Origin of the sequence: Micromonospora salmantinae (assembly GCF_022230905.1) — a bacterium.
In the GTDB taxonomy this organism is placed as follows: domain Bacteria; phylum Actinomycetota; class Actinomycetes; order Mycobacteriales; family Micromonosporaceae; genus Micromonospora; species Micromonospora salmantinae.
The window spans coordinates 226454-340546 of the sequence record NZ_JAKKFG010000012.1 but is presented as its reverse complement, the minus strand read 5'-3'; the positions used below and the strand labels follow the sequence as shown (position 1 = coordinate 340546).

The following is a 114093-nucleotide window of genomic DNA, read 5'->3' as shown; positions in this document are numbered from 1 at the left end:
GACCAGCACCCCGCCGAAGGCGCCGATCGCACCCGCGATGCCGATCAACGCGCCGGTCATCCGACGCGCCCACCGCGCGGCGGCCTCCGGATCACGCTGACCCGTGGCCACCGCGTCCGCCGACCGGGCCCGGAAGATCGCCGGGATCATCTTGTAGGTGGAGCCGTTGCCGACGCCGGAGAAGACGAAGAGGGCGAGGAAGCCGGCGAGGTAGAGCCCGAACGAGCGCTCCCGGGCCGCGTACAGCACGGTGCTCGCGCCGGCCGCCATCGCCACGAAGTTCCAGAATGTCACCCGTGCCCCGCCCAACCGGTCGGCGAGGTGCCCGCCCAGCGGCCGGATCAGCGAGCCGACCAGCGGACCCAGGAACGTCAGCCAGGCGGCGTCGACCGGGGTGGGGAACCGCTCGGCGAACTGGAGCTGGAGCACCTGACCGAAGGCGAAACCGAAGCCGATGAACGAGCCGAAGGTGCCGATGTAGAGCAGCGACATCACCCAGGTGTGTGGATCGCGGGCCGCCTCCCGCAACGCGCCCGGCTCGTTGCGCGCCCCGGGCACGGTGTCCAACCAGCGGGCCGCGGCGAGCGCGGCCAGCACGATCAGTGGCAGGTAGACCGCCGGCACCAACCGGGGGTACGCGGCGCCCGCGGTGGCGAGGACCGCCAGGCCGACCAACTGCACGGCGGGTACGCCCAGGTTGCCGCCACCGGCGTTGAGCCCGAGCGCCCGCCCCTTGAGCCGCTGCGGGTAGAACAGGTTGATGTTCGCCATCGAGGAGGCGAAGTTGCCGCCGCCGACCCCGGTGAGGCAGGCGAGCACCATCAGGGTGGTGTAGGACACCCCGGGTTCCAGCAGCACCGTCATCGGGACCGCGGGCACCAGCAACAGCAGTGCGCTGATGATCGTCCAGCGTCGTCCGCCGAAGCGGGCCACCGCCAGCGTGTACGGCAGCCGCAGCACCGCGCCCAGGGCGGCCGGCACGGCGGTGAGCAGGAACTTCCCGGCCGGATCGATGCCGTAGGCGGGGCCGAGGAAGAGCACGGTGACCGACCAGAGACTCCACACCGAGAAGCCGACGTGCTCCGCGAAGATCGAGACCCAGAGGTTGCGCCGGGCGATCGGCGCGCCGGTGGCCTGCCAGAAGTCCGGGTCCTCGGGGCGCCAGTCGTGCAGCGGTTGCCGGCGACCGGTGACGGCAGGCGGCTCGGCGGTGACTACGGTGCTGGTGAGCGTGCTCACGGCGGCTCCTCCTCGTCGATGTGACGAGGGGAAACGCTAGGAACGCCCGGTTACCTGGCAGTGCCCGTCGCGGGTCGGGCCGGAAACGGCTATCGCACCACGGGCCGGCGGCGATGGTGAGCACGCCACCGGGACGGCGCGATCAGAGCTGCCCTTACGGTCAGAGCTGCTGGAGGATACGCAGCGCGCGGCCGACCCGGAGCATGGTGTCGGTGTCGGCGACGTCCACGCACGCGGTGAACCACTTCTTCATGGGCGAGGAGATCCGGTCGGGCATCACCACGTACCGGCCCATCGACACGGCGAGCGGCGAGTCCCGCAGCAGCGACTCCTCAACCACCTCGACCACGATCACGATGGGCACGTCGGTGGAGTTGTAGACGTCCGAGCTGATCACGAGGCCGAGGCGTTCCCGAGCGCCCTCGATGCGCCAGATCTCACCCCTACGCAGCACGCGGCCGTCCGCCGGAGAACAGGTCGTTGACCATGCCCACCTCGCGGGCGTCGGCGAGCGCGGCGGACTCCAGATCCAGGCTGGCGCGGCCCACGGCGGCGGCGTGCGCGGTGAAGACCTCGCGCAGCGCCTTCTCCCGGGCGGCCTGGTCCATCCACGCGGAGAGCGACAGCCCCTCGCGCTTGGCGAACCGCCGCGCTTCCTCGATCGTCTCGTCCGTGAACGAGAGAGTCACCTTGGCAGTCATGCCGAGCAGATTACCCACCGGTGTGACCAACAGTCATCCCTGCTTCATCGACTCGCCCCCGGGCGGGGAAACGCACATTCCGTCAGGCTTACCCGGCCCGACCGCCGAACACCGCGAAGCGCCACTCCTTGAAGTAGCAGTCGACGTCGACCAGGCCCGCCTCGGCGAGCCACCGGCACTGGTCGGCCACCGTGGCCGGGCGGTCGTGGCGCATCCGCTCCCGGGAAGCCGCGATCTCGTCGGGGGACGCGCCCAACTCGGTGATCCGCTCCAGCCACACCTCGTCGTAGCGCCGGTCCAGCTCCGGGGTCGGGCCGGCGACCTGCTCGGCGTTGACGAACACCCCGCCCGGTGCCAGCGCGGCGGCGGCCCGCCGGTAGAGCGCGCGCTTGCCGGCGTCGTCCAGGTGGTGGATCGCCAGCGCGCTGACCACCGCGTCGTACCGGCCCGGCGGCAACTCGTCGGCCAGGTCGGCGTGGACCGTTCGGTGTGGCACGGACCGCCCGTCCAACTGGTCGGTGGCGCGGGCGAGCATCGCCGGCGCTCCGTCCACCAGGGTCAGCCGGACTCCGGGCACCGCTGCGGACAGCAGCAGGGAGAGCAGGCCGGTGCCGGCGCCCAGATCCAACACCTCCGGGGTACGCCCGGTGGCGAGCGCGGCCCGCAACGGCGGCGCGGCCACCTGGACGGCGGTGCCGTAGAAGGCGTCGAAGCACGGGATCAACCGCCTACGCGCCTCGTCGTAGTTGCCGGCCACCGCGTCGAAGACGTCCGTCACGCTCATCGCGCACTCCCGTCTATTGAGACAGATTTCCCACATTATAAGCCAACGAACCGGTGTTGATGTCGTCAGCGATTCAGCTCCAAAGGCGTCCGACTCGTACCTGCCATCGCCCGAGTCACCGCTGATTCCGCCGCAGCGAAGCCGGACCGTCGCGAGCGGTCTACGTGGTCGGTCCCTGGCCGCGCATGCGCTGCCTGGCGGGTGGTTGACCCCGGACACGCGAAAGCCCCCGGCGCTCTCCTGAGGTTCCAGGAGCCGAGGGCTCACTGCGTCATGCTGGTCAGGCCGGGTCGTGTGCCTTCGCCATACCGACGAACGCCCGCCAGGCAGCTGACCCGAAGACCAACGCCGGCCCTGCCAGGTCCTTCGAGTCCCGGACGCCAACGACGCCAGGCAGGTTGTCGGCAACCTCGACGCAGTCGCCGCCATTGCCGCTGCTGCGGGTGCTCTTACGCCACTGAGCGCCGGTCAGTTCCATGTCTTCGCCATCTCCGTAAGTAGATCGACGGATTGCCAGTGGGACAGCGCCTCGCCGCGTACGTTCTCCCATGCGGCCAGCATCGCCGCTATGTCCTCGGCACCGGTAACGACTTGCCCCTGAAGCTGATTGTCGAGGTAGCCGGCAATCCGATGCTCGGACCCCACGGCGATCACGAAGGGACCGTTCAGGCCAGCGTACGCGCCGACGGTGGAGGGGACGATGTGCACGCGGACGTGCGGGGCCCCGCACGCGGTGATGAGAGCCTGCACCTGCCCACGCATGGTGGCTCGCCCGCCGACTGGCCGCCGCAGCACGGCTTCGTCCACAACGGCGGTGAAGTGTGGCGGGTCGTCGCGGGTCAGGATGCTTTGCCGGGCCAGTCGTGAGGCTAGGTGCCGCTCGACGTCGCTGCGGGCGATGACGTCGGCTCCGGCGAGCACGGCGCGAGCGTATGCCTCGGTCTGGAGCAGGCCGGGAAGGACGGTCGACTGAAACGACCGCAGCGAGATCGCCTCGCGCTCGATCTCTTGCCATGGTCGGAACCAAATTGGCTCGCGGCGTCTTGAAGTGTCCGGCCAGATGTCCCCTATGGGCCGTCGGAGCGCACTCGCCGCCGCCTCCCGGTGTCGGGGGTGGGGAATGTGGTCGTGGTTCAGCCAGCGCGCGACCGTCTTCCGATCGACCCCGACCACCCCTGCCAGGGACTCAATCGAGTGTCCCGTCTCGGCTAGCGCGGCGCGCAGCGCATCGTTCACGGCTTCCCCCATCGGATGCGCGGAATGTCTCGTGACCATATCGCTACGGGCTGTTCTTGTCCCATCACTGCCCGCAAGGTGGGATCAGGCGGCGCGGCCGGTAGGGACCCTGAAAACCGGTGGACGCGTTCGTACCGGGGGCCGCCCCTGGACTGCGCAGATCTTGGACACTTTCCGTTACGCGAGAACGGAAATTGTCCAAGATCTGCGCGGGCGAGCTTGCACGGGGTGGCCCTTCCCAAAGTGACGAGCAGGGGGAAGACACCGTGCCGGACAAGCCGCCCGATCGGGAACCCGAGCCGCCGCCCAAACCGCGAAAGCCGCACACGGGTGACGTCTTGCACCTGACCCGCGCCGCGAGTGTGCAGTTCATGCGCCCGATCTTCGTCCGCGTGATTCGCGTTCTCGACTGGCCGACGTACGACGGGTGGCTGTGGATTGACGCTTACGAACTGGCCGCGAGCGGCGATGCGGTCGCGCGCCGGTCCCTGTTCGTGATGCCCGCGGGCCTGATCTGGCCGGACCCGCCCGCCCCGCCGGCCCGTCGGCCAACCACCCGCAGGCCCGTCAAACGCGGTCCGGTGAGGGTCGGATGACCCGCCGCCCTCGCCCGCACCATCCGATGCGCCCGGCGTGGCTCTGCCGCAACTGCGCCGCGCCCTGGCCGTGTGCGCCGGCTCAGCTTCACCTCGCGACCGAGTACTACGGCCACTCGATCGCCCTGGCCTTCTACCTGGCAGCGAACATGCATGACGCGGTCGACGACCTGTACTCCCTAGGCCTTCGCCCTGACCCGCGGGCACTCCACGCCCGGTTTCTGGGCTGGCTGTCCCTGACCCGCCGACCACGCCGCGCCGGCTCGCGCTGACCGGCCGTCACCCACCCGTCACACTCGCTGCCCCTGTGCGGTGTGAGCCCCACTTGACAGGACCGAAACAGAAGGGACCCGGACCGGAAACCGCCCGACGGCACGCTTTCCCGACATGACAGACGGTGCACGGTCGGCGACTCCACCGGGGCTGACGCCCCGGGAAGTGGCGACGCACTGCCCGTACTGCGCACTGCAGTGTGGGATGACGCTGCGCGCGGACGACGCCGGTGTGACGGTCCACCCGCGCGACTTCCCTACCAACCGGGGCGGGCTCTGCCAGAAGGGTTGGACCGCCGCCGAACTGCTCGACCATCCGCAACGGCTGACCACTCCGCTGGTGCGCGACGCAGCCACCGGCGAACTGCACCCGGCGAGCTGGGACACCGCGCTCGATCGGGTGGTCGCCGGCATCCGCGCCGTCCAGGACGACGCCGGCCGGGACGCGGTCGCCGTCTTCGGCGGTGGTGGCCTGACCAACGAAAAGGCGTACGCGTTGGGGAAGTTCGCCCGGATCGGGCTGCGCACCCGGCACATCGACTACAACGGACGGTTCTGCATGTCCTCGGCGGCAGCCGCCGGGATGCGCGCCTTCGGCATCGACCGTGGGCTGCCGTTCCCCCTCGCCGACCTGGGTCGGGCCGACACCCTGCTGCTGGTCGGAGCGAACCCGGCGGAGACCATGCCGCCGCTGGTGCGCTGGCTCACCGAGCAGCGCCGCAACGGCGGGAAACTGATCGTCATCGACCCCCGGGTCACCGCCACCGCCCGCCAGGCCGATCTGCACCTGCAACCGCTGCCCGGCACCGACCTCGCGGTGGCCAACGCGCTGCTGCACATCGCCCTCACCGAGGGTTGGGTCGACCGCGCCTACGTGGCGGACCGCACCACCGGTTTCGACGCGGTCCGTCGAGGCGTCGCCGCCTGGTGGCCGGCCCGCGCGGAACAGCTCTCCGGGGTGCCGGTGGCCGACCTGGAGGCGACCGCCCGCGCGCTGGGCACCGGCGGTCGCGTGATCATCCTGACCGCGCGCGGCGCGGAGCAGCACGCCAAGGGGGTGGACACCGTCACCTCGTACGTCAATCTCGCCCTCGCCCTCGGTCTGCCCGGCCGCGACGGTTCGGGGTACGGCTGCCTCACCGGCCAGGGCAACGGCCAGGGTGGCCGGGAGCACGGGCAGAAGGCCGACCAGCTCCCCGGCTACCGGAAGATCGACGACCCGGCGGCCCGCGAGCACGTGGCCGGGGTCTGGGGCGTGCCGGCCGACGAACTGCCCGGCCCGGGAGTGCCCGCCTACCAACTGCTCGACTCGCTCGGCACCCCGGGTGGCCCGCGCGCGATGCTGGTGTTCGGATCGAACCCGGTGGTCTCGGCACCCCGGGCGGCCCGGATCGAGGGCCGGCTGCGCGACCTCGACCTGTTGGTCGTCGCGGACCTCCTGCTCTCCGAGACGGCCGCGCTGGCGGACGTGGTGCTGCCCACCGCGCAGTGGGCCGAGGAGGACGGCACCATGACGAACCTGGAAGGTCGGGTGCTGCGTCGACGCGCGCTACGGCCGCCCCCGCCGGGTGTCCGGACCGACCTCGCCATCATCTCCGACCTGGCGGCACGGCTGGCCGACGCCGAATCGGCTGACCTCGACCCGACCGACGCCAACCCGGCCAGCGTGCGACCGGCCGCCGTCGCGGCGGCTCGGTTCCCGGCCGACCCGGCCGTCGTCTTCGCCGAGCTGCGCCGCGCCTCCGCAGGTGGGGCCGCCGACTACGCCGGCATCAGCTGGGACCGGATCGACGCCGACGACGGGGTCTACTGGCCCTGCCCGACCGAGGACGGGCCGGACACGCCCCGACTCTTCGCCGACCGGTTCGCCACCCCGGACGGCCGGGCCCGCTTCCACCCCGTCGACCATCGGCCGGCCGCCGAGGAGGTCTGCGCCACGTACCCGCTGCACTTCACCACCGGTCGGGTGCTGGCGCAGTACCAGTCGGGCACCCAGACCCGACGGGTGGCCGCGCTACGCCGCGCCGCCCCGGAGGCGTTCGTCGAACTGCACCCCGACCTGGCCACCCGGCTGGGCATCGACGACGGCGACCCGGTCCGGGTCACCTCCCGGCGAGGTGAGTTCCGCGCGCCGGCCCGGCTCAGCGCCGGGATCCGACCCGACACCGTGTTCGCCCCGTTCCACTACGCGGGGGCGGGACGCGCCAACTCGGTGACCAATGACGCGGTGGACCCGATCTCCGGGATGCCCGAGTTCAAGATCTGCGCGGTTCGGGTGGAGAAGGCATGACCGCCCGGGTGGTCATCGTCGGCAACGGGATGGCGGGCGCGCGCCTCGCCGGTGAGCTGCACGCCCGTGAGGGAGACCGGAAGGTCACAGTGCTCGGGGCCGAGCCGCACCGCGCGTACAACCGGATCCTGCTCTCCACCCTGCTGGCCGGCCGGATCGACGAGCCGGACGTGGAGCTGACCGAAGCCGCCGGGCACGGCGTCGACCTGCGCAGCGGCGTACCGGTGATCGCTGTCGACCGGTCCGCCCGGGAGGTCCGCACCGACGACGGCGAACGAATCGGGTACGACCACCTGGTGCTGGCCACCGGCGCGCGTGCGGTGGTGCCGCCATTGCCCGGCCTCGACCCGGCGAACCTGCCGGAGCGGGTGGTCCCCTTCCGGACCCTTGACGACTGCCGCCGGATCCTCGCCGCCGCCGACGGCGCACGCAGCGCGCTGGTGCTCGGCGGCGGGTTGCTCGGGCTGGAGGCCGCCCGAGGGCTGGCCACGCGAGGGCTGGCCACCACAGTGGTGCACCCGAGAGAGCACCTGATGGAACGGCAACTGGACCCGACCGCCGGCGCGGTACTCGCGGGCACGCTCGCCAATTTCGGCGTCAGCGTCCAACTGGGGGTGTCGGCGACCGGCGTGGCCGCGGACGCCAACGGTGTCCGCCTCGACCTGGCCGACGGCCGGTCGCTCCGTGCCGACCTGCTGGTGCTCTCCTGCGGCGTACGCCCGGACACCGCCCTCGCGCAGGTCGCCGGCCTGACCGTGCGGCGCGGCGTGGTGGTGGACGACCGGCTGCGCACCAGCGACCGGTCCATCTCGGCGATCGGCGACTGCGCCGAGCACGACGGCGTGCTCACCGGGCTGGTCGCCCCCGCCTGGGCCCAGGCCCAGGTGCTCGCGGATGTGCTGACCGGGACGGACCCACTGGCCCGGTACCGGCCCCGGCCGGTGGTGACCCGGCTGAAGGCCGCCGGGATCGACCTGGCCTCGATGGGTGACGCGGCAAGTGGCGGGCCGGACGAGGAGTTGACCTTCGCTGACCCGACCCGGGGCACCTACGCCCGCTTGCGGATCCGGGACGAGCGGCTGATCGGCGCGATCCTGCTCGGCGACAACCCGGCGGTCGGCACGGTGATCCAACTCTTCGACCGTGGTCAGCCGGTGCCGAGTGACCGACGGGCGCTGCTGCTCGGCCGGGCACTCGGTGCGGTCGGCGCTACCCCGGCCGCCTCACCGGCGCTGATGCCGGACGCGGCCACGGTCTGTCAGTGCAACACGGTGAGCAAGGGCGCACTGGTCAGAAGCTGGCGCTCCGGTGCCCGGACTGTCGATGCGGTGGTGGCCGCGACCCGGGCCGGCACCGGATGCGGCGGATGCCGGGACGCGGTGAGCGGCATCGTCGACTGGCTGAGCCAGGCGGAATCGGTGGAGGTGACGCGATGAACGGCGGCGAACTGGTCGTCATCGGCAACGGCATGGTCGGGCAGCGTTTCGTGGACGCGCTGCACGCCCGTGACCCACAGGGCAACTGGCGGGTGACAGTGCTGGCCGAGGAGGGGCGCCCGGCGTACGACAGGGTGCGGCTCTCGGCGTACTTCGACGGGGTGAGTGAGAGCGAACTCAACCTGCACACCCCGCACGACGGGGTGCGGCTGCGACTCGGCGAGCCGGCCACCGGCGTCGACCGGGATCGCCAGGTCGTGACCACCGCCCTCGGCGAATACCGCTACGACGCGCTGGTGCTCGCCACCGGGTCGTACGCGTTCGTGCCGCCGGTGGCCGGCACGGAACTGCCCGGGGTCTTCGTCTACCGGACCCTTGACGACCTGGCGGCGATCCGGGCGTACGCGCGGGGCCGGCGGGTCGGCGCGGTGATCGGTGGCGGGCTGCTCGGGCTGGAGGCCGCCAATGCCCTGCGACTGCTCGGCCTGAGCACCGACGTGGTCGAGTTCGCGCCCCGGCTGATGCCGGTGCAGGTGGACCAGGCCGGCGGCGCGATGCTCCGCCGCTACGTCGACGAGCTGGGCGTACGGACCCATCTCGGGGTGGCGACCACAGCGATCCGTCAGGGCCCGGACGGCGGCGTCGCCGCCCTGGAACTGTCCGACGGCACCGCCCTCGACGCCGAACTGGTGGTGGTGGCCGCCGGCATCCGGCCCCGGGACCAGTTGGCCCGGGACGCCGGTCTGCCGCTGGGCCCGCGCGGCGGGGTGCTTGTCGACGCGACCTGTCGTACCGCCGACGAGCGGATCTGGGCCGTCGGAGAGTGCGCGGCGGTCGACGGCACCTGCCACGGTCTGGTCGCGCCGGGGTACGCGACGGCCGAGGTGGTGGCCGATCGGCTGGTCGGCGGCGCGGCGACCTTCCCGGGCGCGGACACCGCCACCAAACTCAAGCTGCTCGGCGTCGACGTGGCCTCGTTCGGCGACGCCCACGGCACGACCGAGGGCTGCCTGGACGTCACGTTCACCGACCCGGCCACCCGGGTCTACGCGAAGCTGGTCCTCTCCGACGACGCGCACACCCTGCTCGGCGGGGTGCTGGTCGGTGACGCCAGCGCGTACCCGACGCTGCGGGCCAGTGTGGGCGGCCCGCTGCCGGCCGCGCCGCTGGCGCTGCTCGCCCCGGACGGTGGCGGCGCGGACGCCGGGGCGCTGCCCGCCGCCGCGCAGGTCTGCTCCTGCAACGCGGTGACCCGGGGCGACGTGGACGCCGCCATCGCCGACGGTTGCGCGGACGTTCCGGCGTTGAAGGCGTGCACCCGGGCCGGCACCAGCTGCGGCTCCTGCGTGCCGATGTTGAAGCAGCTCCTGGACGCGGCCGGGGTGGCGCAGTCCAGCGCGCTCTGCGAGCACTTCGACGTCAGCCGGCGGGAGCTGTTCGAGATCGTCCGCGTCCGCGGCATCCGCACCTTCTCCCGGTTGGTCGCCGAGCACGGTAGTGGCCGCGGCTGCGACATCTGCAAGCCGGTGGTGGCGTCCATCCTCGCCTCGCTGGGCAGCGGGCACGTGCTCGACGGCGAACAGGCGTCGTTGCAGGACACCAACGACCACTTCCTGGCCAACCTGCAACGCGACGGCAGCTACTCGGTGGTGCCCCGGATCCCGGGCGGCGAGATCACCCCGGAGAAGCTGATCGTGATCGGCGAGGTCGCCCGGGACTTCCAGCTCTACACGAAGATCACCGGTGGGCAGCGGATCGACCTGTTCGGGGCGCGGGTGGAGCAGCTTCCGCAGATCTGGCGGCGGCTGGTCGACGCCGGCTTCGAGTCCGGGCACGCGTACGGCAAGGCGCTGCGCACTGTGAAGTCGTGCGTGGGCGAGACCTGGTGCCGGTACGGGGTGCAGGACTCGGTGGGACTGGCCGTCGCGCTGGAGCTGCGCTATCGCGGGCTGCGTGCTCCGCACAAGCTGAAGTCGGCGGTCTCCGGTTGCGCCCGGGAGTGCGCGGAGGCGCGCAGCAAGGACTTCGGCATCATCGCCACCGAGACCGGCTGGAATCTCTACGTCGGCGGCAACGGTGGTTTCCGGCCCCGGCACGCCGACCTGTTCGCCACCGACCTGTCCACGGACGCGCTGATCAGGCTGATCGACAGATTCCTGATCTACTACATCCGCACCGCCGACCGGCTGCAACGCACCGCCGGCTGGATCGAGGCCATGGACGGCGGCCTTGACCACCTGCGCTCGGTGATCGTGGACGACTCGCTCGGACTCTGCGAGGACCTCGACGCGGCGATGGCCCAGCACGTGTCGTCGTACTCCGACGAGTGGCGCGACGTCCTGGAGGACCCGGATCGGCTGCGCCGCTACACCTCCTTCGTCAACGCCCCCGACGTACCGGACCCGTCGATCACCTTCACCCGGGAACGCGGCCAGCCGGTCCCCGTACGCGACCAGTCCCCGACCGGATCCGAGCCGACCAATGGTCACCGTCGGCAACCGGTCACCCTCGGCCTACCGGAGGTACGGCGATGACCCAGACCCTCACGCTGACCTGGACCACCGTCTGCCCGCTCGACCGGTTGGAGCCGGACCGGGGCGTCGCCGCCCTGGTCGACGGGGTGCAGATCGCGCTCTTCCGGACCGCCGACGAGCTGTTCGCGATCGACAACCGCGACCCGGTCTCCGGGGCGTACGTGCTGTCCCGGGGCATCGTCGGCAGCCGCGGCGGAGTGCCGACTGTCGCGTCACCGCTGCACAAGCAGGTGTACGACCTGCGCAGCGGGCACTGCCTCGACCTGCCCGGGGTGGCCGTGGCCCGACACGACGCACGTTGCCGCAACGGGCTGGTCGAGGTGCGGCTGCGACAGGAGGGTTGATGCGGGAAGAACTGGCGGGCTTCACCATCGGGGTGACCGCCGACCGGCGGCGCGACGAGTTGGCCGCGCTGCTCGAACGACGGGGCGCCCGGGTGGTGCTCGCCCCGGCGCTGCGGATCGTGCCGCTGTCCGACGACACCGAGCTGCGCGAGGCGACCCGTGCCTGCCTCGACCAGCCGCCGGACATCTTGATGGCCAACACCGGCATCGGCATGCGCGGCTGGTTGGAGGCGGCCGAGGGCTGGGGGCTGGCCGAGCCGCTGCGATCCGTGTTGGCCAGCTCGTACGTGGTGGCGCGCGGCCCGAAGGCACGCGGCGCGATCCGGGCGGCCGGGCTGCACGACCAGTGGTCGCCCGCCTCGGAAAGCTGCGACGAGGTGGTCGACCACCTGCGCCGGCGCGGCGTGGCCGGGCAGGTCATCGCCATGCAGCTGCACGGCGAGCGGCAGCCCGAGTGCACGCTCGCGCTGGAGGCGGCGGGTGCCACTGTCATCGAGGTGCCGGTCTACCGCTGGGCACCGCCGACCGACCCGGCCCCGCTGCACCGGCTGATCGACCTGATCGCCGGTCGGCTGGTGGACGCGGTGACGTTCACCTCGGCGCCGGCGGCCGAGGCGTTGCTGCGGGCCGCCGGTGACCGCACCGACGCGGTGCTGTCCGCGTTGCGCAGCGACGTGCTGGCCAGCTGCGTCGGGGCGGTGACCGCCGAGCCGCTGCTGCGGCACGGGGTGCCGGTGAGCGCGCCCGGTCGGGCCCGGTTGGGCGCACTGGTGCGGACCATCGTCGACGAGCTGCCCCGCCGGACCGTGACGTTCAAGGCCGGCGGGCACCTGCTCACATTGCGCGGGCACGCCGCAGTGATCGACGGTGAGCTGCGGCCACTGGCGCCCGCGCCGATGGCGGTGCTGCGGGCGCTGGCCCAGTCCCCGGGTCGGGTGTTGTCCCGCACGGCGTTGCTGAGGACGCTGCCCCGGGGCGCGGACGAGCACGCAGTGGAGATGGCCGTCGCCCGGCTACGCGCCGGCCTGCGCGCGCCCCGCGTGGTGCAGACAGTGGTGAAGCGCGGCTACCGGCTCCGGGTCGACTAGGGCGTGCGGCGAAGTCCCCGGTCGAGCCGAGGGCCTCGACACGCGCCCTGAACGCGTCACGGCCGGCCGTCGCGCGCCGGCCGTGACGCGGCGTTTCAGCCGACCGGCGTCGGGAAGCCCCGCCCGTGCTCGGACTGGAGCCGGAGCATGGCGTGCTCGACCACAGTCACCAGCACCTGCTTGACCGAGTCCCGCTGCCGGGCGTCGGTCATCACCAGCGGCACCTGCGGCGAGATGGCCAGCGCCTCGCGGACCTCCTCGGCCTCGTACTGCGGTGCGCCGTCGAACTTGTTCAGCGCCACCACGTACGGCAGGTTGCGGTTCTCGAAGTAGTCCAGCGGGGCGAAGGCGTCGGTGATCCGGCGGGTGTCCACCAGCACGGCGGCACCCACCGCCCCACGGATGATCTCGTCCCACATGAACCAGAACCGAGTCTGACCCGGTGTACCGAATAGGTACAGGATCAGGTCCTGGGCCATGGTGATCCGGCCGAAGTCCATGGCGACCGTGGTGGTCTCCTTGCCCGGCACCTTGGACGGATCGTCGATGCCGACACCCGCCGCGGTCATCAACGCCTCTGTGGTCAGCGGTGTGATCTCGGAGATCGCCCCGACCAGTGTCGTCTTACCGACGCCGAAGCCGCCCGCGACGACGATCTTCGCGGAGACGATTCCCCGGCCCGGCCGCCCCCCTGCGGGGTCATAGCCTGCGAAGTCCACTTAGCACCCTTCCAAGCAGTTCCATCCGCTCCTCGAACCCCTCGGCGGGAGCAGCAGTGTGTAACGTCAGCAGGCTCTCGGCCACCATGTCGGCGACCAACACCCGGGCGACGCCCAGCGGCATCCGGGTATACGCGGCGATCTCCGCCAGCGACTGTGCTCGGCCCTCACAGACCGTGGCGATGCGGTGCTTGTCGTGCCCGGCGAAGCGGGACTCGGCGACCTGGGTGGGAGAGGCGGTCAGGACGGCCTCGAGGGCGATGTCCTGCCGGGGCTCGGTACGACCACGGGTGACCGCGTACGGACGCACCAGCGCGCCACGCGGGTCAGCGCGTCGTTGGTCCATTCCCGATCACCTCCTCGTCCCCTGCTGAGCCGGACTGTGCCGCCTCCCGTCCCTGGTCCGGCGCTCGGAATGAGCGCCGCCTTCCGGTGCTAAGAGCGCACCGCGTCGCGCGGCAGCGGCACCAGCGCGGCACCCACCCGCTCGACCAGCAGCGCCATCTCGTAGCCCACCTGGCCCACGTCGCAGCTGCGCGCGGCCAGCACGGCCATCGAGGAGCCGTCGCTGATCGACATCAGGAAGAGATACCCGCTGTCCATCTCGATGACTGTCTGCAACACCCCGCCCGCGCTGAACATCCGGGCCGCGCCCTCGGTCAGGCTCACCACCCCGGAGGTGATCGCGGCGAGCTGGTCCGCCCGGTCCCCCGGCAGATCCCGGGAGGACGCGAGCAGCAGCCCGTCTGCGGACACCGCCACCACGTGGGCGATGCCCGCCACGCTGTCGGCGAAGTTGGTGAGCAGCCAACCCATGTCCTGCATGGCAGCTGGCCTGTTCATCGGCTCTCCTTGGTCGAGGTGCTGTTCAGGTCCGTTCCGGCCGTCCGACCGCGCTGCACACCGCGGTGGTAGGCCGACAGCAGACCACGTACTTCATCCGGGGTCCGCCGGCTGCGGTCCCGGCCGCTCTTCGGTTCGATGCCACCCGGCACGAGCTGCTGCTGCGGCACCCGCTTGGGCAATCCGGAGCGGGTGGTCCCGGCGGGAGCCGGCTCGGCAGCCCGACTGGCCCGGGACCAGCCTTCGTCCGCCGCCGTACGCCATGCGCCCGGGTCGGGTGCGGGGGCGGGGGCGGGTGCGGCCGGAGCCGTCCGGGCGGCCGGGGGCGGGGCGTACGTCGGCGGCGCCGACGGCCGCGCCCCGAAACCGTCCATGCTGGCGCCGAGGCCGTCGGCGCCCGGGGTGGCCGTCCCGTCGGTGCCGGAGCTGCCCGGGGTACGGGTCGGCAGTTTCGGTCGGGCCGGCGACGCGGCCGGCACCGACCCGGCGCTCGGCTGGCCGCCGTTGCCGGTGCGCAGGCCGGCGTCGGCCGCTGCGGTGGTGGCGGGCGCGGGCGGCTCGTCGAAGTTGGGCCGGGTGAAGATCGCGGTGGCGTCGTCGCCGTGCGACCGGAACCAGACCGCCTCCATCTCCCGGAAGATCGGGGCCTCGGCCGGGAAGTCGGGCCGGGTGCTGACCGGTGCGGCGGGCACCGACGGAACGGCCGGCGGTGCCACAGCGCCCGGCCCGGCGACCGGCCCGACCGGGAGGCCGTGGGCGCCACGCCCATCAGCGGTCTCCGGGGTGTCCGGGGTGGTGCCACGCCGGGGCAGCGGGTCGACGGTCGGGTAGGCCACTGTCGGGCTGCCCAGCGAGGCGCCCGCGCCGTTGCTGTAGGCCGGCCGGGCCGGCGGGAGCGGGGCGGCGGGTGCGGGGGCGGCGGGGGCCGGCGGCATCGTCGAGCGCGGGCCGGTGTAGCCACCCGCCTGTACGGCCGGGGTGGTGTCCCGCGAGTCCAGCGGCGACTGCCACTGGGCGGGTGCCGGCGGGCTGGTCCGCCACTGGTCGGGCAACGTCGCCGCGGTCGTCGCGGCACCGGCGAACTGCTCGGCGTGGCCGGCCGGGGTGAGCGGCGCCTGCTCCACGGCCATCGGCTGACGCGGGCGGGTGAGCACCTGCTCGCGGCCCCGGTTGCTGGGCAGCACCACTGTGGCGGCGGGCAACGTCACCTGGGCGACGGTGCCGCCCTCGACGTTGCGGCGCAACTCGACCCGGATGCCGTAGCGGGAGGCGAGTCGGCTCACCACGGCCAGACCCATCAGTCGGAACGCGGCGACGTCCACGCTCGGTGGGGCGGCCAGCCGCCGGTTGAGCGAGTCGAGCTGGTCGTCGGTGAGGCCAAGCCCGCGGTCCTCGATCTGGATCAGCACGTAGTCGCGGATCCGGCGACCGTCGGCGACCACAGTGGTGTTCGGTGGCGAGAACCGGGTGGCGTTGTCGAGCAGCTCGGCGACGAGGCGTACCACGTCGTTGACCGCGTGCGCGGCCACCTCGATGTCGGTGTCCACGGTGCCGAACTCGATGCGGTTGTAGAGCTCCACCTCGGACTGGGCGGCGCGCAGCACATCCACCACCAGCGCGTTGTCGTGACGCGGTGCGGCGGAGTCGGCGCCGGCCAGGACCAGCAGATTCTCGTCGTTGCGGCGCATTCGAGTGGCCAGGTGGTCCAGTTCGAAAAGCTGCGCCAGCCGCTTCGGGTCCTCCTCGCCGCGCTCGATCGCGTCCAGCTCGCCGATCATCCGGTCGACCAGGGTCTGACTACGGCGGGCCAGGTTGAGGAACATCGCCGAGACGCTGGTACGCAGTGCCGCCTGCTCGGCGGCGACCCGCACCGCCTCCCGGTGTACGACGTTGAAGGCCAGCGCCACCTGACCGACCTCGTCGCGGGTGTTCAGCTGGATGGGGTCCCGGACCTGGCGGACGATCTCGTCCACCCCGCCGTCACCCACACTGCCCATGTTCTGCAGCCGCTGCACGGCGTCGGGCAGGTCGTGGTTGGCCACCGAGAGGGCACCCTCACGCAGTCGGCGCAGCGAGTGGTTGAGCGAGCGGGCCAGCACCACGGCGAGCGACACGGCGATGATCAGGGTCAGCAGCACCAGGATCGACTCGACCACTGCCTGCCGGATGACGTCCGAGCGGGCCTGGTCGGCCTGCTGGAGCAGTCGGTCCTGCAGTTGGATCTCGGCCCAGCGCATCAGGTCGTTCACGGCGCCGATCGCCGCCGTGGCGTCCTGTGCGGTGACCAGCGGGCGCTGCCCGACCGAGCGGGTGATGTCGGCGGCCACCCGGTCGGCCAGGCCGACCGCGTCGCCGGAGACGGTGCTGTCGACCAGGGCGCGCTGCACCGGGTCGGCGGCCAGCGAGAAGGCGACCAGGGCCTCCTGCTGACCGGTCAACGTTGCCACGAAGGAGGAGAACTGCTCCGAGTCGAGCTGGCCGGCCGTCAGCGCGGTGAAGGCGACGGCCTGTTCCTCGGCGACGGAAGCCTTGGCGCGGGCGAAGGCGGCGACCGCGCGGCGGCTGTCCGCCAGGCTCTCGGCGCCGGGCAGCTGGGCCAGGCCGTCACCGTACGAGACCAGGTCGGTGAGAATGACTCCGTAGCGGAGCACCGCCTCGGCGACCGCCATCTGCCGGCGGTCCAGCACCTCCTGACGGGTGCCGTCCAGGGTGGCCAGGTGATCGTCGATGGCGGCCAGCCGGTCCCGCAGGGCGGCCGGCACGTCGCCGATCCGGCCCCGCTCGGCGCGGTACTCGTCCACCTGCTGCTGCGTCTGGCGGACCCGCAGGTTGTACGCGTCGGCCGGCTGCTGCGGAGCGGCCAGGTAGGCGGCCGCTGCCATTCGTTCGGCCTGGAGGTCCTGGGTGAGAGCGCTGACGTCGACGGAGAGGGCCGTCAGTGACCGGGCCCGGGTGGCGTCGAACGCGCCCTCGCCGACCGAGATCAGGCGGACCGTGGCCAGCGCGATCACCGCCGCCACCGGGACGACCAGAATCAACGCCAACTTGGACCGGATCCGGGCGTCACGCAGTCTCGGCATCCGTCGGCGCGCAGGCCGACCGCTGTCGCCGAGCGTGGGCAGGGTCGTCGGTCCGGTGCTCACGACATCGCCTCCGTCGTTTCTTCCCCGCCTGAGCCGCCGAGCCATGCCGTAAGCGGAGGGGACCACGCGCGGCACGGCCGCGATTTCATCAGAGATGATCGTGTTTGGGAAGCCGCAGTGAGGTAGGAAACGGTCGGACGGAGCGCATCCCGTGATCCGGGCAACTGATACCTTCATTTCCGCAAGCCCCTGAACAGGGCATGTAACTCCAGAGTGGTCACGCGTGTATGCAAAGTGAGCTTTTGCAAACATTGCGTTACCCCAGCATGTGGGATGGCCGTCCCGAAAATGCTGCCGGGGTCCGCGCTTGACCACAGCGCCGGCCATTGGCAAGGTTTTGCAGGCTTCGCGCACACCGTACGGCAGAGGAGATCCCGTCCTCCACTGAGGACGGATTAGCGGCGGTGACCGGGCAGCGCCCGCGCCCGCACCTGGAGGACTGAGTTGAGCCCCATCCGCTCCGCGACCATCGCGGCGCTCGCATCGGCCGTAGTGGCCACCACGCTCACCGGCTGCCAGTTTGGCGAGGCGGAACAGGACACGAGTCCGATCGTGATCGCTGCCGATCTCGAACTCTCCGGCGCCGCAGCCACTGTTGGCCGGACATACCAGCGCGCCCTCAAACTCAAGGTCGATCAGTTGAACGCCTCCGGTGCACTGAACGGCCGGAAGATCGACCTGAAGGTGAAGGACAACCGTTCCGACTCGGCCGAGTCACTTCGCAACATCGTCGACTTCAGCAGCGATTCGAAGGTCAGCGCCATCATCATGGGCGGCTGCAACGAATGCGCGGTCGGAGCGGTCGGGACCATCAACGAGAAGCGGATTCCCACCATTGCGCTAGCCGCTTCCGGCGCGATCGCCGCGCCGGCCGCTGAACGGCGCTACGTGTTCAAGCTGGGCCCCAACGCCCCGGACAGCGCCGCCGCCCTGACCGCTGAGCTACGCCGCAACAACATCCGGAAGGTGGGGATGCTGGTCAGCGACGACGACTACGGCCAGGAGGGCGCGACCGCGCTCAAGAGCGAGCTGGACAAGGCCAGGATCACGCTCCGACAGCAGCGGATCAAGACCACCGACACCGACGTCAGCCAGCAGGTCCAGCAGCTCGCGTCGGGCAAGCCCGACGCGATGGTCTTCTGGACCCCGCCGGAGCAGGCGACACTGGCCGCCACCAGCGTGCAGCAGACCATCTTCCGTGGGTCGATCTACTTCGACGCGGCAGCGGCCGGGGACCTCTTCCTCGGGGCGGCGGCCAAGGCGACCGAGAAGGCCACGCTGATCTTCACGCAGACCATGGTGATCGACGACGTGATCGCGACCACGCCGGCCAAGGCGGCGCGGCGGCAGTGGTTCCAGGACTACACCGCCCGCTTCGGTGGCTACAACGGGTCCTCGTCGTTCGCCGCGGACGCCGTCCAGCTGATCGCCGACGCCGAACTGCGCGCCGGTGGTGAGATCGGGAAGGTGGACCGCAACGGCATCCGGGACGTGCTGGAGACGTCCCAGATGGACGGCCTCTCCGGCCCGATCCGCATGACGCCGGACAACCACAGCGGCCTGATGCCGCAGGCGCTCACCACGCTTGTCGCCCGCAATGGTCGTTGGCGGTTGGCGGGGTAGACGCTGGGGCCTTTCATCTGGCGGGTTCGTCGGGGTGCCGGGTGGGGGGGTGTGGCCGACCGTGCCCGGCTCCGGGCGGTCAGGCTTGATCCCTCCGCCGGGCACGGTAGGCCACACCCTTTGTGCCAGCAGCGTCGATGGAAAGGGCCGGCCTCCTGAGTGGGAGGCCGGCCCTTCACGTTTCCTAGTTCTGCTGGGTTAGCGGCTGCTGGTGGTTTCTCGTACCCAGGGGAGGGCGAACCGCTCGATCAGCAGGAGCGCCGAGTAGAGCAGGATGCTCACCAGCGCCACCAGCATGATCGCCGCCCAGGCGGTGGCGGCGTCGCCGATGCCGGCGTACTGCGTGATGACATAGCCGAGGCCGCTCTCGCCGGCCTGGAACTCACCGATCACCGCGCCGATCGCGGCCAGTGGCATGGCCACCTTGAGCCCGACGAAGATCTGCGGCAGCGCGGCCGGGAAACGCACCTTGCGGAACGCCTGCCAGCGGGAGGCGTTCCAGGACCGCACCAGTTCGGCCAGGTCGGCCGGCGTGGTGGTCAACCCGGTCGCGGTGGAGAGCACGATCGGGAAGAAGCAGAGCAGGAACACCATGGTCAGGATCGGCTTCTGGCCCCAGCCGAGCGCCACCACCAGCAGCGGGCCCAGCGTGATCTTCGGCACCGCGTTCACCGCGACCAGCAGCGGCGTGAACATCCGCTCCACAGTGCGGGAGCTGGCCAGGGAGAGTCCGATCAGCACACCGGCGGCCACCGAGAGGGCGAAGCCGATCAGGATCTCCAGCGTGGTGTCCCAGGTGTGCTCCAGCATCTGGGCGGGCTTCTCGACGAACGCGCTGAGCACGTCGCCGGGCGGCGGCAGGGCGACAGGGTGGACCAGCTCCAGCCGGGCGATCAGCCACCACGCCGCCAGCGCGACCAGGATGCCGACCGCGGGCAGCGCCGCTCCAGCCCCGGCCCGAAGACCGGCACCTCGACCCGCGCGCCCCGCGTCGGGGCCGGCACTCGGCGGCGCGGGTTCCGCCACCGCCGGGTCCGCTGACCGGACGTCGGTCATCTCTGTCCTCCTCGAAATCCCACGGCCCGCCGGGGGCCGACGAGCGACGGGGGTACGTCCCACCGGGATCGGCGGGACGTACCCCCGGCTGACGACCGGACGATCAGGCCTTCGGCGCGAGGCTGAAGTCGATGATCTGCTCGGGGGTGATGTTCTGCTTCAGCGCGCCGGCGCCCTGCAGAATGGCGATGCTCTTGGCGACCCGACCGCTGTCCAGGGTGCCGATCGCGGTGCCGGTGTTGCCGGAACGGACGTACGCGGCCATCAGCTCCAGCTCCGCGGCGGCGGAGACCGGGTTGGTGGCGTCGACGTTCTTCTTCAGGATGTCGGCGGCCTCCTTGGAGTTCGCCAGGCTGTACTCCAGGCCCTTGAGCAGCGCCGCGGTGAACTTCTTCACCATCTCGGGCTTCTCCTTGGCGATCTTCGAGGAAGTGATCAGCACGTTGCCGTAGAGGTCCTGCATCACGTTGCTGTACGGCAGCATGACGGCCTTCTTCTTGGCCACCGCCTCGATGGTCGGCTGACCGACGACGAACTGACCGATGCCGTCCACCGAGCCGGAGGCCAGCGTGCCGATCAGGTTCTGCGCCTCACCGTTGACCCAGGTCACCTTGGTCGCGTCCACCCCGGCGAGCCGGGCGTACGTCGGGAAGAGGTTGCGGACCACGGACCCGGGGGTGTCGGCGAGCTTCTTGCCTTCCAGGTCCTTCGGCGAGCTGATGTTCTTGCCCTCGACGGTGGCGATGCCCGCCATGGTGCGCTGCTGGATCGCGGCCACCGCGGTGAAGTCCTTCGCCTGGCCGTTGCCGAGCTGGAGCAGACCGCCGGTGAGGTCGATCGGGCCGAAGTCGGCCTGGCCGCCGACGACGGTCTGGATCACGCCACCGGTGCCCTGGCCAGCCTTGATCTCGACGTCGAAGCCGGCTTCCTTGAAGAAGCCCTTGTCCTTCGCCACCCAGGCGTAGGAGTCACGGCCGAAGTTACCGAACGAGGTGAGGTAGGTCACCTTCTCCAGCGTCTTGCCGTCGCCGCCCTTGGCATCGTCGGCCGAATCCGACCCGCTGCTGCAGGCGGAGACAAGGGCGAGGGCGGTGGCCAGCGCGGCCGTAGCGACCGTACGGGTCAGCCTTCTCATCAGTGCACCATGTCCTTTCCGACCGGGGCCGGCAGGCCACCGGAGGGGGTTGTCGCGACGGGCCGGCGGGAGGGGTGGAAGCCGGGCGCCGCCGTCGTGGGGGGACTCTTCGCGGGCACAGCGTACGAGAAACCCACAGTTGCGACGCCAGGCGTATCGGGTTGCGGAACGGATACAACCTGACGACCACCCCAGCCGGTGTCATACCTCAACGGAGCAGTTAGCCTTTGTCGGATTCCTGACCGTCCACTCAGCGGAGGTACGCCGGAGATGATCCGACTGTCCGGGGTGTCCCGTACCTTCGAGGGCCGGTCCGGCCGGGTGGAGGCGCTGCGCGGCATCAACCTCGACGTCGCCGAGGGCGAGTTCGTCGCCGTGCTCGGCCGCTCCGGCTGCGGCAAGTCCACACTGCTGCGGCTCATCGCCGGGCTGCTCCCGCTGAGTGCCGGTGAGATCACCGTCGCCGGTACGCCGATCGCCCGCCCCCGCCAGGACATCGCCATGCTGTTCCAGAAGCCGGCGCTGCTGCCCTGGCGCACCGTGCTGGACAACGTCCTGCTGCCCGTGGAGATCTTCGGCTGGAACCGCGCCAAGCACCGGGAGCGGGCCCGGCAACTGCTCGACGTGGCCGGGTTGGCCGGCTTCGAGAAGCGGTTGCCGCACGAACTCTCCGGCGGCATGCAGCAGCGGGTGTCGCTGTGCCGGTCGTTGATCGGTGAGCCCCGGGTGATGCTGATGGACGAGCCGTTCTCCGCGCTGGACGCGCTCACCCGCGAGGAACTCTCCGGCGAACTCCAGCGGGTGCACATGGAGAACAAGCCGACCATCGTCTTCGTCACCCACTCGATCGACGAGGCGGTGCTGCTCGCCGACCGGGTGGTCGTGCTGAGCCCCCGCCCCGGCCGGATCCGCAAGGTCGTCGACGTGACCATCCCCCGGCCCCGCACCCTGGGCCGCAACGCCCACCTGGCCGACGTCGCCCAGGTCAGCGCCGACCTGCACGAACTGCTGATGGAACGCGAACAGCCGGCCACCGCCGGCGCGGAAGGACACTGACCATGCGGGTGTCGGTCTTCACCGAGCCGAACCGTGGTGCCAGCTACGACACCCAGCTCCGGTTCGCGCGGCTGGTCGAGGCCTGCGGCTACGAGGGCTTTCTCCGCGCCGACCACTACCAGTCGATGGGCGCCGACCCGGGCCTGCCCGGCCCCACGGACGCCTGGCTGACCCTCGCCGCGCTGGCCCGGGAAACCGAGCGGATCCGACTCGGCACCCTGGTGACGTCGGCCACGTTCCGCCTGCCCGGCCCTCTCGCGATGATGGTCGCGCAGGTCGACCAGATGAGCGGTGGCCGGGTCGACCTCGGCATCGGCGCCGGCTGGTACGAGCGTGAGCACACCTCGTACGGAATCCCGTTCCCGGCGGTCGGCGAGCGCTTCGACCGGCTGGCCGAGCAGCTCGAGGTGATCACCGGGTTGTGGGCAACCCCGCCCGGCGAGACGTACAGCTTCACCGGCGACCACTACCGGCTGGTGGACGCTCCCGCCCTGCCCAAGCCGGTGCAGGTGCCCGGCCCGCCGATCATCGTGGGCGGGCGTGGCCCCAAGCGCACACCCGAACTGGCCGCCCGGTACGCCGACGAGTTCAACATGCCGTTCAAGTCCGTGGCCGCCACCGCAGAGGCGTACGACCGAGTGCGCGAGACGTGTGAGCGCACCGGACGGACGGAGTCCGGGCGCGCCCCGTTGGTGCTGTCCGCCGGGATCGTCGTCGCCATCGGCCGGACCGACGCGGAGGCCCAGCGTCGGGCCGCGCCCCTGCACGAGAAGAGCGCGCTGCCACCGGAGGACCCGGTGGTCGGCTCCCCCGCGCAGCTCGCGCAGCGACTCGGCGAGTTCGCCGCGATCGGCACCACCCGGGTCCACCTGCGCCTGATCGACTTCGATGATCTCGACCACCTCGAGCTGATCGCCGCCGAGGTGCTGCCCCAACTGGACGGAGCACGATGACCGACGTGATCGACGGAACCGAACTCGGACCGGTGGGTCAGGAGATCGTGTACGAGAACGACCGGGTCCGGGTCTGGCACATCCGCCTCGAGCCGGGCGAGCGGCAACCGCTGCACCGGCACGACCACCCCTACCTGGTGGTGGCGATCGAGGGCGCCAAGAACGTCGTACAGACCATCGACGGCACCCGGATCGACGCCGACGAGCCCACCGGCGGGGTCGTCTACCGGGACCCGGGCGCGGTGCACATGCTGACCAATGTCGGGGATACGACTTACCTCGCACGGCTGGTCGAACTCAAGTAGACCCGCCGATGGCCACCGGCGTGCCTCGCGGCGCGCCGGTGGCGATCGGGTGTACCAGGTGCGTAACGTGCCGGACATGGCCTTTCGGACCTGGGGCAGACTGCTGCTCACGGCGCTCGGGGTGAGCGTGCTGGCCGGAGCCGGCCAGCTCGGCGTCGCGTACGGTTTCGGCATCGTCCGCCTGACCGGCGCATTCACCGGTACGACAGTCAACCAGTGGCCGGCCCAGCTCGTCTGGGTGGGCTGGTTCGCCGCGAACGCAGCCGTCGCCGGCGCCGTCCTGACCGGACGCCTCGCTCGCCGCGACGCCCCGGCGGCCGGCACCGGCCGGCAGTTGGCCGTCGGTGGCGCGGCAGCGCTCGGCGCCACAGTCATCGCCCCGCTCTGCATGCAGCCCGCCCGCGCCGCGGAGCTGATCTCCGTTGACCCGGTCTGGGCGGTGGGCATCTGCGCCATGGTCGGTGCGGTGATCGGGGCGGGCGCGGCGATCGCCGTCCTGTTCCGGCCCGAGCTGGGATGGAACATGGCGGCCGTGGCCGGCGTGGTCTGGCTGCTGGCGCTGATCTCCGTCCTACCGTCGCTCGGCACGGCCGGCCCACTGCCGACCGTCCGGCTCGGCGTACTGGAGCCGAGCTGGCTCGACGACGCCGCCGCACAGCGGCTGGCGCTGCTCCTGCTGCCCATCGTGGCGCTGCTGGCCGGCGCGGCGACCGCCGGGCTGGCTCGCTGGCGGGGCCAGGCTCCGCTGGTCAGCGGGGCCACCGGGCTGGCCGGTCCGGTGCTGGTGGCGTTCGCCTACCTGACCGCCGGTCCGGGTGACGCGGTGGACCGCTACCAGACCGCCCCCTACTACGGCTCGTTGATCGCGATCCTCGCCGGAGCGCTCGGCGCGGCGGCCGCCGCGCTGCTGCGCTGGCCGACGGGCACCCGTACCGCCGATCCGCAGGCGATCGAGCCCACCGCCATCCTGCGCCCGCTGCCCGCCGGCCCGGCACTGCCCGGCGCGGCGAACGACCGGAACAGCGCGGCGAACGACCGGAACAGCGCGGCGAACGACCGGGACAGCGCCGAGCGCACCGACACGGAGACGACAAACGCCGAGCTGGCCACCAGCACGAAGCCCGCCGGCGTCGTTGCGGGTCCGGGGGCGACGGGCGACCCCGATGCCGTACGCACCGTCCCGGCCCACTGGGACTGGCCGGAGACCACCGCGAGCGGACAGCACGGCCCGGGCCCCGCCACTGCGACTCCTGCCGCACCGACTCCCGCCGCTCCCACTCAGCCCGCCGCCTGGCTGACCGCGCCGACCGGTGAGTTCACCGCCGCAGGGCAGACGCCCCCGCGCCAGGATGAGGTCCTGGCCACTACCGAGCCCTCCGCCGGCACCGACGTCAGCATCGTCACCGGTGTCACCGCGACCGGCACCACGGCCGGACGCGCCGACGCCGCGACCCCGACGGGCGGCCGCGCGGTCGACGAGCCGACCGGCAGCACCGCGACGGACACGACCGGCAGCACCGCGACGGACACGACCGGCAGCACCGCGACGGACACGAGCGGCAGCACGGCGACCAGCGGCAGGCCGACCGGTGGGCGCCCCACCCGCAAGTCCGCCGCCACCCCGAGTGGCACCGGCGCAGCCGGTTCCGGCACGACCGGCACGGAGGCGAGCAGCGCGGGCACGGCCGACCACGGCACGCCCGAGGCGCCGCTGACGATCAAGCCGCGACGCGGCCGTAAGTCGAAAGCCAACCCGGACGCCACCGCCTCCGACGTGGCTGACGACACGTCCCCTGCCGGTTCGGCAACAACCAGCGAGACGACCACTCGCGGGACTACCACCGACGCAACCACCAGCGAGACGACCACCGGCCGCGCCGCGAAGGGCACCCGGCCGGGCAGGTCCGCCGACAGCACCGCCTCCGACGCGGCCACCGACGCTCCGGCACCCAGCCGGGGAAGCCCGGGTGAGCGGTCGAGTTCGACCTCCGAGGTCACCTCGGCTGCTGCCTCCGGCACGGCAGCAGCCCGGACCACCGCTACCGGCGCGAAGCGAGCACCCGCCACCGGCTCGAAGCGAGCACCGGCTGCCTCGACGACCGCCAAAACCGGCGCGACACAGGTGCCCGCCAGCCCGGAGTCCCCCACCACGCCAACCGACGCCACCCAGACCCCGACCACCGGAGCCGGAGCCGGGACGACACCAGCACCGGCCACCGCAACCGGCGCGACGCGAGCAGCGGCGGCGGCGAGCACCGCGGCCGGCCAGGTTGGCGCGGAAGCCAACCCGCTCGCCCCGAGGGCCGACACGGGCAGCAAGGCAGCACCGGCCGACATGACCTCCCCGACCAGCGATTCCGCAACAGCCGGGGCTCGTGACACCGACAGCGCGCGGCCCACCGCCGAGGACGTTTCCGCCGCCGGGTTGTTCGGGGCAACCGCCGCCAATGACCCGGACACGGACCGGTGGACGCCCGCACCGTCGGCCTGGCCGGTCACCTCGACGTGGACGGTGCCACCGCAGGCCTCCGAGCCGGAGGCGACGGCAGCGGATGGGTCGAGCAGGCCCGACGCGCCGACCGGGCCGACGCCCAGGTCCCGGCATCGGGCACCATTACCGGATCTGAGCAGGGCCGGCACCTGGAACGCGTTCGACACCTCTCGGCGCCGCGGGTCGGCGGAATCGCAGGACAGCTCGACGGCACGGACAGCGCCGACCGAAGCCGGCGAGACGACCACTCCGGTCGGAAACCCGGCTCCGACGGAGTTCCCGGGCACGGTGGGCGCGCCCTCCGGTGCCGCCGCCACCAGCGACAGCGCCGCCGGTACCGGCGATCTGACGCCTACCGACACCACGTCGGCAACGCCGACGGGTCCGAAGGTGGCAGAGCAGCCCTCCCGGCGAGGGCGGCTCGGGGGGCTGTTCCGCCGCAACCGGTCCCGCGCCGACGAGGAGAGCCCGAAGACGTCGGACGAAGCCGAGCCGCTGGCGTCCCAGGACGAGGAATTCGTCGACTGGGTCGCCGGTCTGAGCAAGCCGGTGTCGGACAACGAGCCCGAGCAGGAGAACGGCCGCCGGTCGTTGCGCTCCACCGGTCGACACCACCGCGAATGACCCACCGCGACTGACTCCACCACCCAGCGCACCGACACACCCAACCAGTCGCTTTGTCGACACCCCCTGCACCGGCCCACGCGGACCGTCCCGACGTCGCTCACAACGCCGGGACGGCCCAGCCTGGAAGGGTCAGGCGAGTGGTAGGTAGACCCGGCTCCCGCCGGAGACGAACTCCTCCGACTTGTCCTTCATGCCGCGCGCGGCGTACTCCTTGAGCTCTTGGGTGATCTTCATGGAGCAGAACTTCGGGCCACACATCGAGCAGAAGTGCGCGGTCTTCGCCGGCTCCGCGGGCAGGGTCGCGTCGTGGTACGAGCGCGCCGTCTCCGGGTCCAGCGAGAGGTTGAACTGATCCTCCCAGCGGAACTCGAACCGCGCCTTCGACAGGGCGTCGTCCCAGGCCTGCGCGCCGGGGTGCCCCTTGGCCAGGTCCGCCGCGTGTGCCGCGATCTTGTACGCGATCACGCCCGCCTTCACGTCGTCCCGGTCCGGCAGGCCGAGGTGCTCCTTCGGCGTGACGTAGCAGAGCATCGCGGTGCCGAACATGCCGATCATCGCGGCGCCGATCGCCGAGGTGATGTGGTCGTACGCGGGCGCGATGTCGGTGGTCAGCGGACCGAGCGTGTAGAAGGGCGCCTCGTGGCACCACTCCTGCTGAAGGTCCACGTTCTCCTTGATCTTGTGCATCGGTACGTGACCGGGGCCCTCGATCATCACCTGGACGTCGTACGCCCAGGCGATCTTCGTCAGCTCACCGAGGGTGCGCAGCTCGGCGAACTGCGCCTCGTCGTTGGCGTCGGCGATCGACCCGGGGCGCAGCCCGTCGCCGAGGGAGAACGTCACGTCGTAGCGCGCGAGCAGCGCGCACAGTTCCTCGAAGTTGGTGTAGAGGAAGTTCTCCTCGTGGTGCGCCAGGCACCACGCCGCCATGATCGAACCGCCGCGGGACACGATCCCGGTCACCCGGTCCACTGCCAGCGGCACGTACGGCAGGAGCACCCCGGCGTGCACAGTCATGTAGTCCACGCCCTGCTCGGCCTGCTCGATCACGGTTTCCCGGAACACCTCCCAGCTCAACTTCACCGGGTCGCCGCCGACCTTCTCCAACGCCTGGTAGATCGGCACCGTTCCGATCGGCACCGGCGAGTTCCGCACGATCGCCTCACGGGTCTCGTGGATCCGCTTGCCCGTGGACAGGTCCATCACGGTGTCCGCGCCCCAGCGGGTGGCCCAGGTCAGCTTCTCCACCTCCTCCGCGACCGACGAGCTGACCGCCGAGGTGCCGATGTTGGCGTTCACCTTGACCAGGAACGCCTTACCGATGATCGCCGGCTCGCACTCCGGGTGGTTGACGTTGAGTGGGAGCACCGCCCGACCGGCGGCGATCTCGGCCCGCACGAGTTCCGGTTCGACGTTCTCCCGGATCGCCACGAACTCCATCTCCGGCGTCACCACACCGGCCCGCGCGTACGCGAGCTGGGTGGGCCGACGACCGTCCACCCCGGCGAGTGGCGTGCCCGCACCCCGCACCGGGGCCACGTCACCCCGCTCGGCGATCCACGGCCCGCGCAGCGGCGGCAGCCCCACCTCCGGGTCCGAACCAGGACCGGACGTGTCGTAGAGCCGCACCGGCGGCAGGTCCCCGGTCAGCCCCACCTCCGCGAACGGCACCCGGACATCCGGCCGCGAACCCTCGACGTACACCTTGCCTCGTGCGTGCATGACAGCCTCCCTGGTGATCAAGCGGACCAGCCGAAGTGGTTCAGCGGCCCACGTCCCGCGCCCAGCTCCCAGCCCCGCGCGCCGGTCAGCGCACGGAGCACGTACTCCTTGGCGGCCCCCACGGCGGCCGGCACCGGGTCACCCATACCGAGCCGCACCGCGATCGCCGCCGAGAACGAGCACCCGGTGCCGTGGGTGTGCCGGGTGGTCACCCGGGGTGCGCGCAACACTGTGGTGACTCCGCCGCCGTGCAGCACGTCGACCGCCTCGCCCCCGTCCAGGTCACCGCCCGTGACCACCACGAACTCCGGGCCACCGGCCACCAGGGCCTCGGCGGCCACGACCATCGCGGCCACGTCGTCCACCGGGCGTCCGGTGATCGCCGCGGCCTCCGCGCAGTTCGGGGTCGCCACAGTGGCGTACGGCAGCAGCCGCTCCACCGCACCCACCACGCCGAGCCGGTGACCGCTCGTGGCGACGAGCACCGGGTCGACGACGAGTTGAGGCAGCCGGCCGTCCCGGGCGGCCTCGGCCACCACGTCCGCGATCGCCGGGGTGCCGAGCATCCCGGTCTTCACGGCGCACACTGTGAAATCCGTGAGCACGCTTTCCAGCTGCTCGATGACAGTGCGCGGGGGCAGCGGCAACACCGCGTCGACACCCCGGGTGTTCTGCGCGGTGACCGCCGTGAGGACGCTGGTGCCGTACGCGCCCAGCGCGGCGAAGACCTTGAGGTCGGCCTGGATGCCTGCGCCGCCGCCGGAGTCCGAGCCGGCGATGGTCAGCAGTGTTCGCGGGGTCATTTTCCCTCGTCTTTGGTTGCGGTTGAGGACCTGGGTGACCCCGTGCCGGGTTTTGAGAGCTTGGGGGTGACCGCCTTTTTGAAGGCGCTGGTCAGACTCGTCGCTGTCTCGGTGGGATCCGTGGCCCGCATAATCCCGCCGAGCACCGCTACCCCGACGGCTCCCGCCTTGACGCAGGCGGTTACCTGTTCTGGTGTCTCGACTCCGCCGAGGGCGAGCAGGGGTACCGGGCTGGCGCGGACCAGGCTGCCCAGCCCCGCAACACCAAATGGTGGGCCGTAGCCCGGTTTTGTCTTTGTGGGCCAGATTGGGGAGATGGTGGCGTAGTGCTCGGTGGTCAGGCGGTTCAGCTCGGTTGCGTCGTGGCAGGAGCGGCCGACCAGAGGGTGGGTCGGTGGCGGGTACGGGCCGGCGGCGGGCAGGTGCACGGCGTCGCCGCCAAGCGGGTCGGGGCCGGCCACGATGAGGGTTCCGCCGACGTCGGCGAGGATCGCGCGCAGGTCGGCGGCGAGGGCGGCGCGTTCGGCGCGGGGCAGGTCCTTCTCCCGCAGCACCACCCAGCGCACTCCCCCGGCAACGGCTCCCGCGATAACCCGCTCAAGCCCCCGGGAAGCGGCCAGCCGATCGGTCAGGACGACAACCCCCGACGGGATCTTGGAAAGAACAGGCCCCTCCAGGGGCAGATTGCTTCCAAGATCCGTGGGCGGCACCAAGCCGGTCACAGCTCGGGTCTTCCCTCGTCGGGGGTGGAGGCGAGCGCGTGGAAGCGGCGCTCGATCCGGCCGGCCTGGGCCGCCAGCCGGCCCGCCTCCACCGCGTACCGCATCGCGGTGGCCATCGCCACCGGGTCGGCCGCCCGGGTGACAGCGCTCGCCAGCAGCACCCCGTCACAGCCCAGCTCCATGGCCAGCGCCGCGTCGGACGCGGTGCCGATGCCGGCGTCGAGGATCACCGGCACGTCCACACCCTGCCGGATGAGTCGAATGTGGTGCGGGTTGCCGATGCCGAGCCCCGAGCCGATCGGGGAGCCGGCCGGCATCACCGCGGCGCAGCCCACATCGGCGAGGCGGCGGGCGAGCACCGGGTCGTCGCTGGTGTACGGCAGCACCGTGAAGCCGTCGGCGACCAACTCCTCGGCGGCGCGGAGCAGCTCCACCCCGTCGGGCAGCAGCGTCCGCTCGTCGCCGATCACCTCCAGCTTGACCCAGTCGGTGTCGAACGCGTCCCGGGCCAACCGGGCCACCTTTGTCGCCTCGGTGGCGGTGTGGCAGCCGGCGGTGTTCGGCAGCAGGCGTACGCCGCACCGGTCCAGCAGTTCCAGCAGCCCACCGGTGGAGCCCGGCGCCGTGCCCACCCGGCGCAGCGCCAGGGTGACCAGCTCGGTGCCGGACGCCCGGATCGCCTGCTCCAGGACGTGCAGGTTCACGGCGCCGCCGGTGCCGAGGATCAGCCGTGAGGTGAAGGTCTCTCCACCCAGTTCGAACGGCACGCCGCTCACCCGCCCTGCGCCGCGGTGAGCACCTCGACCCGGTCACCGTCGCGCAGTGCCCGGGCCGGCCAGCCGGTCCGGGGCACCACCTCGCCGTTGACAGCGACCGCCACCCCACGTGGGTGCGGCACGATGTCGCGGACCAGGTCCGCCACTGACGCGCCGGCGGCGACGCTGCGCCCGGCCCCGTTCACCGTCAACTCCACAGGTCCCCCTCCATCGTCGGTTCAGGTCCGCCCGACGCGGCCACCGCGGCACCGCCGAAGCGGTCGGCCCGGAAGGGCGCGAGCAGCGGGTCGGGTACGCCGCCGAGCACCAGGTCGGCGATCAGGTCGGCGGTGATCGGGGTGAGCACGATGCCGTGCCGGTGGTGCCCGGTGGCGGCCAGGACGTCCGGTCGGTCGGGCAGCGGCCCGAGGATCGGCGCGTTGTCCGGGGTGCCCGGGCGTAGCCCGGCGACCGCCTCGACCAGGTCGTACTCGGCCAGCTCGGGCAGCAGGTCGACCCCGGCGCGCAGCAGCCGTTGCACAGCGCCGGCGGTGACAGTGGTGTCCGAGCGCTCCTCGACAGTCGCGCCGAGCACTACCTCACCGTCGGCGCGGGGCACCAGGTAGACGTGCTCGCCGTCGGCGTACCCCCGGATCACGTGCCGGAAGCCCGGCGCGACGCCGTCGGGCGCGCGCAGCCGGAGGATCTGGCCCTTCACCGGCCGCACCGGCAGGCCGGTGAGCGCGGCGGCCCCGCAGCCGGCGGCGACAACGGTTACCGGTGCGTCCACATCGGACAAACTCCGGACCGGCTGCGGCACGAGCGCCGCGCCGGCCCGCTGCGCGGCCGTGCGCAGCGCCGGCACCAGCAGCCGGGGGTCGACCTGATGGTCGGTGGGCGCGAGCGCGCCGCCGCGCACCCGTGGGGCGAGCGCCGGTTCGCGGTCGCGCAGCTCGCTGGGGCGCAGCGGCGTCACGGGCAGGCCCAACCCCTGCTGGTACGCCCACAGCCGGCGCGCCTCGGCCAGGTCGTCGCCGGTGAGCCCGACCATCAGGGTGCCATCGGTCCGGTAGCCGATCTCGGCTCCGGTCGTCTCGGTCAACTCGGCGGCGAACGCCGGCCAGCGGGCGGCGGACGCCAGCAGCAACCCGGTCAGCTGCCGCTCGCCGAAGTACGCCTCGGCGACCGGGGAGAGCATGCCGGCTGCCACCGCCGACGCCCCCGAGCCGGGCGCCGGATCGTGCACCACCACCCGCAGCCCGCGCGCGGCGCAACGCCAGGCGATCGCCAGCCCGATCGGCCCCGCACCCACCACTGCCACGTCCGGCCGGACCCGGTCGCTCGACGGCGGTGACGGGAACCGGCCGGTCAGCACGTCAGGGCCTCGATCAGCTCGGCGGTTGCCCGTGCCGGGTCGGCGGCGGCGGAGACGGCACCGACCACCGCCACCCCGTACGCCCCGGCGGCCCGCAGCGCCGGCACCCGGGCGGCGGTCACTCCGCCGATCGCGATGACCGGGACGTCGACGGCGTCGACGACGGCGCGTACCCCGGCGGGCCCGATGGGGTCCGGCAGGCCGGTCTTGGTGCTGGTGGTGTGACACGGCCCGACGCCCAGGTAGCTGGCGCCCGCCGCGACGGCCTCGCGCGCCGGGCCCGGCGCGCGAGCGGTGGCGCCCAGTACACCGGTGGGGCCGAGCACCCGGCGGGCGGCGGCGACCGGCAGGTCGTCGGCGCCGACGTGCCCACCGGCGGCGCCCACCGCCAGCGCCACGTGCAACCGGTCGTTGACCAGGCAGGTCGCCCGGTACGACGCGCAGAGCGCGAGCACCCGCCGGGTCAGGTCGTACGCCTCGCGGTCGGTGGCGGAATCCTCGACCCGGACCTGCACCACCAGATCGGCGTGGGCCACTGTGAGGGCGGCGCGAACCACGGCGAGTGGGTCGCGACCCGGTCGGGTGTCGGTGATGAGATGCAATCGCCCCAGGGACGGCACGGCAACGCTCCTCCCTGCGCCGGCATTACCCGGATCAGGTTCGACGGTCGGGGGCTGTCAGCCCCCCTCTCAGCCCGGTACACCGGGCTCCCGTGGGTTACTTGCGTGTCACCGTACGACAGATCCGCCGGCCTGCCAAGGCGCGGGGTCGGCGGTGGCCGGCCGGCGGGCCGCGTCAAAACGAGCGAGATCCAATGGGGCACTTCATACGGTCCTGTTCGGAATGTCGCCCCCCGTTGCAGAACCGTTACCCGTCCGCATCTTGCCCGACATCGAGCCAGCCGAATTAATTTGTTCAGCGATTCGACAAAATGTCGGTGGGGGCACCCTGACACGGTGTGACCACCGGCTCCATCAGGGACGGCCTTCGGCGAGCCGACTCCCGCGAGCTCTGTCACTACGACACAGGAGGCGGCGTGTCCCGTTCTCGTCGTGCCCGCTTACCCATCACCGCAACCCTGATCTCCCTGGCCATGGCCTCGACCACCCTGTTCGGCGCGCCCGCGCAGGCGGCCGCCCAGGTTCCCCCACGGGATGCGAAAGCCGCAGCCCCGGTCAGCCAGGTGGCGCCGAAGGCGCCAAAGGCCGCGGCCGATCCCTTCTCCGTCCTCGTCTTCTCCAAGACCGCCGGCTTCCGGCACGACTCCATCCCCACCGGCGTCGCCGCCATCCAGCAGCTCGGCGTCGACAACGGATTCACCGTGGACAACTCCGAGGACGGCGCCGCATTCAACGACGCCAACCTGGCGAAGTACAAGGCGGTGATCTGGCTCTCCACCACCGGCGACGTGCTCAACGCCGACCAGCAGGCGGCGTTCGAGCGCTACGTGAAGGCCGGCGGCGGCTACGTCGGCATCCACGCCGCGTCGGACACCGAGTACAGCTGGGCCTGGTACGGCGACCTGGTCGGCGCGTACTTCGCCAACCACCCGCAGAACCAGCAGGCCACTGTCAAGGTGGAGGACCACGCCCACCCGTCCACGGCCGGGTTGCCGGACCGGTGGTCCCGCTTCGACGAGTGGTACAACTACCAGACCAACCCCCGGCCGGACGTGCACGTGCTGGCCAGCCTGGACGAGAAGAGCTACACCGCCGGTGCCGGCGCGATGGGTGCGGACCACCCGATCGCCTGGTGTCAGGACTACGACGGTGGCCGCTCCTGGTACACCGGCGGCGGGCACACCCGGGAGTCGTACGCCGAGCCCGAGTTCCTCTCCCACCTGCTCGGCGGCATCCGCACCGCGGCCGGCGTCGAGAACGCCGACTGCGGCGCCTCGAAGACCTCGAACTTCGAGAAGGTCACGCTGGACAGCAACACCAGCAACCCGATGGAGCTGGACGTCGCCCCCGACGGGCGGGTCTTCTACATCGAGCGCGACGGTCGCGTGCAAATCGTGAAGCCGGACACCGGCAACACCGTCACCGCCGTCGACCTGGACGTCTTCACCGGTAACGAGGACGGTCTCATCGGCATCCGGCTCGACCCGGACTTCGCCACCAACAACTGGGTGTACCTGTACTACGCCCCGAACGACGGGGTCACCCGCAACCTGCTGTCCCGGTTCACGGTGACCGGCGACACCATCGACCTGGCCAGCGAGAAGCAGGTGCTGCGGGTCGACACGCAGCGCAACACCTGCTGCCACGCCGGCGGCAGCATGGCCTTCGACGGCGACGGCAACCTGTACCTGGCCACCGGTGACAACACCAACCCGTTCGAGTCGAACTCGTACACGCCGATCGACGAGCGGGCAGGGCGCCAGGACTACGACGCGCAGCGCACCTCCGGCAACACCAACGACCTGCGCGGCAAGGTGATCCGGATCCACCCGGAGGACGACGGGACGTACACCGTTCCGGCGGGCAACCTCTTCGCGGCGGGCACCGAGAAGACCCGTCCCGAGATCTACGCGATGGGCTTCCGCAACCCGTTCCGGATCGGCACCGACCCGAAGACCAACACGCTGTACGTCGCGGACTACGGACCGGACGCCAACGCGGACAACCCGAACCGGGGCCCCCGCGGTCTGGTCGAGTGGAACGTCGTCACCCCGGGCAACTACGGCTGGCCGTACTGCACGGGCACGAACGAGGCGTACAACGACTACACGTTCCCGTCCGGCCCGAGCGGTCCGAAGTTCGACTGCGCCGCCCCGGTGAACAACTCGCCAAACAACACGGGCCTGACCAACCTCCCGCCGGTGGTCCCGGCGACCGTCGACTACGGGTACGCCGGTGACGCGCGTTACCCGGAGATCGGTGGCGGCGGCGCCCCGATGGGCGGCCCGGTCTACCGCTACGACGCCGACCTGAACTCGAACCGCAAGTGGCCGGCGTACTACGACGGCAAGGCTCTGCTCGGCGAGTGGAACCAGAACAAGATGTACACCATGCAGCTGACCCCCGACGGCAAGTCGTTGGTGGACATCAACCAGCTGCTCACCGGCATGAGCATGGTCCGGCCGATGGACTTCGAGTTCGGCCCGGACGGGGCGCTGTACCTGATCGAGTGGGGCAGCGGCTTCGGCGGCAACAACGACAACTCGGGCGTCTACCGGATCGACTACACCGCCGGTGACCGCGCCCCGATCGCCGCGGCGTCCGCCAACCCGACCTCGGGTCCGGCGCCGTTGACGGTGACCTTCTCCAGCGCCGGCTCCCGGGACCCGGACGGTGGCACGCTCACCTACGCCTGGACGTTCGGCGACGGGCAGACCTCGACCGAGGCCAACCCGACCCACACGTACGCCACGGCGGGCAACTACACCGCCCAGCTCACCGTCACCAACCCCAAGGGCCGGACCGCGGTGGCCAACGTGCCGGTCACCGTGGGCAACACCGCCCCGACGGTCTCCATCGAGTTCCCACCGGACGGCGGTTTCTTCAACTGGGGTGACCAGGTCCGCTACTCGATCAAGGTGACCGACCCCGAGGACGGGCAGATCGACTGTGACCGGGTGCAGCTTCAGGTGCTGCTCGGTCACGACGAGCACGCCCACCCGCTGGAGCAGCACACCGGCTGCACCGGCACCGTCCAGACGTCGCTCGCCTCCGGGCACGGCGCCGAGGCGAACGTCTTCGCGGTCTTCGAGGCGACCTACACCGACGAGGGTGGTGCCGGCGGCGCCGGTGCCCTGACCGGTCGGCAGATCGAGGTTCTGCAGCCGAAGCAGAAGCAGGCCGAGTACTTCACCGCCACCGGGCGTGCCCCGGTGAGCACCGGCGGTGGAGACCCCGGCGTGCAGCGGGAGGCCGGCGCCGACACCGCCGGTGGCGGCCAGAGCATCGCGTTCATCGAGGACGGTGACTGGTGGTCGGTCGCCCCGGCGGACCTGACAAACATCACCGAGATCCGGTTCCGGGCCGCCTCCGCCGCCGCTGGTGGTCGGATCGAGGTGCGCGCGGGTGCCGTTGACGGACCGGTGGTCGCCACGGCCGTCGTACCGTCGACCGGCGCGTGGCAGACGTACACGGACGTGAGCGCACCGGTCACCGGCGCTGCGAGCGGCTCGCTGTACTTCCTGGCCCGCGATCCGAACGGCGGAACGGGTTCGCTGTTCAACGTCAACTGGATGGACTTCGTCGGCCGCGGTGTCACCGAGAACGGGCCGCCGGTGGTCAGCGCCACTGCCACCCCGGCCACCGGCACCGCACCGGTCACCGTCGCCTTCGACGGCACGGCCACCGACGCCGAGGGCGACACCCCGTTGACGTACGCCTGGGACTTCGGTGACGGAGGCTCGGCGACCACACTGGACGCCAGCCACACCTACACCAGCCCGGGCACCTTCACGGCCACCCTCACGGTGACCGACAGCAAGGGCGCCAAGTCGTACGCCACAGTGCCGGTGCGGGTCGACGCGCCGGACACGTCCTGCTTCGGGGCGCGTTCGGACGACTTCAACGGCAACAGCCTCGACAAGGAGCGCTGGACCAGCGTCGTCCGGGAGAACCAGCTCTACTCGCTCAGTGGCGGTGCCCTGCGGCTGCCCACCGGCGTGGGTGACCTCTACGGCGCTCGCAACGACGCCACCAACCTGGTGCTCCAGGCGGCCCCGACCGGCGCGTGGGAGATGACCACCAAGGTCACCCTGCCGGTGACGGCCAACTACCAGCAGGCCGGCCTGCTGGTGTACGGCGACGACGACAACTACGCCAAGCTGGACCTGCTGTACAACGGCAGCCGGGCGGTGGAGTTCATCCGGGAGACGGCCGGCACGCCGCGCAACGAGGCCGACGACAGGACCGCCGCACCGGCGGGTGACACCGTGTACCTGCGGATCACCAGCGACGGGACGAACCTGACCGCGGCCGTCTCGGCCGACGGGCAGACCTTCACCCCGGTCGGCCGTTCGGCCGCGCTCGAGGGCATCACCAACCCGCGGATCGGGGTCTTCGCGCTCAACGGAGGCACCGAGGCGCCGGTTGTCGACGCCGCGTTCGACTCGTTCCAGGTCACGCCGGACGCTCCGGCCGGCCCGGTCGACCCGTCGGACGAGTTCACCGGCAGCACGCTGGACAAGTGCCGGTGGGACGCCATCATGCGGGAGGACCCGAGCGGTTACCGGGTCACCGATGGCGCGCTGCGGATCGACGTGCCCAACGGTGACATCTACGGCACCGACAACACCGGGCCGAAGAACTTCATCCTCCAGACCGCGCCGTCCGGCGACTGGACCCTGGAGACGAAGGTCGACGGCAGCCTGCTGAACGAGCAGTACCAGCAGGCCGGTCTGCTCGTGCAGGCGGACGACGACAACTACCTGAAGCTCGACTTCATCGCGGACAACCAGGCCGGCCAGGCGGTGACGCGGCGGATCGAGTTCCGCAGCGAGATCGCCGGGGTGGTCCAGAACCCGCAGCCCGAGGCGGGCAACCTGACCTCGGCGGTGTGGCACCTGCGGCTGGCCCGCACGGGCGACACGTTCACCGCGTCGTACTCGGCCGACGGGACGACCTGGACCGCGTTGGAGACGCTGACCAACAGCGCGGTCGGGGCAACCCCGAAGGTCGGGTTGTTCACCCTCGGCGCCAACCAGACGGCGTCGAAGACCGCCTCGTTCGACTACTTCCGGCTCAGCACGGAGGTGGCCGACGAGACGGCGCCGGTGACCACCTCGGCGGTTTCCGGCACCCCGACCGACGGGTGGCACACCGGGCCGGTGACGATCACGCTCTCCGGTGCCGACGAGGCCGGCGGTAGCGGGCTCGCCGGCACGGAGTACCAGCTGGACGGGGCCACCACCTGGACGGCGTACACCGCTCCGGTGGCGGTCAGCGGGGACGGCGAGCACGAACTCCGGTTCCGCTCGACGGACAAGGCCGGCAATGTGGAGGCGACCAAGACCGTCTCGGTCAAGATCGACGCCACCGCGCCGGTGACCTCGGCGACGTTCGCTCCGGCTAACGACGCCGGTTGGCACGACGGGACGATCCCGGTCGTGCTGGCCGCCACCGACGCCGGTTCCGGCGTCAAGACGGTGGAGTGGTCGCTGGACGGTGGCGCGTGGGCGCCGTACTCGACGCCGATCGAGGTGACCGGTGACGGGCAGCACGAGCTGCTGTTCCGTTCGGCGGACAAGGCGGGCAACGTCGAGACGCTGAAGTCGGCGGTGCTGCGCATCGACGGCACCAAGCCGACGCTGCTGGTGTCCGGGCTGGCCGACGGTCAGCTCTACGGCGACAGCCAGGACGTCCGGGTGGCCTGGCAGGCCGTTGACCCGACCTCGGGCATCGCGAGCGTGGTCGGTCAGCTCGACGGCCAGGCGTACACCAGTGGCACTCTGCAGGCCATGTACGACCTGTCGCTCGGCCTGCACGAGCTGACCGTGACCGCTACCGACAAGGCGGGCAACAAGACCACCTCGACGGTCCGGTTCTTCGTCACCACCTCGTTCCGGGACATGCAGAGTCTGCTGGACCGGTTCAAGGCGACGGGGCGGCTCTCGACCAAGGCGCACAAGCAGCTGTCGAACAAGCTCGACGCTGTTCGCGCGTCCGAGGCGGCCGGCGACGACAAGGCTGCCGTCCGGCAGCTGACCGCGTTCCGGACGCTCGCCAGCGACGCCACGCTGGTGCCCGAGGCGGAGGTCCGGGACGTCCTGATCCGGGACGCCGACGCCATGATCGTTCGGCTCGGCGGCGCGGCCAGCAAGGCCGGGGTCAAGGCCAACGGCGGCGACTCGGTCAAGGGCACCGGGCGGCTCGGTGGCGATGCCACCCGGCTGGCACCCGGTCGTCAGCTCTGATCCGACGAGGCCCCTCCCCGGCGCTGCGGCGTCGGGGAGGGGCCTCCCTCATCGGTAGGGAGGAGATGTCCGTGACGGGTATCCGCAAGGTGCTGGCCGCCGTGTTCGTCGGACTGGCCCTGACCCTGTCCGCCGCCGCCCCGGCGGCGCAGGCTGCTCAGGCCGCCCCGGCGGCGCAGGCCGACAAGCTCAAACTCACCGTGGCCGGCGACGGGGCTCAGGGCGTCACCATCCAGGCCACCTACGCCGATGGCCGCCGGCTGGAGCAGGTGGTGCGGTTGGTCCTCACCGCCACCGGCCCGGACGGGCAGCGGGTCGGGCCGGTGCAGCTCGAACCGCAGCCCGAGGGGCACGGTTTCTACAGCAGCGGCCCGGTGCTCTCCACCGGCACGTGGAAGGTGTCAGTGAACTCCCCCGCTCCACTTCAGAGCAAGGCCACCGCCACGGTCCAGGCGAAGGCGGCGCAATCACCGCCGGCGCCCGCGCCGGTCGCGGTGACCAAGCCGGTGGACGGCGGGTCGGGCACCGGTTGGTGGCCGTTCGCGGCGGCCGGTCTCGTGCTCGTCGCCGCGGCGATGGGGGTGGCCATGCTCTTCGGCCGCCGCCGCACCGACTGACCAGACAGCGTTCAACGACCGGGCCGGGCCGCGACGAGCGGCCCGGCCCGATCTCGTTCGACTCAAAGGACGGCGCGCAGCGCCGCCAGATCGTCGTCGCTGGGCTCCCAGACGCCGGCCGCGGCGTTGGCCCGCACCTGCTCGGGCGTGGTGGCACCGGCGATCACCGAGGTCACCGCCGGCTGGGCGGCCAGGCCGCCGATCGCCACCTGGAGCATCGTCAGACCCCGCTCGGCCGCGTACGCCTCGATCGCCTCGATGGTGTCCCAGTCGGCAGCGGCGAGCCGCTCCGCGTACCGGCCACCGCCGGAGAGCCGGCTGCCGGCCGGCGGCTGAGCCTCGCGCTTGTACTTGCCGGTGAGCAGGCCGTTGGCGAGCGGGAAGAACGGCAGCATGCCGAGGCCGAACCGCTCGCACGCCGGGATCACCTCGGCCTCCACCGAGCGCTCCACCAGGCTGTAGTGGTTCTGGGCGCTGATGAAGCGGGACCGCCCGTTGGACGAGGCGACCCAGTCCGCGTCGGCGATCTGCCAGCCGGTGAAGTTGGAGTTGCCCAGGTAGCGCACCTTGCCGTCGCGGACCAGGTCGTCCAGGGCGGCGAGGGTCTCGTCGATCGGGGTGCCCGGGTCGGGCTCGTGCATCTGGTACAGGTCGATGTGGTCGGTGCCGAGCCGGCGCAGCGACGCCTCCACCGCGCGGGCGATGTAGCGCCGCGCACCTCGCGCACCGTAGTCCGGCCCGTTGAGGCCGTTCATGTCCATGCCGAACTTGGTGGCCACCACCACGTCGTCCCGGCGCCCCTTGAGCGCCTGCCCGAGCAGCTCCTCGGAGCTGCCCTGCGGCTCGCCGTAGATGTCGGCGGTGTCGAAGAGGGTGATCCCGGCGTCCAGGGCGGCGTCCACCACCGCCCGGGTGCCGTCGAGGTCGAGCTTGCGGCCGAAGTTGTTGCAGCCGATCCCGACCACGGACACCACGAGCCCGGAGTCGCCCAGCCGGCGATAGGTCATCTGAGTCACGAGATCACCCTATGCCGGCCGGACGCACCGCCGCCGGGGACCGATCACCCGACGTCCCAGACCGGTTCCGGGGTCTCCACCACCTCGCTGTCGCCTCGGAACAGCACGAACCGGTCGAACGAGCGGGTGAACCAGCGATCGTGGGTGACCGCGATAACCGTCCCCGCGAAGGCGTTCAGGCCCGCTTCGAGCGCTTCCGCGCTGGCCAGGTCGAGGTTGTCGGTGGGCTCGTCGAGCAGCAGCAGGGTCGCCCCGGACAGCTCCAACAGCAGCACCAGGAACCGGGCCTGCTGCCCGCCGGAAAGCGTGCCGAAGCGCTGGTCGCCCTGCGCGGCCAGCTCGTAGCGACTGAGCACACCCATCGCCGCGTGCCGGTCCATCCCGGTGCGGTGCTCGTCGCCCCGCCAGAGGATCTCGACAAGCGTCTTCGACATCAGCTCCGGCCGGTCGTGGGTCTGGGAGAAGTGCCCGGGGCGGACCCGGGCACCGAGGCGGGCCGTGCCCTCGTGCGTCACCGGGGCGAGCGCGCCCGCGCCGTCGACCGGCCCGTTCGCCGGGTCCGGGTCGGTGCCGCCGCGGGCCAACAGCCGCAGGAAGTGCGACTTGCCGGTGCCGTTGGCACCGAGCACCGCCACCCGGTCGCCGTACCAGATCTCCAGGTCGAAGGGGAATGTCAGGCCGTCGAGCTCCAGCTGCTCGCAGATGACCGCGCGCTTGCCGGTCCGCCCGCCGGACAGCCGCATCCGGATGTCCTGGTCCTTCGGCGGTACGGGCGGCGGCCCGGCCTCCTCGAACTTGCGCAACCGGGTCTGCGCGGCCTGGTAACGCGACGCCAACCCGTCGTTGTACGCGGCCTTCTGCTTGTACATCAGCATCAGCTCGCGCAGCTTCTGGTGCTCCTCGTCCCAGCGCCGACGCAGCTCGTCGAGGCGGGCGTGCCGAGTCACCCGAGCCTCGTGCCAGCTGGCGAAGCCGCCCGGGTGTACCCAGGCGCTGCCACCCTCGACGGCGACCACCCGGTCGGCGCTCTGGGCCAGCAGCTCACGATCGTGCGAGACGTAGAGCACCGACTTCGTCGACTCGCGCAGTCGCGCCTCCAGCCAGCGTTTGCCGGGCACGTCGAGGAAGTTGTCCGGTTCGTCGAGCAGCAGCACCTCGTCCGGGCCGCGCAGCAGCAACTCCAGGGCGAAGCGCTTCTGCTGGCCGCCGGAGAGGGTACGCACCGGCCGGTCCCGAACGGCGTCCCACGGCTGGCCGAGCACGATGGTCGCGACGGTGTCGAAGAGCACCTCGGCGTCGTACCCGCCGGCCTCGCCCCAGGCGCCGAGCGCATCGGCGTACGCCAGCTGGGCCTTGCCCGCGGCGTTGCTGAACTTGCCGTGGGCCTCGGCCGCCCGCATGGCCGCCTCGGTCTCGCCGAGCCGCCGGCCGGCGTCGCGAAGCGCCGGCGGGGCCAGCGACAACGCCAGGTCGGCGAGGGTCGACTCGTCACCGATCATGCCGATGAACTGGCGCATCACGCCCAGCCCGCCGGCCCTTGCGACAACGCCGCTGCGCACCGGCAGGTCGCCGGCGACCATCCTGAGCAGCGTCGTCTTTCCCGCGCCGTTCGGCCCGACCAGGGCGACCTTGCTGCCCTCCCCGACCCGGAACGACACGTCGGCGAAGAGTTCCCGACCGTCGGGCAGGATGTGCCCGACCGCTGCCACGTCCACGTATCCCACGCCGGGATCCTGCCCCAACGAGGGTCGGGGGGTATATCCAATTACCGGGTGACGCGAAGCACCCGGAAGCCCTTTTGGCTGGCGTACCGCTCGACCTGCCAGCTCTGCTCGGTGAGCCAGCGTTGCAGCGAGTCGCCGCCGAGGTGCCGGGCGACGACCAACCAGCCGACGCCGTCCGGGGCGAGTCGGGGCAGCCAACGCAGCAACAGGTCGTGCAGCCCGTCCTTGCCGATCCGGATGGGCGGGTTCGACCAGATCTGGGCGAAGCGGACGCCGTCCGGAACGTCGTCCGGCGCGCTGACCCGGACCCGGTCGGCGGCGCCGACCCGAGCCGCGTTGGCGGCGGTCAGCTCGCGGGCCCGGGCGTTGACGTCGACGGCCCAGATGGTGCTGGTGGGTGCGAGGTCGGCCAGCACGCAGCTGATCGGTCCGAACCCGCAGCCGAGGTCGAGCAGGTCGCCGGTGGTGTCGGCGGCGGGCAGCTCGGCCTTGCGCAGCAGCACCGCGGTGCCCGGGTCGAGCCGGCTGGCGGAGAAGACCCCGCCGGCCGAGGTGAGCCGGTAGTCGCGGTCGGCGACGGAGAACTCGACCTCGCGCGCCGGGGCGTCGCTGGTGGGCTGAGCGGTGAAGTAGTGGTCGCCGGTCACCCGGCAATTCTCGCACCGGTCCGGGGCGGACCTGACGCGGCCCACCCGCACATTTCCCCGATATTACCCCCTAAAGGGACAATGACTCCTACTCTGGGCCACATGGTGTATCGGTACCAGTCCGATGAGGACGCTTTCGAGGAGTACCCGGAGCCCGGGTCCGATCTGTCGGTGCTCGGCGCCGGTCCGCCCCCGGCGGCCGGGCCCTCTCCGTCGCGCTTCCCCACGCCGTCGCTGCCCCGGCCGAACCAGCTCTCGCTGCCCTCGTCGCAACCGGTGCCGGCCCGTGCCGATGTGCCGCAGCCCGGTCCGGCCGCCCGCGCCGATGCGCCGCGGCCACTGCCGACGCGTGCCGACATCCCGCCCGCCCCGCCGCGCAGCCAGATCTACACCTCGGCGACGTCGGCGGAGCCGCCCGCCCGGCGCGGCGGCGGCCGCCTGTGGCAGGTACTGATCGGCGGCGCAGCCGTCCTGGTGCTGCTCGCCCTCTGCGGCCTCGGCGCCGCCGCGCTGCTCATCGACCGCGGCGAGCAGCCGCAGAGCAACCCGACGTACCAGCCGAACGCCGCCCCGACGTCGGCACCCGCGGAACGGCTGGCCCTCGACTCCCGGGACACCGACCAGGCCCCGCTCACCGCCAAGGAACTCTTCCCCGGCAAGGAGCTGAAGCTCACCGACGGACAGCCGAGCTACCAGGTGCTCAAGACACAGTCCAGCGGCAGTTGCGCCGTAGCCGCCACCGACGAGGTCGCCGACCTGCTGGTCCGGCTCGGCTGCAACCAGGTCGTCCGGGCCACGCTGAGTACGCCCGACGACAGCCACCTGGTCACCGCCGGCCTGTTCAACCTCACCGACAAGGTCACCGCGGAACGAGTCCGAGACCGACTCCGGCAACTGCTCGACGAGCGGCAGGGCCGTTTCCGGGGCCTCACCGCCGACGACGGCGACGGCACCGAAGTCCTGGCCAGCGCTCCGGCACGCGTCGGCTGGCAGGTCCGTGGCCACTACCTGGCGTACGCGCTGGTGGTCCGCAAGGACGGGGCGGCGGTCAAGGCGGGTGACGCCAAGGTCCGCGAGATCCTGTTCGACATGATCGAGCTGCACCTCAGCCGGGGCGTGCTGCAGAGCCGGGCCGACGGTGGCACCGCCGCGCAACCGACGGCGGCACCCACCGGCAGCAACGCCAACCAGGGCGACCTGCCGGGCGAGTGACAGTGCGGACGGTCAACCCTCGATCGGCACCCGCAACCGGCGGGTGAGGGTGGCACGGTGGGCGTACTCGGCCGGATCTGCCGGGTAGCCGACGGCGACCAGGGTCAGCCCGCGCGCGGGGGCCACTGTCACCTCGCTGGACCGCTCCCGCCGGGTGAGCAGGGTTCCCGGCCACTCGACCGGGCGGCGGCCGTCCCCGGCCACCAGCATGGCTCCCACCAGGCTGCGCACCATCGCCTGGCAGAACGCGTCGGCCTGCACTGTGGCGACCAGGATGCCGTCCGGGTCGCGACGCCAGTCCAGTCGGGTCACCTCGCGCAGCGTGGTGGCGTGCTCCTTGCGTCGGCAGTACGCGGCGAAGTCGTGCTCCCCCACCAGGCCGGACGCGGCGGCGTTCAATGCGGCCAGGTCCAACGGCTTCGGCCAGGCCAGCACCTCGTGGCGGCGCAACGGCTCGGCACCGAAGGGCGCATCGGTGACCCGGTACTCGTAGCGCCGGAAGGTGGCCGAGAACCGGGCGTCGAAGTCGGCCGGCACCTCGGTCATCGCCCGTACCCGCACGTCGGTGGGGAGCAGCCGGGCCAGGCGACGCAGCAGCCGTCCCTCGTGCTGCCGCCACACGTCCACGGGCAGGTCCACATGGCACACCTGCCCCGTGGCGTGCACTCCCGCGTCGGTCCGCCCGGCCACCGTCAGCCCGGTGGCCGTACCGACGCCGAGGACCAGGTCCAGGGTCTCGACGAGCACCCCCGCGACGGTGCGCCTGGTCGGCTGGGCTGCCCAGCCGGAGAAGTCGGTGCCGTCGTACGAGACGTCCAGCCGCAGCCGGATCCGCTCGTCCACCTCGTACCTCCTGTTACGGGTCGGGCCCGACACCCCGATGGGGTGCCGGGCCCGACAATGCCCTTGATCAGGCCTTGTTCTCGGTGGCCTCGTCGCTGTCCTCGCGGGCGGCGTCGGTGTCACCGGACGCCGACACCGGCGCCTCGGAGTCCTGGTCGGCCGGAGCCGACTTCGGGGCCTCGTCGGCCGGGGCGAGCGCCTCGACCTTGTCCTGCTGCGCGGCCTTGCGGGCGGCGGTCTTCTTGTTCGCCTTCGGCTCGGCGACCTGAAGCTCCTCCACCAGCTCGATGATGGCCATCGGCGCGTTGTCACCCTTGCGCGGACCGGTCTTCACGATCCGGGTGTAACCGCCGGGGCGGTTGGAGTACCGGGGTGCGATCTGGTCGAACAGGGCGTAGACCACGTCCTTGTCCTTGACGACACCCAGCACCCGACGCCGCGAGGCGAGGTCACCGCGCTTGGCCTTGGTGATGAGCTGCTCGGCCAGCGGGCGCAGCCGCCGGGCCTTCGTCTCGGTGGTCTGGATCTTCCCGTGCTGGAACAGCGCGGTCGCCAGGTTGGCCAGCATCAGCCGCTCGTGCGAGGGGCTGCCGCCGAGGCGGGGGCCCTTGGTGGGCGTGGGCATTTTTGGTGCTCCTCAGTTGTGGCGGCAGCGCGGACTAGAGCTGCTCGGTCTCGCGGTAGTCGTCGGTGTCGTAGTCGGCCTCGCCGAAGGTGTCCACGACGTGCGCCGGGTCGAAGTTCGGAGCCGAGTCCTTCAGCCCGAGACCCATCCCGGCGAGCTTCATCTTGACCTCGTCGATCGACTTCTGACCGAAGTTGCGAATGTCGAGGAGGTCGGCCTCGGTACGCCCGATGAGCTCACCAACGGAGTTGATGCCCTCGCGCTTGAGGCAGTTGTAGGAGCGGACGGTGAGGTCCAGCTCCTCGATCGGCAGAGCGAGGTCCGCCGCCAGCTGGGCGTCCTGCGGGGACGGCCCGATGTCGATGCCCTCGGCGGTCTCGTCCAGCTCCCGGGCGAGCCCGAACAGCTCCACCAGCGTCGAACCGGCGGAGGCCAGCGCGGTACGCGGACCCATCGACGGCTTGGTCTCGACGTCGATGATCAGCCGGTCGAAGTCGGTGCGCTGCTCGACACGGGTCGCCTCGACGCGGTAGGTCACCTTCAGCACCGGCGAGTAGATCGAGTCGACCGGGATCCGGCCGATCTCGGCGCCGGACTGCTTGTTCTGCGCCGCCGTCACGTAGCCCCGGCCCCGCTCGACGGTCAGCTCCATGTCGAGCCGGCCCTTGCCGTTCAGGGTGGCGAGCTTGAGATCCGGGTTGTGCACCGAGACGCCGGCCGGGGGCTGGATGTCGCCCGCGGTCACGTCGCCCGGGCCCTGCTTGCGCAGGTACATGCTGACCGGCTCGTCGTGCTCGGAGCTGACGCACAGCTCCTTGATGTTCATGACGAGCTCGACCACGTCCTCCTTGACACCGGGGATCGTGGTGAACTCGTGCAGCACACCGTCGATCTTGATCGAGGTGACGGCCGCGCCCGGGATCGACGACAGCAGCGTACGCCGCAGCGAGTTACCCAGGGTGTAGCCGAAGCCCGGCTCCAGCGGCTCGATGGCGAACCGGGACCGGGTCTCGTTGATCGACTCCTCGGAGAGGGAGGGTCGCTGGCTGATGAGCATCTTTTCTCTTCTCTTCCGGGGCGCCCGCTATTTGACGCCCACGACACAACCTGTTGCGGTGGCCCGCCCCGAAGGGCGGGCCACCGAACGAGCTCGGACTACTTGGAGTAGAGCTCGACGATCAACTGCTCCTGGACCTGCGTGTCGATGACCTGCCGGGCCGGGAGGGAGTGCACGAGCACCTTCATCTGGCTCGGGATGGCCTCAAGCCACGCCGGAACCGTCTTCGAGCCGGCCTGAGCCTGCGCGACGATGAACGGGGTGAGCTCCTTGCTCTTGCCCCGAACCTCGATGATGTCGTGCTCCTTGACGCGGTACGACGGGATGTCGACCTTCTTGCCGTTCACCGTGAAGTGACCGTGCTTGACCAGCTGGCGGGCCATGTCCCGCGAGTGGGCGTAGCCGGCCCGGTAAACGACGTTGTCCAGCCGCGACTCGAGGATCTGCAGGAGGACCTCACCGGTCTTGGCCTGCTTGCCAACGGCTTCCTCGTAGTAACCGCGGAACTGCTTCTCCAGCACGCCGTAAACCCGGCGGGCCTTCTGCTTCTCGCGGAGCTGGAGCAGGTACTCCGTCTCCTTGGTGCGGCCGCGGCCGTGCTGCCCGGGCGGGAACGGCCGGGACTCGAACGGGCACTTCGGACCATCGCACTTGCTGCCCTTGAGGAACAGCTTCATCTTCTCCCGCCGGCAACGGCGGCAGTCTGCACCGGTGTAACGAGCCATCTCTCTCTACCTCTCAGACCCGGCGACGCTTCGGCGGACGACATCCGTTGTGCGGCTGCGGGGTGACGTCGGCGATCTGCCCGACCTCGAGGCCCACGGCCTGCAGCGAACGGATGGCGGTTTCCCGGCCGGAGCCGGGGCCCTTGACGAACACGTCGACCTTGCGCATGCCGTGCTCCATGGCGCGACGCGCGGCAGCCTCGGCGGCCAGCTGCGCAGCGAACGGAGTCGACTTGCGGGAGCCCTTGAAGCCGACCTGGCCAGCGGAGGCCCAGGAGATGACCGCACCGGTCGGGTCCGTGATGGACACGATGGTGTTGTTGAACGTGCTCTTGATGTGCGCCTGCCCGTGGGCGACGTTCTTGCGTTCCTTGCGCCGGACCTTCTTTACAGCGGCTCCGGCACGAGCCTTCGGTGGCATAAGTCTGTGCGCTCCTAGTTGACTTTCCGGATTGGGTTGCGGCCTGACCCACCTCGGCGGCGGCCGACCCCGTCATCCGGTCAAGAACTACTTCTTGCCGGGCTTCTTCTTGCCGGCGACGGTCCGCTTCGGGCCCTTGCGGGTCCGGGCGTTGGTCTTGGTCCGCTGGCCACGCACGGGCAGGCCCCGGCGGTGCCGGATGCCGGCGTAGCAGCCGATCTCAACCTTGCGGCGGATGTCAGCGGCGACCTCGCGGCGCAGGTCGCCTTCAACCTTGTAGTTGCCCTCGATGTGGTCGCGGAGCTGCACGAGCTCCTCGTCCGTGAGGTCCCGAGCGCGCTTGTCCGGCGAGATGCCGGTGGCGGCGAGTGTCTCCAGGGCGCGGGTGCGACCGACCCCGAAGATGTAGGTGAGCGCGATCTCCAACCGCTTTTCGCGGGGGAGATCCACGCCGACTAGACGTGCCATGTGCGGGCGTACTCCTCGTGATGTGTGGCGGAGGTGTGGACCCGTCCCACCCCGCTACCGGCCGTCCCGTCCTTCCGACGCGGTGAGCGCCGGCGACCGGGATCGGTCGCTGCCCGAGCGGGCCCCGGCCTCCGACCGGGGGTCAGCCACGCAGAGGTACGTCTGGCGTACCGCTCGCGGCTGGGACGAGCATGTGTGATGTGTGTGTCGCTGGGGATCTGCCTGGACCAACGCCACCCGGCCGTGCTCCGGCCGGACGGGCTGAGTCAGCCCTGGCGCTGCTTGTGGCGCGGGTCGCTGCAGATGACCATGACCCGGCCGTGCCGGCGGATAACCCGGCACTTCTGGCAGATCCTCTTGACGCTCGGCTTGACCTTCACGGTTGCCTTACTTCCCATCTGGCCCGGGGACGCGCTCTACGCGACATCGGACGTCGAAGACGGACACGGGACTTCCCGGCCGCCGTCAGGACTACTTGTAGCGGTAGACGATGCGCCCGCGGGTCAGGTCGTACGGCGAAAGTTCGACGACGACCCGGTCCTCCGGAAGGATGCGGATGTAGTGCTGCCGCATCTTGCCGCTGATGTGAGCCAACACCTTATGGCCGTTCGCGAGCTCCACCCGGAACATGGCGTTCGGCAGGGGCTCGATGACCCGACCCTCGATCTCAATGGCTCCGTCTTTTTTCGGCATGTCCTCCGCTGTCCTGACGTCGATTGCTCCGGGCGGCCCACAACGTCTTACACGGAAATCTGATCAGAATCAGAAGCCCGCGCCAGCCGCGGCTCCAGCTCCCACCGAAGCGCAGGGTGGGCATGCCGGAGTGGACGCTGTGCGCCGATCTGAAAGTGTACGCCGGCCTGCACTCCCCCGCCAAACCGACCACCCACCAACCCGCGCGTCGCCCCCACCGGCCTCACCTCCAGCGCCGTTGATCATGAAGTTGTTGCCAGAACACGCCGGCGACGGTGGCGAAAACTTCATGATCAACGGGCGGGGTGGGGGGTAGGCCCGGGAAGGTGGTGGGGTTCAGGAGGTTGGCGGGTTCTCGTCCGGTTTGAGGGCGCGCTCTGCCTGCTTGCGGTCTCGGCGGCGTTGGCGCTTGACGGCTTGGCGCTGGGGCTCCTTGGTGGCCAGCCCGCTGGCAGTGCGGACCACCAGCACCGCACCCCACGGCCCCGCCACCCAGGCCGGCCAGAAGTAGAGCAGGTCCTGGCTGAGCACCGACGTCACCGCCCAGATGGTCACCACGAGGGCGATCACCCACAGGTACGGGAACCACACCTCAGCCAACCAGCGTGCGGTGACGCCCCTGCTGGCGGCCGGATCGAGCTGGTCGCCCAACAGGCTCGCCGTCGGCCCGGCAACCGGCGCCAGGCCCGACCGCTGCGCCGGCGTCACCGGCGGCAGGTCGGTGAGCAGGGCCTCAAGGTCGGCGTACGTGCGTGCCGCGTAGGCGCGCTGCAACCGCTCGTCGTACTCGTGCAGATCCAGTCGGCCCTCGTCGAGGGCGACCCGCAACCGGTCGGCCACCGCCGTACGGTCCGAGTCCGCGGCTCGCATCCCGTCGCGCCCGTCCATGCCGGCAAGCATGCCACCGTCGCGCCACTCCCGCCCGACCCCGAGCATCGGTCGATCATGAAGTTGTTGCCCGCCTCACCGGCGTGTCAGGGCAACAACTTCATGATCAGCGGGGTCAGGGGGTTTTGGTGGCTGCGGGTTGGCGTGCCGTTACCAGGTCGCCCAGGCGGGCCCGGCCACCGTCGAACGCGGTGAGCACCCAGACGCCGTCCGGCAGCAGCGCCATCGAGTGCTCGACGTGCGCGGCCACCGAGCCGTCCCGGGTGACGACCGTCCACCCGTCGGCCAACTCGGCGGTACGCGGGGACGCCATGGTGATCATCGGCTCGATGGCCAGGGCCATCCCGGGGACCAGTCGCGGACCCTTGCCCGGCCGACCGTGGTTGAGCACGTGGGGGTCCTGGTGCATCTCGGTGCCGATGCCGTGGCCGCCGTAGCCGTCGACGATGCCGTACCGGCCGCCCTTGCGGACAGCGGTCTCCACCGCGTGCGAGATGTCGGTGAGGCGGCCCTTGCCGCTGGCCGCGCCACGCGCGGCGGCGGCGATGCCAGCCCACATCGCGTCCTCGGCGACCTCGGCCATCTTCAGCAGCGCCGGGTCGACGTCACCGACCCCGACCGTGATCGCTGAGTCGCCGTGCCACCCGTCCAGCACCGCGCCGCAGTCGATGGAGATCAGGTCACCGGCCCGGAGCACCTGCTCGGGCGACGGGATGGCGTGCACGATCTGCTCGTTGACCGAGGAGCAGATCGACGCCGGGAAACCGTGGTAGCCCTTGAACGACGGCACGCCGCCCGCCTCGCGGATGGTCGCCTCGGCGATGGCGTCCAGATCGGCGGTGCTCACACCGGGGGCGACAGCCTCCCGCATCCGACGCAGCGCCTCGGCCACCACCAGCCCGGCGGCCCGCATCTTCTCGATCTGGTCAGGGGTCTTCAGCTGGATGTCCAGCTGGGGACGACGCATGGAGCGGTTACCTTTCGTTGCCGAACAGCGGGGCACATAACGCGTACCCCGCTGTTCGCACTCTATCCGCCGTGGCCCGGCCGGACCTCAGCCGCCGTACGACCGCAACGCGTCGATGGCCCGGGTGGTGACGTCCTCCACCGGCCCGGTGGCGTCGATCCCGACCAGCTTGCCCTGAGCGCCGTAGTAGTCGACCAGGGGTGCGGTCTTCTCGCTGTATTCGCGGAGCCGCGTGGCGATCGTCTCCGGCTTGTCGTCGTCGCGCTGGAACAGCTCGGCGCCGCACCGGTCACAGATGCCGGGCCGGGTGGTGGCGTCGAACTCGACGTGCCAGATCTTGCCGCAGCCCCGGCACGTACGCCTGCCGGAGAGCCGCCGGATCACCTCGTCGTCGTCGACGACCAGCTCCAGGACCAGATCCAGGGCGGTGCCCAGATCGGCCAGGAGCTTGTCCAGAGCGGCCGCCTGCGGAGTCGTCCGCGGGAAGCCGTCGAGCAGGAAACCCTCGCTGGCGTCGGGCTCGGCCAGCCGGTCCCGGACCATGTTGATGGTGACCTCGTCCGGAACCAGCTCGCCCGCATCCATGTACCGCTTCGCCTCGACACCGAGCGGCGTGCCCTGGGTGACGTTCGACCGGAAGATGTCTCCGGTCGAAATCTTCGGCACCGAGAGGTGCGCGGCGATGAACTCGGCCTGCGTGCCCTTGCCCGCGCCCGGCGGGCCAACCAGAACGAGTCTCATCTACCGCAGGAACCCTTCGTAGTTCCGCTGCATGAGTTGGCTCTCGATCTGCTTCACGGTCTCCAGACCGACGCCGACCATAATGAGCACAGCGGTGCCGCCGAACGGGAAGTTCTGGTACTGCTGGTTGTCCAGCCAGATGAAGAAGAAGTTCGGCAGGATCGAGATGACGCCGAGGTAGAGCGCGCCCGGCAGGGTGATCCGGCTGAGGATGAAGTCCAGGTAGTCGGCGGTCGGCTTGCCCGGGCGGATGCCCGGCACGAACCCGCCGTACTTCTTCATGTTGTCCGCGACCTCGGTCGGATTGAACGTGATCGAGACGTAGAAGTACGTGAAGAAGATGATCATCAGGAAGTAGACCGAGATGTAGATCGGGCTACTCGGGTTGACCAGGTTGTTCTGGATCCACGACTGGGTCTTGCCCGGGTCGGTCTGGTCGAAGAACTGCAGCGCCAACTGCGGCAGGTAGAGCAGCGACGAGCCGAAGATGACCGGGATCACACCCGCCTGGTTGACCTTGAGCGGGATGTAGGTCGAGGTGCCGCCGTACATCCGCCGGCCGATCATCCGCTTGGCGTACTGCACCGGGATCCGGCGCTGCGCCTGCTCGATGAAGGTGACAGCGGTGATGACCACCAGGACCAGCGCGATGACCAGGGCGAACATGTCCCAGCCCTTGCTGGTCTTGATCTGCCAGCCCTCGCTGGGCAGCCGCGCCGCGATCGAGGTGAAGATCAGGACGGACATGCCGTTGCCGACGCCGCGGTCGGTGATCAGCTCACCGAGCCACATGACCATGCCGGTGCCGGCGGTCATCGTCATCACCAGGATGGTCAGGGTCAGCCAGTCCGGGATGCCGGTGCCGGTGGGGATGATCGGGAACTGGTCGCAGCGGTTCTGGAACAGCTGGCCCGAGCGGGCCAGCGCCACGAACGCCGAGGCCTGCAGCACACCGAGACCGAGAGTCAGGTAGCGGGTGTACTGGGTGATCTTCGCCTGACCGGCCTGGCCCTCCTTGCGGAGCTGCTCCAGGCGGGGGATCACGACGGTCAGCAGCTGCAGGATGATCGACGCGGTGATGTAGGGCATGATGCCCAGCGCGAAGACCGAGAGCTGCAGCAGCGCTCCGCCGGAGAAGAGGTTGAGAAGGTTCACCACCCCGGTGGTGTCACCCTGGATGGTGTCGAGGCACTTCTGCACGTTGCCGTACGAGACGCCCGGGCTGGGGAGCGTTGCACCCAGCCGGTAGACCGCGATGATGCCTACTGTGAACAGCAGCTTCTTGCGCAGGTCAGGCGTACGGAACGCACTGAGAAAGGCGGACAGCAACTTCTTCCTCCTGCGCGAGGCGGGCCGCCGGTGATCCCTGGCGGGTCGGGGTGGATCACGGGCGAGTGCCCGCAATCCATGGCTGGGATGGGACTCTAACAGCCTCACCCCGGTCCGGGCAGATGCGCCCGACTACATAAATCGATTCCGATGTTACCGGGCGCTCAGGTCCCAGGTAGACCATGGCGCCCGCCAGTTGCTCTCAACTGGACGGGCGCCATGGTCGTACGCCTTACAGCTCGGTGACGGAGCCACCGGCGGCAGCGATCTTCTCCTTGGCCGACGCACTGAACGCGTGCGCGGACACCTGGAGCGCCACACCGCCGAGGTCCCCGGTGCCGAGGACCTTGACCGGGTGACCCTTGCGGACCGCGCCGGACTCGACGAGCTCCAGCGGGCCGACCTGACCACCATTCGGGAACAGCTCAGCGAGTCGGTCCAGGTTGACAACCTGGAAGACCACCTTGAACTTGTTCTTGAAGCCCTTCATCTTCGGCAGGCGCATGTGGATGGGCATCTGCCCACCCTCGAACGCCGCCGAGATGTTCTTGCGGGCCTTGGAACCCTTGGTACCGCGACCAGCGGTCTTGCCCTTGGAACCCTCACCGCGACCCACGCGGGTCTTCGCGGTCTTGGAACCGGGCGCCGGGCGCAGGTGATGCACCTTGATCGTCATTACTCGACCTCCTCGACCTTCACGAGGTGGCTCACAGTGAAGATCATGCCGCGGATCTCGGGCCGGTCCTCCTTGACCACCACGTCGTTGATCCGCTTGAGACCGAGCGAACGCAGCGACTCACGCTGGTTGTGCTTGGTCCCGATACCGGACCGGAGCTGGGTGACCTTCAGGCGTGCCATCAGTGCGCCACCCCCGCACGCGACGCCAGCATGGCCGCCGGCGCGACGTCCTCCACCGGCAGACCACGACGCGCCGCGACCTGCTCGGGGGACTCAAGCCCCTTCAGGGCCGCCACGGTGGCGTGCACGATGTTGATCGGGTTCGACGAACCGAGGCTCTTGGAGAGCACGTCGTGGATCCCGGCACACTCCAGCACGGCACGCACCGGCCCACCGGCGATGACACCCGTACCGGCCGAGGCCGGCTTGAGCAGCACCACACCAGCGGCGTCCTCACCCGTCACCGGGTGCGGGATCGACTGGCCGATCCGCGGGACCTTGAAGAAGTGCTTCTTGGCCTCCTCGACACCCTTGGCGATGGCCGCGGGCACCTCCTTGGCCTTTCCGTAGCCCACACCGACCGTGCCGTCGCCGTCGCCCACGATCACCAGGGCGGTGAAGCTGAAGCGACGACCACCCTTCACAACCTTGGCGACGCGGTTGATCGCGACGACCCGCTCGAGGTGCGGGGTCTTCTCGACGGGCGCGTTTCCGCGGCCGCCCTCACGGCGGTTGTCGCGGCGACCACCCTCGTTGCCACCGGACCCGCCGCCACGGCGCTGTTGACCTGGCATCAGCAGCCTTCCTTCTCTCTCGTGACGGGGTTGTTAGAACTCGAGCCCGGCTTCGCGGGCGGCGTCGGCAAGCGCGGCGACTCGCCCCGCGTACCGGTTGCCGCCGCGGTCGAAGACGACCTTGGAGACGCCGGCGGCCTTGGCCCGCTCGGCGAGCAGCGCGCCCACCTTGCCAGCCAGGGCGCTCTTGTCGCCCTCCGCACCGCGCAGCGAGGCGTCCAGGGTCGACGCCGACGCCAGGGTGTGACCCTTGGTGTCGTCGACGACCTGGGCGACCATGTGCCGCAGCGAGCGGGTGACGACCAGGCGCGGACGCTCGGCCGTACCGCTGACGTTCTTGCGGACGCGGAAGTGTCGACGCGCACGCCCAACGGCGCGCTTGGCGGCGACACCGCGGCGGCGCTTGAGCAGCGTGGCGCTCACTTCTTACCTGCCTTTCCAGCCTTGCGGCGGATGACCTCGCCCTGGTACTTGACGCCCTTGCCCTTGTAGGGCTCCGGCGGGCGGATCTTCCGGATGTTGGCGGCGACCTCACCGACCTGCTGCTTGTCGATGCCAGCCACGTGGAACAGGGTCGGCCGCTCCACCGTGAAGGTGATGCCCGCCGGGGCGGGGACGACCACCGGGTGCGAGAACCCGAGCGCGAACTCGAGGTCCGAACCCTTGGCGGTGACCCGGTAACCGGTGCCGGCGATCTCCAGGCTCTTGCGGTAGCCCTCGGTGACCCCGACGATCATGTTCGCAACCAGCGTACGGCTCAGGCCGTGGAGTTCCTTGGCCTTGCGCTCGTCGTTCGGCCGGTTGACGCTCAGCTGCCCATCCTCGGCCCGCTCGATCGTGATCGGCTCGGCGAGGGTGTGCTGGAGCTGGCCCTTGGGGCCCTTGACCTTGACGGTCTGCCCGTCGATCGTGATGTCGACGCCGGCTGGCACCGGGATCGACTTACGTCCAATTCGCGACATTTCTACCTGTCTCCCGTTACCAGACGAAGGCGAGGACTTCCCCGCCAACACTCCGCTTGCGGGCCTGCCGGTCGGTCAGCAGCCCCTGGGACGTCGAAATGATCGCCACGCCCAGCCCACCGAGCACCCGCGGGAGCCCGTCCGACTTGGCGTACACCCGGAGACCGGGCTTGGACACGCGCTTGATGCCGGCCAGGCTCCGCTCGCGGTTCTGGCCGTACTTCAGCTCGACGACCAGTCGCTTGCCGACGGCGCCCTCCTCGGGCTCCTCGACCGACCAGGTGGCGATGTAACCCTCGGCCTTCAGGACCTCGGCGATGTTCGCCTTGATCTTGGAGTAGGGCATCTTCACCTGATCGTGGTACGCCTGGTTGGCGTTACGCAGACGCGTGAGCATGTCTGCGATCGGGTCGGTCATCGTCATGGATTTCGTCAGCCTTTCTCGCCGGGGTTCCCGGGGCATCAGCCCCGGGCCTACGGCGAAGAGCAATACCTAATCGGTGCAGGAGTTCCCGGCCGACGGCCGGGACGCGGTCGCCCTTACCAGGAAGCCTTGGACACGCCCGGCAGCTCACCGCGGTGAGCCATCTCCCGGATGCAGACCCGGCAGAGCCCGAACTTGCGGTAGACCGCCTTCGGACGCCCGCACCGCTGGCAGCGGGTGTACGCGCGAACCGAGAACTTCGGCTTCGCGGCCGCCTTGATGATCAGCGCCTTCTTGGCCATCTCAGTTCTCCTTGAACGGGAAGCCCAGGAGCTTGAGCAGCGCCCGGCCCTCGTCGTCGGTCGTGGCGGTCGTGACCACCGTGATGTCCATGCCCCGCTGGCGATCGATCCGGTCCTGGTCGATCTCGTGGAACACCGACTGCTCGGTCAGACCGAACGTGTAGTTGCCGTGCCCGTCCAGCTTGCGCCCGTCCAGACCGCGGAAGTCGCGGATACGCGGCAGCGCGATGGAGAGCAGCCGGTCCATGAACTCCCACATCCGGTCGCCGCGAAGGGTGACCTTCGCGCCGATCGGCATGCCCTCGCGGAGCTTGAACTGCGCGATGGACTTGGTCGCCCGCCGCACCTGCGGCTTCTGGCCGGTGATCGTGGCGAGGTCGCGGACCGCGCCGTCGATCAGCTTGGCGTCGCGAGCAGCCTCGCCGACACCCATGTTGACGACGATCTTGACCAGCCGCGGCACCTGCATGGGGTTGCCGTAGCTGCGCTGCTCACGCAGCTGGGCCACGATCTCGTTGCGGTACCGCTCCTTGAGGCGCGGCAGGGTCTTTTCGGTAGCCGTGGTCATCACAGGTCCTTACCGGTGCTACGCGCGATGCGGACCTTCTGGCCGTTGTCGTCGATCCGGTAACCGACGCGGGTCGGCTTGCCGTCGGAGTCCAGGACCTGCACGTTCGAGACGTGGATCGGGGCCTCCTGAGTGACGATGCCGCCGGTCTTGGCGCCACGCTGGGTGGTGCTGATGCGGGTGTGCTTCTTGACCCGGTTCACGCCCTCGACCAGGACCTTGTCCTGCCGCGGGTAGGCCTGAATGACCTTGCCCTTGGCACCCTTGTCCTTGCCGGCGATGACGACGACCGTGTCGCCCTTCTTGACCTTCACGGTCACAACACCTCCGGCGCGAGGGAAATAATCTTCATGAACCGCTTGTCCCGCAGCTCCCGGCCCACCGGGCCGAAGATACGGGTTCCACGCGGGTCCCCGCCGTCCTTGATGATGACGGCGGCGTTCTCGTCGAAGCGGATGTACGAGCCGTCCGGACGCCGCCTCTCCTTGGCCGTGCGAACGACGACAGCCTTGACGACGTCGCCCTTCTTCACACCGGCACCCGGGATCGCGTCCTTGACCGTGGCCACGATGACGTCGCCGATACTCGCGTAGCGCCGACCCGAGCCGCCGAGAACCCGGATGCACAGGATCTCCCGAGCACCCGTGTTGTCGGCGACGCGCAGTCGCGACTCCTGCTGAATCACGTCTATCTCCTATGTCTGCCGGTTCTCCGGCCGCCGTAGCGGCCGGAGCCTGGCGGAACCTACGCCCGACGCAACGCCGGGCGAGCTCGAGCCTTCGCTACTTGGCCTTTTCCAGGATCTCCACGATCCGCCAACGCTTGGTGGCGCTCAGCGGCCGGGTCTCCATGATGAGAACCCGGTCACCGGTGCCAGCGGCGTTCTGCTCGTCGTGCACCTTCAGCTTGGCCGTACGGCGCATGATCTTGCCGTACAGCGCGTGCCGAACCCGGTCCTCGACCTCGACAACGACGGTCTTGTCCATCTTGTCGCTGATCACCAGGCCCTCGCGGACCTTGCGGCGCGACCGCGCGGCGGCGGTGGCGGTCTCTTCGGTCATGATGCAGTCACCTCAGTCGGCGCGGCCGAGAGCCCCAGCTCGCGCTCACGCATGATCGTGTAGATCCGGGCGATCTCCCGACGGATGACCTGCAACCGCCGGTTGTTGTCCAGCTGCCCGGTTGCGGCCTGCACGCGGAGGTTGAACAGCTCCGCCTTGGCCTCCCGCAGCTTCGTGACCAGCTCCTCTTCGGAGAGCTCACGCAGCTCGGTCGCCTTAACGCCCGCTGCCATCAGGATTCACCCACTTCGCGCGTAACAATGCGGCACTTCATCGGGAGCTTGTGGATCGCGCGACGCATGGCCTCTCGCGCGGTCTGCTCGTTGGGGAAGGACATCTCGAAGAGAACCCGCCCCGGCTTGACGTTGGCAACCCACCACTCCGGCGAACCCTTACCGGAACCCATCCGGGTCTCGGCAGGCTTCTTGGTGAGGGCCTGGTCCGGGAAGATCGTGATCCAGACCTTGCCACCACGCTTGATGTGGCGAGTCATCGCGATACGTGCCGACTCGATCTGCCGGTTCGTCACGTACGCCGGCTCGAGAGCCTGGATCCCGAACTCGCCGAACACCACCCGGTTACCACCCTTGGACGCGCCACTGCGGTCCGGGTGGTGCGGCTTGCGGAAGCCCTTCGGGGGCTTGCGCGGCATCAGCATCTGTCAGCCCTCCTGCTGCGTTTCTGCCGGAGCAGCAGTGGCGGCGACAGCTGCGCTGTCGACCGGCTCGCCGCTCGGCGTCTCGGCCTGCTGCGCGATGGTGGTCGCAGCAGCCCGACCGGCCTCGGTGCCACCAGCCGTGGTGCCGGACGAACCCGACCGGCCACGGCGCGGACGCTCGGGACGGTCGCCGCGCTCACCACGACGCGGGCGGGACGGACCGGCCTCGGCCGGAGCTTCCCGGCCCGGGACGGCGTCGCCCTTGTAGATCCAGACCTTCACACCGATCCGACCGAACGTCGTACGGGCCTCGAAGAAGCCGTACTCGATGTTGGCCCGCAGCGTGTGCAGCGGAACCCGGCCCTCACGGTAGAACTCGGTCCGGCTCATCTCGGCGCCGCCGAGGCGACCCGAGACCTGAACCCGGATGCCCTTGCAGACCGGGTTCTTCATCGCCGACTGCATGGCCTTGCGCATCGCCCGACGGAAGCTGACCCGGCTGGACAGCTGCTCGGCCACGCCCTGCGCGACCAGCTGAGCGTCCGACTCGGGGTTCTTCACCTCGATGATGTTCAGCTGAACCTGCTTGCCGGTGAGCTTCTCAAGCTCGCCGCGGATCCGGTCGGCCTCCGCACCCTTACGGCCGATGACGATGCCCGGCCGGGCGGTGTGGATGTCGACCCGGACCCGGTCGCGGGTGCGCTCGATGTCGACCTTGGAAATCCCGGCACGCTCGAGGCCCTTGGACATCATGCGGCGGATCTTGACATCCTCGCCGATGTAGTCCTTGTAGAGCTTGTCCGCGAACCAGCGGGACTTCCAGTCGGTCGAGATGCCGAGCCGGAACCCAGTGGGGTGAACCTTCTGACCCATTACTCGGCGTCCTCCGTCTTGCTCTGCGCTTCGGCCGGTGCGGCCTCCGTGGCCGGGGCGGCCTTCTTCGCCGCGGCCTTCCTCGGCGCTGCCGGCGCGACCGCTTCGACCGCCACAGTGATGTGGCAGGTGCGCTTGCGGATTCGGTACGCCCGACCCTGCGCCCGCGGCTGGAACCGCTTCATCGTCGGGCCCTCGTCCACGAAGGCCTCGCTGACGAGCAGCGCGTCGGGGTCCAGCCGCTCGTTGTTCTCCGCGTTGGCGATCGCGCTAGCGAGCACCTTGTACACCTGCTCGCTCGCAGCCTGCGGCGCGAACTGCAGCACCGTGAGCGCCTCCTTCGCGGGCAGGCCGCGGACGAGGTTGACCACCCGGCGCGCCTTCATCGGCGAGATGCGCACGTGCCGCGCAACCGCCCGCGCGCCCGGAAGCACCGGAGCGTCGCCCTTTCCTGGCATCGCTGTAACCCCTTGTTCCCTCTATCCGTATGCCCGCGGCGTCAGCGCCGACGGCTCTTCCGGTCGTCCTTCTCGTGACCCTTGAACGTGCGGGTCAGCGCGAACTCGCCGAGCTTGTGCCCGACCATCGCCTCGGTCACGAACACCGGGACGTGCTTGCGTCCGTCATGAACGGCGATCGTGTGCCCCAGCATCTCGGGGATGATCGTCGAGCGCCGCGACCAGGTCTTGATCACGTTCTTGGAGCCCTTGTCGTTCTGAACTTCCACCTTCTTGAGCAGGTGGTCGTCGACGAACGGGCCCTTCTTCAGGCTGCGAGGCATGTCTTATCTCCCTCAGCCGCGCTTACGCGTGGCGTAGCGGCGGCGGACGATCAGCCGGTCACTCGGCTGGCCCTTACGGCGGGTGCGGCCCTCGGGCTTACCCTGCGGGTTGACCGGGTGGCGACCACCGGAGGTCTTACCCTCACCACCACCGTGCGGGTGGTCGACCGGGTTCATGGCGACACCACGGACGGTCGGGCGCTTGCCCTTCCACCGCATCCGGCCGGCCTTACCCCAGTTGATGTTCGACTGGTCGGCGTTGCCGATCTCGCCGACGCTTGCGCGGCAGCGAACGTCCACCCGCCGGATCTCGCCGGACGGCATACGCAGGGTCGCGTACGCGCCCTCGCGGCCGAGCAGCTGGATGCCGACGCCGGCGGAACGGGCCAGCTTGGCCCCGCCACCCGGACGCAGCTCCACGTTGTGGATCGTGGTACCGACCGGGATGTTGCGCAGCGGCAGGTTGTTACCCGGCTTGATGTCGGCGCCCGGGCCGGACTCGACGCGGTCGCCCTGCTTCATGTCCTTCGGCGCGATGATGTACCGCTTCTCGCCGTCGGCGTAGTGCAGCAGCGCGATGCGCGCCGTGCGGTTCGGGTCGTACTCGATGTGAGCGACCTTCGCCGGCACGCCGTCCTTGTCGACCCGCTTGAAGTCGATCAGACGGTACTGACGCTTGTGACCGCCACCGTGGTGCCGCGTGGTGATCCGGCCGTGGGCGTTACGCCCGCCCTTCTTCGGCAACGGAGCCAGCAGCGACTTTTCCGGCGTGGACCGGGTGATCTCGGCGAAGTCAGCGACACTCGAGCCACGTCGGCCCGGCGTCGTCGGCTTGTACTTACGGATAGCCATTGTCTACACCCCTCAGCTGACCGGGCCGCCGAAGGCCTCGATGCGGTCACCGTCAGCCAGCTTCACGATCGCCCGCTTGGTCGCCTTGCGCTGACCGAAGCCGGTCTTGGTGCGCTTGCGCTTACCCTGGCGGTTGAGCGTGTTGACCGTCAGGACGCGGACGTTGAAGATCTGCTGGATAGCGATCTTGATCTCGGTCTTGTTCGCGTCCGGGTGCACCAGGAAGGTGTACCAGTTCCGGTTCAGCTCGCTGTAGCTCTTCTCCGAGACGACCGGCGCCACGATGATGTCGCGCGGGTCGGCGATCGTGCTCACTTGCCACCCTCCTCGGTGGTCTCGGCGGGCACGCCCAGGAACTCGTCCAGGGCGTCCTTGGTGAAGACCACGTCGTCGGCCACGAGCACGTCGTACGTGTTCAGCTGGCCGGACTCGATCAGGTGCACGCGCGGCTCGTTGCGCAACGACACCCAGTTCAGCTCGTCGGTGCTGCTCAGCACGACCAGGACCCGACGGGCCTCGGTGAGCTTGGTCAGCGTGGCCAGGGCCGCCTTGGTCGACGGCTTCTCGCCCGAGACGAACGCCTCGACGACGTGCACCTGCCCGGCGCGGGCCCGGTCGGAGAGGGCACCCCGCAGAGCGGCGGCCTTCATCTTCTTCGGGGTCCGCTGGCTGTAGTCGCGCGGCACGGGACCGTGCACGACGCCACCGCCGGCGAACTGCGGCGCGCGGATCGAGCCCTGCCGGGCGCGACCGGTGCCCTTCTGCTTGTACGGCTTCTTGCCGCCACCGGCGACCTCGCCGCGGGTCTTGGCCTTGTGCGTGCCCTGTCGGGCCGCCGCGAGCTGGGCCACCACGACCTGGTGCATCAGCGCGACGTTGGCCTGCACGTCGAAGATGTCCTCCGGCAGCTCCACGGAGCCGCTGGTGGTGCCTTCGACGGTGCGCACGTCAACGGTGGTCACTTGGCCGCACCGCCCTTCTTCACCTTGCTCTTGGCCGCGGTACGGACCAGAACGAGCGCGCCCTTGGGACCAGGAATGGCACCCCGGACGAGCAGCAGGTTGTTCTCGGTGTCGACCGCCTGGACGGTGAGGTTCTGCACGGTGTACCGAACGCCACCCATACGGCCGGCCATCCGGGTGCCCTTGAAGACACGACCCGGAGTGGCGCAGGCGCCGATGGAGCCGGGCGAGCGGTGCTTGCGCTCGACGCCGTGCCCGGCGCCCAGGCCGTGGAAGCCGTGCCGCTTCATCGGGCCGGCGTAGCCCTTGCCCTTGGTCTTGCCGGTGACGTCGATGGTGACGCCGGCCGGGAACTCCTCGACAGTGACTTCCTGGCCGAGCGAGTATTCCCCAGCGTCAGTGGTGCGCAGCTCGACGATGTGCCGGCGCGGCGCCACGTCCGCCTTGGCGTAGTGCCCGCTGATCGGCTTCTTGACCTTGCGCGGGTCGATGGTGCCGTACGCGAGCTGGACCGCGGAGTAACCGTCCTTCTCGGCGCTACGAACCTGGCTGATGACGCACGGGCCGGCCTCGACCACGGTCACGGGAACAACACGGTTGTTCTCCCAGACCTGGGTCATGCCGAGCTTGGCGCCCAGGATCCCCTTGACTTGCCTGTCCATTTGTCCGGTCCCTACAGCTTGATCTCGATGTCGACGCCAGCCGGCAGGTCGAGGCGCATGAGCGAGTCGACCGTCTTCGGGGTCGGGTCGATGATGTCGATCAGCCGCTTGTGCGTGCGCATCTCGAAGTGCTCGCGCGAGTCCTTGTACTTGTGCGGCGAGCGGATAACGCAGAAACGGTTGATCTCCGTGGGCAGCGGCACCGGGCCCGCGACCTGCGCCCCGGTGCGCGTCACCGTCTCGACGATCTTCCGAGCCGAGGAGTCGACGACCTCGTGGTCATAGGCCTTGAGCCGGATGCGGATCTTCTGTCCCGCCATGGTGGCTTCTGTTCCTTCTCTCGATGCCGCTGTGTTGCGGGCGCCTGTACCGGCTGGCACAGGCCCACTTCGCCGACCCCCGCGGTCGGGCGTGTCGCGCCCTCGGGCCGAGCTCCGCCCCTAGGTACCGGAGTGGTGCCGACCGCACGGGGGGTCAAGGCGCCGATCGCATTACCGCGACCTGAACGCCGTGCGAGGGTGGTTGGCGACTGGGCCGCCAACCACCCTACGCTCGACTGCCTCGCCACCCGGAGGTTCAGCGAAAGCCGAACACAGGCGACGAACTGTCGTTACGCAACCTGACTAGTATGCCGCACGACCGGCGGCGGGTCTAATCGGGGTTACCTAGTTCACTTGTTAATCTTGGTGACGAACCCGGCGCCGACGGTGCGGCCACCCTCGCGGATCGCGAACTTGAGGTTCTCCTCCATGGCGATGGGCTGGATCAGCTTCACCGACATGGACGTGTTGTCACCCGGCATGACCATCTCGGTGCCCTCGGGGAGGGTGACGACACCGGTGACGTCAGTGGTCCGGAAGTAGAACTGCGGACGGTAGTTCTGGAAGAACGGGGTGTGACGGCCACCCTCCTCCTTGGAGAGGATGTAGACCGTCGCCTCGAACTCCGTGTGCGGGGTGTTCGAGCCCGGCTTCACGACGACCATGCCGCGCTCGACCTCGTCGCGCTTGGTACCACGCAGCAGCAGGCCGACGTTCTCGCCTGCGCGGGCGTCGTCCAGGGTCTTCCGGAACATCTCGATCGCGGTGACCTTGGTCTTGAAGCTCTTCTCCTTGATACCGACGAGCTCAACATCCTCGTTCGGCAGGAGAACGCCGCGCTCCACGCGACCGGTGACGACGGTGCCACGACCGGTGATCGTGAAGACGTCCTCAACCGGCATCAGGAACGGCTTGTCGACCTCGCGCTCCGGCTGCGGGATCGAGGTGTCGACAGCGGTCATCAGGTCCAGCAGCTTGCCGGTCCACTCGGGGTCACCCTCGAGGGCCTTCAGCGCCGAAACCCGAACGACCGGCAGGTCGTCACCCGGGTACTCCTGCGAGGAGAGCAGCTCACGGACCTCGAGCTCGACGAGCTCCAGGAGCTCCTCGTCATCGACCATGTCGCTCTTGTTGAGCGCCACGACGATGTACGGCACACCGACCTGACGGGCCAGCAGCACGTGCTCGCGGGTCTGCGGCATCGGGCCGTCGGTCGCCGCGACCACCAGGATCGCGCCGTCCATCTGCGCGGCACCGGTGATCATGTTCTTGATGTAGTCGGCGTGCCCAGGGCAGTCGACGTGCGCGTAGTGCCGCGACTCGGTCTGGTACTCGACGTGCGCGATCGAGATCGTGATGCCGCGGGCCTTCTCCTCCGGCGCCTTGTCGATCTCGTCGAACGGCGTGTAGGGGTTCAGGTCCGGGTACTGGTCGTGCAGGACCTTGGTGATGGCCGCCGTCAGCGTCGTCTTACCGTGGTCGATGTGACCAATGGTGCCGATGTTGACGTGCGGCTTAGTCCGCTCGAACTTAGCCTTCGCCACTGGTGTCCTCCTGTGGACTTCTTGGTTCGTACGCCCGGCGCGCCGGTCGGCGCTTAGGACTCTGTCGACAGCCTTTCCGGCCTGACGGCCGGAGAGCCTTTGTGGGTTCTGCGGCGATGAAGCCTACAGGCCCGGTCTCACGCGATCCGATCGTGGTGGCCGCGGGCGGGTGAACCCTCCCGCGACCAACCACGAATCACCTGCTCAGAGCGCTACTCGCCCGTTGCCTTGGCGATGATCTCCTTCGCGACGCTCTGCGGAACCTCGGCGTAGGAGTCGAACTGCATGCTGTAGCTAGCCCGGCCCTGGGTCTTCGACCGCAGGTCGCCGACGTAGCCGAACATCTCCGACAACGGCACCAGGGCCCGGACGATGCGGGCGCCGCTGCGCTCCTCCATCGCCTGGATGATGCCGCGGCGGGAGTTGAGGTCACCGATGACGTCACCCATGTTCTCCTCAGGAGTGGTGACTTCAACGGCCATCATCGGCTCGAGCAGTGCCGGATCGGCCTTGCGGGCCGCGTCCTTCATCACCATCGAGCCGGCGATCTTGAATGCCATTTCCGACGAGTCGACCTCGTGGTACTGGCCGTCCAGCAGGGTCAGCTTCACGCCGACCAGCGGGAAGCCCGCCAGGATGCCGTACTGCAGCGCGTCCTGCGCACCGGCGTCCACCGAGGGGATGAACTCCCGGGGGATGCGGCCGCCGCTGACGGCGTTGGCGAACTCGTAGGTCGGCGAGTCGTTGTCCAGCGGAAGCGGCTCGACGCTCACGATCACGCGGGCGTACTGGCCGGAACCACCGGTCTGCTTCTTGTGGGTGTACTCGACCTTCTCCACCTTGCGGCGGATGGTCTCGCGGTACGCCACCTGCGGCTTGCCGACGTTCGCCTCGACGTTGAACTCGCGGCGCATCCGGTCGACCAGGATGTCCAGGTGCAGCTCACCCATGCCGGAGATGACCGTCTGACCGGTCTCCTCGTCCAGCTGGACGCGGAAGGTCGGGTCCTCCTCGGCCAGGCGCTGGATGGCCGTGCCCAGCTTCTCCTGGTCGGACTTGGTCTTCGGCTCGATCGCCACCGAGATGACCGGCTCCGGGAAGGTCATGGACTCCAGGATGACCGGGTTCGCCGGGTCGGAGAGAGTGTCGCCGGTGGTGGTCTGCTTGAGACCCTGCACGGCGATGATGTCGCCGGCCTGCGCCGACGGACGCTCTTCCCGCTTGTTGGCGTGCATCTGGTAGATCTTGCCGATCCGCTCCTTGCGGTCCTTGGTGGAGTTGACCACCTGGGAACCGGAATCGAGCGTGCCGGAGTAGACCCGCACGTAGGTGAGCTTGCCCAGGTGCTTGTCCGTCTGGATCTTGAAGGCCAGGCCGGAGAAGGGCTCCGAGTTGGACGGCTTACGCAGCAGCGGGGTCTCGCCGTCGGTGGCCGTACCCTCGATCGCCGGAACGTCCAGCGGCGACGGCAGGAAGTCGACCACGGCGTCGAGCATGGGCTGAACGCCCTTGTTCTTGAACGCCGAGCCGCAGAGCACCGGGTTGGCCTTGCCGGCGATGGTCGCACGCCGGATGGCGGCCTTGATCTCCTCGGCGGAGATCTCATCGCCCTCCAGGTACTTCTCCATCACCGCGTCGTCGACGTCGGCGAGGGTCTCCATCAGCTTCTCGCGCCACTCGGCCGCGGAGTCGGCCAGCTCGGCCGGGATCTCCTCAACCGCGTAGTCCTCACCCTTCTGGGTCTCCCCGCGCCAGGTGAGCGCGCGCATGCCGATCAGGTCGACGACACCGATGTGGTCACCCTCGAGCCCGATCGGGATCTGGAGCACCAGCGGGGTGGCGTTCAGCCGGTCGATCATCATCTGCACGCAGCGGAAGAAGTCGGCGCCGGTCCGGTCGAGCTTGTTGACGAAGCACATACGCGGGACGTTGTACTTGTCGGCCTGCCGCCAGACGTTCTCCGTCTGCGGTTCCACGCCGGCGACACCGTCGTAGACCGCTACCGCACCATCCAGGACCCGCAACGACCGCTCGACCTCGACCGTGAAGTCGACGTGGCCAGGCGTGTCGATGATCTGGATCGTGTGGTCTTTCCACTCACACTTGGTAGCAGCGGAGGTGATGGTGATACCACGCTCCTGCTCCTGCTCCATCCAGTCCATGACGGCAGCGCCCTCGTGGACCTCACCGATCTTGTACGTGATGCCGGTGTAGAACAGGATTCGCTCGGTGGTCGTGGTCTTACCGGCATCGATGTGCGCCATGATGCCGATGTTGCGTACCTTGGCGAGCGCGTCTGCGGCGGCCACTTCAATCCCTACTTATCGTCGTCTCGACTCAACTGGTGGCGGTTCCGGCGCCCGGAGGCGCCGGAACCAGGGTGTTACCAGCGGTAGTGCGCGAAGGCCTTGTTCGACTCGGCCATCTTGTGCGTGTCCTCGCGCCGCTTGACGGCGGCACCGAGGCCGTTGCTCGCGTCCAGCAGCTCGTTCATCAGCCGCTCGACCATGGTCTTCTCGCGGCGGGCGCGGGAGTACGTGACCAGCCAGCGCAGGCCCAGGGTGGTCGCCCGGGTCGGGCGGACCTCGACCGGAACCTGGTAGGTGGCGCCACCGACACGACGGCTGCGCACCTCGAGGGTCGGCTTGACGTTGTCCATCGCCCGCTTGAGGGTGACGACCGGGTCGGTGCCGGACTTCTCGCGGCAGCCCTCGAGGGCCGCGTACACGATGGACTCGGCGAGCTGACGCTTGCCGCGGAGCAGGATCTTGTTCACCAGCTGGGTGACCAGCGGCGAGTTGTACACCGGGTCAGCGACCAGTGGCCGCCGCGGAGCGGGTCCCTTACGCGGCATGTCAGCTCTTCTCCTTCTTCGCGCCGTAACGGCTGCGCGCCTGCTTGCGGTTGCGGACACCCTGGGTGTCCAGCGAGCCGCGAACGATCTTGTAACGCACGCCGGGGAGGTCCTTCACCCGGCCACCGCGGACGAGCACGATCGAGTGCTCCTGCAGGTTGTGACCGACGCCGGGGATGTAGGCGGTCACCTCGATCTGGCTGCTGAGCTTCACGCGAGCGACCTTGCGCAGCGCCGAGTTCGGCTTCTTCGGGGTGGTGGTGTACACGCGAGTGCACACGCCGCGCCGCTGAGGGGAACCCTTCAGCGCCGGGGTCTTGGTCTTGGTCGTCTTCGCCTGGCGGCCCTTTCGGACCAGCTGCTGGATCGTGGGCACCGGGTTTCTCCGCTCCCTTCGGCCGCATCCGCGGCCGCGCCGTCTGCTCGTTAGCCGGCCTGATGACCGGCTCTCCTACATTCCGACCAGGGTCGCCTTGCGGAGACCCCGGCACCCGCGGTCGGGCGTGTCGCCCTCGTCACGGCCCCGTTGCGGACGCTCTCGCGTTCGTACCGGGTTTTGTCACCGGCGCGCGGGTCGCCCCGCCCCGGATCTTTGGCTTGTCGTGCCGCCGTCCGTAAGCCGGAAACAGCGCACGCACGAGTTGCCCGGGCATGCCCGGGCACAAGGGGAAAGAGTACCTACCACAACCGCCCAGGTCAAAACGGAATGGCCCGGCGACTGTCTCATACCCGCCGGCCGGATCTCGTCCTGCCTCGTCGCCCGCGATGGGCACCTACGAACACAAGTGTAACGGCTTCCCCGCAGAAGCACCCATCGCCCCCGGGGTGACCGCAAGCCTTCCGCGGAAAACCCCTGTCAGGTGCCGGATCTCTCGGTGATGACTCTCACGTCAGGGTCAGAAGCAGGGCAAGACCCAGGCCCAGCAGGCTGAGCAGTGCTCCCGCCGCGCCGCAGCTGATCCCGGCCATCGCCAGCCCGCGGCCGGTGAACTGGACCGCGGAGGGCGCGGTCGGCCGCCGGATCTGCCGCCGGCCGAGCAGCCCGACGACGACGGCCGCCCCGCCGGCCAGCACACCCAGCGCGGCGAACGCCCCGGAGGCCCAGGCCCCGCCGTCGTTCTTGAAGGCCACTCCGAAGCAGATCACCAGAAGTGAGACCAGAAGTGAGGCGATCCCCGCCGCCAGCGCCCCGATGGCCAGCCCGGAGGTGACCGGTGCCACGTCCAGGTGCACGACGCCGAACGGCGTACCCGAAACCCCCTCCACCCGCTTCGGCGGCCGGCGTTGGTCGTCGGTGGGCGGCGGCACCGAACGCCCCGACGGGCCACCCCACCCCGGGCCGTGCCCCGGCGGCGGGCCCCAGCCGGGCGGCGCCCCGTGCCCGGACGACGGCGGGCCCCAGCCGTACGGCGCAGCCGGCCCAGACGGGGACGGGCCCCACCCAGGCGGCGCAGACGGCGCAGCGGACGACGGACCCCACCCGGCCGGCACGCTCGGCGCAGACGAGGACGGACCCCAGCCGTAGGGCACTCCCGAACCGGCCGCCGGCGGGCCCCAGCCGGGCGGCACACCCGGCCCGGAGGTGGGCGGGCCCCAGCCCTGCGGCGTCGAGGTCGGGGCGCTGGAGACCGGGTAAGGCTGGTCGGAGCCGGGCGTCGGGGTCGCGCCCCAGCCGTTCGGACCCCAACCGGGGGGTGGTGCCGCAGGGGGTGGCGGGCCCGGGATGGACGCCGGTGGGTGCGGCTCGCCGCTCGGGCCGGGTCGCGCCCAGTCGCTCGGCTCGGATGGCGGAGCCGGAGGGTCCGGCGGGCCGGCCGGTTCGTCCGCAGGGGGCCGCGCCGGTTCCGTCACGAGGTCCTCCTGTCGAAAGGCCGCCACCGACACACGGCGGACACCGGCCAGGCTACCGCCGCGAGCACCGCCGCCCGCGCCGGGCGCGGCCACCGGTGGCTCAGTCCATGTTCGCCGGGTAGTCGTGGCCGAACGGGGCGCCGGCCAACCGGACCACCCCGATGACCACCGCGGCCACCACACTGACCGCGACCAGCACCAGGCCGGTCCAGGCCATCCACTCCCCCCGTCGCAGCCAGACGCCGCCGGTCAGGAAACCCCCCGAGGCGTACGCCTCCCGGCGCGCCTGCCGTGCCAGTTGCAGAGCCACCGTGGCCGGCACCACGCCACCGATGAACAGCCCGGTCAACATGCCGAGCAGGCCCAGCGCGAAGACCGCCCGTGCCTTCGTGGCGCGGGCCGGGTCCGGGTCCAGCGGGTGGCGCACGCCCTGCTGGGCGACGGACACCTGCCCGGGTGCGGTCGTCATCCCCCCATCATGCCGAACCCGGCCCAGGGGTGGGTCGGCACGGACACGACGAGGCCCCCGGCTTTCACCGGGGGCCTCGTCGTGTTACTGGTGCTTAGCGGTACGACCCGAAGTCGAAGTCGTCCAGCGGCACGGCCTGCCCGCTGGCCGGCCCGAACCCGTAGTCGGTCTCCGGGTAACCGGTCATCGAGTAGACCTTGGCCTTGGCCTCCTCGGTCGGCTCGACCCGGACGTTGCGGTACTTGCTGATGCCCGTACCGGCCGGGATGAGCTTTCCGATGATCACGTTCTCCTTGAGGCCGACCAGGGAGTCGCTGCGCGAGTTGATCGCAGCGTCGGTCAGCACCCGGGTGGTCTCCTGGAAGGAGGCCGCCGAGAGCCAGGAGTCGGTGGCCAGCGATGCCTTGGTGATACCCATCAGCACCGGACGACCAGCGGCGGGCTCGCCGCCCTCCGAGACGAGCCGGCGGTTCTCCGACTCGAACAGCGCCCGGTCGACGAGCACACCCGGCAGGAACTCGGTCGAGCCGGAGTCGATGACCGTCACCCGCTTGAGCATCTGGCGGATGATGATCTCGATGTGCTTGTCGTGGATGAGCACACCCTGCGAGCGGTAGACCTCCTGGACCTCACTGGTCAGGTGGACCTGGACCGCCCGCGGACCCATGATCCGCAGCAACTCGTGCGGGTCGATGGTGCCCTCGGTCAGCTTCTCGCCGACCGCGACGTGACCGCCGTCGTGGGTACGGAGCTTGACCCGCTTCGAGATCTTGTCGTAGACGATCTCTTCGCTGCCGTCGTCCGGCACCACGATGATCTTGCGCGAGCGCTCGCCGTCCTCGATCCGGATCTTACCGGGGGTGTCGGCGATGGGCGCCTTACCCTTCGGGACCCGAGCCTCGAAGATTTCCTGAACACGCGGCAGACCCTGGGTGATGTCCTCACCCGCGACACCACCGGTGTGGAAGGTACGCATCGTCAGCTGCGTACCGGGCTCACCGATGGACTGGGCGGCGATGATGCCGACCGCCTCGCCTATGTCGACCGACTTACCGGTCGGCAGCGACCGGCCGTAGCAGGCCGCGCAGACGCCCAGCTTCGACTCGCAGGTGAGCACGCTGCGCACCCGGACCGTCTCCACACCAGCGGCGACGATCTTGTCGACCCCGATGGAGTTGATGTCCTGACCGCGCTCCGCCACCACGGTGCCGTCCGGCCCCTTGATGTCGTCGGCGAGGGTCCGGGCGTGCACGCTGGTCTCGGCGTGGGTGTGGACGACGAGCTTGCCGTCCAGCTTCTCGCCGATCTGCATCGGGATCGCCCGGTCGGTGCCGCAGTCCTCTTCGCGGATGATGACGTCCTGCGAGACGTCCACCAGACGACGGGTCAGGTAACCCGAGTCGGCGGTCCGCAGCGCGGTGTCGGCGAGACCCTTACGGGCACCGTGCGTGGAGATGAAGTACTCCAGCACGGACAGACCCTCCCGGTAGCTGGCCTTGATCGGCCGCGGGATGATCTCGCCCTTGGGGTTGGCCACCAGACCACGGATCGCCGCGATCTGCCGGAGCTGGAGCAGGTTACCGCGAGCACCCGAATTGATCATCTTCCACAGCGGGTTCTCCTGCGGCAGCGCGGTGTCCATCTCCTTGGCGACCTCGTTGGTCGCCTTGGTCCAGATCTCGATCAGCTCGCCGCGACGCTCCTCGGCGGTCATCAGACCACGCTGGTACTGCTTGTCGATCTGGTCGGCGTCCTTCTCGTACTTCGCCAGGATCTCCGCCTTGCGCGGCGGAGCGATGACGTCCTCCATGCCGATCGTCACGCCGGACCAGGTGGCCCAGTGGAAACCGGCCTCCTTGAGCCCGTCCAGGGTGGCGGCCAGCGCCACCTTGGGGAAGCGCTCGGCGAGGTCGTTGACGATCGCGGAGAGCTGACCCTTGCGGATCTCGTAGTTCACGAAGCGGTAGCCCTGCGGCAGCGTCTCGTTGAACAGCACCCGACCCAGGGTGGTCTCCACGGTCAGCGGGTCACCCTCGACCCAGCCCTCCGGGGCGCTCCACGCCTCGGAGCCGTTGCCGTTGTCGACACCGACCACGCCGCGCAGGCGGATCTTCACCGGCGCCTGCAGGTGCAGCTCGCCGTTGTCGAAGGCCATCCGCGCCTCGGCGTCCGAGCTGAACGCCCGGCCCTCGCCCTTCTCACCGGCGGTGAGGTGGGTGAGGTGGTACAGACCGATGACCATGTCCTGGGTAGGCATGGTGACCGGCTTACCGTCGGCCGGCTTGAGGATGTTGTTCGACGACAGCATCAGGATCCGCGCCTCGGCCTGGGCCTCGGCGGACAGCGGCACGTGCACCGCCATCTGGTCACCGTCGAAGTCGGCGTTGAACGCCGTGCAGACCAGCGGGTGGATCTGGATCGCCTTGCCCTCGACCAGCTGCGGCTCGAAGGCCTGGATGCCCAGACGGTGCAGGGTCGGCGCCCGGTTGAGCAGCACCGGGTGCTCGCCGATGACCTCTTCCAGCACGTCCCACACGACCGGGCGCTGACGCTCGACCATCCGCTTGGCGGACTTGATGTTCTGCGCGTGGTTGAGGTCGACCAGCCGCTTCATCACGAACGGCTTGAACAGCTCCAGCGCCATCTGCTTGGGCAGACCGCACTGGTGCAGCTTGAGCTTCGGGCCGACCACGATGACCGAACGGCCGGAGTAGTCGACGCGCTTGCCCAGCAGGTTCTGGCGGAACCGGCCCTGCTTGCCCTTGAGCATGTCGGACAGCGACTTGAGCGGGCGGTTACCCGGGCCGGTGACCGGCCGGCCGCGACGGCCGTTGTCGAACAGCGCGTCGACGGCCTCCTGGAGCATCCGCTTCTCGTTGTTGACGATGATCTCGGGCGCGCCGAGGTCGATCAGTCGCTTGAGGCGGTTGTTCCGGTTGATCACGCGGCGGTACAGGTCGTTCAGGTCCGAGGTCGCGAAGCGGCCACCGTCGAGCTGCACCATCGGGCGCAGGTCCGGCGGGATGACCGGGACGCAGTCCAGCACCATGCCGAGCGGCGAGTTGCGGGTGTTCAGGAACGCCGCGACGACCTTGAGTCGCTTGAGCGCCCGGATCTTCCGCTGGCCCTTGCCGGACCGGATGGTCTCCCGCAGGCTCTCGGCCTCGGCGTCGAGGTCCATGTTCTGGACCAGCGCCTTGATCGCCTCGGCGCCCATGGAACCGGTGAAGTACTCACCGAACCGGTCGCGCAGCTCGCGGTAGAGCAGCTCGTCGGTGACCAGCTGCTTCGGCTCCAGCTTGCGGAAGGTGTCCAGCACCTCGTCCAGGCGGTCGATCTCGCGCTGGGCCCGGTCGCGGATCTGGCGCATCTCGCGCTCTCCGCCCTCCTTGACCTTGCGCCGGACGTCCGCCTTGGCACCCTCGGCCTCCAGCTCGGCCAGGTCGGCCTCGAGCTTGGCGGCCCGCTTCTCGATCTCCGAGTCGCGGCTGTTCTCGGACTGCCGCTTCTCGGCCAGGATCTCGTTCTCGATCGTCGAGAGGTCGCGGTGACGCGACTCCGCGTCCACGCTCGTCACGACGTACGAGGCGAAGTAGATGATCTTCTCGAGGTCCTTGGGAGCGAGGTCCAGCAGGTAACCCAGCCGGCTCGGAACGCCCTTGAAGTACCAGATGTGGGTCACCGGAGCGGCGAGCTCGATGTGCCCCATCCGCTCACGGCGGACCTTCGAGCGAGTCACCTCGACGCCGCAGCGCTCACAGATGATGCCCTTGAACCGGACGCGCTTGTACTTACCGCAGTAGCACTCCCAGTCCCGCTGCGGACCGAAGATCTTCTCGCAGAAGAGCCCGTCCTTTTCCGGCTTCAGGGTGCGGTAGTTGATCGTCTCAGGCTTCTTGACCTCGCCGTGCGACCACTGACGGATGTCGTCGGCGGTGGCGAGACCAATGCGCAGCTCGTCGAAGAAGTTGACGTCGAGCACTATGTCCCCTATGTCGTCGTCTGTACTGCTAATTCTCGGGTGGGGTCGGGGGCCGGCGAGCCGGCCCCCGACCGCTCACCTCAGACCTCTTCGACCGAGCTCGGCTCGCGCCGGGACAGGTCGATGCCCAGCTCCTCAGCGGCCCGGAACACCTCGTCGTCGGTCTCGCGCATTTCCAGGGCCACACCGTCGCTGGAGAGCACCTCAACGTTGAGGCACAGCGACTGCAGCTCCTTGAGCAGCACCTTGAACGACTCCGGGATGCCCGGCTCCGGGATGTTCTCGCCCTTGACGATGGCCTCGTAGACCTTCACTCGGCCGAGCACGTCGTCGGACTTGATCGTGAGCAGCTCCTGCAGGGCGTAGGCAGCGCCGTACGCCTGCATCGCCCAGCACTCCATCTCACCGAAACGCTGACCACCGAACTGCGCCTTACCACCCAGCGGCTGCTGCGTGATCATCGAGTACGGGCCGGTCGAACGAGCGTGGATCTTGTCGTCGACCAGGTGGTTGAGCTTCAGGATGTAGACGTAGCCGACCGCGATCGGGTCCGGCAGCGGCTCACCGGAACGACCGTCGAACAGCTGCGCCTTGCCGGTACGACCGATCAGCTGCTTGCCGTCCCGGTTGGGCAGGGTCGACTCGAGCAGACCGGAGATCTCCTCCTCGCGAGCACCGTCGAAGACCGGGGTGGCCACGTTGGTGTCGCCCTCGGACTCGTGCGCGTCGATCGAGCGCAGCTGACGCTTCCAGTCGGCGTCGTCACCCTCGACCTTCCAACCGGTCTTGGCGACCCAACCGAGGTGGGTCTCCAGCACCTGGCCGATGTTCATCCGGCTCGGCACACCGAGCGGGTTGAGCACGATGTCGACCGGGGTGCCGTCCTCAAGGAACGGCATGTCCTCGATCGGCAGGATCTTCGAGATGACGCCCTTGTTGCCGTGCCGGCCGGCGAGCTTGTCGCCGTCCTGGATCTTGCGCTTCTGGGCGACGTAGACCCGGACCAGCTCGTTGACACCCGGCGGCAACTCGTCGCCGTCCTCGCGGGAGAACGTGCGCACACCGATGACCGTGCCGGTCTCGCCGTGCGGCACCTTCAGCGAGGTGTCCCGAACCTCGCGCGCCTTCTCACCGAAGATCGCGCGGAGCAGGCGCTCCTCCGGGGTCAGCTCGGTCTCACCCTTGGGCGTGACCTTGCCGACCAGGATGTCACCGGGGACGACCTCGGCGCCGATCCGGATGATGCCGCGCTCGTCGAGGTCAGCGAGCATTTCCTCGCTGACGTTCGGGATGTCGCGGGTGATCTCCTCCGGACCGAGCTTGGTGTCCCGGGCGTCGACCTCGTGCTCCTCGATGTGGATCGAGGTGAGCACGTCCTGCTGCACGAGGCGCTGCGACAGGATGATCGCGTCCTCGTAGTTGTGGCCCTCCCAGCACATGAACGCCACCAGCAGGTTGCGTCCGAGTGCCATCTCGCCCTCGTCGGTGCACGGACCGTCGGCGATGACCTGACCGGCCTCGACGCGGTCGCCCTCGAAGACGACCGGCTTCTGGTTGACGCAGGAGCCGGCGTTGGAGCGGCGGAACTTGTGCAGCAGGTACGTCCGGCGGTGGCCGTCATCCTGGTGGATGGTGACGTAGTCGGCGCAGAGATCCTCGATCACACCGCCGACCTCGGCGACCACCACGTCGCCAGCGTCGACAGCGGCCCGGTACTCCATGCCCGTACCCACGAGCGGCGCCTCGGCCTTGACCAGCGGCACCGCCTGGCGCTGCATGTTCGCGCCCATCAGTGCCCGGTTGGCGTCGTCGTGCTCGAGGAACGGGATCATGGCGGTCGCGACCGAGGTCATCTGCCGGGGCGAGACGTCCATGTAGTCGACGGCACCGGGGACGACGTCCTCGGTCTCGCCGCCCTTACGACGGCAGAGCACCCGGTCCTCGGCGAACGTGCCGTCAGCCTTCAGGCGCGCGTTGGCCTGGGCCTTGACGAACCGGTCCTCCTCGTCCGCGGTCAGGTAGTCGATCTGGTCGGTGACCCGACCCTCGACGACCTTCCGGTACGGCGTCTCGATGAAGCCGAACGGGTTGACCCGGGCGAAGGTGGACAGCGCGCCGATCAGGCCGATGTTCGGGCCTTCCGGCGTCTCGATCGGGCACATCCGGCCGTAGTGGGACGGGTGCACGTCGCGGACCTCGAAGCCGGCCCGCTCCCGGGACAGACCACCCGGGCCGAGCGCGCTCAGCCGACGCCGGTGGGTCAGGCCCGCCAGCGGGTTGGTCTGGTCCATGAACTGGGACAGCTGGGACGTCCCGAAGAACTCCTTGATCGCCGCCACCACCGGGCGGATGTTGATCAGGGTCTGCGGGGTGATCGCCTCGACGTCCTGCGTGGTCATCCGCTCGCGGACGACCCGCTCCATCCGGGACAGGCCGACCCGAACCTGGTTCTGGATCAGCTCGCCCACGGTACGGAGGCGCCGGTTGCCGAAGTGGTCGATGTCGTCGGCCTCGTAGCCGTCCTCACCGGCGTGCAGCCGGCACAGGTACTCCACGGTGGCGACGATGTCGTCCTCGGTCAGCGTGCCGGTGGTGATCGGCACGCCAACTTCCAGCTTCTTGTTGAACTTGTAGCGCCCGACCTTGGCGACGTCGTACCTCTTCGGGTTGAAGAAGAGGTTGTCGAGCAGGGTCTGGGCGTTCTCGCGCGTCGGCGGCTCGCCAGGGCGCAGCTTGCGGTAGATGTCGAGCAGAGCCTCGTCGGCGCCGGCGATGTGGTCCTTCTCGAGCGTGGTCATCATCAGCTCGGACCAGCCGAACTTCTCACGGATCCGCTCGGCCGACCATCCGATGGCCTTGAGCAGGACGGTGACGGCCTGCCGACGCTTGCGGTCGATGCGTACGCCGACCGTGTCGCGCTTATCGATGTCGAACTCCAGCCAGGCACCCCGACTCGGGATGACCTTGACGCTGGAGAGGTCGCGGTCGGAGGTCTTGTCCGGCTGCTTGTCGAAGTACACGCCCGGAGACCGGACGAGCTGGCTGACCACGACGCGCTCGGTGCCGTTGATGACGAAGGTGCCCTTGGGCGTCATCATCGGGAAGTCACCCATGAACACCGTCTGGCTCTTGATCTCGCCAGTGGTGTTGTTGGTGAACTCCGCGGTCACGAAGAGCGGAGCGCAGTAGGTCAGGTCCTTCTCCTTGCACTCCTCGATCGAGGCCTTGACCTCGTCGAAGCGCGGCGCTGAGAAGGAGAGCGACATGGTGCCGGAGAAGTCCTCAATGGGACTGATCTCTTCAAGGATCTCCGCGAGACCCGATCGTGCGTGCGGGTCGTCCGCCGACCGGCCCTGCCAAGCCTCGTTGCCGACGAGCCAGTCGAAGGACTCGTTCTGAATGGCAAGGAGGTTGGGGACCTCGAGGTGTTCGGTGATCCTGCCGAATGAAACTCGGCGGGGAGCGAATGCGCTCGACGTACGACTGGTCTTCGCAGGGCGGGAAGCTGCCAAGATGCGTCCTTCCGAGGACCGGTGCTGCAGAACGGCTGGTACGCGTGCACTCCAATGACCCCACCAGAAATATCCGTAAACGGACATTTCCGAGCAGGGGTCAAGTCGGAAGGCAGCGCAAACTAGCAGTGTAGCCGAGAGGCTAACCGCTGTCCAGCCCACCCCGCAGGTTGTTTGCGGAGCGCGCCTCGGCCCCCGTCAACCGGGGTCTGCCGGGCCGCTCAGAACGCAACTCCCCACTGGGCCGCTCGGGTTACAGCGGCCGATGGTGCCGTCGCTGTCATACCCACGTCGTGGCCGTCGCAAGCGCGGTGTCTTGCTGGTGTCAGCGTGCCTGGCAGCCCCGGGCCGCGTCAAGGGCCGGTATCCGGGTTGTCCCCTGTTTCCCACTGGAGGGCGACCCGCCACGCTCGTTCGGGTCAAGGGTACCCATGGTCGGCGCCCAGCTCAGGACCGGTCGCAGCCAGATCCACCAAAACGGCGGGCGGTGATCCGTGTCGGATCACCGCCCGCCGCTACGCGATGGTGTCCCAGCTCACGAGCCGGGTACGCGTTGGTGGAACGTCAGGTCACTTGAGGGTGACCTTGGCGCCCTCACCCTCGAGCTTGGCCTTCGCCTTGTCGGCGGTCTCCTTGTTGACCTTCTCCAGGATGGCCTTCGGCGCGGACTCGACCGCGTCCTTGGCCTCCTTGAGGCCCAGGCCGGTCAGCTCACGCACGACCTTGATGACCTGGATCTTCTTGCCACCGTCAGCCTCGAGGATGACGTCGAACTCGTCCTGCTCCGGCTCGGCCTCGGCCGCAGCGGCGCCGCCGCCACCACCCTGGGCGATCGCGACCGGAGCGGCAGCGGTGACCTCGAAGGTCGTCTCGAACTGCTTCACGAACTCAGAGAGCTCGATCAGCGTCATCTCCTTGAACGCGTCGAGCAGCTCGTCGGTGCTGAGCTTCGCCATATCTGGCGTCCTTTCCTGATTCTGTTAAGTAAGAACTGGTGCGCCGTGGGGGCCTCAGGCCGCCTCGGCGCCCTCCTTCTCGCGCTTGTCCTGCAGTGCAGCCGCCAGACGGGCGGTCTTCGACAGCGGGGCCTGGAACAGGGCCGCGGCCTTGCTCAGGTTGCCCTTCATCGCGCCGGCCAGCTTGGCCAGCAGCACCTCGCGGGACTCAAGGTCGGCGAGCTTCGTGACCTCGGCCGCGGTGATGGCCTTGCCCTCGAAGACACCGCCCTTGATGACGAGCTTCGGGTTGGCCTTCGCGAAGTCGCGAAGCCCCTTCGCCGCCTCGACGACGTCGCCCGAAACGAAAGTCAGCGCGGTAGGACCGGTGAACAGCTCGTCGAGGCCGGTGATGCCCGCGTCCGTCGCAGCACGCTTGGCCAGCGTGTTCTTCGCGACCGTGTAGCTGGTATCGGCGCCGAGCGAGCGCCGAAGCTGGGTGAGCTGGGAAACCGTCAGACCGCGGTACTCGGTCAGCACGGTGGCGCCCGAGCTGCGGAAGCTCTCGGTCAGCTCAGCGACGGCCGTGGCCTTGTCGGCCCGGATCGGCTTGTCCGCCATGTCCCTCCTCTCTCGTTACTCGAGGCTGGTCCCCGTCTCGGCCGAAGCCGGAACGGGGGCGGAGGCAGCGCGACAACGAAAAAGCCCCGGCGCAGGGCGCACGGGGCGAGGGCCGGCGGATCGTCATGGTCGGCGGACCATGCTCACTGCCGAGTTACGCTTGCCGCCCTACGCGGGTCGCCCGTTGTCGCGGGACCTTCGACCGTGCCGAAACACGGTGACCAGCGGTCTCTGGGTGGTTCCTCATCCATGAGAACACGGATGACGGTTGAAGAGTACGCGCCCCGACCAGCAGCGCCAAATCGCGCCCGGTGAGCCGCGTCACCCACGCCAGTGCCGGTCAGCCCTGGGCCCGCCGACGCCACAGGTAGCCGCCGACGACAGCGGCGCTCCAGGCCGACGCCCACCCGCTCAGCCCCAGCACTGTCAGCGCGGCGGCGTCGCCGGCGGTGGTGCGAGCGGCCGCCATGATCGGCGGTGCCAGCCAGGGGGCGACCGAGCCGGTCAGGCCGAACACCACCGCGCCGACCCCGCCGAGGGCCAACACCGCGACGCCGTACCCGGCGCCGCCCACCGACGCCCGGCTGGCCAGCGCCCCAAGAGCAACCGCAGCGGGTACGACCAGCACGTGTGCCCACAATCCCAGCGCCAGCCCGACCGGAATCGACCGGTCCCCCGGGTCGACCGGGCCGGACACCCCGCCGACCAGCCACGGAAAGAGCAGCGCGACGGTCACCGTCGCCAGCGCCGCCACCGCGGCGGCGAGCAGCCCGGCCAACCGCTCACGGGCCACTCCGACCGTCACCTGCGCCAGTCGACGCTGCACGTCCGGCTCGACGTCCAACAGGATCTTGGTCTGCCAGGCGAGCACCGGAAAGAGCACGACCGCGGAGACCCCGTACGCCTCCGCCGGCTGGGCTCGGCCACCGCCGTAGAGGGTGCCGAGCGTGATCAGGCCGGCGAGCAACGGCGCCAACGCCCGGCCGGTTCGCAGGAAACCGGCCAACCGCATCCGGACCAGGGCGCTCACCGGGTCTCCCCCGCTGCCGACTCGACAGCGGCGTCAGCGGCCTCCGGCTGCTCCGCCGTCAGCTCCCCGGCCATCCCCAGCGACGGCTCGGCGGGTCGGGCGGCACCGGCCGACCGGAGCGGCTCGACGGGTAGGGCCTGGGACGCGGCGGTGGAGGCGTCGGAGCGTACCCGCAGCACCTGGTGGCCCTCGGCGCGCAACCGGGCGACGGTGCCGGCAACCCGCGCGGCCGGCACCGCTACCTCGACCACCGCGATCGTCTCGTCCGTCGACGACGTCTCCTCGGAGAGCGCGCCGTCGGCCACCAACCAGCGGCGCGCGGCCGGGAGCCGGACCGTCTCGCCGCGGTGGTCGCTGACCAGGACGGACCCGTCGGCGGCGAGCACCTCGGCGATCAGCTCGGGCACCAACTCGCGGGTGGCGGCGTCCAGACCCTCCCACGGCTCGTCGAGCACCAGCAGGCCCGGTGGGCGCAGCAGCGCCTGGGCCAGGCCGACCTTCTGCGCGGTGCCCTTGGACAGCTCCGGCAGCCGGACCGAGCGGAAGGCGGACAGCCCGAGCCGGTCCGTCCAGGAGGTCACGGCCTCGTCGGCCGCAGCCCTGCCCAGCCCCGCCACCCGGGCCATCCCGGTCAGATAGCGGGTCACCGTGAACGGTTGGTCCGCGGGGAAACGCTCCGGCACCCAGCCCACCCGCGCCGGCCGGTCGGTGACCCGGCCCCGGCCCGGGCGGAGGACCCCCGCGGCCACCTGGAGCAGCGTCGACTTGCCCACCCCGTTGCGGCCCAGCACGATCGCCACCTCGCCGGGACCGATCCGCACGTCGATGCCTTGCAGCACCCACGGCCCCCGCCGGTGGTACCGCAACCAGACGTTCTCCAGCCGCATGGCGTCGAGCCTGCCACACCTGGAACGCGCCGGGGCGCCGCCACGGTCGTGGCGGCGCCCCGGCGGAGCGATCTGTCGACTCAGGCGTCGGCCTGGTCCTCCCGAAGGTTCTTCACCAGGTTCGGGTCGACCGGGACGCCCGGGCCCATCGTGGTGGTCAGGATGACCTTGCGGAGGTACTTGCCCTTGGCCGCGGACGGCTTGGCACGCAGCACCTCGTCGAGCACCGCAGCGTAGTTGTCCACCAGCTGGGTCTCCGTGAAGGAGGCCTTGCCGATGATCAGGTGCAGGTTGGAGTGCTTGTCCACCCGGAAGGTGATCTTGCCACCCTTGATGTCCTGCACCGCCTTGGTGACGTCCATGGTCACCGTGCCGGTCTTCGGGTTCGGCATGAGACCGCGCGGGCCCAGGATCCGCGCGATCCGGCCGATCTTGGCCATCTGGTCCGGCGTGGCGATCGCCGCGTCGAAGTCGAGCCAACCACCCTGGATGCGGGCGACCAGCTCATCGGTGCCCACCTCGTCCGCACCCGCGGCGGCGGCCTCTTCGGCCTTCGCGCCGCTGGCGAACACGATCACGCGGGCGGTCTTACCGGTGCCGTGCGGCAGGTTGACCACGCCGCGGACCATCTGGTCCGCCTTGCGGGGGTCGACGCCGAGGCGCATGGCGACCTCGACCGTGGCGTCGAACTTGACGTTGGTGGTCTCCTTGGCCAGCTTCACGGCCTCGGTGGGGGTGTAGAGCTTCGACCGGTCGATGACATCGGCGGCCTTGCGGTAGCTCTTGCTGCGCTGCATTGCTGATTACTCCTGTGGTCTCTGGCGGGCCGCTCGGCGCGAGCCCTCCCACGGTCGGATCGAAGGCCGGGGCCTACGTCAGTCGTTGACGGTGATGCCCATCGACCGGGCGGTGCCGGCGATGATCTTTTCGGCCTGGGCGATGTCGTTGGCGTTGAGGTCGGCCATCTTCTTCTCGGCGATCTCACGCAGCTGGGCGCGGCTGACCGAGCCGACCTTCTCGGACTGCGGAACACCCGAACCCTTCTGCACACCGGCAGCCTTGATCAGCAGCCGGGCAGCGGGCGGGGTCTTCAGCACGAACGTGAAGGACCGGTCCTCGAACACGCTGATCTCGGCGGGGACGATGTCGCCCCGCTGAGACTCGGTCTGCGCGTTGTAGGACTTGCAGAACTCCATGATGTTCACGCCGTGCTGGCCGAGCGCGGGGCCGACCGGCGGCGCCGGCGTGGCCTGGCCCGCCGGCAACTGAAGCGTGAACGTCTTGACGAGCTTCTTCTTCGGAGGCATGTCACTTCCTGGGGCTTGGAGCTGGGAAAATGCGGCTGTCGCCGCCCTCGGGCGCGCACGGTCAGCGCGGTGCGACAGCGGCGACATTCAAGAGTAGCGCAGGCCGCAGCCCACTCGTCCGCCGAGGTCGAGCGAGAGCGCGTACGCCGACGTCGGCGGCGGGCCGGGCCCGCCGCCGACGACCAATCAGATCTTGGCGACCTGGTTGAAGTTGAGCTCCACCGGAGTCTCACGACCGAAGATCGACACCAGCACCTTGAGCTTCTGCTGGTCGGCGTTGATCTCGCTGATCGTGGCCGGCAGCGACGCGAACGCGCCGTCGGTGACGGTGACGGAATCGCCCACCTCGAAGTCGAGGACCTTGATCTCCGGCTTCGACTTCTTCTGCTCGGTCTCGACAGCCGGCGCCAGCCACTTCAGCACCTCGTCGAGCGAGAGCGGAGCAGGCCGGTCTGCCCGGTCGGTCGCGCCGACGAAGCCGGTCACACCCGGGGTGTTCCGGACACAGGAGTAGGACTCGGCGGTCAGCTCCATCCGGACCAGGATGTAACCCGGGAAGACCTTGGCCTGGATCTGCGAACGCTTACCGTTCTTGACCTCGACCTCTTCCCGGGTCGGCACCTCGACCTGGTAGATGAACTCCTCCATGTCGAGGCTCGTGATCCGGGTCTCGAGGTTGGTCTTGACCTTGTTCTCGTAGCCGGCGTACGAGTGCACCACGTACCAGTCACCCGGCGCGTAGCGCAGCTTCTGCCTCAGCTCCGCGACAGGGTCGTAGTCCTCGTCCGGTGCGGGCTCGGTAGTAGGGAACTCCGGCTCGCTGGCGGCCTCGACCGACTCGTCACCAGCCGCCGTCGCGACCGTGGACTGCTCGTCCACCGGTCCGGCGGTCTCGTCGTACTCAGGCACGCTCGCTCACTTCCGTCACTATGGCTGGAGGCAGCCGGTCAGTCCGAGTTGCCAAAGACAAACAACACGACCTTGGCGAAGCCGAAGTCCAGCACACCCACGATCGTCAGCATCACCGCGACGAACGCCACCACCACGGCGGTGTAGGTCAGCAACTCCTTGCGGGTCGGCCAGATGACCTTACGCAGTTCAGCTACGACCTCGCGGAAGAACCGGGCGATGCGGCCGAAGACGCCCACCCGACCCGTTTCCGACCGCGTGGTCGGCCGGCTGTCCGCCGACTCCGCCCGGGCACGCGACCGCGTGGCGGTGCCTCCCCGGGAAACCGGCTCGTCCGCGCCGGAGGCGTCGTCGTCGGCCACGTCGTCGACGATCTCGTCGTCCAGACGATCGTCGCCGTCGTCGTCGCGCCGCTTGTTGTCGGCCACTTCGCCCTCCGTCGCGGAATCTGGGGTCGCACGCCGAGTGGCGTACGCGGCGCTGGTCACGCCGGCCGGACCCAACCGTCCCGCGACGGGCCGCGGCCGGTGGATCACCCGGAGGGCCCCGATTGCCTCGGAGCCACCCCGCCGATGCCACCACCACGGGCCGGACGCCGCCAAGTGGCGGCGCGACCCACGGGAACGGTCAGGCCTGAGGCGCAGGGGTGACAGGACTTGAACCTGCAGCCTGCGGTTTTGGAGACCGCTGCTCTGCCAATTGAGCTACACCCCTATGTGGCAACACTCGCCCCACCCGGCCACAGACGACCGAGCAGGGGTCACTTGCCCCACGGCGGACCAGTGTACGGGTAGCCGCCCGACTTTCCCAACCGGTCTCTCCGCCACGCGTGGCGGGCTCGATTCAGCGTGCCGTCCGGATGGTCGCCCGCGCCTGCGACAGCACCTTCTCACCCAGGCAGGTGGCGGTCACCTCGAGTCGGGTGAGACCGTCCTCGGTCACCTCGCGGACCCGCGCGGTCACCTCGATCTCGGTCCCCTGGTCATCGTCGGGGACCACCACCGGCCGGGTGAAACGCACGCCGTACTCGACCACCGCGTCCGGCGACCCGGCCCACTCGGCGACCGCCCGACCGACCAGCGCCATGGTGAACATGCCGTGGGCGATCACCCCGGGCAGGCCCACCTTGGTGGCTACCCGGTCGCTCCAGTGGATCGGGTTGAAGTCCCCCGAGGCGCCGGCGTAGCGGACCAGGTCCGCGCGAGTCACCTGAAACGTCTGTGCTGGCAACTCCATCTCACGCCTCCCCGCGAATGACATACCTGGCCCAGACCGCGACCACTGGTTCCCCGCCGACGGTGCTCACGTCGGTGCGCGTGGTCAGGAAGCCGTGTCCACCCCTGGTGCTGACGTCCTCGATGGTGTTGGTGCAGACCAGCTCGTCGCCGGCGACCACCGGCCGGGTGTACGCGAACCGCTGGTCGCCGTGCACCAGGCGGCTGTAGTCGACACCCAGGGCCGGGTCCTCGATGATCTGGCTGCTCGCGGCCATCGTCACGATCACCGGAAAGGTCGGCGGGGCCACCACGTCGGGGTGGCCCAGCGCCCGCGCGGCCTCCGGGTCGTGGTGGGCCGGGTCGGTGGCGCCGATGGCGCTGGCGAACTCGCGGATCTTTTCTCGGCCCACCTGGTAGGGGGCGGTCGGCGGATACGTCCGGCCGACGAAGGAAGGGTCCAGAGGCATGCCGCGAACCTACACGGAAAGCCCAATCGCCGACCTGATCGGTAGGCGGCGGCGGAGCCGCACCAAACCGGTCAGATCGGCGATCGGAAAGCTTCGACAACGGCCGGCCCTGAGGCCGGCCAGCAGTCAGCGGGTCTCGCGGTGGACCGTGTGCCGACCGTCACGCGGGCAGAACTTCTTCAGCTCGATGCGGTCGGGGTCGTTGCGCCGGTTCTTGCGCGTGATGTAGTTGCGCTCCTTGCACTCCACACACGCCAAAGTGATCTTCGGCCGGACATCGGTAGCCTTCGCCACGGCGGAGTGCCTTCCTCGCTAACGGAAACAACTACGACGCGCCAGCCTAGACGCTGACAGCGCGGACATGCAAAGTGGGCGCCAGAAGCGCCCATTCTTACGACCACCGGCAACGAGCCCGGAAGACGAGAGTAGCGGTGGCCGGACTTGAACCGGCGACACAGCGATTATGAGCCGCTTGCTCTACCATCTGAGCTACACCGCTGCGATGGGTCCAGCTGAACCCTCGAGCCCCCTTACGGAATCGAACCGTAGACCTTCTCCTTACCATGGAGACGCTCTGCCGACTGAGCTAAGGGGGCCTGCGCGATCTCCCCGTGGGGCGCGCAGGAGTAAGAGTACACGGCCCGGCTCGACAGGTGAAATCGGATCCCCGGTGATCGTCCGCGCCCTGTTCAGGGCACAACACGCAGGCGGGGCAGCTCTCCGTTCGTGGCCGTCTCCGGCTCGACCTGGGCGCCGAACCAGGCAGCCAACCGCTCGTACGGCAGCGGCCGGCTGAACAGGAAACCCTGCCCGATCTCGCAGCCGATGTCCTGCAGAAGCTCCAGGGTCAACTCGCTCTCCACCCCCTCGGCCACCACCGCCAGGCCGAACTGCTGGGAGAGGGTGACCACCGCGTTGACGATCGCCAGGTCCCCCGGGTCGGTCGCCATGCCCTGCACGAAGGAGCGGTCCACCTTCACCTCGTGCACCGGCAGCCGGCGCAGGTGCGCCAGAGACGAGTCACCAGTGCCGAAGTCGTCCACCGACAGTCGTACGCCGAGATCCCGCAGCCGTTGCAGGGTGGGGATCGGCCGGTCCGTGCCGTCCAGCACCCCCGACTCGGTGATCTCCAGGGTGAGGCGCTGTGCCGGCACCTTGTACTCGGTCAACAACTCCTGGACCCGGTCCGGGAAGTCCCGGTCGATGAGCGTACGGGCCGAGAGGTTGACCGCGATGGGCAGCGGCTGGTCGGCCAGCGCCCAGTCCCGGCTGCGCCGAAGGCCCTCCCGGAGCACCACCTCGGTGAGTCGGCTCAACTGACCGGTGTGCTCGGCCACCGCCACGAAGTCCTCGGGCGCGACCGTGCCGTGCGCCGGGTGCTCCCAGCGGGCCAGACACTCCACACCCACCAGGCGCCGGTCCCGCAGAGTCACCTTGGGCTGGAAGTAGACCTCCAGCTCGTCCTGGTCCAGTGCCCGGCGCAGATCGCCGGCCAGACCCAACCGGCGCAGTGAACGGGACTCCAGCGCGGGATTGAACAGCTGCACGCTGCCCGGCACCGACTTGGCCGCGGTGGCGGCGAGGTCGACCCGAAGCAGCAGGGTCGCCGCGTCGCTGCCGTGATCCGGGTGTACGGCCACCCCGACGGCGGTGTCCACGTCGAGGGTGAGCGCGTCGAAGACCATCTCGTCGCGGATCTGGTCGCGCAGTTGGGCGGCCAACTCGAGCGCGGCCTCAGCGCTCTCCAACCGCAGCGTCACCAGGAACTCGTCCCCGCCGGCACGGCCAACCAGAGCCGACGACGGTGCGCTTGCCCGCAACCGACTGGCGACCTCGGTGAGGACCTTGTCCCCGGCCGCGTGCCCCAGGGACTCGTTGACCTGGCGCAACCCGTCGACGTCGAAGAGCAGCAGCGCCACCACCTCGCCCGGCGCGCGGATCTTGACCGACTCGTCCAGTGCTCCGGTGATCCGTCGCCGGTTGGGCAGTCGGGTCAACGTGTCGTGGTGCGCGTCGTGCCGGAGCCGGTCGACCAGCCGCGAATTCTCCAGGGCCACGGCCGCGTGCGCCGCCACGGTCTCGAAGACGGGGATGTCGCCGGGCGTGAAGTGACCGACGTCGCTGAGCCGGTTGGCGACCTCCAGGGTGCCGATGACCGCCTGGCCGGACCGGAGCGGCACGACGATGACGTCCTTGATCTTGCCGTGACTCAGGGCCTGGCGCTCGTTGGACTCTTCGTCGAAGGCGCGCCCCACCGCGATGGTCCGCCCCTCACCTGCGGCTCGCTGGCGGAGGGAAGCCGGCGTCCGTACGACGTCGAGCAGACCCGAATCGTCAACCCTGGCGGTGAGCAACACCTCGGGGTGGCGGCCCAGGGCCGGCAGCCACAGAGTCGCGTACTCGGCCTGCATCAGGGCCCGGACCCGACCCAGGAGAGCGTCGACGAGCGTCCCGTCCTGGCCGCGCTCCCCGATTGCGCGGGTCAGGTCGTACATCGCGGCCAGCGTCCGGTGTTGCCGGAAGAACTCCGCGTAGGAGCGGTAGACCAGGACCAGGGCCACACCGAGTGCGACCAGCAGCACCAACGACCACCAGGTGGTCGTGACGGCGATCAGGATGATCAGACCGAGCGAGACGTTGATCGCCGCAGTGAGCAGGGCGGGGCGTGCGGTACGCAGAGAGTCCCGTCCCGCCTGCCAGCCCTGTAGGAGGGTGTGCACGCCGACGATGCCCGCAAGGCTGACGAGAATCACCGCGGTTACGGCCGCGAAAAGACTCAGCCAGGTGCCGGGGTCGTCCACCTCCTTCGAGGGCGGTAGCGCCTGAAGGAGGAGGACGGCGAGAGAGGTCCCGGCGGCCGCCTTGGCCACGTTGAACCAGAACTTGACGGGCGCGAACCGGTGCCGCGTCTGCGTGAGCATCGACGCCACCGTGTAGATGGCGACGACGGTCAGCGGTGGCAGCAGAAAGAGCGCCAGCACCAGCGGAATCTCGGTCAGGGTCATGCCGAACGACTGCCGCCGGACGACAAAGTTGAGGACCGGCATGCCCACAGCGGCCATGGCGACCAACAACAGGAGCGCGAGAAGCCATTCACCGAGAGGCTGGGACGACACCAGCCCCGTGACCATGGAACAGATCGCTGCGAAGAACACCAGCGGCGCGGTGATGAACCAGGCACGATCCGCCGAACGACGTCGCGATCGATCACGCGGAGCCATACCGCTCCCTACGGCGCCTGCGGTTTACCGCTCTTGAGTGGGGATGAGCTGAACCAGTCAGCGACCACTGCCGAAGACAGTGTTCTCCGGAACGACAGTCCAGATGAGATCGATGGCCTGAGCTCCGCTGGCACTGCTGTCGAAGAGGCCGGCGGGGAAGGCGACGATGGCGGCGGCAGCGAGAACAAGGAGGAGAGACCCACCGAGTCGGCCTAGCCTTCGACCAGACATGATCGCTCCTGTCGGGAGATGTACAGCGTTGATGGAGGTTCCACGATCGTGCCACAGCGCGGGCAGCCAGAGAAGTGGTGGTCGCCCGACTGGCCCCACCGTCTGTTACTTCCCGCCGTTCGGCCTACCGCCCCCAACGCACTGGACCAGATCACAAGCTTGCGGGGTGGTTCACCGCTTCACGCAGCGTTGAATACGACCTTCAACGCAATTCGGGTCCAGCTGTAGACACTCGCCACATCCGGCTTGGCGGTCACCCTCAGCAACACCTCAACAGCCCGCGACAAACTCGCGCCTCCATCCGGCCATCGACCACCATACCGGCTCCTCGCCATCCCGCCAGCCCTTCGTCGGGTTCATTTCAGTGGGCGGAGAGCAACATGGGCGCTGACCACGAGCAGCGGATGCGCAGCTAACATCGCACTTGGCATCGATGACAGCAGATAGAGCGTGTTCTGACGTAGGTCAAATCCGCCACGAACTCGAGCGCCAACCTGGCGGCAGACCCACCGACAGGATCCACCGCAACGCCCGGAGCATGACCCGCAGCCCGTGGAGCGCCAGACCGAGCACGGCGGCCGACGCGATCTCGGCCGCAGGCGACCGCCTGATAGCGGGTGTGGAAGGTCCGACCCTCGCGATCCTCGCCGGCATCTCGCCAACCAACGCAACGACTACGTTGACGCCGCCTATAACGGGCACAAGCAGACCAGCACAACGACAGCGGACGTCGACGCAACGCCATCGCCGACGCTCGCCATCTCGTCGGTGACACCACGACCAAGATCGGCAGCTGAAAAGGGCGCTCATCGAGTGCACGGCAGACCTTGCCGTTCATGGCGTCCTCGCCGTCAACGCAGTTGGCGACGAGACAACGACAACGGCCCCTGATCAGCATCTCTGCTGGTCAGGGGCCGTTTCTGCGCCTGGTGGCGGGTAGAGGATTCGAACCTCTGAAGCTTTCGCGACGGATTTACAGTCCGCTCCCATTGGCCGCTCGGGCAACCCGCCAGGGCACCCCACCGCGTCGTAACGCGGCGGCGGAAGCAAGGATAGCGGCTCCCCCCGGCACCTACGCAACCGGGTACGGTCAGGGGGTCGTGCCGCTGGTCGGCGGCCGACGGCAGGCCCAGACCGCCGGACAGCAGGAGCAGAAACATGGCAGCGAACCCGTCGTTCGACATCGTGAGCAAGGTTGACCGTCAGGAGGTCGACAACGCCCTTCGGCAGGCGGAGAAGGAGCTTGCGACGCGGTTCGACTTCCGCGGCACCGGCGCTGAGATCTCCTGGTCTGGCGAGGAGGCGATCGGCCTTCAGGCGGAGACCGAGGAGCGCGTCCGCGCCGCACTGGACGTGTTCAAGGAGAAGCTCGTCAAGCGGAACATCTCGCTGAAGTCGCTGGATGCTGGGGAGCCCCGCCCGTCGGGCAAGATCTTCAAGATCGACTGCAAGGTGATCCAGGGCATCGAGACGGACAAGGCCAAGGCGATCAGCAAGAAGATCCGCGAAGAGGGCCCCAAGGGCGTGCAGGCGCAGATCCAGGGTGACCAGCTGCGGGTCACCGGCAAGAAGAGGGACGACCTCCAGGCTGTCATCTCGCTGCTCAAGGGCGAAGACTTCGGCGTCGCCCTCCAGTTCAACAACTACCGCTGACGCCTGTCCCCAGCGATCCGGTCCCCGGCCGCGGCGCGTCCGGTCGATCAAGAACAACCAGCCAAGGCACGGACCGGCCAAGGCACGGACCCACCGGGCGACGCGGGCCGACCCAATTACCACCGTCAGACGGGGACGGGGTGTTCGGCGCGTACCGCCGTGGTTTCCGCGCGGGCGATGGGCCCGGCGGGTAGCGCGGCGACCGCGGCCCCGACGGCGACCGCAGCCCCGGCGAACAGGAACGCCCAGCGGACACCGCCGGCGTGGTCCACGATCACGCCGGCGATCGAGCCGCCGGCGGCGCTCGCCGCCACCGCGACGGTGACCACCCAGGTGTACGCCTCGTTCAACATGCCGGTCGGGGCGATCCGGCCGACCAGGGTGTTCTCCAGGGTCAGCGCGGGCGCGATGGTGGCCCCGCCGGCGACCAGCGCGACACCCAGCGCCAGCGGAGTGGGCATCACCGCGAACACGGCGAAGGTGGCGGCCAGCGCGGCGAGCAGCAGGGCGAACTGCCGGGTCATGTTCGGTGCTGGCTTGCGGACGCCGAACCAGAGCCCACCGATGGCGCTGCCGACGCCCCAGACCGCGAGCAGCACGCCGGCGAGGCTCTCCGGGTCGCCGGTGGAGTGGTCGCTCGCGAACGCCGGCACGATCACACCGGCGGCCCCGAACGCGATGCCCAGGCCGGCGACGCAGATCAGCAGGGCCGGGAAGCCGGGGACCCGTAGCGGGCCGAGCCCACGGGCGTGGTGTTCCCGCGGGTGCGGACGCCAGCCGCGCATGACCCGGCCGAGGGCCACGGCGGTGGTGCCGACCAGGGTGACCACTGCGGCGCCGATCAGCGCGGCCGCCGCGTCGGCGACGAGGACGAAGCCGGCGACGAGCAGTGGGCCGAGGACGAAGACGATTTCGAAGAGCGTGGTCTCGGCTGCGAGCGCGGTGTTGCGGAGGTGGTATCGGCCGGAGTTGGGGCCGGTCAGGTCGTTCCAGGCGCCTCGGATGGCGGCGGTGAGCGGCGGGTAGGTGGCGCCGGCCACGCCTGCGGCGAGGTAGATGACGGGGAGCGCGTCGTCGCCGGAGCGGCTGGCCAGCAGCAACCCGATGAGTGCCAACGGGTGGGCCATGGCGGTGAGCAGCAGGACGGGGCTGGGGCCGACCCGGTCGGCGATCCGTCCGGCCACCGGGCTGAGCGCGGCACCGGCAAGGGCGTAGATGCCACCGGCGATGGCGGCAAGTGAGTAGCGCCCGGTCACCTGCTCGACGACCAGGAGCAGCGCCAGCGGGGTCATGCCGATTCCGAGCCGCCCGATGATGCCGGTGATCAGCAGCATGGGTGCGCCGGGGATCCGCCAGACACCCAGGTACTGACGCAGCGCGGTCACCGTGAACCTCCCGAGGATGTAATGAGCGTGAGCCGTTATGACCCTAACGCCGCTGCCTGACAGGCGGACACCGGAATAGTCTCCGACACAGCGATCCGCCCGTACCCGGCGTGGCCGGGTACGGGCGGAGGCGGTGGGTCAGCGGGTCAGCGCTGGAACTGCACCGGCCCCGAGTTGCGGGCCATCTGCTCCAGCCGGGCGACGCGGTCCTCCATCTTCGGGTGGGTGGAGAAGAGCGCCGCCATGCCGCCACCCCGGAACGGGTTGGCGATCATGAGGTGGGCGGTGCTGGTGAGCTGGCCCTGGGCCGGCAACGGCCGACGTCGGGCCACCGCGTCGATCTTGCGGAGCGCGCTGGCCAGCGCCAGCGGGTCGCGGCTCAGCTCGGCGCCGGAGGCGTCCGCCTGGAACTCGCGGCTCCGGCTGATCGCCAACTGGATCACAGTGGCCGCGATCGGGCCCAGGATCAGGGTGAGCAGCAGCACAGCCGGGTTGGGTCGGTCCTCGTCGTCCCCGCCGCCCAACGGAAGGAAGAAGGCGAGGTTCGCCAGCAGGGTGATGATGCTGGCCAGGCCGGCCGCCACGCTGGAGATCAGGATGTCCCGGTTGTAGACGTGGGACAGCTCGTGCCCGATCACGCCGCGCAACTCACGGTAGTCGAGGATCTCGGTGATGCCCTGGGTCACGCAGACGGCCGCGTGCTGCGGGTTGCGACCGGTGGCGAACGCGTTGGGCTGCGCGGTGGGGCTGACGTAGAGCCGCGGCATCGGCTGCCGGGCGTCGGTGGCCAACTCTCGGACCATCCGGTACAGCTCGGGGAACTGCGCCTCGGTGACCGGTTGCGCCCCCATCGAGCGCAGTGCGAGCTTGTCGGAGTAGAAGTAGGTGACGCCGTTCATGACCAGAGACACGACGACGGCGATGACCAGGCCGCCGCTGCCGCCGAACCAGTAGCCCACCGCCAGGATCAGGGCGCTGAGCAGGCCGAGCAGCGCTGCGGTCTTCAGACGGTTGTGGTGCACGATGTCTCCTTCGGTGCACGGATCGCCGGGATCCGCTGACCGGTGTAACAACCCGGTACCCGCCAACCATCCGTCTCAACGCTGAGAGTTGACTGAGACCGGGGCCCAGGTGGGGTCAGCGGGCAGCCAGGTCGAGCACCAGCTGCGGGGCGACGCCGAGCACCACGGCGGCCACCGTCGCCACCGCCAGCACCACCGCCACCACACCCACCACTGGTACGCCCGGCGCTCCGCCGCCGGCGAGCGCCGCGGCCGGGCCGGGCGTCGTGGCCGGCGCCCAGAGCGCGGCGGTCACCCGCAGGTAGTAGGCGAGCCCGATCACGGCGTTCAGCGCCACCACCAGTGCCAGCCAGGCCGCGCCACCGTCCAGCAGCGCCCGGACCACTGTCACCTTCGCGAACAGGCCGGCCAGCCCCGGCGGCAGACCAGCCAGACCCACCAGCGCGAGACCGAACGCCGCAGCTCGCCACGGGTGACGTCGGGCTGCCCCGCGCAGGTCGTCCAGCGTGCCGCCGTCCGCACCCGCCGGCCGCAGCGCTGTCACTCCGGCGAAGGCGGCAAGCTCCAACACCACGAAGAACACGGCGTACGCCATGGCGGCCGCGTACGCGGCGGACCGTGCCTCGTCCGTGCGCCCGGCGGCCAGCGCCAACGCTCCCAACGGGGCGAGAATGTACCCGGCCTGCGCGACGGACGACCAGGCGAGCAGCCGGACGGTCCGCCGCTGACGCAGGGCGACCAGGTTGCCGACGGTCATGGTGAGCACGGCGAGCAGGGCGAGCACCGGACCGGTCTGCTCCGCCGGCAGCGCCCGTTGCACCACGGCGAGCAGGGCGACCAGGCCGCCCAGCTTCGAGGCGGTGGACAGGTACGCGGCCACCGGCAGCGGCGCGCCGTCGTAGGTGGCCGGAGCCCAGGCGTGGAACGGCACCGCCGCCACCTTGAAGGCCAGGCCGACCAGCAGCACCGCCACCGCGGCGGTGGTCAGCGGCAGGTTCCGCAACTCTGGCTGCTCGGCGAGCAACGCGCCGAGCCGGTCCAGGTGCAGCCCACCGGTCACCGCGTACAGCAGCGCCGCGCCGAGCAGGGTCAGCGTGGTCGCCACCACGCTCACCACGAAGAAGGTCACGGCCGCCTCGGCGCTCGCGAGGCTCCCCCGGCGCAGGCCGACCAGCACGTACAGCGGCAGGGTCAGCGTCTCTAAAGCAACGATCAGGGTGATCAGGTCGCCGGCCGCGCCGAGCACCACGCCGCCGGTCATCGAGCAGGCCAACAGGAAGGCGTACTCCCCGACCGGTGACTGCCCGGCCCGCAGCGCCGGCACCGACAGCCCGAGCACGCCCACTGTGAGCAGCGCGACCACCACGGCGACCAGTGCCGCGCGACCACCGAAGATCCAGGAGCAGTCGGCGCCCACGCAGAAGGTCCGCCGCTCGGCACCCGCCCCGACCAGCGCGGAGCCGACGGCGGTGCCGAGGGCGCCGAGCGCGGCCACGGCGATGGTGGCCCGTGGCCGGGCCACGAGCAGGTCGGTGATGAGTACGAGTACGGCCGTGCCGGCGGCCAGGTAGGCCGGCAGCAGCGCGACGCTGTCCACGCTCTGCACGACGTTCATGGTTTGACCACCCCGATCAGGGCGTCGACGGGGGCCTCGGCGACGCCGAGGACCAGCGTCGGCGCCAGCCCGATGGCCAACGCGAGCAGCACCAGCGGCACCCAGGCGGTCAACTCCGCACCGGCCAGGCCGGGGCCGACCTGACCGACGGCGGGGCTCGGCCGGTTGTGGGTTACCTGGCGCAGCAACCGCAGGAAGTACGCGGCGGTGAGCGCCCCACCGACCGCCGCCAGCACCCCGAGGGTGGTCCAGAGCGGGCCGCCCACCTGCATGGCGGCGATCACCGCGAACGCCTCGCCCCAGAAGCCGGCCAGCCCGGGCAGGCCCAGTGACGCGATCGCCGCGAACGCGAGCAGACCCGCCAACCGGGGCGCGGTCTCCCGCAGCCCGGACAGTTCGGCGAGGGTGCCCGTGCCGGTACGGTCCTTCACCGCCCCGGCCAGGAAGAACAGCAGGCCGGTGATCACACCGTGCGCGACGTTGCCGATCAACGCCGCCTGGATGCCGGTGGCCGTCAGCGTGGCGACGCCCAGCAGCACGAAGCCCATGTGCCCCACGCTGGAGTACGCGATGAGCCGCTTCACGTCCGACTGGGCCAGGCACACCAGCGATCCGATCAGGATCGCGGCGACGGCGAGCACGCCGAGCACCGGCGCCGCCCAACGGGCGCCCTCCGGCGCCACCCCCACCGCGACCCTTATCAGGCCGTACGTGCCCATTTTGAGCAGCACACCGGCCAGCACGACACTGCCCACGGTGGGTGCCTGGGTGTGCGCGTCGGGCAGCCAGGAGTGCAACGGCCACAGCGGGCTCTTCACCGCGAACGCCAACGCGAGCAGTGTGAACGCGGCCAACTGGGTGCCCCTGGACATCCCCGCGCCACCGGTCAGCGTCATCAGGTCGGCGGTGCCGGCGGCGGCGACCACGACGTACACGCCGACAAGCAGCAACACCGAGCCGAACAGCGTGTAGAGGGCGAACTTCCGGGCCGCCCGACGCCGGTCCGCGCCACCCCAGCCGGCGATGATCGCGTACATCGGCAGCAGGACGACCTCGAAGAAGAGGAAGAACAACACCAGGTCCAGGGCGAGGAAGGTGCCCAGGATGCCCACCTCGACCACCAGCAGCAGCGCGACAAGGGCCCGGCCGCTGCCGCCGTCCGGAACCCGCCACATCGTGTACGCGCAGCAGAGCAACGTGAGCAGCGCGGTCAACACCACAAGCGGCCAGGAGATGCCGTCGACGCCGAGGTGGAAGCGCAACTCCAGACCGGGCACCCAGGGCAGGTCCAGTTGGTGCCACGGGCGCACCGCCGGCGCGTCCGCCGACCAGGCGGCCCAGCCCCGACCGCCGAACACCAGCGGCACCGCGGCCAGCAGGGTCAGCGCCGCCGCGACCGTGCCGACCAGCCGGGCCGCCCGGTCCCGGGGCGTCGCCGCCACCGCGACCGCACCCAACGCCGGCACCGCCAGCACCGCGACCAGCAACCCCTGCCCAAGCGTCATCGGTTAACTCCAACCAGGGCAGCGGCCAGGCCGATCAGCAGCGCGCCGGCCAGCACGCCGGCGGCGGCCCGGGGCAGCGCCGCGCGGTGCAGCGCGGCCAGCCCCGCACCCAGACCGGACGCGGCTCGCCCACTGCCCTCGACCGCGCCGTCCACCACCACCTCGTCACTCGTGCACGCGGCGCGGGCCAGCGCGCGGACCGGGCGTACCACGAGGGTGCGCTGGACGTCGTCGAGCCGGAACGCGCTGGCGAAGACCGGCCGCAGCGGACCCAGCGCGGCGGCCGGGTCGGCGGCCTGGTCGCGCCGCCAGCCCAGCGTCACCAGCGCGGCGCCGAACAGCAGGAACGCGAGCGGCAGCAGCACCCCCGGCCCCAGGTGGACCAGGCCGTCCTCGGAGCCCGCCACCGGGACGGTGGGGAACCGCAGGCGGTCGGCGAACACCCCGACGAACCCGGCCAGACCGAGCAGCGCGGCCGGCACGGCCAGCAGCAGCACCGGCCAGCGCAGCACGGCCGGCGGGTCGTGCGGCTGGACCAGGGGCAGGCGCGGGGTGCCGAAGAAGGCGCGCAGCAGCAGCCGACCTGCGTACCAGGCGGTGACCGCCACGCCGACGAGCCCGGCGATCCAGACGATCCAGCCCACCCAGGACGGGGCGGGGCCGGTGCCCTCCAGCGCTGCCGACTCGGCGACCGTCAGGACGCCGTCCTTGCTCCAGAAGCCAGCCAACGGCGGCACCCCGGCCAGCGCGCCCAGGCCCACCACAGTGCACCAGAACGTCACCGGCATGCTGCGCCGCAGCCCGCCCATCTCCGACATCAGTGTGGTGCCGACGGCGTGGATCACCGCACCGGCGGCGAGGAACAGCAGCGCCTTGAAGGCGGCATGGGTGAGCAGGTGGAAGAGTGCGGCCGACGGTGAACCGACCGCCAGCGCGCCGGTCATGTAACCCAGTTGGGACACTGTCGACCAGGCCAGCACGCGTTTGATGTCGTCCTGGGCGGTGGCGGCGAGCGCGCCGAGCAGCAGCGTGATCGCGCCGAGCACCCCCAGCACTGTCAACGTCACCGGCGCGGCCGTGAACAGCGGGTAGAGCCGGGCCACCGCGTACACCCCGGCGGCGACCATCGTCGCGGCGTGGATCAGCGCGGAGATCGGGGTCGGACCGGCCATCGCGTCCGGCAGCCAGGTGTGCAGCGGGAACTGCGCGCTCTTGCCGGCCACACCGGCGAGCAGCAGCAGGCCAGCGGCGGTCAACGTCGCGCCGGAGTGGTCGTGGGCGAGCACGTCGGCGATCCGGAAGCTGCCCGTCGACACGCCCAGCAGCGCGATGCCGAGCAGGAACCCGACGTCACCGACCCGGGTCACCAGGAACGCCTTCATGGCGGCGGCGGGGGCGCCGGCCAGTCGGCGGTCGTGGGCGATCAGGAGGTACGAGCAGAAGCCCATCACCTCCCAGCCGACCAACAACATGATCAGGTCGCCGGCGACCACCACCAGCAGCATGGCACCGGTGAAGAGGCTGATCTGGGCGGCGTAGGGCGGGTAGCGGTGGTCCACGTCGACGTCGTCGTGCGGACCGCGCCGCAGGTAGCCGATCGAGTAGACCTGCACGGCCAGGGCGACAGCGGTGACCGCCACCGCGACCAGTGCGGCGGCGCCGTCCAGCCGTACGCCGAGGGTCACCGCCAGCCCGCCAAAGTCCACCCAGGTGGTCGACGTCTCGGTCGGCCCGTCGACAGTGAGCAGCAGCGCGACGGCCAGCGCCAGCGCGCCGGCCGCACCGGCGACGCCGAGCGTCACGGCGACCGTCCGGGCCCGGTCGCCGCCGGTCGCGCTGTCGCGCCGAGGGGCCGGTGGCAGCAGCAGACCGAGCAGCCCGGCGACCAGCGGTACGGCGGGCAGCAGCGCCCCGAGCAGCCCGGTCACCGGCCCGCCTCCGAGTCTGCGACGGCCGGCTCGCGCCCGTCGACGGGATCCGGCGACTCGGTCAGCGGCACGTCGTCCACTGCGACGGTCGCCCGCAGCCGGTAGAGCTGAAGGACGATCGCCAGCCCCACCCCGATCTCTGCGGCGGCGAGGACGATGACGAACAGTGCGAAGACCTGCCCCGAGTGCGGGAGCACGGCGCGGGCGGTGGTGTCGGCGGTGACGAGGATCAGGTTGACCGCGTTGAGCATCAACTCGACCGACATCAGCACCAGCACCGCGTTGCGGCGGCGCAGGACGCCGTACACGCCGAGGCCGAACAGCAGCGCGGCGGTGACGTACGGGATGACCGGCCTCACCGGCGGCCCCCGGGTTCGCTGTCGACCAGGTCGCCTGCCGCGCCGTCTCGTTGCGGCGCGGCTCGGCCGATGTCCGGCCGGGACAGCACGATCGCGCCCACCAGGGCAGAGAGCAGCAGCACCGAGAGCACCTCGAACGGCAGCACCCAGGATTGGAAGATCTGCTCGCCCAACCGCTCGGCGGTGCCGGCGCTGGGCAGCGTGACGGTGCTCCATCGGTACGCGTCGACCAGCAGGGCGGTCAGCCCCAGCCCGGCGCCGCCACCGATCAGCGCGGCCGGCCAGCCGGGCCGGTCCAGGTCGTCGGATGCGCCGATCGGGGCCCGGGTCAGCATCACCGCGAACAGCAGCAGGACCACCACCGCGCCCACGTAGATCAGCACCTGCACCCAGGCCACCAACTCGGCGCTGAGCACCAGGAAGTCACCGGCCAACGCGCCCAGGCACACCACCAGGTAGAGCCCGGCCCGGACCAGGTGTTTCGTGGTCACCACCAGCACGCCGGCGCCGACCGCCACCGCACCGAGGGCGAGCAGCAGCACATCCGCCCCGGTCACCGGTGCACCCTTCCGGCTCGGGCGCTCACGACGCCGGGTCCTGATCGGCGTCGGGGCGTACCGCTGACGGAGCGGGACGTGCGGCGGCCGCCTTGCGCGCGGCGGAGGTTTCCTCCTTGGCCGGCTCGCCGTTGGGGTCGTGGGCGGGCGGCGGCGGAACGGTGGCCATCCACTGACCGAGGTGGTCCTTGTCGTGCAACAGGTCCTTGATGTCGTACTCGGCGTACTCGAACTCCGGCGACCAGTAGAGCGCGTCGAACGGGCACACCTCGATGCAGATGCCGCAGTACATGCAGAGCGAGAAGTCGATGTCGAACTTGTCGAGCACGTTGCGCTGGCGGGGACGGGCGGCGCCGGGCACCACCACCTCCTCCTTGTGCGAGTCGATGTAGATGCACCAGTCCGGACACTCCCGGGCGCAGAGCATGCAGACCGTGCAGTTCTCCTCGGACAGGGCGATCACGCCGCGCGAGCGCGGCGGCAGGTCAGGGGCCGTGTCCGGGTACTGCTGGGTGGTCGAACGGCTGGTCATCGTCTTGAGGGTGACCGCCAGCCCCTTCACCAGGCCCGCGCCGGGAAGGCCGCGTCCGCCGGTGTCATCGCGCTCGCTGGGGTCGCTCATGTCGACCATCCTGCCCTGTGGCCACGGCGCGCGCGACCACCACCCACAGGTCCGGGGCGGTACCGTGGTCGCGGGGAGAAGGAACGCACCTGGAAGGACCTGCCCATGACCGCCGCGCTGCAGAGCGACTACCCGCCCGAGAGCGAGTGGACGACTGACGACCTGGATGCGCTGCCCGAGGATGGTCGCCGCCGGGAACTGCTCGATGGAGTGCTGCTGATGTCCCCCTCCCCCACCCGCACCCACCAGACCATCGCTGGCCACCTGATGGCCGCGCTCGACGAAGACTGCCCCGACGGCTACGACGTGACCCAGGCGGTCGAGGTGCGGATCAACCGCACCCGATCCTTCATCCCCGACGTGCTGATCACCACGGCTGCCGCGGCGGCTCGCGAGCCCTCGAAGTACGAGCCGCACGAGGTGGTCGTTGCCATCGAGATCGTCTCACCGAACACCCGCTCCATCGACCGGGTGTTGAAGCCGGCGCTGTACGCCCAGGCCGGCATCCCCTACTACTGGCGGATCGAGACCGAAGGCGCGCTGGAGGTCGTGACCTACCGGATCGACGCGGTGAACGAGGTCTACACCGAGACCGGGCGGTGGACGAAGTTCGTCGACACCGGCGAGCCCTTTCCGATCAATCTGCCGATCAGTCGGATCACGCCCCGGGTCCGCTGACGACGGCCGGTGGGAGCATCTCGACGCCGAGTTGTTGCAGCAACTGGAACAGCTCGTTGCAGCTCCACACCTCGACGATCCGGCCCGCCGCGTCGAAACGCAGGAACGTCGCCCCCGAGTAGCTGACCACCTGCCCGGTCGGCGGCACCGGTCCGAACTGCCCGGCGTGGGTGCCGGCGGCCCGCCAGTGCACTGCCACCCGCTCGCCGGCCGCGACCACGTCGACGATCTTGTAGCGGAGGTCCGGGAAGGCCGCCCGGCGCTCGCGGTGCCAGGCCAACGTCGCCTCCGGCCCGGTGCCGCCCAGCCCCGGGCACTCCTCGGCGACCAGCTCGTACGCCGACTCCTCCTGGCGGGCATTCCACACATCGGCGATGAACCGGCGGGCCGCCGTCTCCACATCCGTCATGCCGGCAGGGTATCCGGGACCACTGTGCGCCGTAGATCCGCGAGGATTGGGTAGAGACACTGACCAGACCGGGAGGGCGACGTGGGCGAGGAAAAAGGCGGCAAGTACGTCGAGCCGGGCGGCGAGTTCACCCGCGACCAGCGGTACATCGCCACCCGGATCACTGAGGACGGGCGCGACGGTTATCCGGTCGAGCCGGGCCGGTACCGGCTGGCGGTCAGCCGCGCCTGCCCGTGGGCCAACCGCCTGATCATCGTGCGGCGGTTGCTCGGTCTGGAGGACGCCATCTCGATGGCGGTGGCCGGCCCGACCCACGACGCCCGGAGCTGGACCTTCGACCTCGACCCGGACGGCCGGGACCCGGTGCTCGGCATCGAGCGCATCCAGGAGGCGTACTTCAAGCGCTTCCCCGGCTACGAGCGCGGCATCACCGTGCCGGCGATCGTGGACGTGCCGACCGGGCAGGTGGTGACCAACGACTACGCGCAGATGAGCCTTGACCTGTCCACGCAGTGGAGGGCGTACCACCGCGAGGGCGCCCCGCGGCTCTACCCCGAGCACCTGCGGGAGCAGATCGACGAGGTCAACGCCATGGTGTTCCGGGACGTGAACAACGGCGTCTACCGGTGCGGGTTCGCTGGCAACCAGGAGGCGTACGACAAGGCGTACCACCAGCTCTTCGACCGGCTGGACTGGCTCACCGAGCGGTTGACCGACCAGCGCTACCTGGTCGGCGACACCATCACCGAGGCCGACGTGCGACTGTTCACCACGCTGGTCCGCTTCGATCCGGTCTACCACGGCCACTTCAAGTGCAACCGGCAGAAGCTGAGCGAGATGCCGGTGCTGTGGGCGTACGCCCGGGACCTGTTCCAGACTCCCGGTTTCGGCGACACCATCGACTTCGACCACATCAAGCGGCACTACTACGAGGTGCACCGCGACATCAACCCGACCGGGATCGTGCCGCTCGGCCCGGACCTGTCCAACTGGCTCACCCCACCCAGCAGGGAGGCGCTCGGTGGCCGCCCCTTCGGCGACGGCACCCCGCCCCCACCCCCCACCGAGCCGGTGGACCCGGAACACACCCCGCTGCGCTGACCGGGGCACCCACCGCCCCCCTACGCGCGTCGATCTTGCACTTTCTGACGCCGAAATGCCCTACTCGGCCACTTTCGCCGGGACAGGAAGTGCAAGATCGGCGCGGGAGTTCGGGGGGGTCTACAGGGCTATGCGGACTGCTGCGGTGAGGACCAGTTGGGCCAGGGATGCGGGTACGAGGACCAGCCAGCAGAGGCGCTGGAGTTGGTCCTCGCGTAGCCGGGGGTAGGAAACCCGAAGCCAGATGATCACGAAGGAGACCGCGAAGATCTTGAGCAGCGTCCAGAGCCAGCCCAACTGGTCGTCGGCGAACGGGCCCTGCCAACCACCCAGGAACAGCACAGTGGTCAGCGCGGCGATCACCACGATGCCGACGTACTCGGCGAGCAGGAAGAACGCGAACCGCAGACCGGTGTACTCGGTCATGTAGCCGAAGACCAGCTCCGAGTCGGCCACCGGCATGTCGAACGGTGGCCGACGGATCTCGGCCAGCCCGGCGACGAAAAAGATGATCATCGCGGGTGCCTGCCAGAGCAGCCACCACGGCTGCCACGCCTCGACGATGCCCGACAGGCTGAGCGTGCCGGCCGCCATCGCCACCGACGCGGCGGCCAGCACCAGCGGCAGCTCGTAACCGAGCAACTGGGCCGCCCCGCGCAACCCGCCCAGCAGGCTGTACTTGTTGGCCGACGCCCACGCCGACATCAGCACCGCCACCACCCCGACGCCGACCACGGCCAGCACGAAGAAGAGGCCGATGTCCAACGGTTGCCCGACCAGGTCGTTCGGACCGAGCGGAATGACCAGCAGCACCAGCAGGTAGGGCACCAGGGCCACCGCCGGCGCCAACCGGAACACCGCCCGGTCCGCCTCGCGCGGGGTGATGTCCTCCTTCTGCACGAACTTCACCCCGTCGGCCACGAGTTGCGCCCAGCCGTGGAAGCCGCCCGCGTACATCGGGCCGAGCCGACCCTGCATGTGCGCCATCACCTTGTGCTCGGCCTGGCCGACAAGCAACGGCAGGGTGAGGAACGCGACCACCACGCCGCCGATCCGGAGCACCAACTCCACCCAGAGCGGCATCAGGCCGTACCCCCGTCGTGATCGCTCCGGCCATCGCCGGGCTTGTCAGGTGCGGCCGTGCCGGGCGCGGGCTGGTCGGCCGAGCCTGCGCCGGGCGCGGGCTCGGCGGCCGGAGCCGGGCCGTCTGTGGCGTCGGCCGGTCGGGGAGTACGCGCCGGACGGGCCCCCGGGGCGGGCCGCGCCGGACGCTCACCGGCCGGCCTGGCCGGGGTGCCGCCACGCGGGCCCTCCCCCACCCCACCGGCGCCGGCCGGTGTGGGCGTGGGCCCCCACTCGCCCGGAGCGGGAACGCCCGGCGGGCGGATCGGTCGACGCCCGCCGCCGGCCTCGGACTCGCCCGGCTCCTTCGCACCCGGCCAGGGCTTCGCCACCCGGGAAGCCAACACGAACTCCTTACGCAGCGGGTGACCCTCGAACTCCGGCGGCAGCAGCAGCGGCAGCAGTTCCCCATGCCCGGCGAAGTCGATGCCGAACATCTCGTGCGTCTCCCGCTCGTGCCAGGCGGCACCGGGGTAGACGTCGACCACCGAGGTGACAGTGGGCGCACCGCGCGGCAACCGGGTACGCAGCAGCACGCCGTGGCGCAGTCGCGTCGACCAGAGGTGCGCCACCACGTCGAAGCCCTCGGCCAACTCGTCGACGGCGGAGAGCCAGTCGAAGAAGTCGCAGGCCAACTCGGCGTCGTCACGGGCGGCGGAAACCGCTGTCAGCCAACTCTCGGGCGGCACATCGACTGTGGCCCGGGCGAACCTTTGCCCGCCGGAGACCGACGGGGTCGCCTCAACCGGCGCGAGCAGCGCGACCAGCCGAGCGCCGACCTCTTCGGGAGTCATGCCGCTGATCCTAGTGCCGGCCGAGCCCGCGCCTGGCCGCCGCCGATGCCCAGCGATCTGCCGGCTTTGGGCGCGGCGCACGCCTCGGCGGGGAAAGATGGGGGCGTGCGCGCTGTGACAGTGAGACCAGGGGTCGCCAATTCGCTGAACCTCGTCGAGGATCAGCCGGAGCCGGCTGCCGAGGAGGGCTCTGTCCTGGTCGAGGCGCTGGCGGTGGGGATCTGCGGCACCGACCACGAGATCATCGCCGGGGAGTACGGCGAGGCGCCGCCGGGTGCCGACCGCCTGGTCATCGGGCACGAGTCACTGGGCCGGGTCATCGAGGACCCCAGCGGCACCCTGCAACCTGGTGACCTGGTGGCCGGGATCGTCAGGCATCCCGACCCGGTGCCCTGCCCGAACTGCGCGGTCGGCGAGTGGGACATGTGCCGCAACGGCCAGTACACCGAACACGGCATCAAGGGACTGGCCGGGTTCGCCCGCGACCGCTGGCGGGTCGAGCCGCGGTTCGCTGTCGCGCTCGACCCGACACTGGCCCAGGTGGGAGTGCTGCTGGAGCCGACAAGTGTGGTGGCGAAGGCCTGGGACCACATCGAGCGGATCGGGCACCGGGCCGAATGGCAGCCGCAGACCGTGCTGGTGACCGGGGCGGGGCCGATCGGTCTGCTGGCCGCGTTGCTCGGCACCCAGCGAGGGCTCACCGTCCACGTGCTGGACCGGAACACCGAGGGGCCGAAGCCGGAACTGGTCGCCGGGCTCGGCGCCACCTACCACACGGTGCCGGTCAACGACCTGCCCTTCGAGCCGGACGTGGTGATCGAGTGCACCGGCGCTCCCACAGTGGTCCTCGACGTCATGTGCAAGGCGGCCCCGACCGGGATCGTCTGCCTGGCCGGGGTGTCCAGCGGTGGTCGGAGCATCGACTTCGACGCCGGGGCGCTCAACCGGGCGTTGGTGCTGGAGAACAACGTGGTGTTCGGCTCGGTGAACGCCAACCGGCGACACTGGACCATGGCCGCGCAGGCGCTCGCCCGCGCCGACCAGGTCTGGCTCGAGTCGCTGATCACCCGACGGGTGCCGGCGAACCGGTACGCCGACGCGTACACCCCCGGGCCGGACGACATCAAGGTGGTGCTGGAGTTCGCGTCCTGAGCGACGCCGCGCCCGATCAGATGCCCGGCAGCCGACCGTTGCGGAACAGGTCGACGAAGAGCTGATGGTCCTGGCGGGCGCGCACCCCGTACGCGTGCGCGAAGTCCACCAGGTGGGCGACGAAACCCGGCTCGTCGGCGTCCACCGCCGCGACGATCGCCTCCTCGGTGGAGTAGTCCACCAGGTCGTGACTGGATTCGTCGTCGGCGACCGAGTGCATCCGGGCCACCGCCCGGCCGAGGTCGACGAGAACCCCGGTCAGCTCCTCCGGCTCGTTCACGTCCGACCAGTCCAGATCGGCGGCGTACGGGGAGACCTCGGCGACCAGCTGACCGGTCCCGTTCAGCTCGGTGAAGCCCAGCCACGGGTCGGCGTGCGCCTGCAACGCCCGCTGCGACTCGGCGGTCCGGTGACCCTGGTGCTGGAAGTAGCCGCGGACCGACTCGTCGGTGACGTACCGCGCCACGGCCGGCACCTGCGCCTGCTTCATGTAGATGACGACGTCGTTCTCCAGCGCCTGGGTGTGCCCCTCCAGCAGCAGGTTGTACGACGGCAGCCCGGCCGAGCCGATGCCCACCCCCTTGCGCAGCACCACGTCCTTGATCCGCGCCGCCACCGGGCGCAGCTGCGTCGAGGCGGTTGGCAGGGTGCCCAGGTAGTCCTGGAAGGCGGCGCTGACCAGGTCCCGGGTGGCGGCGTCGATCTCGAATACCCCGTCGCCGATGGAGAAGCGTCGCTCGTAGTTGTCGATGGTGGTCTGCGCGGCGAGCAGGTCCACGCGGGTGTTGAGCCGGGCCCGTTGGAGCACCCGGCGCAGCACCCCGTCGGCGTTGTCCAGGGTGATCGAACCGATCGCGTCGTCGCCACCGGCGGCGATGGCCCGCAGCTCGGTCAGGTACGACCGGGCGAAGCCGGCCACCAGTTCCCCGATCGCCGTGTCGGAGAGCGCCTTGCCGTAGCCGAGCAGCGCCACGCTGGCCGCGAGCCGGCGCAGGTCCCAGGTGAACGGCCCGACGTACGCCTCGTCGAAGTCGTTGACGTTGAACACGAGCTGCCCGGAGGCGTTCATGTAGGTGCCGAAGTTCTCCGCGTGCAGGTCACCGTGGATCCACACCCGGCTGGTCTGCTCGTCGGAGAACCGGTCGTCGGCGAAGTCGCCGAGCTGGTCGGCGTAGAACAGCGCGGCGCTGCCCCGGTAGAAGGCGAACGGCGACGCCGCCATCTTGCGGAACTTGCGGCGGAAGGCGGCCGGGTCGATCGCCATCGACGCGCCGAACTCCTCGGTGAGCACGTCGACGATGTGGGTGGACCGCTGGTCCGCTGAGCTGGTCATAGTGCGCAGGCTAGTGCGGCGGGTCCACAACAGGGTGGCGAGCGCGCCGTCGTGGGTGGTGACTCACGCCGTCAGCCGGCGGTGGGTGGGCGTACCGGTGGAGCGGTGAGCGAGTCGACCGAGCGTGGCGGGGCGGCCTCACGCGGCGGGGCGTCCAGCGGTGCGGCCAGCACGTCCCGTTGCGGCACACCCCCGATGCCGGACTGTTCGGCGGCGATCTTCTCCTGCAGGCGCAGGATGCCGTGCAGCAGCGCCTCCGGCCGGGGCGGGCAGCCGGGCACGTACACGTCGACCGGGATGAGCTGGTCGACGCCCTTGGTCACCGAGTACGAATCCCAGTAGGGGCCGCCACAGTTGGAGCAGGCGCCGAACGAGATGACGTACTTCGGCTCGGGCATCTGGTCGTACAGCCGCTTGATCGCCGGGGCCATCTTGTCGGTCACCGTGCCGGAGACCACCATCAGGTCGGCCTGGCGGGGGCCGTGGGCGAACGGGATCACGCCGAGTCGGATGAAGTCGTGCCGACCCATGCTGGTGGCGATGAACTCGATGGCGCAGCAGGCCAGACCGAAGTTGAACACCCAGAGCGAGTAGCGACGGCCCCAGTTCAGCACGAACCGGATCGGCTCGCCGAGCACTGCCGGTAGCTGCACGACCGCCCCCTCTCCTCACCGACAGTGAATCACAGACGGCGTCCGCGCGGTCCGGCGGTGATCGGCCCGAGGGGCCCACCAACTGTCCCGGAGCCGACAAGGATCGGCAGCGATCGACGCGCAACCTACTGGCGCGCTCGCTTGTGTGACCGGTGCTGGCGAACACACCGCCCGCAGCCGCCACGGGGAGGACGAGTGCTTGTGACACGAGATGTGCGGGTGGGCGGACGCCCGCCGGACCTGCCGGGAGGCGCAACCTCCAAACCGGCGGAGCTGGTCTTCGACGACTTCTACCACGCCCACTTCCGGGGGCTGGTGGTGCAGTTGACCGCGTACACGGGTGACCGTGGGCAGGCGCAGGAACTGGTTCAGGAGGCGTTCTGTCGGGCGTACGCCCGCTGGGACCAGCTCGTCGGTTACGAGGACCCTCTGGCCTGGGTCCGTAGGGTCGCCTGGAACCTGGGCCACAACCGCTGGCGACGGCTGCGTACCGCCCAGCTGTGGCTGCTGCGGCAACGGGAGACACACGTCGCCGAGCCGAACCCGGACCGGGTCGCTGTCGACGCCGCCCTGGCGAAGCTGCCGCCGAAGCAGCGGCGGGCCGTCGTGCTGCACTACCTCGCCGACCTGACGGTCGCCGAGATCGCCGCCCAGGAACAGGTCGCCGAAGGGACTGTCAAGTCCTGGCTGCACCGGGGCCGGGCCGCTCTCGCCACACTTCTACGCGACACCAACGAGGAGGTGCGGGATGTCTGAGCAGGAGATTCTTGACCTCGCCGAAGAGTTCGCCCGCTACCGTCGCACCGCGCTGCCGGAGGTCGAGGCACCGGGACCTGCCGCTGTTCGGCGGACGGTACGGGGCCGCAGCCGACGACGGCTGGCTGCCACTGCCACGACGGCGCTCGCCCTGTTCGGCGGGTCGGCCGTCGGATACGCGGCGATGAGCGGCCCTGAGCACCGGCCCGGTCCGGTCGAGCCGACGCCGAGCGTGTCGGTGTCGCCGACGCCACCGTCGACTCCAACCCCCAGCCCCGCCGGGACCAGTGCCAGCCCGACCATCCCCGTGCCGGACGGCCGGTTCAGCCGGGCACAGTTGCTGGGGGTGCCGGTGACCCTGCCGGCATGGCGGGCCGGACGAGGCTGCCCGACGTCGCAAACCCGGCTCACCGCCGACGCCCGGGAGGGCGCGAACTGGCTCTTGGCGCTCGACCACGGCGACATCGACGGGGACGGCGCGGTGGAGACGGTGGCTCTCGTGCAGTGCGTACTCGGCACCCGCGGGCCGATGCAGGTGGTCGCCTTCGACCGCGACAAGGAAGGAAAGGTGACGACGGTCGGCCGGGTGGTCGCGACCACCATCGACAAGCCGCAGTGGCTGTTCGCGCTGGATGTCGTGGGCGACGGCACGGTCCGCGTGCAGGTCGGTGACATCGCTCCCGGGGGCGGTTGGCCCGCCGAGTGGTCACAGCGGCAGTGGCGGGGCTACCGCTGGAAGGGCGACGCCTTCGCGCAGGTCTCCGGTCCGACGACCTTCGGCACCAACAAGCACGATGTCAACCTGGTCGTCACCTCAACTGATCTGACGCTGACCACGGCAACGGACGGCTCCCGGACCGGCACGATGACCGTACGCATCCGCAACGGAGCCACGGGTCCGGCCGCCCATGTGGCGCTGCGGCTCGGCCTGCCGGCGGCGATCCGCCCGGACGGCGGCGGCTGGGCGGCCTGCCGCAACGACCCGGGAACGACCAGAGAGCCGGTCACCTGTGACCTGAACCGGCTCGAAGGGGGCAAGGAACTCCGGCTCACGCTGGGCTTCCGGGTGGCGGCGGGTGCCACAGTCGGATCCGGAAAGGCCGAGGTGGACGCCCGGCCGATGGACTCAGCCTTCGACTTCGTCGAGGAGGTCTACGGCACCGACAACACTGTCGTGATCACGTACCGCTGACCGGTCGGATCCCGCCTCGCCACTCAGTCCCCCACACGACAGTCGAACCACGGTGTCGGGCTGCAACCCCGAGGCCCGTTCGGGACTTCTAACGGGGTACGGCACGCCGAGCAGGAGCGCCGACAACGGGGAGCACGGGAACGACCCCGATCAGCGAGTGGTACGACCGCCTCGGGTACGGGCCCGACGGTGAACGGGGAGGGGCAGTGACAGTGATGACGGGAGCCCGTGCCAACGAGCCACCGGGGGCGATTGCCGCGATGGCCGGGCAGCGCACCACGACGGTGAGCTTCGACGACTTCTACCACGCGCACTTTCGCAACGTGACCAGCCAACTGGGCGCCTACGTGGGCGACCTCTCACAGGCTCAGGACCTCGCGCAGGAGGCGTTCTGCCGGGCCCTGGCCCGGTGGGACCGGCTGGCCCGGTACGACGACCCGGTCGCCTGGGTCCGGCAGGTCGCCTGGAACCTCGCCCGGAGCCGTTGGCGGCGGCTCCGAACCGCGCGCAACCACCTGCTCCGGCAGCGGCGGGCCGAGGCCACGATGGCCGGGCCGACGCCCGATCGGGTGGCGATCGACGCCGCGCTGGCCCGACTGCCCGCCAACCACCGGCGGGCCGTCATCCTGCACTACCTCGCCGACCTGCCGGTCAGTGAGATAGCGAGTCAGGAGGGGGTGGCCGAGGGCACTGTCAAGTCCTGGTTGCACCGCGGCCGGACAGCGCTGGCGGGGCTGCTCGACGAGAGCATCGAGGGGATGGGCAATGTCTGACATCGACCCGCGGCTACGGGAGCGGTTCGCTGCGTACCGTGCCGAGACGATCTCCCAGATCGCCGGTCCGGGACCTGACCAGGCCCGGCGTACCCTTCGTCGGCGTCGGCAGGCGAGGGCTGCGGCGGTGGCCGTGACGGCGATTGTCCTGGCGGTCGCACCGATCGTCGCCAACGCCGCCCTGCGGAACGACGGATCGGTTCCGACGCCGGCGCAGACCGGCGAGCCGACCACACCACCGCCGAGCGCTCCCGCACCGACGCCGTCGACCCCGCTGACGCCCAGCACCACCACGACCACGAGTCCGGCCGCGCCGGACGGCCGGATCAGCCGGGCCCAGTTGCTGGCCGCCCGCGTCGACCTGCCGGCCTGGCCCTCGTACGCGTCGCACTGCGCCACCTCGGACGTTCGGCTGCGGCCTTCGGGACGCGACACGGGTGTGTCGACACTGGCGGACCTGGACCTGGGCTACACCGACCTGGACGGCGATGGCGCGACCGAGACGGTCGCCCTGGTCACCTGCCGGCTCGGCGAGGCCTCGGCGAAACAACTCGTCGCGTTCGACCGCGACCGGCACGGTCGCATCGTGACCATGGCTCGGGTCGTCGGCACCATGGAGGGGCTCGACGACATCACGGACGCCGCCGTCACCGAGGACGGGAAGGTGCGGGCTCAGGTGGCCGACATCCAGCCCTGCTGCTCGACGCCGAGTTACTGGGCGCAGAACCAGTGGCGGACGTACCGCTGGCACGACGGCCGGTTCACCCAGAGCGACGGGCCGAGGTCCTTCGGCAAGGACCCTCGGCTGACCGACCTGGTGCTGACCGGCGGCAACCTCGTACTCGGGCCGGCCGGTGCCGACGGGAAACGTCCGGGCACCCTGAGCCTGAGCCTGACCAACACGGGGCCGGTGGACGTGGCACACGTCGGCTTCGCCGAAATTGGCCAGATCGGGGCGATGAGCACTGCCGACTCGTCGATCTGCGTGCCGTGGCGGGGAGGCGACGACTCGGGGACGACCTGCCGCACAGCCGGCCTGCGGGCCGGGGAGCGCCGGACGTACACGTTCCATCTGCTGGTCGATCCCACGGCGTTGAGACAGCCCAGCGTCCGGGTGGTGCACTACGACGACCAGGACCGGCGCTGGCAGGACCTGACCTTCAAGAACAACTTCGTGGAGGTGCGGGTGGCTCCCTGATCCGGCCGATCGGGCCCGGCTGGCACCGACGGCCGGGCCCGTTGCCGCGCGGTCAGCTGGGCGCCCAGCTGGGGCGTTGCAGCAGGCTGACGAATTCCACGAGCAACCGCTCGCGCAGCGCCGATGGCGCGGCGTCGAGCAGGGTGTTCACCAGCGCCATCCGCTCCGGCAGTGGTCCCGCGTCCGAACCCACTTCGCCGCCCAGGCCCAGCCCGGCGGCCAGGCCGACGATCAGGTCCGGGGTCAGCGCCTCGGGGGTCAGCGCGCCGACCAGGGCTGCCAACTCGGCGGGCAGCCGCACCGGGCCGGCGGCCCTGGCTGCGGCCACCGCGTCGGTCAGGTCCGGCCCGAACTCGGCGACCCGGGGCGCGACCGCGGCGGTCACCGTGAGGTGCACGCTGGCGGGCAGACCGGCGTACGAGAGCTGGGGTTGGGTGTGCCAGCCCCGCGCGGTCAGCTCGTCGACCAGGACGAACAGGTCGGGCCCGCCCTCGGTGGCGGTGAAGCAGACGACTGTCGACTCGGGCTCGGCCATCAGCCGCAAGCCGTCGACGGCGCGGACCGCATCGGCCAGCCCGGTTACCGCGTCCCGGGTGATGGCGGCCAGCCGCAGGTAACCCTCGTCGCCGAGGTGCCGCACTGTGGCGTAAGCGGCGGCGATCGGACCGCCCGAGCGGGTGGACGCGATCACCGGATTGATCATGGTGTAGCCGGGCCAGTCCGCGTACGCGAAGTACTGCGGGGCGCGCAGCGTGGCGTCGCGGTGCAGCAGCACGGACACCCCCTTCGGGGCGTACGCGTACTTGTGCAGGTCGACCGAGATGGAGGTGACCCCGGGCACCGCGAAGTCGAACGGCGGCACCGGCTCCCCGAGCCGACGCAGGTACGGCAGGGTCCAGCCGCCGAAGCAGGCGTCGACGTGGCAGCGCACCCCGGCCTCGGCCGCGGCGGCCGCGATCTGCGTGACCGGGTCCACCACCCCGTGCGCGTAGGACGGCGCGGAGCAGGCGACCAGGACCGTCTCCGGACGGATCGCGGCGGCCATCGCGGCCGGATCGGGACGCAGCGTCTCCGGGGAGACTGGCACGACGTCCAGCGCCACCCGCAGGTAGTGCGCCGCCTTGGCGAATGCCGCGTGGGCGCTCGACGGCACCACGATCCGAGGCGCGGTGATCTCCGGGTGGGCGTCCCGAGCGGTCTTGACGGCGAGGATCAGTGACTCGGTGCCGCCGCTGGTGACGCTGCCGACGACGTCCGGGGCGGTGGTCCCGGGGCCGGCGCCCAGCACCCGGCCGGCGGCGCCGACCAGCGCGTTCTCCATGGCCAGCAGGGACGGGAACGCGGTCGGGTCCAACCCGTTGACGTGCGCGCTCTCCCGGTGGGCGGCGGCGGCCAGCTCGTCCAGCCCGGGCACCGCCGGGTCGTAGACGTACGCGAACAGCCGTCCGCCGTGGGTGGGCGCGTCACTGGCCCGCAGCTCCCGTACCTCCTCCAGAACCCGTTCCGCCGGAACCCCGGTGGCGGAAAGCGCCCCAGCCTCAACCCTGTTCTCGTCGATCATGGAGTTACGGTGCCCTTCTCGTGACGGTCAACGGCTTTCGTCCCCCACCACAACTCCGTGATCGACCAGGTCGCTGTGGGCGGTGAGGGTGTACTGGCGGAGCAGGAGGATCGGAGGGGCGATCAGCAGGGCCGGGATCAGCGTGAAACCGAGGAGGACACCCAGTCTCGCCGTGTCGGACTGGGCCGCCGCCGAGCCGGTGTCGGAGGACACGTAGCCGGAGAGCTGGAGCACCAGCCCGTAGATACCGGGGCCGAGCGCCAGGCCGAAGGTCTCCCCGGCGGTCCACAGCCCGGTGAAGACGCCCGCCTGCCGTCGACCGGTGCGCGCCGTCTCGTGCGCGATGCAGTCCGGCAACATGGCCAGCGCGAAGACCTGCTGCCCGGCGTACCCCACGCCGATCAGCGCGACCACGAGATAGACGGCCACCGCCGGCAACGCCGGTGCGGCGACCAGGGCGAACGCACCGACGGCGAGGATCAGCGAGGCGACGACCAGCGCGGTGCGCTTGCCCAGCCGGGCACCGATCCGGCTCCAGATCGGCATCACCAGCAGCGCCGGCCCGACGAAGCAGACGAAGAGCAGGGTCGGCCCGCTCTCCTCGTCGCGCAGGATCTGCCCGGCGAAGTAGTTGACCCCGGCCAGGATCGTCGCCACCCCGGCGGACTGCACCACGAAGCAGATCAGCAGTGCCCGGAACGGACGGTTGGCGCCGGCCACGGCGAGCTGGGCGCGCAGCGTCGGCTCGCTCTCGCCCATCGTGCCGGTCGGCGCGGACCGGGTGCCCAGGAACGCGCCGAGGGCGCCGAGGGCGATCAGCACCGCCACGAACAGGCCCATCCAGCGGTGCCCGGCCACGCCGTCACCACCGGCGCTCACCACCAGCGGCGCGACCGCGCCGGAGACCAGGATGGCCAGCGCCAGCACCGCGATCCGCCAGGTCATCAACCGGGTGCGCTCGGCGTAGTCGCCGGTCAGCTCCGCCGGCATCGCCACGTACGGCACCTGGAAGAAGGCGAACGCGGTGGCGGTGGCGAGGAACGCGAACGCCACGTACGCCACGGCCGCCGGACCGTTACCGAAGGGCGCGGCGAAGATCGACGCGAACAGGACGGCGAGCGCGAGGCCGGCCACGAGCAGGTACGGCCGGCGGGCGCCCCACCGCGACCGGGTGCGGTCGGAGATCCGCCCGGCGACCGGGTTGACCAGCACGTCCCATGCCTTGGGCAGCAGTACCAGCAGGGCGGCCAGTCCGGCGGCCACGCCCAGGGTGTCGGTCAGGTACGGCAGCAGCAGCAGGCCGGGCACGGTGCCGAACGCTCCGGTCGCCAGGGAACCGAGCGCGTAGCCGGCGTGCACCGATCGGGGCAGCGAGCCGGTGGCTGACGAGCCGGCGCCCGGCGGCGTTTTCATGGGCCCGAATGTTACTCACGTTAGGGCGGCGGTCACATCCCCTCATCAGGCGACCAGCCTGCCGCCGCGATGTCCACACCCTCGCCGCGCAGCGGCACACCCTCGGCCCGCAGTCGGGCCCGCGCCTCCCGTTCGTGCCCCGGCGGCAGTCGACCACTCGCGGTCACCACCCGATGCCAGGGCACCGAGCCTCCGTGCCGGGCCATGATGTTGCCGACCAACCGGGCCGAGGCACGGCCCGAGCGCTCGGACAGCGCGTCGGCCACCCCGCCGTACGACATGACCCGGCCCTCCGGGATCCGCTCGACCAGGTCGAGCACCGCCTCGACGTACTCGTCTGGAGTCACAATCCGCCACCATATGGGAACGCCGCCGGGCGGTGCGGCCGTGACCACGCAGAATGGTCGGGTGCGCGACGCAGTCACGACGGCCCGGCGGGTCGTCGTCAAGATCGGATCCTCCTCGTTGACCACCGCCACCGGCGGGTTGGCCGACGAGCGCGTCGACACGCTGGTCGACACCCTCGGTCGGCTCACCGCCGAAGGGCGCGAGGTGGTGCTGGTCTCCTCCGGCGCCATCGCCGCCGGGCTCGCCCCGCTCGGGCTGTCCCGACGCCCGCGCGACCTGGCCACCCAGCAGGCCGCCGCCAGCGTCGGGCAGGGGCTGCTGATCGGCCGGTACGCGGCCAGCTTCGCCCGGCACGGCCGCACCGTCGGGCAGGTGCTGCTCACCGTCGACGACGTGACCCGGCGAGCGCACTACCGCAACGCGTACCGGACGCTGCGCAAGCTGCTCGACCTGCGGGCGGTGCCGATCGTCAACGAGAACGACACGGTGGCCACCCAGGAGATCCGGTTCGGCGACAACGATCGGCTGGCCGCCCTGGTGGCCGCGCTGGTGCACGCCGACCTGCTGGTGCTCCTCTCCGACGTGGACGCGCTCTGGACCGGTGACCCCACCAACCCGCGCTCGACCAGGATCGCCGAGGTACGCGACGACGCGGACCTCTCCGGCATCACCATCGGCGGGGCCGGCCGGTCCGGCGTCGGCACCGGTGGCATGGTGACCAAGGTCGAGGCCGCGCGGATCGCCACCGGCTTCGGCATCCCGGTGGTGCTCACCGCCGCCGACCTGGCCACGCCGGCACTGGCCGGCGAACCGGTCGGCACGCTCTTCCACCCGCAGCGGCGACGGCCGACGGCCCGGCTGTTCTGGCTGGCCCACGCCACCTCACCCCGGGGGCGGCTGCACCTCGACCCGGGCGCGGTCGCCGCCGTCGTCGGGCGGCGCAAGTCGCTGCTCCCGGCCGGCATCACCGCCGTGGACGGCACGTTCACGGCGGGCGACCCGGTGGACCTGGTGGACACCGCCGGCGCATCGGTCGCCCGCGGGCTGGTCAACTACGACGCGGTGGAGCTACCGGGGCTGCTCGGCCGCTCCACGTCCGAACTCGCCGCGGCGCTCGGCCCGGCGTACGAACGAGAGGTCGTCCACCGCGACGACCTGGTGCTGCTGTGACCCGAGGACCTTCCCACCCCATCTGAGGAGCGTTGGCATGAGCGAGCGTCAGCGAGCGAATCATCGATTCAGGGCTCTGGTGCCTCAGGTCGACACGGAGCGAAGCGGAGTGCTGGCATGAGCGTGGTTGAGCAGGCGCGACGGGCGAGGGACGCCGCCGCTGAGTTGGCA

At 70.3% G+C, this 114093-nt stretch carries 115 protein-coding genes, 4 tRNA genes, 1 pseudogene and 1 riboswitch (2 of these 121 only partly in view); of the genes and pseudogenes, 24 read left to right on the top strand and 96 right to left on the bottom strand.

Translation table 11 applies throughout. From position 1 onward, the window contains the following. From PSH03_RS12165 to PSH03_RS12140, 6 genes are all read right to left on the bottom strand, one after another. A protein-coding gene (locus PSH03_RS12165) for a nitrate/nitrite transporter (protein ID WP_124854248.1) crosses the window boundary here: on the bottom strand, window positions 1-1239 show its 5' portion. It extends 144 nt beyond the left edge of the window; 1239 of the gene's 1383 nt are visible here — the first part of the coding sequence; its start codon is at window positions 1237-1239; its stop codon lies off the left edge, out of view. A 160-nt stretch (window positions 1240-1399) separates the two neighbouring features. After that, window positions 1400-1693: a hypothetical protein gene (locus PSH03_RS12160; protein WP_091402325.1), complete on the bottom strand. Its 294-nt coding sequence runs from the start codon at window positions 1691-1693 to the stop codon at window positions 1400-1402. Beyond that, window positions 1683-1940 (bottom strand): DUF6364 family protein, encoded by a 258-nt coding sequence (locus PSH03_RS12155; protein WP_091403518.1) that lies wholly within the window; start codon window positions 1938-1940, stop codon window positions 1683-1685. Before PSH03_RS12155 ends, PSH03_RS12160 begins: the two co-directional genes overlap by 11 nt. A gap of 88 nt (window positions 1941-2028) precedes the next feature. Continuing rightward, entirely contained in the window at window positions 2029-2724 is a 696-nt protein-coding gene (locus PSH03_RS12150) for a class I SAM-dependent methyltransferase (protein WP_238689146.1), read from the bottom strand. A 280-nt stretch (window positions 2725-3004) separates the two neighbouring features. Continuing rightward, a complete protein-coding gene (locus PSH03_RS12145; RefSeq protein WP_210783276.1) occupies window positions 3005-3202 on the bottom strand; it encodes a DUF397 domain-containing protein in 198 nt (65 codons plus the stop codon). Next, window positions 3193-3960, bottom strand: a complete 768-nt coding sequence (locus PSH03_RS12140) for a helix-turn-helix domain-containing protein (protein WP_238689145.1) — start codon at window positions 3958-3960, stop codon at window positions 3193-3195. The genes PSH03_RS12145 and PSH03_RS12140 overlap by 10 nt, the downstream gene beginning before the upstream one ends. 371 nt (window positions 3961-4331) lie before the next feature. Between PSH03_RS12140 and PSH03_RS12135 the strand changes: the two genes are divergently transcribed. From PSH03_RS12135 to PSH03_RS12110, 6 genes are all read left to right on the top strand, one after another. After that, the gene (locus PSH03_RS12135; RefSeq protein WP_210783393.1) at window positions 4332-4556 is read left to right on the top strand and encodes a hypothetical protein; all 225 of its coding nucleotides are present in this window, start codon (window positions 4332-4334) and stop codon (window positions 4554-4556) included. Window positions 4557-4943: 387 nt separating this feature from the next. Beyond that, window positions 4944-7118: a molybdopterin oxidoreductase family protein gene (locus PSH03_RS12130; protein WP_238689143.1), complete on the top strand. Its 2175-nt coding sequence runs from the start codon at window positions 4944-4946 to the stop codon at window positions 7116-7118. Continuing rightward, entirely contained in the window at window positions 7115-8554 is a 1440-nt protein-coding gene (locus PSH03_RS12125) for an FAD-dependent oxidoreductase (protein ID WP_238689141.1), read from the top strand. Before PSH03_RS12130 ends, PSH03_RS12125 begins: the two co-directional genes overlap by 4 nt. Beyond that, on the top strand, window positions 8551-11088 hold the full coding sequence (gene nirB, locus PSH03_RS12120) for a nitrite reductase large subunit NirB (RefSeq protein ID WP_238689140.1): 2538 nt from the start codon (window positions 8551-8553) through the stop codon (window positions 11086-11088). Before PSH03_RS12125 ends, nirB begins: the two co-directional genes overlap by 4 nt. Next, entirely contained in the window at window positions 11085-11432 is a 348-nt protein-coding gene (gene nirD, locus PSH03_RS12115; RefSeq protein WP_210783265.1) for a nitrite reductase small subunit NirD, read from the top strand. The genes nirB and nirD overlap by 4 nt, the downstream gene beginning before the upstream one ends. Beyond that, window positions 11432-12520 carry a uroporphyrinogen-III synthase gene (locus tag PSH03_RS12110; RefSeq protein WP_238679479.1) on the top strand — a complete coding sequence of 363 codons (1089 nt, stop codon included), beginning with the start codon at window positions 11432-11434 and terminating at the stop codon, window positions 12518-12520. The genes nirD and PSH03_RS12110 overlap by 1 nt, the downstream gene beginning before the upstream one ends. A gap of 95 nt (window positions 12521-12615) precedes the next feature. On the opposite strand, the gene PSH03_RS12105 is transcribed toward PSH03_RS12110, so the two are convergent. From PSH03_RS12105 to PSH03_RS12090, 4 genes are all read right to left on the bottom strand, one after another. After that, the gene (locus PSH03_RS12105) at window positions 12616-13239 is read right to left on the bottom strand and encodes a GTP-binding protein (protein WP_030329978.1); all 624 of its coding nucleotides are present in this window, start codon (window positions 13237-13239) and stop codon (window positions 12616-12618) included. Continuing rightward, entirely contained in the window at window positions 13220-13585 is a 366-nt protein-coding gene (locus tag PSH03_RS12100; protein ID WP_007465174.1) for a DUF742 domain-containing protein, read from the bottom strand. Before PSH03_RS12100 ends, PSH03_RS12105 begins: the two co-directional genes overlap by 20 nt. A gap of 89 nt (window positions 13586-13674) precedes the next feature. Next, window positions 13675-14082 carry a roadblock/LC7 domain-containing protein gene (locus tag PSH03_RS12095; protein WP_007465177.1) on the bottom strand — a complete coding sequence of 136 codons (408 nt, stop codon included), beginning with the start codon at window positions 14080-14082 and terminating at the stop codon, window positions 13675-13677. Beyond that, complete coding sequence (locus PSH03_RS12090; protein WP_238689139.1) at window positions 14079-17225, bottom strand: sensor histidine kinase; 3147 nt, start codon at window positions 17223-17225, stop codon at window positions 14079-14081. The genes PSH03_RS12095 and PSH03_RS12090 overlap by 4 nt, the downstream gene beginning before the upstream one ends. A gap of 444 nt (window positions 17226-17669) precedes the next feature. On the opposite strand from PSH03_RS12090, the gene PSH03_RS12085 reads away from it, so the two are divergent. Further along, window positions 17670-18848 (top strand): ABC transporter substrate-binding protein, encoded by a 1179-nt coding sequence (locus PSH03_RS12085; RefSeq protein ID WP_210784143.1) that lies wholly within the window; start codon window positions 17670-17672, stop codon window positions 18846-18848. A 198-nt stretch (window positions 18849-19046) separates the two neighbouring features. On the opposite strand, the gene PSH03_RS12080 is transcribed toward PSH03_RS12085, so the two are convergent. Beyond that, window positions 19047-19904, bottom strand: coding sequence for an ABC transporter permease (locus PSH03_RS12080; protein WP_238689138.1), 858 nt, complete (start codon window positions 19902-19904; stop codon window positions 19047-19049). A gap of 103 nt (window positions 19905-20007) precedes the next feature. Next, window positions 20008-21039, bottom strand: a complete 1032-nt coding sequence (locus PSH03_RS12075) for an ABC transporter substrate-binding protein (RefSeq protein WP_210784141.1) — start codon at window positions 21037-21039, stop codon at window positions 20008-20010. Between the two features lie 270 nt (window positions 21040-21309). Between PSH03_RS12075 and PSH03_RS12070 the strand changes: the two genes are divergently transcribed. The 4 genes from PSH03_RS12070 (at window position 21310) to PSH03_RS12055 (ending at window position 26468) form a co-directional block, all read left to right on the top strand. Then, window positions 21310-22095 (top strand): ABC transporter ATP-binding protein, encoded by a 786-nt coding sequence (locus PSH03_RS12070; RefSeq protein WP_210784140.1) that lies wholly within the window; start codon window positions 21310-21312, stop codon window positions 22093-22095. A 2-nt stretch (window positions 22096-22097) separates the two neighbouring features. Next, complete coding sequence (locus PSH03_RS12065; protein ID WP_238689137.1) at window positions 22098-23048, top strand: LLM class F420-dependent oxidoreductase; 951 nt, start codon at window positions 22098-22100, stop codon at window positions 23046-23048. Beyond that, entirely contained in the window at window positions 23045-23353 is a 309-nt protein-coding gene (locus PSH03_RS12060) for a cupin domain-containing protein (protein ID WP_007465195.1), read from the top strand. Before PSH03_RS12065 ends, PSH03_RS12060 begins: the two co-directional genes overlap by 4 nt. A gap of 76 nt (window positions 23354-23429) precedes the next feature. Continuing rightward, a complete protein-coding gene (locus PSH03_RS12055) occupies window positions 23430-26468 on the top strand; it encodes a hypothetical protein (RefSeq protein ID WP_238689136.1) in 3039 nt (1012 codons plus the stop codon). Window positions 26469-26600: 132 nt separating this feature from the next. Here PSH03_RS12055 and thiC read toward each other — a convergent pair whose 3' ends face one another. The 7 genes from thiC to thiE all read right to left on the bottom strand — a co-directional run bounded on the left by thiC (window position 26601) and on the right by thiE (window position 32468). Then, on the bottom strand, window positions 26601-28193 hold the full coding sequence (gene thiC / locus PSH03_RS12050; RefSeq protein WP_112601253.1) for a phosphomethylpyrimidine synthase ThiC: 1593 nt from the start codon (window positions 28191-28193) through the stop codon (window positions 26601-26603). A gap of 17 nt (window positions 28194-28210) precedes the next feature. Beyond that, window positions 28211-28996, bottom strand: a complete 786-nt coding sequence (thiD, locus tag PSH03_RS12045) for a bifunctional hydroxymethylpyrimidine kinase/phosphomethylpyrimidine kinase (RefSeq protein ID WP_238689135.1) — start codon at window positions 28994-28996, stop codon at window positions 28211-28213. After that, window positions 28993-29649, bottom strand: a complete 657-nt coding sequence (locus tag PSH03_RS12040; protein ID WP_238689186.1) for a thiamine phosphate synthase — start codon at window positions 29647-29649, stop codon at window positions 28993-28995. The genes thiD and PSH03_RS12040 overlap by 4 nt, the downstream gene beginning before the upstream one ends. Before the next feature lie 65 nt (window positions 29650-29714). Beyond that, window positions 29715-30494, bottom strand: coding sequence for a thiazole synthase (locus tag PSH03_RS12035; protein ID WP_238689134.1), 780 nt, complete (start codon window positions 30492-30494; stop codon window positions 29715-29717). Continuing rightward, entirely contained in the window at window positions 30491-30691 is a 201-nt protein-coding gene (gene thiS / locus PSH03_RS12030; protein ID WP_210784135.1) for a sulfur carrier protein ThiS, read from the bottom strand. Before thiS ends, PSH03_RS12035 begins: the two co-directional genes overlap by 4 nt. Then, a complete protein-coding gene (gene thiO, locus PSH03_RS12025; RefSeq protein WP_372494743.1) occupies window positions 30682-31848 on the bottom strand; it encodes a glycine oxidase ThiO in 1167 nt (388 codons plus the stop codon). Before thiO ends, thiS begins: the two co-directional genes overlap by 10 nt. After that, complete coding sequence (thiE, locus tag PSH03_RS12020; RefSeq protein ID WP_145790326.1) at window positions 31842-32468, bottom strand: thiamine phosphate synthase; 627 nt, start codon at window positions 32466-32468, stop codon at window positions 31842-31844. Before thiE ends, thiO begins: the two co-directional genes overlap by 7 nt. Further along, window positions 32463-32572: riboswitch (TPP riboswitch) on the bottom strand. (Overlaps the previous gene by 6 nt.) Window positions 32573-32884: 312 nt before the next feature. On the opposite strand from thiE, the gene PSH03_RS12015 reads away from it, so the two are divergent. Both PSH03_RS12015 and PSH03_RS12010 read left to right on the top strand, forming a co-directional pair. After that, window positions 32885-38716, top strand: a complete 5832-nt coding sequence (locus tag PSH03_RS12015; protein WP_238689133.1) for a ThuA domain-containing protein — start codon at window positions 32885-32887, stop codon at window positions 38714-38716. A gap of 71 nt (window positions 38717-38787) precedes the next feature. Beyond that, window positions 38788-39333, top strand: coding sequence for a hypothetical protein (locus PSH03_RS12010; RefSeq protein ID WP_210784133.1), 546 nt, complete (start codon window positions 38788-38790; stop codon window positions 39331-39333). Window positions 39334-39395: 62 nt separating this feature from the next. Here the strand turns inward: PSH03_RS12010 and PSH03_RS12005 are convergent, their stop codons facing one another. The 3 genes from PSH03_RS12005 to PSH03_RS11995 are packed head-to-tail and all read right to left on the bottom strand — an operon-like array spanning window position 39396 to window position 42720. Continuing rightward, entirely contained in the window at window positions 39396-40340 is a 945-nt protein-coding gene (locus PSH03_RS12005; RefSeq protein ID WP_210784147.1) for an aldo/keto reductase, read from the bottom strand. 53 nt (window positions 40341-40393) lie between these two features. Beyond that, complete coding sequence (locus tag PSH03_RS12000) at window positions 40394-42073, bottom strand: ABC-F family ATP-binding cassette domain-containing protein (protein WP_210784132.1); 1680 nt, start codon at window positions 42071-42073, stop codon at window positions 40394-40396. Window positions 42074-42114: 41 nt separating this feature from the next. Further along, window positions 42115-42720 (bottom strand): class I SAM-dependent methyltransferase, encoded by a 606-nt coding sequence (locus PSH03_RS11995; protein WP_238689131.1) that lies wholly within the window; start codon window positions 42718-42720, stop codon window positions 42115-42117. Between the two features lie 102 nt (window positions 42721-42822). Between PSH03_RS11995 and PSH03_RS11990 the strand changes: the two genes are divergently transcribed. Continuing rightward, the gene (locus PSH03_RS11990; protein ID WP_238689130.1) at window positions 42823-43932 is read left to right on the top strand and encodes a hypothetical protein; all 1110 of its coding nucleotides are present in this window, start codon (window positions 42823-42825) and stop codon (window positions 43930-43932) included. Between the two features lie 12 nt (window positions 43933-43944). Here the strand turns inward: PSH03_RS11990 and truA are convergent, their stop codons facing one another. The 58 genes from truA to PSH03_RS11700 form a co-directional block, all read right to left on the bottom strand. Beyond that, complete coding sequence (gene truA / locus PSH03_RS11985) at window positions 43945-44775, bottom strand: tRNA pseudouridine(38-40) synthase TruA (RefSeq protein ID WP_238689129.1); 831 nt, start codon at window positions 44773-44775, stop codon at window positions 43945-43947. Window positions 44776-44842: 67 nt separating this feature from the next. Then, window positions 44843-45400: a 50S ribosomal protein L17 gene (gene rplQ / locus PSH03_RS11980; RefSeq protein WP_091402374.1), complete on the bottom strand. Its 558-nt coding sequence runs from the start codon at window positions 45398-45400 to the stop codon at window positions 44843-44845. A gap of 34 nt (window positions 45401-45434) precedes the next feature. Next, a complete protein-coding gene (locus PSH03_RS11975; RefSeq protein WP_007465227.1) occupies window positions 45435-46457 on the bottom strand; it encodes a DNA-directed RNA polymerase subunit alpha in 1023 nt (340 codons plus the stop codon). 98 nt (window positions 46458-46555) lie between these two features. Continuing rightward, window positions 46556-47182 carry a 30S ribosomal protein S4 gene (rpsD, locus tag PSH03_RS11970; protein WP_030489600.1) on the bottom strand — a complete coding sequence of 209 codons (627 nt, stop codon included), beginning with the start codon at window positions 47180-47182 and terminating at the stop codon, window positions 46556-46558. Window positions 47183-47195: 13 nt separating this feature from the next. Beyond that, the gene (gene rpsK / locus PSH03_RS11965; protein WP_030329919.1) at window positions 47196-47603 is read right to left on the bottom strand and encodes a 30S ribosomal protein S11; all 408 of its coding nucleotides are present in this window, start codon (window positions 47601-47603) and stop codon (window positions 47196-47198) included. Window positions 47604-47690: 87 nt separating this feature from the next. Then, complete coding sequence (gene rpsM, locus PSH03_RS11960) at window positions 47691-48071, bottom strand: 30S ribosomal protein S13 (protein ID WP_030329917.1); 381 nt, start codon at window positions 48069-48071, stop codon at window positions 47691-47693. 266 nt (window positions 48072-48337) lie between these two features. Continuing rightward, window positions 48338-48451 (bottom strand): 50S ribosomal protein L36, encoded by a 114-nt coding sequence (rpmJ, locus tag PSH03_RS11955; protein ID WP_088952025.1) that lies wholly within the window; start codon window positions 48449-48451, stop codon window positions 48338-48340. A gap of 91 nt (window positions 48452-48542) precedes the next feature. Continuing rightward, on the bottom strand, window positions 48543-48764 hold the full coding sequence (infA, locus tag PSH03_RS11950; protein ID WP_007073013.1) for a translation initiation factor IF-1: 222 nt from the start codon (window positions 48762-48764) through the stop codon (window positions 48543-48545). A 336-nt stretch (window positions 48765-49100) separates the two neighbouring features. Beyond that, the gene (locus PSH03_RS11945; protein WP_372494742.1) at window positions 49101-49700 is read right to left on the bottom strand and encodes a DUF1707 SHOCT-like domain-containing protein; all 600 of its coding nucleotides are present in this window, start codon (window positions 49698-49700) and stop codon (window positions 49101-49103) included. 67 nt (window positions 49701-49767) lie between these two features. Then, window positions 49768-50619 (bottom strand): type I methionyl aminopeptidase, encoded by an 852-nt coding sequence (gene map, locus PSH03_RS11940; protein WP_238689127.1) that lies wholly within the window; start codon window positions 50617-50619, stop codon window positions 49768-49770. 87 nt (window positions 50620-50706) lie between these two features. Then, the gene (locus PSH03_RS11935; RefSeq protein WP_088950228.1) at window positions 50707-51360 is read right to left on the bottom strand and encodes an adenylate kinase; all 654 of its coding nucleotides are present in this window, start codon (window positions 51358-51360) and stop codon (window positions 50707-50709) included. Then, complete coding sequence (secY, locus tag PSH03_RS11930; protein ID WP_210784127.1) at window positions 51361-52689, bottom strand: preprotein translocase subunit SecY; 1329 nt, start codon at window positions 52687-52689, stop codon at window positions 51361-51363. It lies immediately after the preceding gene. A gap of 232 nt (window positions 52690-52921) precedes the next feature. Then, window positions 52922-53365 carry a 50S ribosomal protein L15 gene (gene rplO, locus PSH03_RS11925; protein WP_030329906.1) on the bottom strand — a complete coding sequence of 148 codons (444 nt, stop codon included), beginning with the start codon at window positions 53363-53365 and terminating at the stop codon, window positions 52922-52924. Beyond that, the gene (gene rpmD / locus PSH03_RS11920) at window positions 53365-53547 is read right to left on the bottom strand and encodes a 50S ribosomal protein L30 (RefSeq protein ID WP_007465262.1); all 183 of its coding nucleotides are present in this window, start codon (window positions 53545-53547) and stop codon (window positions 53365-53367) included. Before rpmD ends, rplO begins: the two co-directional genes overlap by 1 nt. Continuing rightward, window positions 53547-54161 (bottom strand): 30S ribosomal protein S5, encoded by a 615-nt coding sequence (gene rpsE / locus PSH03_RS11915; protein WP_074314587.1) that lies wholly within the window; start codon window positions 54159-54161, stop codon window positions 53547-53549. Before rpsE ends, rpmD begins: the two co-directional genes overlap by 1 nt. A 33-nt stretch (window positions 54162-54194) precedes the next feature. Beyond that, a complete protein-coding gene (rplR, locus tag PSH03_RS11910; RefSeq protein ID WP_091402381.1) occupies window positions 54195-54584 on the bottom strand; it encodes a 50S ribosomal protein L18 in 390 nt (129 codons plus the stop codon). Then, window positions 54581-55123, bottom strand: a complete 543-nt coding sequence (gene rplF, locus PSH03_RS11905; RefSeq protein WP_124860508.1) for a 50S ribosomal protein L6 — start codon at window positions 55121-55123, stop codon at window positions 54581-54583. The genes rplR and rplF overlap by 4 nt, the downstream gene beginning before the upstream one ends. A gap of 16 nt (window positions 55124-55139) precedes the next feature. After that, a complete protein-coding gene (gene rpsH / locus PSH03_RS11900) occupies window positions 55140-55547 on the bottom strand; it encodes a 30S ribosomal protein S8 (protein WP_007465270.1) in 408 nt (135 codons plus the stop codon). A gap of 116 nt (window positions 55548-55663) precedes the next feature. Then, a complete protein-coding gene (locus PSH03_RS11895) occupies window positions 55664-55849 on the bottom strand; it encodes a type Z 30S ribosomal protein S14 (RefSeq protein ID WP_007465272.1) in 186 nt (61 codons plus the stop codon). 1 nt (window position 55850) lies between these two features. Further along, entirely contained in the window at window positions 55851-56417 is a 567-nt protein-coding gene (gene rplE / locus PSH03_RS11890) for a 50S ribosomal protein L5 (protein WP_091402385.1), read from the bottom strand. Further along, window positions 56417-56737, bottom strand: a complete 321-nt coding sequence (rplX, locus tag PSH03_RS11885) for a 50S ribosomal protein L24 (protein ID WP_172899047.1) — start codon at window positions 56735-56737, stop codon at window positions 56417-56419. Before rplX ends, rplE begins: the two co-directional genes overlap by 1 nt. After that, a complete protein-coding gene (rplN, locus tag PSH03_RS11880; RefSeq protein WP_007465279.1) occupies window positions 56734-57102 on the bottom strand; it encodes a 50S ribosomal protein L14 in 369 nt (122 codons plus the stop codon). The genes rplX and rplN overlap by 4 nt, the downstream gene beginning before the upstream one ends. Window positions 57103-57199: 97 nt before the next feature. Beyond that, a complete protein-coding gene (rpsQ, locus tag PSH03_RS11875) occupies window positions 57200-57478 on the bottom strand; it encodes a 30S ribosomal protein S17 (RefSeq protein WP_030489590.1) in 279 nt (92 codons plus the stop codon). Beyond that, complete coding sequence (rpmC, locus tag PSH03_RS11870) at window positions 57475-57711, bottom strand: 50S ribosomal protein L29 (RefSeq protein ID WP_007465283.1); 237 nt, start codon at window positions 57709-57711, stop codon at window positions 57475-57477. The genes rpsQ and rpmC overlap by 4 nt, the downstream gene beginning before the upstream one ends. Next, window positions 57711-58136 (bottom strand): 50S ribosomal protein L16, encoded by a 426-nt coding sequence (rplP, locus tag PSH03_RS11865; protein ID WP_053653940.1) that lies wholly within the window; start codon window positions 58134-58136, stop codon window positions 57711-57713. The genes rpmC and rplP overlap by 1 nt, the downstream gene beginning before the upstream one ends. A gap of 3 nt (window positions 58137-58139) precedes the next feature. After that, window positions 58140-59009: a 30S ribosomal protein S3 gene (gene rpsC / locus PSH03_RS11860; protein ID WP_091402401.1), complete on the bottom strand. Its 870-nt coding sequence runs from the start codon at window positions 59007-59009 to the stop codon at window positions 58140-58142. Beyond that, the gene (gene rplV / locus PSH03_RS11855) at window positions 59009-59467 is read right to left on the bottom strand and encodes a 50S ribosomal protein L22 (RefSeq protein ID WP_007465297.1); all 459 of its coding nucleotides are present in this window, start codon (window positions 59465-59467) and stop codon (window positions 59009-59011) included. The genes rpsC and rplV overlap by 1 nt, the downstream gene beginning before the upstream one ends. A gap of 41 nt (window positions 59468-59508) precedes the next feature. After that, entirely contained in the window at window positions 59509-59790 is a 282-nt protein-coding gene (rpsS, locus tag PSH03_RS11850) for a 30S ribosomal protein S19 (protein WP_007465299.1), read from the bottom strand. A gap of 12 nt (window positions 59791-59802) precedes the next feature. Continuing rightward, window positions 59803-60642: a 50S ribosomal protein L2 gene (gene rplB / locus PSH03_RS11845; protein WP_088950237.1), complete on the bottom strand. Its 840-nt coding sequence runs from the start codon at window positions 60640-60642 to the stop codon at window positions 59803-59805. A gap of 12 nt (window positions 60643-60654) precedes the next feature. Continuing rightward, complete coding sequence (gene rplW / locus PSH03_RS11840) at window positions 60655-60957, bottom strand: 50S ribosomal protein L23 (protein WP_007465304.1); 303 nt, start codon at window positions 60955-60957, stop codon at window positions 60655-60657. Continuing rightward, complete coding sequence (gene rplD, locus PSH03_RS11835) at window positions 60954-61604, bottom strand: 50S ribosomal protein L4 (protein WP_030489587.1); 651 nt, start codon at window positions 61602-61604, stop codon at window positions 60954-60956. The genes rplW and rplD overlap by 4 nt, the downstream gene beginning before the upstream one ends. Next, window positions 61601-62266 (bottom strand): 50S ribosomal protein L3, encoded by a 666-nt coding sequence (gene rplC, locus PSH03_RS11830; protein ID WP_091402403.1) that lies wholly within the window; start codon window positions 62264-62266, stop codon window positions 61601-61603. Before rplC ends, rplD begins: the two co-directional genes overlap by 4 nt. An 11-nt stretch (window positions 62267-62277) precedes the next feature. Next, window positions 62278-62586 carry a 30S ribosomal protein S10 gene (gene rpsJ / locus PSH03_RS11825; RefSeq protein ID WP_007073037.1) on the bottom strand — a complete coding sequence of 103 codons (309 nt, stop codon included), beginning with the start codon at window positions 62584-62586 and terminating at the stop codon, window positions 62278-62280. 350 nt (window positions 62587-62936) lie between these two features. After that, window positions 62937-64130: an elongation factor Tu gene (gene tuf / locus PSH03_RS11820; protein WP_030489585.1), complete on the bottom strand. Its 1194-nt coding sequence runs from the start codon at window positions 64128-64130 to the stop codon at window positions 62937-62939. Window positions 64131-64342: 212 nt separating this feature from the next. Further along, the gene (fusA, locus tag PSH03_RS11815; RefSeq protein WP_210784126.1) at window positions 64343-66439 is read right to left on the bottom strand and encodes an elongation factor G; all 2097 of its coding nucleotides are present in this window, start codon (window positions 66437-66439) and stop codon (window positions 64343-64345) included. A gap of 74 nt (window positions 66440-66513) precedes the next feature. Beyond that, window positions 66514-66984 (bottom strand): 30S ribosomal protein S7, encoded by a 471-nt coding sequence (rpsG, locus tag PSH03_RS11810; RefSeq protein WP_007465317.1) that lies wholly within the window; start codon window positions 66982-66984, stop codon window positions 66514-66516. 1 nt (window position 66985) lies between these two features. Beyond that, entirely contained in the window at window positions 66986-67360 is a 375-nt protein-coding gene (gene rpsL / locus PSH03_RS11805; RefSeq protein ID WP_007465318.1) for a 30S ribosomal protein S12, read from the bottom strand. Window positions 67361-67869: 509 nt separating this feature from the next. Further along, a complete protein-coding gene (locus PSH03_RS11800) occupies window positions 67870-68250 on the bottom strand; it encodes a hypothetical protein (RefSeq protein WP_210784145.1) in 381 nt (126 codons plus the stop codon). Between the two features lie 685 nt (window positions 68251-68935). Beyond that, window positions 68936-69304, bottom strand: coding sequence for a hypothetical protein (locus tag PSH03_RS11795; protein WP_210784125.1), 369 nt, complete (start codon window positions 69302-69304; stop codon window positions 68936-68938). Between the two features lie 94 nt (window positions 69305-69398). Next, entirely contained in the window at window positions 69399-73286 is a 3888-nt protein-coding gene (locus PSH03_RS11790; RefSeq protein ID WP_210784124.1) for a DNA-directed RNA polymerase subunit beta', read from the bottom strand. Window positions 73287-73366: 80 nt separating this feature from the next. After that, window positions 73367-76798 (bottom strand): DNA-directed RNA polymerase subunit beta, encoded by a 3432-nt coding sequence (rpoB, locus tag PSH03_RS11785; protein ID WP_091402413.1) that lies wholly within the window; start codon window positions 76796-76798, stop codon window positions 73367-73369. A 569-nt stretch (window positions 76799-77367) separates the two neighbouring features. Next, window positions 77368-77754: a 50S ribosomal protein L7/L12 gene (gene rplL, locus PSH03_RS11780; protein WP_030489578.1), complete on the bottom strand. Its 387-nt coding sequence runs from the start codon at window positions 77752-77754 to the stop codon at window positions 77368-77370. A 54-nt stretch (window positions 77755-77808) separates the two neighbouring features. Next, window positions 77809-78354 (bottom strand): 50S ribosomal protein L10, encoded by a 546-nt coding sequence (gene rplJ, locus PSH03_RS11775; protein ID WP_112584808.1) that lies wholly within the window; start codon window positions 78352-78354, stop codon window positions 77809-77811. Between the two features lie 340 nt (window positions 78355-78694). Next, window positions 78695-79384 (bottom strand): hypothetical protein, encoded by a 690-nt coding sequence (locus PSH03_RS11770; protein WP_238689126.1) that lies wholly within the window; start codon window positions 79382-79384, stop codon window positions 78695-78697. After that, window positions 79381-80271, bottom strand: a complete 891-nt coding sequence (locus tag PSH03_RS11765) for an ABC transporter ATP-binding protein (RefSeq protein ID WP_238689125.1) — start codon at window positions 80269-80271, stop codon at window positions 79381-79383. Before PSH03_RS11765 ends, PSH03_RS11770 begins: the two co-directional genes overlap by 4 nt. Window positions 80272-80351: 80 nt before the next feature. Further along, entirely contained in the window at window positions 80352-81068 is a 717-nt protein-coding gene (rplA, locus tag PSH03_RS11760) for a 50S ribosomal protein L1 (RefSeq protein ID WP_112584802.1), read from the bottom strand. A 78-nt stretch (window positions 81069-81146) separates the two neighbouring features. After that, window positions 81147-81578, bottom strand: a complete 432-nt coding sequence (gene rplK / locus PSH03_RS11755; protein WP_091402426.1) for a 50S ribosomal protein L11 — start codon at window positions 81576-81578, stop codon at window positions 81147-81149. Between the two features lie 186 nt (window positions 81579-81764). Then, on the bottom strand, window positions 81765-82487 hold the full coding sequence (gene nusG / locus PSH03_RS11750) for a transcription termination/antitermination protein NusG (RefSeq protein WP_210784121.1): 723 nt from the start codon (window positions 82485-82487) through the stop codon (window positions 81765-81767). 38 nt (window positions 82488-82525) lie between these two features. Then, window positions 82526-82915: a preprotein translocase subunit SecE gene (gene secE / locus PSH03_RS11745; protein ID WP_030329860.1), complete on the bottom strand. Its 390-nt coding sequence runs from the start codon at window positions 82913-82915 to the stop codon at window positions 82526-82528. Between the two features lie 213 nt (window positions 82916-83128). After that, window positions 83129-83201 (bottom strand) — tRNA-Trp (locus PSH03_RS11740). Between the two features lie 129 nt (window positions 83202-83330). Beyond that, window positions 83331-83723: a MaoC family dehydratase gene (locus PSH03_RS11735; protein WP_238689124.1), complete on the bottom strand. Its 393-nt coding sequence runs from the start codon at window positions 83721-83723 to the stop codon at window positions 83331-83333. Between the two features lies 1 nt (window position 83724). Continuing rightward, window positions 83725-84171, bottom strand: coding sequence for a MaoC family dehydratase N-terminal domain-containing protein (locus PSH03_RS11730; protein WP_091402433.1), 447 nt, complete (start codon window positions 84169-84171; stop codon window positions 83725-83727). A 126-nt stretch (window positions 84172-84297) separates the two neighbouring features. Then, window positions 84298-84465 carry a 50S ribosomal protein L33 gene (gene rpmG, locus PSH03_RS11725; RefSeq protein ID WP_007073056.1) on the bottom strand — a complete coding sequence of 56 codons (168 nt, stop codon included), beginning with the start codon at window positions 84463-84465 and terminating at the stop codon, window positions 84298-84300. Window positions 84466-84597: 132 nt separating this feature from the next. Next, window positions 84598-84670 (bottom strand) — tRNA-Met (locus PSH03_RS11720). 24 nt (window positions 84671-84694) lie between these two features. Beyond that, window positions 84695-84767 (bottom strand) — tRNA-Thr (locus PSH03_RS11715). Between the two features lie 93 nt (window positions 84768-84860). Further along, window positions 84861-87392 (bottom strand): putative bifunctional diguanylate cyclase/phosphodiesterase, encoded by a 2532-nt coding sequence (locus PSH03_RS11710; RefSeq protein WP_210784119.1) that lies wholly within the window; start codon window positions 87390-87392, stop codon window positions 84861-84863. Between the two features lie 57 nt (window positions 87393-87449). Next, the gene (locus PSH03_RS11705) at window positions 87450-87623 is read right to left on the bottom strand and encodes a hypothetical protein (protein WP_238689123.1); all 174 of its coding nucleotides are present in this window, start codon (window positions 87621-87623) and stop codon (window positions 87450-87452) included. A 927-nt stretch (window positions 87624-88550) separates the two neighbouring features. Continuing rightward, a tRNA-Tyr gene (locus tag PSH03_RS11700) sits at window positions 88551-88634 on the bottom strand. Between the two features lie 147 nt (window positions 88635-88781). Between PSH03_RS11700 and PSH03_RS11695 the strand changes: the two genes are divergently transcribed. Beyond that, entirely contained in the window at window positions 88782-89276 is a 495-nt protein-coding gene (locus PSH03_RS11695; protein WP_091402478.1) for a YajQ family cyclic di-GMP-binding protein, read from the top strand. 125 nt (window positions 89277-89401) lie between these two features. Here the strand turns inward: PSH03_RS11695 and PSH03_RS11690 are convergent, their stop codons facing one another. The 8 genes from PSH03_RS11690 to PSH03_RS11655 form a co-directional block, all read right to left on the bottom strand. After that, the gene (locus PSH03_RS11690) at window positions 89402-90661 is read right to left on the bottom strand and encodes an MFS transporter (protein ID WP_210784117.1); all 1260 of its coding nucleotides are present in this window, start codon (window positions 90659-90661) and stop codon (window positions 89402-89404) included. A gap of 146 nt (window positions 90662-90807) precedes the next feature. After that, window positions 90808-91683, bottom strand: coding sequence for a zinc metalloprotease HtpX (htpX, locus tag PSH03_RS11685; RefSeq protein ID WP_210784116.1), 876 nt, complete (start codon window positions 91681-91683; stop codon window positions 90808-90810). A 115-nt stretch (window positions 91684-91798) separates the two neighbouring features. Further along, complete coding sequence (locus tag PSH03_RS11680; protein ID WP_238689122.1) at window positions 91799-93298, bottom strand: NADH-quinone oxidoreductase subunit N; 1500 nt, start codon at window positions 93296-93298, stop codon at window positions 91799-91801. Beyond that, on the bottom strand, window positions 93295-94803 hold the full coding sequence (locus PSH03_RS11675) for a complex I subunit 4 family protein (protein ID WP_238689121.1): 1509 nt from the start codon (window positions 94801-94803) through the stop codon (window positions 93295-93297). The genes PSH03_RS11680 and PSH03_RS11675 overlap by 4 nt, the downstream gene beginning before the upstream one ends. Then, entirely contained in the window at window positions 94800-96731 is a 1932-nt protein-coding gene (locus tag PSH03_RS11670; protein ID WP_238689120.1) for an NADH-quinone oxidoreductase subunit 5 family protein, read from the bottom strand. Before PSH03_RS11670 ends, PSH03_RS11675 begins: the two co-directional genes overlap by 4 nt. Then, window positions 96728-97090 carry an NADH-quinone oxidoreductase subunit NuoK gene (gene nuoK / locus PSH03_RS11665; protein ID WP_210784112.1) on the bottom strand — a complete coding sequence of 121 codons (363 nt, stop codon included), beginning with the start codon at window positions 97088-97090 and terminating at the stop codon, window positions 96728-96730. Before nuoK ends, PSH03_RS11670 begins: the two co-directional genes overlap by 4 nt. Further along, a complete protein-coding gene (locus tag PSH03_RS11660) occupies window positions 97087-97647 on the bottom strand; it encodes an NADH-quinone oxidoreductase subunit J family protein (protein ID WP_210784111.1) in 561 nt (186 codons plus the stop codon). Before PSH03_RS11660 ends, nuoK begins: the two co-directional genes overlap by 4 nt. Window positions 97648-97672: 25 nt before the next feature. Continuing rightward, window positions 97673-98269, bottom strand: coding sequence for a NuoI/complex I 23 kDa subunit family protein (locus PSH03_RS11655; RefSeq protein WP_210784110.1), 597 nt, complete (start codon window positions 98267-98269; stop codon window positions 97673-97675). Window positions 98270-98374: 105 nt separating this feature from the next. On the opposite strand from PSH03_RS11655, the gene PSH03_RS11650 reads away from it, so the two are divergent. Next, on the top strand, window positions 98375-98947 hold the full coding sequence (locus tag PSH03_RS11650) for a Uma2 family endonuclease (protein WP_238689118.1): 573 nt from the start codon (window positions 98375-98377) through the stop codon (window positions 98945-98947). Here the strand turns inward: PSH03_RS11650 and PSH03_RS11645 are convergent. Then, the gene (locus tag PSH03_RS11645) at window positions 98928-99356 is read right to left on the bottom strand and encodes an ester cyclase (RefSeq protein WP_210784108.1); all 429 of its coding nucleotides are present in this window, start codon (window positions 99354-99356) and stop codon (window positions 98928-98930) included. The genes PSH03_RS11650 and PSH03_RS11645 overlap by 20 nt on opposite strands. 81 nt (window positions 99357-99437) lie before the next feature. On the opposite strand from PSH03_RS11645, the gene PSH03_RS11640 reads away from it, so the two are divergent. Further along, window positions 99438-100457, top strand: coding sequence for a glutathione S-transferase family protein (locus PSH03_RS11640; RefSeq protein WP_238689117.1), 1020 nt, complete (start codon window positions 99438-99440; stop codon window positions 100455-100457). A gap of 120 nt (window positions 100458-100577) precedes the next feature. Here the strand turns inward: PSH03_RS11640 and PSH03_RS11635 are convergent, their stop codons facing one another. Both PSH03_RS11635 and PSH03_RS11630 read right to left on the bottom strand, forming a co-directional pair. Continuing rightward, window positions 100578-101540 carry a complex I subunit 1/NuoH family protein gene (locus PSH03_RS11635; RefSeq protein ID WP_030329816.1) on the bottom strand — a complete coding sequence of 321 codons (963 nt, stop codon included), beginning with the start codon at window positions 101538-101540 and terminating at the stop codon, window positions 100578-100580. Window positions 101541-101776: 236 nt separating this feature from the next. Then, window positions 101777-102373 (bottom strand): annotated as a pseudogene (locus tag PSH03_RS11630) (NADH-quinone oxidoreductase subunit C); the annotation flags it as partial. Window positions 102374-102478: 105 nt separating this feature from the next. On the opposite strand from PSH03_RS11630, the gene PSH03_RS11625 reads away from it, so the two are divergent. Beyond that, window positions 102479-103525, top strand: a complete 1047-nt coding sequence (locus PSH03_RS11625) for a glucose 1-dehydrogenase (RefSeq protein ID WP_210786539.1) — start codon at window positions 102479-102481, stop codon at window positions 103523-103525. A gap of 16 nt (window positions 103526-103541) precedes the next feature. Here the strand turns inward: PSH03_RS11625 and PSH03_RS11620 are convergent, their stop codons facing one another. Continuing rightward, window positions 103542-104858, bottom strand: a complete 1317-nt coding sequence (locus PSH03_RS11620; RefSeq protein ID WP_238689115.1) for a DUF2252 domain-containing protein — start codon at window positions 104856-104858, stop codon at window positions 103542-103544. Window positions 104859-104929: 71 nt separating this feature from the next. After that, window positions 104930-105511, bottom strand: a complete 582-nt coding sequence (locus tag PSH03_RS11615) for an NADH-quinone oxidoreductase subunit B (RefSeq protein WP_210786543.1) — start codon at window positions 105509-105511, stop codon at window positions 104930-104932. Window positions 105512-105706: 195 nt separating this feature from the next. On the opposite strand from PSH03_RS11615, the gene PSH03_RS11610 reads away from it, so the two are divergent. The 4 genes from PSH03_RS11610 (at window position 105707) to PSH03_RS11595 (ending at window position 109430) form a co-directional block, all read left to right on the top strand. Next, on the top strand, window positions 105707-106267 hold the full coding sequence (locus PSH03_RS11610) for an RNA polymerase sigma factor (protein ID WP_210786545.1): 561 nt from the start codon (window positions 105707-105709) through the stop codon (window positions 106265-106267). Further along, window positions 106260-107459: a hypothetical protein gene (locus PSH03_RS11605; RefSeq protein ID WP_238689114.1), complete on the top strand. Its 1200-nt coding sequence runs from the start codon at window positions 106260-106262 to the stop codon at window positions 107457-107459. The genes PSH03_RS11610 and PSH03_RS11605 overlap by 8 nt, the downstream gene beginning before the upstream one ends. Before the next feature lie 215 nt (window positions 107460-107674). Continuing rightward, complete coding sequence (locus PSH03_RS11600; protein WP_372494740.1) at window positions 107675-108232, top strand: SigE family RNA polymerase sigma factor; 558 nt, start codon at window positions 107675-107677, stop codon at window positions 108230-108232. Then, the gene (locus PSH03_RS11595) at window positions 108225-109430 is read left to right on the top strand and encodes a hypothetical protein (protein WP_238689113.1); all 1206 of its coding nucleotides are present in this window, start codon (window positions 108225-108227) and stop codon (window positions 109428-109430) included. The genes PSH03_RS11600 and PSH03_RS11595 overlap by 8 nt, the downstream gene beginning before the upstream one ends. 52 nt (window positions 109431-109482) lie before the next feature. On the opposite strand, the gene PSH03_RS11590 is transcribed toward PSH03_RS11595, so the two are convergent. From PSH03_RS11590 to PSH03_RS11580, 3 genes are read right to left on the bottom strand one after another with little or no spacing between them, the layout of a single operon-like run. Beyond that, window positions 109483-110991 (bottom strand): pyridoxal phosphate-dependent decarboxylase family protein, encoded by a 1509-nt coding sequence (locus PSH03_RS11590; protein ID WP_238689112.1) that lies wholly within the window; start codon window positions 110989-110991, stop codon window positions 109483-109485. A 27-nt stretch (window positions 110992-111018) separates the two neighbouring features. Continuing rightward, window positions 111019-112404: an MFS transporter gene (locus PSH03_RS11585; RefSeq protein WP_238689111.1), complete on the bottom strand. Its 1386-nt coding sequence runs from the start codon at window positions 112402-112404 to the stop codon at window positions 111019-111021. A 32-nt stretch (window positions 112405-112436) separates the two neighbouring features. Further along, window positions 112437-112751: an MGMT family protein gene (locus tag PSH03_RS11580; protein WP_196919863.1), complete on the bottom strand. Its 315-nt coding sequence runs from the start codon at window positions 112749-112751 to the stop codon at window positions 112437-112439. Window positions 112752-112764: 13 nt separating this feature from the next. Between PSH03_RS11580 and proB the strand changes: the two genes are divergently transcribed. Then, complete coding sequence (proB, locus tag PSH03_RS11575) at window positions 112765-113922, top strand: glutamate 5-kinase (protein WP_210786555.1); 1158 nt, start codon at window positions 112765-112767, stop codon at window positions 113920-113922. A gap of 117 nt (window positions 113923-114039) precedes the next feature. Next, a protein-coding gene (locus PSH03_RS11570) for a glutamate-5-semialdehyde dehydrogenase (RefSeq protein ID WP_210786558.1) crosses the window boundary here: on the top strand, window positions 114040-114093 show its beginning. Its footprint extends 1188 nt past the window's final position; only the first 54 of its 1242 coding nucleotides appear in the window; it begins with the start codon at window positions 114040-114042; the stop codon falls past the right edge of the window.

Coding starts and splice junctions, on each gene's coding strand:
- PSH03_RS12155 (WP_091403518.1), bottom strand. CDS start 1,940: ATGACTGCCAAGGTGACTCTCTCGTTCACGGACGAGACGATCGAGGAA.
- PSH03_RS12150 (WP_238689146.1), bottom strand. CDS start 2,724: ATGAGCGTGACGGACGTCTTCGACGCGGTGGCCGGCAACTACGACGAG.
- PSH03_RS12145 (WP_210783276.1), bottom strand. CDS start 3,202: ATGGAACTGACCGGCGCTCAGTGGCGTAAGAGCACCCGCAGCAGCGGC.
- PSH03_RS12135 (WP_210783393.1), top strand. CDS start 4,332: ATGCGCCCGATCTTCGTCCGCGTGATTCGCGTTCTCGACTGGCCGACG.
- PSH03_RS12130 (WP_238689143.1), top strand. CDS start 4,944: ATGACAGACGGTGCACGGTCGGCGACTCCACCGGGGCTGACGCCCCGG.
- PSH03_RS12125 (WP_238689141.1), top strand. CDS start 7,115: ATGACCGCCCGGGTGGTCATCGTCGGCAACGGGATGGCGGGCGCGCGC.
- nirB (WP_238689140.1), top strand. CDS start 8,551: ATGAACGGCGGCGAACTGGTCGTCATCGGCAACGGCATGGTCGGGCAG.
- nirD (WP_210783265.1), top strand. CDS start 11,085: ATGACCCAGACCCTCACGCTGACCTGGACCACCGTCTGCCCGCTCGAC.
- PSH03_RS12110 (WP_238679479.1), top strand. CDS start 11,432: ATGCGGGAAGAACTGGCGGGCTTCACCATCGGGGTGACCGCCGACCGG.
- PSH03_RS12100 (WP_007465174.1), bottom strand. CDS start 13,585: ATGGACCAACGACGCGCTGACCCGCGTGGCGCGCTGGTGCGTCCGTAC.
- PSH03_RS12095 (WP_007465177.1), bottom strand. CDS start 14,082: ATGAACAGGCCAGCTGCCATGCAGGACATGGGTTGGCTGCTCACCAAC.
- PSH03_RS12080 (WP_238689138.1), bottom strand. CDS start 19,904: ATGACCGACGTCCGGTCAGCGGACCCGGCGGTGGCGGAACCCGCGCCG.
- PSH03_RS12075 (WP_210784141.1), bottom strand. CDS start 21,039: ATGAGAAGGCTGACCCGTACGGTCGCTACGGCCGCGCTGGCCACCGCC.
- PSH03_RS12070 (WP_210784140.1), top strand. CDS start 21,310: ATGATCCGACTGTCCGGGGTGTCCCGTACCTTCGAGGGCCGGTCCGGC.
- PSH03_RS12065 (WP_238689137.1), top strand. CDS start 22,098: ATGCGGGTGTCGGTCTTCACCGAGCCGAACCGTGGTGCCAGCTACGAC.
- PSH03_RS12060 (WP_007465195.1), top strand. CDS start 23,045: ATGACCGACGTGATCGACGGAACCGAACTCGGACCGGTGGGTCAGGAG.
- PSH03_RS12055 (WP_238689136.1), top strand. CDS start 23,430: ATGGCCTTTCGGACCTGGGGCAGACTGCTGCTCACGGCGCTCGGGGTG.
- thiC (WP_112601253.1), bottom strand. CDS start 28,193: ATGCACGCACGAGGCAAGGTGTACGTCGAGGGTTCGCGGCCGGATGTC.
- thiD (WP_238689135.1), bottom strand. CDS start 28,996: ATGACCCCGCGAACACTGCTGACCATCGCCGGCTCGGACTCCGGCGGC.
- PSH03_RS12005 (WP_210784147.1), bottom strand. CDS start 40,340: ATGACCTATCGCCGGCTGGGCGACTCCGGGCTCGTGGTGTCCGTGGTC.
- PSH03_RS11990 (WP_238689130.1), top strand. CDS start 42,823: ATGGTGTATCGGTACCAGTCCGATGAGGACGCTTTCGAGGAGTACCCG.
- rplQ (WP_091402374.1), bottom strand. CDS start 45,400: ATGCCCACGCCCACCAAGGGCCCCCGCCTCGGCGGCAGCCCCTCGCAC.
- PSH03_RS11975 (WP_007465227.1), bottom strand. CDS start 46,457: ATGCTCATCAGCCAGCGACCCTCCCTCTCCGAGGAGTCGATCAACGAG.
- rpsD (WP_030489600.1), bottom strand. CDS start 47,182: ATGGCTCGTTACACCGGTGCAGACTGCCGCCGTTGCCGGCGGGAGAAG.
- rpsK (WP_030329919.1), bottom strand. CDS start 47,603: ATGCCACCGAAGGCTCGTGCCGGAGCCGCTGTAAAGAAGGTCCGGCGC.
- rpsM (WP_030329917.1), bottom strand. CDS start 48,071: ATGGCACGTCTAGTCGGCGTGGATCTCCCCCGCGAAAAGCGGTTGGAG.
- infA (WP_007073013.1), bottom strand. CDS start 48,764: ATGCCGAAAAAAGACGGAGCCATTGAGATCGAGGGTCGGGTCATCGAG.
- PSH03_RS11945 (WP_372494742.1), bottom strand. CDS start 49,700: ATGCTCGGGGTCGGGCGGGAGTGGCGCGACGGTGGCATGCTTGCCGGC.
- map (WP_238689127.1), bottom strand. CDS start 50,619: ATGCGTCGTCCCCAGCTGGACATCCAGCTGAAGACCCCTGACCAGATC.
- PSH03_RS11935 (WP_088950228.1), bottom strand. CDS start 51,360: ATGAGACTCGTTCTGGTTGGCCCGCCGGGCGCGGGCAAGGGCACGCAG.
- rplO (WP_030329906.1), bottom strand. CDS start 53,365: ATGACGATCAAGGTGCATCACCTGCGCCCGGCGCCCGGTTCCAAGACC.
- rpmD (WP_007465262.1), bottom strand. CDS start 53,547: ATGGCACGCCTGAAGGTCACCCAGCTCCGGTCCGGTATCGGGACCAAG.
- rpsE (WP_074314587.1), bottom strand. CDS start 54,161: ATGCCAGGTCAACAGCGCCGTGGCGGCGGGTCCGGTGGCAACGAGGGT.
- rplF (WP_124860508.1), bottom strand. CDS start 55,123: ATGTCGCGAATTGGACGTAAGTCGATCCCGGTGCCAGCCGGCGTCGAC.
- rpsH (WP_007465270.1), bottom strand. CDS start 55,547: ATGACGATGACCGACCCGATCGCAGACATGCTCACGCGTCTGCGTAAC.
- PSH03_RS11895 (WP_007465272.1), bottom strand. CDS start 55,849: ATGGCCAAGAAGGCGCTGATCATCAAGGCGGCCGCGAAGCCGAAGTTC.
- rplE (WP_091402385.1), bottom strand. CDS start 56,417: ATGACCACGGCTACCGAAAAGACCCTGCCGCGCCTCAAGGAGCGGTAC.
- rpsQ (WP_030489590.1), bottom strand. CDS start 57,478: ATGACCGAAGAGACCGCCACCGCCGCCGCGCGGTCGCGCCGCAAGGTC.
- rpmC (WP_007465283.1), bottom strand. CDS start 57,711: ATGGCAGCGGGCGTTAAGGCGACCGAGCTGCGTGAGCTCTCCGAAGAG.
- rplP (WP_053653940.1), bottom strand. CDS start 58,136: ATGCTGATGCCGCGCAAGCCCCCGAAGGGCTTCCGCAAGCCGCACCAC.
- rpsC (WP_091402401.1), bottom strand. CDS start 59,009: ATGGGTCAGAAGGTTCACCCCACTGGGTTCCGGCTCGGCATCTCGACC.
- rplV (WP_007465297.1), bottom strand. CDS start 59,467: ATGCCAGGAAAGGGCGACGCTCCGGTGCTTCCGGGCGCGCGGGCGGTT.
- rpsS (WP_007465299.1), bottom strand. CDS start 59,790: ATGCCTCGCAGCCTGAAGAAGGGCCCGTTCGTCGACGACCACCTGCTC.
- rplB (WP_088950237.1), bottom strand. CDS start 60,642: ATGGCTATCCGTAAGTACAAGCCGACGACGCCGGGCCGACGTGGCTCG.
- rplC (WP_091402403.1), bottom strand. CDS start 62,266: ATGGACAGGCAAGTCAAGGGGATCCTGGGCGCCAAGCTCGGCATGACC.
- rpsJ (WP_007073037.1), bottom strand. CDS start 62,586: ATGGCGGGACAGAAGATCCGCATCCGGCTCAAGGCCTATGACCACGAG.
- rpsG (WP_007465317.1), bottom strand. CDS start 66,984: ATGCCGCGTAAGGGACCCGCTCCGCGGCGGCCACTGGTCGCTGACCCG.
- PSH03_RS11795 (WP_210784125.1), bottom strand. CDS start 69,304: ATGACGACCGCACCCGGGCAGGTGTCCGTCGCCCAGCAGGGCGTGCGC.
- rplL (WP_030489578.1), bottom strand. CDS start 77,754: ATGGCGAAGCTCAGCACCGACGAGCTGCTCGACGCGTTCAAGGAGATG.
- rplJ (WP_112584808.1), bottom strand. CDS start 78,354: ATGGCGGACAAGCCGATCCGGGCCGACAAGGCCACGGCCGTCGCTGAG.
- PSH03_RS11765 (WP_238689125.1), bottom strand. CDS start 80,271: ATGCGGCTGGAGAACGTCTGGTTGCGGTACCACCGGCGGGGGCCGTGG.
- rplA (WP_112584802.1), bottom strand. CDS start 81,068: ATGCAGCGCAGCAAGAGCTACCGCAAGGCCGCCGATGTCATCGACCGG.
- rplK (WP_091402426.1), bottom strand. CDS start 81,578: ATGCCTCCGAAGAAGAAGCTCGTCAAGACGTTCACGCTTCAGTTGCCG.
- PSH03_RS11735 (WP_238689124.1), bottom strand. CDS start 83,723: ATGGAGTTGCCAGCACAGACGTTTCAGGTGACTCGCGCGGACCTGGTC.
- PSH03_RS11730 (WP_091402433.1), bottom strand. CDS start 84,171: ATGCCTCTGGACCCTTCCTTCGTCGGCCGGACGTATCCGCCGACCGCC.
- PSH03_RS11710 (WP_210784119.1), bottom strand. CDS start 87,392: ATGGCTCCGCGTGATCGATCGCGACGTCGTTCGGCGGATCGTGCCTGG.
- PSH03_RS11705 (WP_238689123.1), bottom strand. CDS start 87,623: ATGTCTGGTCGAAGGCTAGGCCGACTCGGTGGGTCTCTCCTCCTTGTT.
- PSH03_RS11695 (WP_091402478.1), top strand. CDS start 88,782: ATGGCAGCGAACCCGTCGTTCGACATCGTGAGCAAGGTTGACCGTCAG.
- PSH03_RS11680 (WP_238689122.1), bottom strand. CDS start 93,298: ATGAACGTCGTGCAGAGCGTGGACAGCGTCGCGCTGCTGCCGGCCTAC.
- PSH03_RS11675 (WP_238689121.1), bottom strand. CDS start 94,803: ATGACGCTTGGGCAGGGGTTGCTGGTCGCGGTGCTGGCGGTGCCGGCG.
- PSH03_RS11655 (WP_210784110.1), bottom strand. CDS start 98,269: ATGAGCGACCCCAGCGAGCGCGATGACACCGGCGGACGCGGCCTTCCC.
- PSH03_RS11650 (WP_238689118.1), top strand. CDS start 98,375: ATGACCGCCGCGCTGCAGAGCGACTACCCGCCCGAGAGCGAGTGGACG.
- PSH03_RS11645 (WP_210784108.1), bottom strand. CDS start 99,356: ATGACGGATGTGGAGACGGCGGCCCGCCGGTTCATCGCCGATGTGTGG.
- PSH03_RS11635 (WP_030329816.1), bottom strand. CDS start 101,540: ATGCCGCTCTGGGTGGAGTTGGTGCTCCGGATCGGCGGCGTGGTGGTC.
- PSH03_RS11620 (WP_238689115.1), bottom strand. CDS start 104,858: ATGACCAGCTCAGCGGACCAGCGGTCCACCCACATCGTCGACGTGCTC.
- PSH03_RS11605 (WP_238689114.1), top strand. CDS start 106,260: ATGTCTGAGCAGGAGATTCTTGACCTCGCCGAAGAGTTCGCCCGCTAC.
- PSH03_RS11600 (WP_372494740.1), top strand. CDS start 107,675: ATGACGGGAGCCCGTGCCAACGAGCCACCGGGGGCGATTGCCGCGATG.
- PSH03_RS11595 (WP_238689113.1), top strand. CDS start 108,225: ATGTCTGACATCGACCCGCGGCTACGGGAGCGGTTCGCTGCGTACCGT.
- PSH03_RS11590 (WP_238689112.1), bottom strand. CDS start 110,991: ATGATCGACGAGAACAGGGTTGAGGCTGGGGCGCTTTCCGCCACCGGG.
- PSH03_RS11585 (WP_238689111.1), bottom strand. CDS start 112,404: ATGAAAACGCCGCCGGGCGCCGGCTCGTCAGCCACCGGCTCGCTGCCC.
- proB (WP_210786555.1), top strand. CDS start 112,765: ATGGGAACGCCGCCGGGCGGTGCGGCCGTGACCACGCAGAATGGTCGG.